Origin of the sequence: Streptomyces aculeolatus, assembly GCF_020400605.1 — a bacterium.
GTDB classification, from domain to species: domain Bacteria; phylum Actinomycetota; class Actinomycetes; order Streptomycetales; family Streptomycetaceae; genus Streptomyces; species Streptomyces aculeolatus.
The window spans coordinates 574,400-689,742 of record NZ_JAINRD010000001.1 but is presented as its reverse complement, the minus strand read 5'-3'; the positions used below and the strand labels follow the sequence as shown (position 1 = coordinate 689,742).

Below are 115,343 nucleotides of genomic sequence, written 5' to 3'. Positions count from 1 at the left end.
GTGGTGCGCCGGGTGCGTACGCGGTCAGGGTGCGTACGGGTGCGTCGGGTACGTCAGCCGGGTAACGCGCGCCGCAGGAAGGCGAGTCCGTCCACCGCGATGGCGTCCTGGCTCGGCGCCAGTGCCCGCCACACCGACGCCGCGACGGCGATGGTGGCGTTGTGCGCGGTGAAGGACTCGATGCACAGCGGACCGCGGTAGCCGGCCTCGTCCAGGGCGCGGAGGAAGCCGGGCCAGTCGAGGTGGTCGGCGCCCGGGGCACCGCGGTCGTTGGCGCAGACCTGGACGTGCGCGATCCGGCCCGCCGCGGCGCGCACGGCGCCCGGCAGGGAGCGTTCCTCGATGTTCTGGTGGTACGTGTCGAGGGCGACCCCGATGGTCTCGCCGGGCAGCCCGTCCAGCGCCGTCACGGTCTGCGCGACGGTGTTGAGCAGGCTGGTCTCGTACCGGTTGAGCGGCTCGACGGCGAGCAGCACTCCGGCGGAGGCGGCGTGGTCGACGACGGGCGCGATGTTGTCGCGCCACTCCGCGTACGCCGCCGCCCGCTCGTCGGCGTCCATGCGCCAGGTCCGGCCCACCGCCGCGTACATGGGGCCGGCGACCACGGGCGCGCCGATCTCGCGTGCGGCGTCGACGCAGCGGCGCAGGTAGTCCTGCGTCGTACGGACCGCCAGCGGCTCGGCCCGTACGAGACCGCGCTCCGGCGGCATCACGGCGACGACGGCGGCGGGGGCGAGCCCGTTGTCGCCGAGGAGCTTCGCGGCGGCGGCGGGCTGCCAGTCACCGGCCTGCTCCAGCGGCAGTTCGACGCAGTCGAACCCCCAGCCGGCCAGCCGGGGCAGCACTGCCTCCAGGGCGCGTTCGGTGATCGGAGAGTGCCAGATCCACGGGTTGGCGCCGATCGGCCGTCTTCCCGCGGGCATTACTCACCGCCCCAGTCGCCGGGGTAGCCGGGCAGGTCCTCGCAGCCGCAGGCGCCGTAGTGCAGCGGGGGCATGCCCTCCTTGTAGTAGTCGTCGAAGTTGTCCTCGGTGACGACGGGCTGCGGCAGCGTCCACTCCTTCGGGACCTCCTCGCCGGCCAGGATCTTCAGCGCGGCGATGACGGGCGTGCGCCACTGGAAGGTCGGGTACGCCGGCGCGATGGCCGTGAGGTCCTTGTCCTTCCACGCCTGGAGGAAGTCCTGCTGGTCCTCGCCGGTGATCGGCGGGATGTCCTCGCCGGCGTCCTCGAACGCCTCGACGGCGGCGACGGAGGTGGCGCCGGAGTCCATCCACACGCCGTCGATCTGGCCGTGGCGGGCGATGGCGTCGGACACGATCGACTTGGCCTTGGACGGGTCGCCGTCGGTGAACTTCACCTCGACCACGTCGAGTCCGGCCTTCTCGAACGCGATCTCGGCGGCCGACCAGCGGGTCTCCAGCACGTCCACGCCGGGGGAGATGCGCAGGGCGACGATCTTGCCGCCCTTGTCGACCTCGTCGACGAGGAAGTCCGCGGCGGCGGCACCGTAGGCGTAGCCGCCGATCGGGCTGATGAACGTGACCGCGCAGTCGGTCTCCACCCCGCGGTCGAAGACGATCACCGGGATCTTCCCGCACGCCTCCTCGACCGCCGGGGTGAGGGTGGCGGTGGTGTTCGGCGAGACGATCAGCGCGTCGCAGTCCTGGCCGGACAGCTCCTGGATGTCGGAGATCTGCTTGTCGTCCTTGCCCTGCGCGTCCAGGACGGTGAAGTCGGCGATCTCGTCGTGCTGCGCGACCTCCGCCTTCATGGTCTTCAGGCCGACCTGCCGCCAGGGGTTGAAGACCCCGGCGTTGGAGAAGCACAGCTTCGCCCCCTCGACGCCGCCCTTCATGGCGTACTCGGAGGTGTCGACCATGCCGCCGGAGGCCGGATCGAGCATCTGCTCCCAGGGCTTGCCCTCCGGGCCCTCGGGCGTCGCCTTCGTCAGCTCCAACTGCCGGTCGTAGTCGGCCTGGTCGAAGAACTCCGACTGCTCGTCACCGTCCTGGGCCTGCTCGGAGGCGGCGGGGTCGTCGGCCAGGTCGTCCTTCGGCGCGTCGGAGGAACAGGAGGCGAGCAGAGCGGCGGCCAGCAGCGCGGCCGCCGGGGCGGCCAGTCGGCGGCTTCTTGCGCCGGGGCGGGTCGTGCGGCGCGTACGGCTCATGAGGAGGACTTCCCTTCCGAGGGTTGTGAACGGCGGCGGCGCAGGCGGGAGAGCCCCGGGAGACCCGTCGCGCCGAGGCCGACGGCCGCGATGACGATGAATCCCTGGACCGTGGACTCCAGTGCGCCGGAGACGCCTTGCAGGTTGAGGAGGGTGAACAGCGCCTGGAGGGAGAACGCCCCGGCCATGGCGGCGACGACCGAGCCGCGGCCGCCGCCGAGGATGACCCCGCCGAGCACCACGGCGGTGATGGCCTCGAACTCCAGCCCCCGCCCGGCCTGCGCCGAGACGCCGGAGAACCCGGCGACCAGCACCGCGGCCAGCGCCGCGGCGGTGCCGGACAGGACGAACGCGAGGGTGCGCACGCGCGGCACGCGCACGCCCGCGAGCGCGGCGGCGCGCTCGTTGTCGCCGGTGGCCAGGAGCGTACGGCCGAAGTCGGCGCGCATCAGCCACCAGGCGAGCGCGCCCACCGCGAGGACCGCGAGGACCGCCCACGGCAGCCAGCCCCCGGCCTCGCCGCGGCCGAAGTTGCGGAAGGACTCGGGCAGCACGCCCTGCGGGGAGCCGCCGGTCCAGTAGAAGACGGCACCTTCGAGGATCAGCATCATGCCGAGGGTGGTGATGAACGACGGCACCAGCAGCACGGTAGTGATCAACCCGTTGACCAGCCCGACGATCGCACCCGCGAGCAGCAGCCCGGCGGTCACCAGCAGCCAGGGCGCGTCGGGGTACGAACCGTAGAACTCCGCCCCGGCGACGACCCCCGCGGTGACGACGGCGCCGACGGAGAGGTCGAAGCCACCGGAGACGATCACCATGTACTGCCCGGCGGCGAGGATCACCAGCGGGGCGGCGCGCTTGATGAAGGCGAGGAAGGAGTCGGGCTCGTAGAACCCGGGATCGGTGATCGCCAGAGCTGCGAGCAGCACGGCGAGGAGGACGTAGACGGGGGCACCGGTGCCCAGGCGGCGGCCGAGGGCGCCGACGACGCTCGCCGGGCCCGCGGTGGTGGTGGGCGGGGTGGTCGTCGTCATGCGACCGCTCCCTTCTCCTTGGCCCGCGCCTCGTCGCGCTCCTTGGCCCGGCGGCGGAACGGCCTCGCGTAGAGGGCGACGGCGGCGATGATGACGACGCCGCGGACGACGTTCTTGAAGAACGGATCGACCGAGAGCTGGTTGAAGATGCTGTCCAGCACGGACAGCAGCAGCACCCCGCCGAGCGTGCCCGCCACCCCGCCGCGGCCGCCGGCCAGCGCGGTGCCGCCGAGTACGACGGCGGCGATGGAGTCCAGGTCGTAACGCGCCTCGGTCCCCGCCCACGGCGCGCCCGCGCCGAGCCGGGAGGCCAGGAAGAGGGCGGCGGCGCCGACGCACAGGGCGCACAGCACGTGCGCGTAGATCACCGTGCGCCTGGTCCGTACGCCGGACAGGCGCGCGGCGTGCTCGTCGCCGCCGGTGGCGTACATGTGGTGGCCCAGGCGGGTGCGTTTGGTGATCAGCCACAGCACGGCGGCCACCGCGATCAGCAGGAACACGGAGACCGGGATGAAGCCGACGCGGTCGTAGCCGAGGCGCTGGAAGGACGCCGGGACGTCGCCCGCCGGGCCGGTGTAGTTGTCCTCGATGTAGCCGCGGAGGATGAACGCCATGCCGAGCGTGGCGATGAAGGCGTTGACCTTCAGGCCGGTGACGATGAGGCCGTTGGCCAGCCCCACCGCGGCGGACAGCGCGAGGACCGCGAGCACCGCCGTGACGACGCTGCCGCCCTCCATCGTCTCCGCGGCGACCAGCGTGCCCAGGCTGATGAGGTACGCGACGGACAGGTCCAGCGACCCGGTGAGGATCACCGCGGACTGGCCCACGGCGACCAGGCCGAGTGCGACGGAGTTCTGCAGGATGCCGGTGAAGTTGGACTGGGTCATGAACTGGCCGCCGTCGATCGTGACGACGATCCAGCCGATGAGCGTGACCGCGGCGGCGGCCAGCCAGACGCCGACGACAGGGTCGGTGACCTTCAGCCGGCCCGCCCCGGGCAGCCGGCGCGGGGCCGCCGAGACCGGGGCCTCGGTGCGTACGGCGGTCATGCGGCGCTCCCCTCGGGGGTCGCGTCGGAGGCCGTCGCCAGGCGCATGATGTCCTCTTCGCCCGCCCCGGCGGGGAGTTCACCGGCGAAGGTGCCGTCGGCCATGACGACGATCCGGTCACTCATGCCGATCAGCTCGGGCAGCTCCGAGGAGACGATGAGGACGGCCATGCCGTCACGGGCGAGTTCGCGGACGAGGGTGTGAATGGCGGCCTTGGCGCCGACGTCGACGCCGCGCGTCGGTTCGTCGAAGAGCAGCACCCGCGGGCCCGCGGCCAGCCACTTGGCGATGACCACCTTCTGCTGGTTGCCGCCGGAGAGGTACTGAACCTCCTGGTCGTGGCCGCGCGAACGGAGGTTGACACGCTCCAGCAGCCCGTCGACGCCACCCGCCTGCCCACCCGCGCCGTGCACCGCGCGGGTGACGAGCAGCGCGTTGTCGCGTACGGACTGGCGCAGCGCCAGACCCTCGCCCTTGCGGTCCTCGGTCACCAGCGCCACACCGCCGCGGATGGCCTGCCGCGGGCCGGCCGGCCGCAGCGGGCGGCCGGCGACGGTCATGCTGCCGCGGGTGAACGGCGCAGCACCGAAGAGGGCCCGTACCAGGGAAGTCCGGCCCGAACCCTGGAGGCCGGCGACGCCGGTGACCTCCCCGGCTCTGAGCGTGAGGTCGATGCCGGCGAGGCGTTCGTTGCCGGCGCCCGCCGTCGTCAGCAGCGGCTCGCCGATCTCCGCGGGGTCGGCGCGGGGCGGGTAGTACGAGCCCAGCTCGCGGCCGACCATCGCGCGGACGACGTCGTCCGCGGTGGTCTCCGCAGTGGTGAGGGTGGCGACCTTCCGGCCGTCCTTGAGGACGGTGATGCGGCGGGAGAGGTCGAAGACCTCGCGGAGGCGGTGGCTGATGTAAAGGATGCCGATCCCGCGGGCGGCGAGACGGCGGATGAGCGCGTAGAGAAGTTCGACCTCGTGATCGGCCAGCGGTGCGGTCGGCTCGTCCATGACAAGCACACGGACATCGGAGGCCGCCAGCGCCTTGACGATCTCCACCGTCTGCTGGCGGGCCACCGACAGGTCCTTGACCAGGGTGTGGGGGGCGATTCCGGTCTCGTCCAGCTCGGCGAGGAGCTCGGCGGTACGGCGCTCCATGGCACGCCGGTCGACGAACCCGCGACGGACCGGCTCACGGCCGAGGAACACGTTCTCCGCGACCGTGCGGTGCGGCAGGAGCGCGAACTCCTGATGGATCAGACCGATCCCGGCGGCCTGGGCCTGAACGGGGTGCGAGAAAGCGTGCACCGTGCCGTCGAGCGTGATCGTGCCCTCATCCGGGGCGTACTCCCCGGCCAGCACTTTCATCAACGTCGACTTGCCCGCGCCGTTCTCCCCCACCAGGGCGTGGACCTCGCCCGGTTCGAGATCGAGCGACACCCCGTGCAGCACCCGCACCCCGAGAAAGCTCTTGGACACGTCCTGCATCGTCAGCATGAAAAGCAGAGTCCTCAGGCTTCTTTGGACTGTCAAGAGCCTAAGCAAGGCCTTTCTTTGATGAGTTGGCAAAGACTTTGGCCGAATGTCGAACAAAGAAGGTCTTGTTGGTGCACCTGGCGGTCTCTAAGGTGGTCGATGTGACAGCCGCTTCTTCGCCTTCCTCGCCGATGCCGCCACCGCCGCCGCCGTCGGCCTCCGGCGCGCAGCCGCCCGGGGCCCCGCCGTACAGCCCGTCCGCGGGCCAGTCCCCCGGCGAGGTGCTGGCGCTCATCAGCTCCGGCGCCGCCGCCACGCGCGCCGAGATCGCCCGCCTCACCGGCCTCGCGCGCTCCACCGTCTCCCAGCGCGTCGACGCGCTGATCGCGCACGGCTTCGTCGACGAGGACGCGGAAGCCGGCTCCACCGGCGGCCGCCCCCCGCGCCGCCTCTCGCTGCGCACCCGCGAGCACGCCGTCGCCGGCGTCGACCTGGGCGCCTCGCACTGCCGGGTCGCGCTGCTGGACATCGGCGGCACGCTGCTCGCGGTCCGCGAGGACCCGCTGACGATCGCCGACGGTCCTGAGGCGGTTCTCGGCCACGTCGAACGGACCATGCAGCGGCTGCTGGAGGAGGCGGGCCGCGACCCCAAGACCCTCCGCTCCATCGGCGCGGGCGTGCCGGGCCCGGTGGAGTTCTCCACCGGGCGCCCGGTGGACCCGCCGATCATGCCGGGGTGGCACCAGTTCCCCATCCCGGAGTTCTTCGACGAGCGCTTCGGCGTCCGCGCGCTCGTCGACAACGACGTGAACGTCATGGCCCTGGCCGAACAGCGCCGGGCCTTCCCCGACACGTCGTACCTGCTCTACCTGAAGGTGGGCACGGGCATCGGCTGCGGCATCATCGCCGACGGCCGCCTGCACCGGGGCGCGCAGGGCTCGGCGGGCGACATCGGCCACATCCGCGTGGGCGAACGCGAGGAGCTGTGCCGCTGCGGCAACTCCGGCTGCCTGGAGGCCATCGCGGGCGGCGCGGCCCTGGCGGTACGCCTGAAGGAGCTGGGCCTGGAGGCGTCGGCGGGGCTGGACGTCGTACGCCTGGTCAAGGAGGGCAACCGCGAGGCCGTCCGCATGGTCCGCGAGGCCGGCCGGGCGGTGGGCGAGGTCCTGGCGGGCCTGGTGAACTTCTTCAACCCGGAGACGGTGGTGGTGGGCGGCGCCCTGGCGGCGGTGCACGACCAGCTGCTCGCGGGGGTCCGGGAGGCGGTGTACCGGAGGTCGCACCCGCTGGCGACGCACGTGCTGCGGATCGAACCGAGCAGGACGGGCGAGAACGCGGCGGCGATCGGCGCGGGGATCCTGGCGATCGAGCACGCGCTGTCGCCGAGGCAGGTGGACATGGCCCTGGCGGGGGCGGCGGGCTGAACCCCCCGCCGCGCCGGGCCCGTACGGGCGGGTCGTACGCTCACCGTACGACGTCACGCGTCCGGGGGAGGGCCGGTGAAGATCGTGCTGCCGGGAGGGACCGGACAGGTGGGCGGCGTGCTGCGCCGGGCGCTGACCGACGCGGGGCACGAGGTGGCGGTCCTGACCAGACGCCCGGTGCGCGACGGCGAAGTCGGCTGGGACGGCCGGACGCTCGGCCCCTGGGCTGAGGCGGTCGACGGCAGCGACGTCGTCATCAACCTCGCGGGCCGCAGCGTCAGCTGCCGCTACACCGACGAGAACCTCCGCGCCATGATGGACTCGCGCGTGGACTCCGCCCGCGTCGTGGGCGAGGCGATAGCCGCCGCCGGAAAGCCGCCCCGGGTCTGGCTCCAGATGAGCACCGCCACCATCTACGCCCACCGCTTCGACGCCCCGAACGACGAGGCCGCCGGCACGATCGGCGGAGACGAGCCCGGCGTCCCCGGCTACTGGGCGTACAGCGTCGGGATCGCGCGGAACTGGGAGCGGGAGCAGGAGCGGGCCGCGACGCCGCAGACGCGCAAGGTCGCCCTGCGGTCGGCGATGGTGATGAGCCCCGACCGCGGCGGCGTCTTCGACTACATGCTGTGGCTGGCGCGGCTCGGCCTCGGCGGGCCGGTCGCGGGCGGCGCGCAGTACGTGTCGTGGATCCACGACCGCGACTTCGTACGGGCCGTGGAGTTCCTGATCGACCGGGACGACATCTCGGGGGCGGTCAACCTCGCGGCGCCCGGTCCGCTGCCGCAGCGGGAGTTCATGCGCGGGCTGCGCGGCGCGTGGGGCATGCCGGTGGGCCTGCCGGCGACGCGCTGGATGGCCGCAATCGGCGCGTTCGTTCTCCGCACCGACACCGAACTGCTCCTCAAGAGCCGCCGGGTGGTGCCGGGGCGGCTGCGGGACGCGGGGTTCGCGTTCGACCACGGCGCCTGGCCGGAGGCGGCGGCGGACCTCGTGGCGCGAACGCGACGGGAGCGATCCCGCTCGCGGCCCCGCCGCGCCGCATAGCCGCGGCCGTCGGCCGCGCCGGCGCACCGGCGCGGAGGCCTCCGTCGCTGGAGCCGCAGGTGCCCTGGGGGGTGGAGGTGAGCAGGGGCGCGGGCGTGGGTGAGGCCCCGGCGATGTCCCCCCTCATGCCGTGGACCCGCGTGTTCCGCCCCTCGCCCGCAGGAACTGATCGAGCGTCACCGCCGCGAGGATCAGCAGGCCCTCGACCGCCTGCTTGTACGTCGGGTTCCAGCCCAGCAGGTTGAAGCCGTTCGAGATCAGGCCGAGCAGCAGCACCCCGATCAGCGTGCGCCAGATCGTGCCCTCGCCGCCGAGGATGCTCGTGCCGCCGATGATGACCGCCGCGATCGCGGTCAGCTCCAGCAGCGTGCCCGTGTTGGCCTGGGCCGAGCCGCTGCGGGTCGCCATCACCAGGCCCGCCGTACCCGCGCACGTCCCGCTCAGCGCGAACGTGATCACCCGGACGGCGCCCGTCCTGACCCCCGACAGGCGGGCCGCCTCCGGGTTGCCGCCGATGGCGTAGATGCTGCGGCCCAGCGTCGTGCGGGACTGCAGGAGCCAGCAGACGGCGGCCACCCCGAGCAGCAGCAGCGAGGGCGCCGTGACGTCGGCGAGCACCGTGGGACTGGCCAACTCCGCGAAGGAGTCGAGCTGGTCCGCGTGCGGGTAGACGATGGCGCCGCCGGTGAGGATCACGGCCAGGCCGCGGTAGACGATGCTCAGCGCCAGCGTCGCGATGAACGAGTGCACCCGCGACGCCACGGTGACCAGCCCCGTCACCGTGCCCATCAGCGCGCCCGTCGCCACCGCCGCCGCGTAGCCCGCCGGGACGCCCGCGGCGCGGGTGGTCTCCACGGCGACGATCGCGCTGACCGCGAGGACCGCGCTCACCGACAGGTCGAACATCCCGCACGTGATGCAGAGCGTCAGCCCGCACGCCAACAGGCCGATGACCACCGCCTGGTCGAGGACGTTCACGAGGTTGCCCGAGGTGAGGAACGTGTCCGTCGTGAGCGAGAGGGCAGCCGCCAGCAGCAGCGGTGCGGCCACGATCCCGTAGTCCCGGATCTCCAGCCCGCTGCGTGCCCTCGCCCCTGCTGCCCCGCCCCTTCCCACCGGCCACCGCGTCCGGGCCGCCCCCGCCTTCCTCACCGCAGGCCCGCCAGCGCCAGTACGTCCCCTGCCCCCGCCGTCCCCCGCGCGAACTCCCCCGCCACCCGCCCCTCCCGCATCACCAGCACCCGGTGCGCCAGCCCCAGCACCTCCTCGACGTCCGACGACGCGACGAGCACCGCCACCCCCTCCGCCGCCAACTCCGCCAGCAGCTCGTGGATCTGCGCGCGCGCCGCCACGTCCACGCCGCGCGTCGGCTCGTCCGCCAGCAGCAGCCGCGGGCGGCGGATCAGCCACTTGCCGAACAGCGACTTCTGCTGGTTGCCCCCCGACAGCGTCCACGCCGGCCGGTCCGGCCCCGCCCCGCGAATGTCCAGCCGCTCCGCCGTGGCGCCGGTCGTGCGGCGCTCCTCCTCCCGCCGTACGAAACCCAGCCGGCGCCGGTCCGCCAGGCTGGCCAGCGCCAGGTTCTCCGCGGTGGACCGGACGAGGACGAGCCCCTCCTCCGCGCGCGACGCCGGGATGAGGCCCGCGCCCAGCGCCATCGCGCCGGCGACGCCCGTGACGCGGCGGCCCGCGACGGTCACCTCGCCGCCGTCGCGGCGGTCCGCGCCGAACACGGCCCGCAGCGTCTCCGTACGGCCGCTGCCCGCCAGCCCCGCCAGGCCGACGATCTCCCCGGCCCGCACCTCCAGGCCCACGTCCCGCACCGTGCGCCCCCGCGACAGCCCCCGCACCGCGAGCACCACCGGCGCGTCCTCCCGCACCGGTGCGGGCTCCGGGTACAGCGCCGCCACCGGGGTCCCCACCATGTCCCGCAGCAGCTCCCGGGGCGTCGTCCCGGCCGCGGGCACCGTCGTCACGCGCCGCCCGTCGCGCAGCACGGTGATCGTGTCGCAGGTGGCGACGACCTCGTCCAGGCGGTGCGAGACGAGGACGAAGGCGATGCCCGAGTCCGCCGCCAGCCGCCGCACGGTGGCGAGCAGCCGGGCGGCGTCGGCCTCGGCGAGCGCGGCGGTCGGCTCGTCGAGGACGACGAGGCGGGCGTCGTGGGCGAGTGCGCGGAGGAACTCGACGCGCTGGCGGGCGGGGAAGGGCAGATCGCCCACGCGGGCACCGGGATCCGGTGCAGGATCGGCGCGCATGCCGTGCGCGCCCACGCCGTACGGGCCTTCGCCGTGCGCGCCGCGCGCCCCGTCCGCGTACGGGACCTCCCACCCCGCGCGCGCCGCCAGCTCCCCGTACCGCCGCTTCTCCGCCGCCCCGTCCCGCACCCCGTACCGCCCGCCCCCCGTCCCCAGCAGCACGTTGTCCAGCACGCTCAGCGCCGGCACCACCGCCCCCTCCTGCGTGACCAGCACGATGCCCGCGCCCAGCGCGTCCCGCGGCGTACGGATCCGGATCTCCCGCCCGTCCACCAGGACCCGCCCCCGGTCCGCCCGCACCGCCCCGCACAGCACCCGGGCCAGCGTGCTCTTGCCCGCGCCGTTCTCGCCCACGAGCCCGTGCACCCGGCCTGCGGGCAGGCTCAGGGACACCTCGTCGAGGACGGGTGTGCCGCCGTAGCTCTTGCCGATCCGGTCCAGCGCGACGTGCATGACGCCTGCGTGCCCGTCAGTCGTCGTACTCGCCGGTGATGCCGAGGGAGGTGATCTCCTTCTCGGTGTACACGCCCTCCTTCTCGGCGAGCGACGCCATGTCCGTCGACGCGGGTACGTCCTCGCCCCGGGCGTGCGCCAGCCCCAGTTCCGCGGCCTTCGCGCCGGACGTCGTCACCGGCAGGTACGGAATGCCGTACCAGCGGCCCTCCTCGACCGCCGCCACCGCCTGCCGCGAGGCGCCGTTGCCGACGTACGCGATGTCCTTGCCGCCGGCCGCCGCCTCCGCGCCGAGCACCGCCTGCGAGGAGCCGATGACCACGTCGACGCCGGGGTGCGCCTGGAGGACGTCCTGCATCGCCGTGCGGCCCGACTCCCGGGTGTAGCCGCCCTCGACGCGCGCGACGACCTCGATCTCCGGCGCGCCCTCACCCGACCGGGCCGCCAGCGTGTCGACGACGGCCTCGGTGCGCGCGTTGTCCAGCGGGAGCGTCTTCAGCCCTTCCAGGTACGCCACCTCGCACGGGCCCTCGTCCCGGGCCGCGCACGCGCCCGCGCCCAGCTCACCGAGCCTGCGGCCGTTCTCCACGGGTACGTCCACGAGCGAGACCGCCCCGTCGACCTGCGGCGCCGCGGTGTCGTACGCCGTACCGACCGGGGTGAACTGGACCACCACGCTGATGTCCTCGCGGATCGCACCGCGCACCGCGGGGATCACGGCGGCCCCGTCGACCGCCTGGACCACGAAGACGTCGTAGCGCCCCGACGTGATCGCGTCCTGCATCTGCTGCACCTGGAGCTCCGGTTTGAACCCGGCGTCGAAGAACTCCGCCTCGGTGCCTTCCTTCCGCGCCTGCTTCTCCACGCCCTCGAAGGTGGCCGCGGTGAAGGAGTTGGCCTTGGCGAAGCCGAAGAACGCGACCCCCTCGGGTGCCGGGTCCCCCGCCGGCCCCTTGCCGGAGTCGCCGTCGTCCCCGTCCGTGCATCCCGCCGCCACCAGGCATAACAGCAGCGCCGCGGCCGTAGCCCGCTTCCCGGTCAATTCTTCCGCCCCATTCCCACGTAGAACCACTCTCCGCCCGGACGCAACCGGTCCAGGTCGTCCTCGGGCCGCCACTCGTTGACCCGCGTCACTCCCGGCTCCAGCACCTCGAACCCCTCGAAGAACCGCTCGACGTCGGCGTGCGAGCGGTGGATGAGCGGTGCGGTCGCCTTGTCGTAGACCTTCCGCGCCGCCGCGCCCTCCTCGGGGTGGGCGTCGTCGGTGAGGTGCGAGACGGCGATCATGCTGCCCGGCGCCAGCTCGCCGGTGAGGGCGCGGACCACGCCCCACGGGTCCTCGTCGTCGGTCAGGCAGTGCAGGATGGCGATGAAGAGCACCGCCACCGGCCGGGACAGGTCGATCGTCTTGCGTAAGTCCGCGTGGCCCAGCACCGTTTCCGGCTCGCGGACGTCCTGCTCGATGACGGTGACGGTGTCGTCGAGCATCCGCAGCGCCTGCGCGTGCGCGCGCACCACCGGGTCGTAGTCGACGTAGACGACCCGCGCGCCCGGGTCCTGCCGCTTGGCGACCTCGTGCACGTTCTCCTGGGTCGGCAGCCCCGTGCCCAGGTCCAGGAACTGCCGGATCCCCTGCGCCGCGGCGTGCCGCACGGCGCGGCCCAGGAAGCGCCGGTTGGCGACGCAGATGGACCGGCTGGGGCCGAGGGCCATGATCTTCTCGGCCGCGTCCCGGTCGACCTGGTAGTTGTTCTTGCCCCCGAGGTAGTAGTCGTACATGCGCGCGGCGTTGGGGACGCGGACGTCGAAGGGGAGGTGCGCGGGGTCCTGATCGGTCATATCAAGGGCTCCGGGAACGGGCAGAGGGTGCGTCTGGCGTGTCAAGTGCGCGCACATTACCAGCAGTTGACCAAAGCCCTCCATTACGCCCCAGGTCAGTCGGCGGCGGTCGCCCCGGCCAGGAAGTCCTCCCACGTGCGGTGACCCACCGCGTGGCCCGGCGCCAGGTTGGCGCCCGCGCGGAAGGCGGCGGCTGCCTTTCCCGGCAGGCGCACCGGCAGGACCGGGCGGCGGCGGCCCGCGGCCTCGAGGTAGCCGCGGAGCACGTCCTTCATGTCGTACGTGCGCGGGCCGCCCATCTCCGCGACGAGCCCCGCGGGCGCGGCGAGCGCCAGCTCCGCGAGGCGGTCGGCGACCTCCGCGGCGGCGATCGGCTGGATGCGGAAGCCGGCGGGCGCCGGGAGCACCGGCAGGCGGGCCATCGCGCGGGCGGTCGTCAGCGTCAGCTCGTGGAACTGGGTGGCGCGCAGCGTCGTCCACGGCAGCCCGGACCCGGTGATGATCTCCTCCGAGGCGCGCTTCGCGGCCACGTAGCCGAACATGGCGCGGTCCAGGCCGCTTGAGACCGGGGTGCGCTCGGCGCCGACGACGGAGATGTAGACGAGGTGCGGGCTGCCGGCGGCCTTCGCGGCGTCGACCAGGTGGCGGGTCTTCACGTCGTCGCCCTTGGGGGTGCCCGCGCAGTGGACGATCACGTCCGCGCCGGCGACCGCCGCCGCCGCGCCCTCGCCGGTGGCGAGGTCGCCCGTGACGTACTCGACGCCATCGGCTCCCCCGGCGGTCACCGTCCCCTCGGCGCCCGCCGCCCGGGGCTGCCGGCTGAGGACCCGCAGCCGTGCGCCCGAGGCGAGCAGCAGCGGTGCGACGAGCCGGCCGAGGGTGCCGGTGCCGCCGGTGAGCAGGATGGTCGATGCCATGGTCACTCCAGGTGGTTTCGCTGTCGTACGCGTGCCCCCCGATCACAACCCGCAGGTCGGATGGGGTCTACTGCAGGGACCCCCGCGAGTGAGGGATGTGACGGATGGACGAGCAGAAGTTGCCGGAGGAGTTTCCACCGGACCGTGTCCGCGGCCGGCACCGGAACGGGCACCGCCCCTCCGCCCCGGGACCCCGAGGAGGAGGCGCTGCTCGCCGACTCCGTGGGCGTCGCGCTGCTCGTCGTCCTGGACACGCTGGCGCCCGCGGAGCGGCTCGCGTTCGTACTGCACGACATGTTCGCGGTGCCCTTCGACGAGATCGGGCCGATGCTGGACCGCACCCCCGCCGCCGCCCGCCAGCTCGCCAGCCGCGCCCGCCGCCGCGTACGGGGCGGGGCGCCGCCCGCCACCGCCCCGGCCGAGGACCTGCGGCGCAGGCGCCGGATCGTGGCCGCCTTCCTCGCGGCGACGCGCGGCGGGGACTTCGAGGCACTGGTGTCCCTCCTCCACCCCGACGTGGTGCTGCGGGCCGACCGCGCGGCGATCCCCACGCCGGAGCCGGTCGAGGTCCGCGGGGCGGCGCCGGTGGCGCAGGGCGCGATGGCCGCGGCCGGCCGGGCGCAGTTCACCGGCCCCGGGCTGATCGACGGCGCGGTGGGGCTCGTGATGGCGCCGCTGGGGCGGCTGCGGCTGCTGCTGAGCTTCACGGTGGCGGAGGGGCTGATCACGGAGATCGACGTGATCGCGGACGCCGACCGGCTGGCGGGGGTGGAGGTGGGCGTACCGGCGGACTGAGCGCGGCGGGAGCACGGCGCCCCGGCGCACGGCGGGGCGGGACCGGCAACACCCGCCCCCCCAACGGGTGAAGCTCGCCCCTCCCGCGGGTGGCAGCCCGTCCGTCGGTCCCTCCGGCTCTCCGCGCCGCCCTACGGTGTGCGCCATGTTGATCTTGAAAGCCCGCCCCGCGGTCCCGCGCCGCCGGGCGCTCGCCGCCGGCGCCGCCGCGGTCCTGGGGCTCTCCCTGCTCTCCTGGACCGGCGCGTCCGCGGCCACCGGGCCGGCCGCCGCCCAACCCGGCCCCGTGCCCGTCCAACTCCTCGCCCTCAACGACCTGCACGGCAACCTCGACCCCGTCGACGGCCCGGCCGGCTCCGTCTCCCGGATCACCGACTCCGGCGACGTGGTGCGCACCCAGGCCGGCGGCGTCGCCGGGCTCGCGGCCCTGCTCAAGGACGCCCGCGAGGGGCAGCCCCACACCCTCACCGTCGGCGCCGGCGACCTCATCGGCGGCAGCCCGCTGCTCTCCGCCAACTTCCACGACGAGCCCACCATCGACGCCCTGGAGGAACTCGGCCTCGACGTCGCGTCCGTCGGCAACCACGAGTTCGACGAGGGCCCCGAGGAACTGCTGCGCATCGACCGCGGCGGCTGCCACCCCTCCGACGGCTGCGCCGTGCCCGAAGAGCCGTACGACGGCGCGGACTTCCCGTACCTCGCCGCCAACGTCACCCGCAAGGGCAGCGCCGAGCCGCTGCTGCCGCCGTACTGGGTCAAGACCCTGCCCGGCGGCGAGCGCATCGGCTTCATCGGGCTGATCACGAAGAACGCGCCCGACGCGATCTCCGCCGCGCGCATCCGGGACGTGGAGTTCCACGACGAGGTCGAGGCCGTCGACCGGTACTCGCGCGAACTGACCGCCATGGGCGTGACCGCGCAGACCGTGGTCCTCCACGAGGGCGGCAACCACGGCGGGAGCATCCCGTACAACGAGGACTGCGACGAGGGCGGCCCGGCCGCGAAGCTGGGGCAGCCGATCCGCAGGCTCGCCGAGTCGTTCACGCCGGCCGTCGACATGGTCCTCAGCGGCCACTCGCACGAGCCGTACGTGTGCACCGTGACCGACCCCGCGGGCGACCCGCGCACGGTCACGCAGGCCGCGTCCTTCGGCCGTACGTACACCGACGTGCGCTTCGCCCTCGACCCCCGCACCGGCGACGTGCTCCGCGGCACGGTCGAGGCGGCCAACCACCCCGTGCCCACCTCCGCCCCGCAGGACCCGGCGATGGCCAAGCTGATCGGGACCTGGCGGGAGCGCTCCGCCGAGCTGGAGAACAAGCCCGTCGGCTACATCACCGCCGACCTCCCGGGACGCGGCTCGACCGCGCCGGAGCGCCCGCTCGGCGGCGTGATCGCCGACGGGCTGGCCGAGGCGACCCGCGGCAGCGGCGCCGAGATCGGCTTCATCCAGCCGGGCGGGATCCGCGGGGACCTCACGTACGCCTCGTCGGGCGACGAGGGCGACGGGGTGGTGACGTACGCGGAGGCGTTCCGCGTCGCGCCGTTCGAGTCCGCGGTCGTGACGATGACGCTCACCGGCGACCAGCTGGTCGGGGCGCTGCGCAACGGCTTCGAGGGCCCGAACGAGGCGAGTCCCCGGTTCCTCCAGCCGTCGGCGGAGCTGTCGTACGCGGTGGACATGAGCCGCGCGGGCGGTGCCCGGCTCGACGCGGCGAGCGTACGGGTCGCGGGCGAACCGGTGGCGGCGGACCGGGAGTACCGGGTCACCGTCAGCGAGTTCCTCGCGGAGGGCGGCGACGGGTTCACCGCGTTCAAGGACGGTACGGGCCGCCAGGGCGGCGACGTGACGGACACCGCGGCCCTGGTCACGTACCTGCAGAACGCCAGCGCGCCCGAGGCCCCGCTGGCACCGCCGTCCCCGGCGCGCATCACCGTGCGGCAGTAGGGCGTACGCCCCCGGCCGGTGGGCGCCCGCGGCTACTCTCGGCGGTATGAGCGAGACGTGGGAGCCCACCGGGGCCGGAGTGATGCGGCTGCCGTCCGGTCGGTACGTGCGCGGGCGCGGGCTGCGCAAGCCGGCGCCCGCCGGTGCGGACCCCGAGCTGGGGCTGTACCTGCTGGGCCGGCCCGCGCCGGAGACGGCGTGGGAGAGCCGCTGGGTCCGCTGGCCCGACTTCCGCCTGCCGGCCGACCGCGCGGCGGCGGAGGCCGCGCTGCGCGAGGCGTGGGAGCGGGCGGAGCGGGAGCGGGTGGAGGTCGCGTGCGGCGGCGGGGTGGGCCGTACGGGGACGGCGCTGGCGTGCCTCGCGGTGCTCGACGGGGTGCCGGCGGGCCGGGCGGTGGCGTACGTACGGGAGCACTACAACCCCCGCGCGGTGGAGACCCCCTGGCAGCGCCGCTACGTCACCCGCTTCCCCGAGACCCGCGGCACCCCGGCGGGCTGACCTGCCGCACCGCGCACCGCGCACCGCCGACCCGGCCCGCCCACCCGGCACGGCCTCGCCGGCGCCCCGGCGGCCGGCGGCTTCTCCTACTCCAGCCCCGCCACCAGGATCTCCCCGTCCTCCTCCCGTACCTCGTACACCTTGATCGGCTTCACCGCCGGGGGCGACAGCGGCTCCCCCGTCGCGAAGTCGAAGACGCTGCCGTGGCACGAGCACAGCAGCCCGTCCTCCGTGACCTTGCCGGACGACAGGTGGCAGGCCAGGTGCGTGCAGTAGTTGGCGCTCGCGTACACCTCGCCCTCGAAGCGGGAGACCGCCAGTTCCTTGTCGCCGACGAAGAAGCGGCGCACCACTCCCTCCGGGACCTGGCCGGAGCGGGCGACCCGCACGTACGTCGCGTTCCCGGTGTCGGGCATCGTCACTTTCCTCCCGCCAGCGCCGGCTCCGCCGCCGCCTCGTCCGCCTGCCCGGCCAGCTCCGCCAGGTCCACGTCCTCGTCCGCCAGCCGCGCCGGATCCGGCGCGGCCCCCCGGGCGATCAGCTCCTTCGCCGCCATCACGTCCCCGCCGCGCTCCGCCGCGAACGCCGCCCGCAGCACGCCCTCTTCGAGGTAGAACGCGGTGAAGTCGCGCTCCGCCACCGAGCCGCGGACCACCAGCCGGTCCCAGGACCGCGCGTGCCCGACGTGCTGGAGGTTGAGGCCGAACTGGTCCGACCAGAACCAGTGCGGGTCCCCGTGCACCGCCGGCCGGCCCAAGATGTTCTTCGCCGCCACCATCCCCTGCTTGTTCGCGTTGTCGAAGTGCTCCACCCGCACCCACCGCCCGTACACCGGATGCCGGTGGTTGGCCACGTCGCCGGCGGCGAAGATGCCCGGGACGCTGGTGCGGCAGCGCTCGTCGACGAGGACCCCGTTCTCCACCGCGATCCCCGAGGCCCGCGCCACCGCGGTGTTCGGCACCGCGCCGACCGCGACGACCACCGCGTCGCCCTCGACCCGCAGCCCCGACTCCGTCGTGACGACGACGCCGTCCGGCCCGGTCCGTACCGACGCGACGGTCTCGCCGGTGTGCAGTTCCACGCCCGCGGCGCGCTGGACGTCCGCGCAGAACGCGCCCATCTCCTCGCCCAGAACCCGCGCCTGCGGCACCGGTGCCTGCTCGATGACCACCGGCCGCACCCCGCGCGCCAGCGCCGTCGAGGCGACCTCCGAGCCGACGAAGCCCGCGCCGACGATCACCAGCCGGCCGCCGGGGCGCAGCAGCGACCGCAGCCGCAGCGCGTCGTCCAGCCCGCGCAGGTGCACGATCCGCTCGTCGTCCTCCGCGACGCCCGGCAGCCGCCGGGCGCTCGCGCCGGTGGCGAGCAGGAACCGGTCGCCGGGGACGGTCGTGCCGTCGGCCAGCTCCACGGCGCCCGCGGCGGTGTCGATGCGCCGGGCGGGCGTGCCGAGGCGCAGCTCCACGGCGTTGTCACGGCACCACTGCTCGGTCAGCAGCGCCGCGTCGGAGTCGTCGGCGGCGCCCTCCAGCAGCTCCTTGCTGAGCGGGGGGCGCTGGTACGGGGCGTGCGGCTCGTCGCCGACGAGGACGATGCCGCCGTCGAAGCCGCGGCGGCGCAGGGTGCGCGCGGCGACGGCCGCGGTCTGGCTGGCGCCGATCACGACGACGCTCCTGGGGGTGTCGGACATGGGTCACTCCTGGGTGGCGGCGGTGGGTGGGGCCGGGAACGGGACGGACGGCGCGGCGGCGGACGGGGGAGCCGCGGACCGGGCGGACGGGGGCGCGGAGTTCACCGCCGCGGGTACGCCCGCGGCTGCCGCGGCGCTGCCCGCGAGAGCCGCGGGGCGCAGCCACACGCCGCCTTCCGCGACGCGTACCTCGTACCGCGGCTGGCACTCCTCGCGGTCGTCCGCCTGCCCGGTGCGCAGGTCGAACGCCCACTGGTGCCCGGGGCAGACGACCCGGCCGTGCAGCACGGTGCCGCGCGCCAGCGACTTGCCCTTGTGCACGCAGGCGTCGCGGAACGCGAACACCTCGCCGTCGGCGTAGAAGAGCGCGACCCGCTCCTCGCCGAGCGCCACCAGCTTCTTTCTGCGCCGGCTCACGTCGGTGAGTTCGGCGACCCGCGTCCATTCGGACATGTGCTCCTCCGGGTATGAAGAGACGGCGGCGGCCGGAATGTCGCGTCCGGCCGCCGCCGTCTGCCGGCTCGCGGTCCTTTCAGGCTGCGACCGCGGCCGGCTCCAGGTCCGGCCGGACGTAGTGGTCGTAGAGCGCCTGGGTGTACGAGAAGCGCATCTCCGCGCCCCAGCGCACGAATTGCAGGCACCGCTGCTGGAGCCGCGGGGTGTCGGCGTGGTCGAGCACGATCTGGTATCCGCGCTCGCCGTGCACGACGTCCGAGGTGATGTGCAGATCGAAGAACTCGATCTCGTCCTCGGTGAATCCGTAGCTCTCCCGCAGCGGCACGATCTGCTTCTTGTAGATGCTCGGCACCTGCGATTCCAGGCCCACCACGAGCGCGGCGGTGGCGACCACGAAGTGCTCGCGCATGGCGACCGCGTAGCACCAGGACTGCAGGCCGCGGGTGACCGGGTTCATGTTCGAGGGGTCCTCGATACGCTCCTTGGTGGTGCCGCACGCCTCCGCGAAGCGGATGAGGAGGTCGGTGTGGCGGATGTCGGCCAGCTCCTCCTCGTACATGTTCTGGAGGGTGAAGTCCTTGGCGCCGGTGAATTCGTCCGGGGTGTTTCCGTAGATGTACCCCAGGTAGTCGGCGAACGGGCCGACGTAGTGGTAGTGGTTCTCCGCCCAGCGGGCGAAGTGCTCACGCTTGAGCTGCCCTTCCGCCCACGCGGTGCTGAAGGAGGCGTTCTTCGCCTCGCGGCCCTTGATGGCCTCTTCCAGCGCGCTGCGGAATTCGTCTCTAGAGAGCAGTTCCGTCATCTGCTGCGTCCTTTCCGCGGTCCGTGTGTCACCAAAGTAGGGAGGGTGCGGGGGAGTCGAGGATGGTGTTTGTGCACAGGCCGGTGCGGAATCTCTGTGCACTGTGCCGGGTACGGGTGCGGCCGGGCGTCAGAAGAGCACGGTCGCCAGCGCCGTGGCCGTCACCAGCCCGGCGACGACCGGCACGAAGCAGTGCCGTACGACCTCCTGCACCGGCACCCGCGCCACCCCCGCGACCGCCAGCAGCGAGGACCACGCGATGAGCACGCCGCCCCCGGTCCACACCGAGCCCATCTGCCCCACGGCGGCCAGCGTCGCCGGGTCGACGTCCGCGGCCGGGCCGAGGGAGCCGGAGAGCGAGCCGGTCAGCGGCAGGCCGGCGAAGCCGGAGCCCTCCAGGCCGGTGATCATGCCGATGATCAGGATGGCGAACGCCACGATGAAGCCGACGTCGGGGATGTACTGGTCGACGGCGGTGACGAGGTCGAAGAGCAGCGCGGGCGGGTCGTCGTCCTGGACGCCGGTGATCTGGGTGATGAAGTCGACGTTGCCGAGGAAGAAGAACCCGGCGATCGGCACGACGACGCCCATGGCCTTGAACGCGAAGACCAGCCCGTCGACGACGTGGTCCGCGGCGGTGGTCAGGCCGTCCTTGCCGTCGCAGCAGAACACGGCGGCGAAGAGCAGCAGCATCGCGACGCCGCCGACGAGCCCGGCGGCCTCGCCGCCCTGGACCTCGGTGACGGTGTCGGTGAACTTGCCGAGGAGCATGTAGCCGACGATGGCGGCGAAGGTGAGCGGCACGATGAGGGCGAACGCGCGGGAGCGGCGCACGGGTTCGCCGGGGGCGGCGCCGCCGGGGTCCGTGCCCGAGCCGGGTCCCGGGGCCGGGCCGCGGTCGGGGTCCGGTCCGGGGCCGGTGCCCGGGCCCGTAGCAGAATCGGTTCCTCGCTTCTGGCCGTCGCCGTTCCCCGGTGGGCTGAGCAGCTTCGTCGCCGCCCCCGCGCCCCCGTCGGAGGCGGCCGCCGTACGCTCCCGGCGCCCCGACCCCGTACCGCCCAGGGAAACGTCCGAGCCCCCGCCGCCGTCGGCCGCCAGCGCCTCCGCCTGGGCCTCCCAGCGCAGTTGGTGCTCCTCGCTGGTCGTGCCGAAGGAGCGCCGCCCCTTCAGGTACACCAGCGTCAGCGCCACCACCCCGGTGATCACCGACAGGACCATGGCCCGGTCCGCGACCGCGGAGGTCTCCACCCCCGCCGCCTTCGCGGACAGCCCCGGCGCCACCTGGATCACGTAGTCGCTGGACAGCGCCATGCCCTGCCCCGCGATGGCGATGGCCGCCGCCGCGCTCACCGCCGGCAGCCCGGCCCTGATCGCCGCGGGCAGCAGGATCGCCCCGATCAGCGGCACGGCGGGCGTCGGCCAGAAGAACAGGCTGATGAAGTACGTGACGCCGGCGATGGCCACGAACGCCATCCGCCCGTTGCGCATCAGCGCCCGGAACGGCACCACCATCCGCCGCTCCGCGCCCATGGCGCGCATCGCGCCGAGCAGCGCGGTGATGAGGGCGATGATGAGGAAGATGCTGAAGAGTTCCCCGGCCGCGGTCAGGCTCGCGGAGAAGATCGAGGCCAGGCCCTTGACCAGGCTGCCGCTGTAGAACCAGGCCGTGAGGAAGGTCGCGACGACCGCGGGAACGACGACATTACGCCGCGCGATCATCACGCCGATGATGACGACAACCCCCGCGAGATACGTCCAGTGCGCAGCAGTCAGCTCCACGTCCGCACTCCCTACCCGGCGTCCGGCACTGCTGCCGGACCGCCGAAGTCCGATGGTTGTGCGGCACTCTGGCGACCGTTTCTGCCAGGCCACAGGGGGAGGGTGCACATTGTCCGGCACATTATTTGTGCAGTGTGCGGGCGGGAAGACCCTGGAGTTTCCGGGCTGTTTCCCGGCCGGGTCCGGGCCGTTGCCGGGCGGCTCGAATGTGCGGGGCGCACAAGGCGACCGCCGGATCCGGGGGCGGATTGCACATGGATCTCCGGCCCGGCCGGACGGATACTCGCCGTATGGCCGAGTCGTACGAGTCGCATCCGCCGTCCGTCCAGCAGCCGTCTGAGCAGGGGCAGCGCCCGCCCCGTACCCCGGTGCTCGCCGCCGGCGGCATGGCCGCGAGCGCGCATCCCGCCGTCACCTTCGCCGGCGCCGCCGTGCTGCGCGACGGGGGCAACGCCGTGGACGCGGCGCTGGCGATGGCCGCGATGTCGTGGCTCGCGCTGCCGGGCCAGTGCGGCGTCGGCGGCGACGCCTTCGCCGTCGTACGGGAGCCGGACGGCCGGGTGTGGACGGTCTGCGGCAGCGGGTACGGGCCCGACGGCGGCGACGCCGGCTTCTACGCGGACCGGGGCCACGCCGCCGTGCCGATCGCCGGCCCGCTCTCCGTCGCCGTACCCGGTGCGCCCGCCGCCCTCGCCGCCCTGCACGCCGCGGGCGCCACCCGCGGGCTGACCGAGCTGTGGGCCCCCGCCGCCCGCGCCGCCGAAGGCGGCCTGCCGTGCACCGCGAAGACCCGGCGCGACATCGCCGAGGAGGAGCAACTCCTCGCCGCCGACCCCGACGCGCTGCGGAACCTGCTGCCCGCCGGCCGCCCGCCCGCCGTCGGCCACCGCCTCGCGCAGCCGGAGCTGGCCGCGACGATACGCACCCTCGCCGCCGACCCCGCCGCCTTCTACACCGGCGCGTTCGCCGAGCGGGCCGTGGCGTTCCTGCGGGCGGCCGGCGCGCCGTTCAGCGGCGAGGAGTGGGCGCTGACCGGCGACGTGGCGCCGCAGCCGGCGATCAGCACCGCCTACCGCGGCCGTACCGTGCACCAGACCCCGCCCCCCACCCCCGGCTGGATGGCCCTCCAGCAGCTCGCCCTCTGCGACGGCACCCTCGGCGCCCTCGCCCCGCTCGGCGCCGACGCCGTGCACCTGCTGGCGTCGGCGGCCCGGCTGTCCTTCGCGGACCGCGTGGGGCGCTGCGCGAGCGACACCGACGTGTGGCGGGAGACGCTGACGGCCGCCGCGACAGCCGCGGCGCGCGACCGCCTCGCGCGCGGCGAGGCCCCGGCGGGCGCCGCGGGGCCCGCGGACGGCGACACGACGTCGATGGTCGCGGTGGACGCGGACGGGCGCGCCGTGAGCTACATCCACTCGCTGGCCTTCACCTTCGGCTCCAAGGTCACCGTCCCCGGCACCGGCGTGCTGCTCAACAACCGCCTGGGCCGCGGCGCATACCTCATACCCGGCCACCCCAACGCGGTCCACCCGCGCCGCCGGCCGCTGCACACGCTGAACGCCTGGATCGTCACGGACGCGGCGGGCCGGCTGGAGCACGTCGGGAACACCCCGGGCGGCGACGGCCAGGTGCAGTGGAACACGCAGCTCATCTCGCACCTGGTCGACCACGGCCTCGACCCGCAGGCGGCGGTGGAGGCCCCGCGGTTCTTCATCCACCCGGGCAGCGACGCGGACGTCATCGGGCAGCCGGAGGAGCTGCGGTGCGAGTCGCGGCTGGGCGGCGAGGTGCTGGCGGGGCTGCGGGAGCGGGGCCACGAGGTGACCGACGCGGGGCCGTGGGGCGGGGGCGGGAGCGCGATGGTGATCTCGGCGGACGCGGAACGGGGCTGCCTGCTCGGCGGCGCGGACCCGCGGCAGGACGGGGTGGCGCTCGGTGTCTGAGGGGGCTTCGGTGGGCGAGGGGGGTTCGGTGTCCGAGGGGGATCCGGTGCCGGGAGGGGCGGCGGGCGCGTCCGGCGCCGCACAGGCCGGGGCGGGGGACGGTGGGCCCGGGGCCGCCGCGCCCGTACCGCAGGGGGACTACCGGGCCGCCGTCGTCGACGGCGGGCTCGCGCTCAGCGCCGGGATGACGCCGCGGGTGGCCGGCCGGCTGACCGTCACCGGGCTCGTCGGCGGCGACGTCGACCCCGCGGTCGCCCGGGACGCCGCCGGGCTCGCGGCGCGCAACGCGGTCGCGGCGGTCGTCGCCGCGCTGGACGGCGACGCGGGGCGGCTGCGGCGGCTGCTGCGGATGACGGTGTACGTGGCGTGCGTCGACGGGTTCACCGACCTGTCGGCCGTCGCGGACGGCGCCACCGCCGGGCTCCGCGAGGCCGCGCCCGCGGCGGGGCTGCCGGTGCGCTCGGCGATCGGGGTGCGGTCGCTGCCGTCGGGGGCGCCGGTGGAGGTCGAACTGACGGCGGCCGTACGCCCATGAAGAACGTCCGCGCGTGGCGCCGCGGCACGGCGACGCGAGAGCCCGCCGCACCGCCCGGGAAGACCGGCACCGCCGAAGCCGGATCCGCCCGCCGGCCGAGCCGGTGGGGGCTGCTGCCCGTCCTGACCGCCACCGTGACCACCACGATGGCCAACACCGTCGTCAACGTCCCGATGACGTCCATCCTCGCCGACCTCGACGCCCCCCTCAGCCGCGGCGTCCTCGTCGCCACCGCCTTCCCCGTGACCCTCGCCGCCCTCATGCCCGTCTCCGGCTGGCTCGGCGACCGGTTCGGCCACCGCCGCGTGCTGTGCTGGGCGATGACCGGCGTGCTCGTCGGCTCCGCCGGGGCCGCGCTGGCGCCGAGCCTGCCGGTGCTCGTGGCGTTCCGCATGCTCCAGGGCCTGGCCGCCGCGCCCGTACTGCCCGTGGTGATGGTGCTGGTGGTGCAGGTGCTCGGCGAGGAGCGGCGCGGGCGGGCGCTGTCGCTGTGGGCGGCGGCCAACGGCGCCGGGCAGGCACTCGGGCCGACGACCGGCGGGCTGCTCGCCGAGTTCCTCGGCTGGCGCGCGGTGTTCTGGCAGATCGTCCCGCTGTCCGCGCTCGTCGTCCTCGGCGGCCGGCTGCTGCTGCCCAGACCGCCGCCCGCCGCCGGGCAGCGGGCCCGTACCCGCCTGGACTGGCGCGGCGCGCTCACCGTCACCGGCGGCGCCGCCCTGCTGCTGGCCGCCACCTCGGCGGTGCCGTCGCAGGGCGTCGGCTCGCCCGCCGTCTGGGGCCTCGCGGGCGGCGGGGTGCTGTGCCTCGCGGCGTTCCTGTGGGTGGAGCGGGGCCGGCCGGGGGCGTTCCTGCGGCCCCGGCACCTGGTCGAAGTGCGGTATCTGCGCTCGTCGTTCGCCGCCGCCGCGCAGATGTACGCGCTGGGGGCCACGCTGCTCGCCGCGCCGGTGTACCTGGTCGAGACGCAGGGCATGGCGGAGGGCACCACGGGGCTGGTGGTGCTGGCGCTGCCGCTGGCGATGGCGTCGCTGGCGCCCGTCGCGGGGCGGGCGACCGAGCGGTTCGGCGGCCGGGCCGCGATGCGCGGCGGGCTGCTGACGCTGCTGGCCGGGCTCGGCGCGCTGGCCGCCGTCGCCGGGTGGCGCGGGGCGGCGCCGCCGCTGGTCGCGGCGCTGCTGGCGCTGGGCGCGGGGGTGGCGTTCGTGCAGACCCCGGCGGCGACCGGGGCGTCCCGGTCGCGGGCGGGGCGTACGGGCGCGGGGCTGGGGCTCTTCAACCTCGTACGGTTCGGCGCCACCGCCCTCGGCACCGCCTCCGTCGCTTTGCTGGGCACCGAACCGGAGCGCCTCGTCTGGGTCTTCGGCACCGGCGCGGTCCTGGCGGCGGCGGCCTTCGTCTTCTCCTTCGCGGGCAGGGACCCGCAGCCCGTCGCCGCGGCCGTGCCGGAGCCGCACCTTCCGGTACGTACCCGCTGAGTGGACCCGCGCGAAGCCGCCGACCGGCGAGGGGGACCCGGCGTCGCGGCAGCACACACCGTCCCGGCCCCGCACCGTTCGCCGCGGGTGCGGGCGACGGCGCGCCCGGCCCGCCGGCCCCACCCCGGGTACGGCCCGCGCGGCGGGCGCTACGCCGGGGGCGACAGCTCCGCCTGGAGCACCCGCAGCGAGTCGTTGAGCGTCTGGATGCGGTGCGCCAGCCACACCGTGAACTGGGTCTCCGCGGAACGCACGTCCATCTGGAGCGCCCGCGAGGCCCGTTCGAGCTTGTAGAGCATCGTGTTGCGGTGGAGCTGGAGCCGCCGCGCCGCCGCGTTGAGGTTCCCGGACTCGGCGATGTACGCGAGCACGACCTGCTCCAGGTTGCCCGTCTGGCCGTCCGCGCGGCGCAGCGGCTCCAGCACCTCGTGCGCGAACTCCCGCCCCTGCGGGCTCGCCGCCGCCTCCTCGACCGCCGCGAACACCCGCAGCTCCGCGTACCCGCACACCTCCGGCACCTGCACCCGGCCCGACAGCTCCAGCGTGATCCGCGCCTCCCGGAAGCTCGCCGCCACCCCCGCGGCGCCCGCCGCGGCCCGGCCGTACGCGATCTGCGCGGCGGCGTCCGCCCGGCCCGTCACCAGCCGGTGCAGCCACCGGCCGTACCGCTGCAGCGCCGACTTCTCGGCCTGCGCGTCGAACGGTGCCGTGGCGTCGGCCGCCGCGAACTCGGCGACGACGACCAGCAGCCGGCCCATCAGCGTCGCCATGGTGAACCCCCGGCCGTGCCCCGGCGCGGCTCCCGCCGCCCCCTGGCCCGCGCCGGCCGAGCCGCCGGCGGCTCCGCCGCCCGCCGCGTCCGCCGCCCCCGCGACGGCCCGCTGCACCGCCTGCGCCCGCGCCGCGGTCGCCGCCGGCATGGAGACGACGAAGACCGCGTGGCGCGCCTCCATGTCGAAGCGGTAGTGCCGCGAACGCGCCTCCAGCTCGTGTGCATCCGTGAACCGCCCGTGCACCAGCGTGTCCAGGAAGTCGTCCCGCGAGCGCTCCTCCGCCTCCGTGACCGACCGCTGCCGCAGGATCTCCGACGCCACCAGCGGCGCCCCCTGCTCCACGATCACCCGGTGCTGCGCGAGCGCGTGCGACTCCGGCGCGAGCACCGGCTCGACGACGGCCACCGTCCCGTACGGCTCCCCCGCCACGCCCACCGGCGCGCACACCACGTGCAGCCGCTCGCCCCACGGCGCGGCGACGTCGAGGTCGCGGGCCGCGACGTGGTGGTGCCCGGCGCGCAGCGCGTGCGGCCGGGCCGTGCCCGCCTTGGCGTGGACGGCGTCCGCCAGCTCCTGCCACTCGGCGTCCGAGGCCGCCCGGTCGCGCTCCGCGCGGGCCAGCAGCTCGCCGCCGCGGTCCAGGATCAGCACCGAGCCGCCGGACAGCGTCGCCATCGACCGCGCCAGCGCGGGCAGTCCTGAGCCGGAGGCGAAGACCTCGCCGAGGGTGCGGTGGACGCGGACGCTGTACTCCAGCACGTGCGCCGTGTCGGCGATCGACTTCACCGCCACCAGCCGCCCGACCCGGTGGTAGTCCGCCTCGGGCGCCAGCCGCACCAGCGGCAGCCCGGCGGTGTCGGCGGCGCGCATCAGGGGACCGAGATCCGGTTCCGTGCCCTGCTGGAGCCGGGCCAGCACGACGGCGGCGCCGCGGGCGGCGAGCCCGGCGAGCAGCCGGCGGGAGTCGGGGGCGGAGACGAGTTCGGCGGCGGGGGCGTAGACCGCGATGCCCGCGAGGTCCTCACCGGCGGCGGGCCGGCCGGCGCCGGGCGGCGGCGGCAGCTCGGCCAGCGGCAGGCACCAGGTCACCTCGCGGCGCAGCCCGGCCTTGCCGCCCAGCAGCCGCCCGCGCAACACGGGCTCGGCCAGCAGCGATTCCACCGTCATGTGCAGTTTGTGCGATGTGTCGTGTGCCATCTGCCTACATCCTCCTGCGGCGATGGTGCGGATTGTACGAAGCCGCGTCGGCCGGAAACGCCAAAGCTAGGGGCTGTCTTGAGGAACCACGACACGCTGCCCGGCCGATGAGGACGTGGAGGTCATCTTGTCGAGAAAAGCACTTGCGCACCAGAGTCCGGGCAAAACGACCTGGCCCGGAGCGGGGCGATGACGGCGCCCGGTCCGACCGCCGAACCGGCGGTGCTCCGCTCGACCGACCCCGCGGCGCCGGGCGAGACCGTCACCGAGGTCGCCGCGGCGACCCCGGCGCAGGCCGCCGGGTCGGTGCGTACCGCCCACCGGGCCTTCGAGGGCTGGGCCGCGGCGCCCGCGGGGCGGCGTGCGGAGGCGCTGCACGGCGCCGCCGCCGAACTCGCCGCGGACGCGGCGCCGCTGGCGGAGCTGATCTGCCGCGAAGAGGGCAAGACGCTCGGCGCCGCGCGCGGCGAAGTGGCCAAGACCGTCGAGCAGTTCCGGCTCGCGGCGCAGCTCGCGTACCTGGTGGAGGGGGCGACGTACCCCGGCGAGAGCCCTGGTGTCGCGGCGTGGACGCTGCGCGTGCCGCTCGGCGTCGTCGTGGCCGTCACGCCGTGGAACTTCCCGGTCTCGCTGGCCGCCCGGAAGATCGCCCCCGCGCTCGCCGCCGGGAACACCGTCGTCTTCAAGCCATCGCCGGTCACCCCGGGCGTCGGCGCCCGGCTGGCCGCGGCCTGCCATCGCGGCGGAGTGCCGGAGGACGTGCTGCGGGTCGTCCAGGGCGACGACCCGGCGGCGATGGCGGCGCTGGCGGGGGCGCCGGAGGTACGGGCCGTGACGTTCACCGGCTCCGACCGGGTCGGCGCGGCGCTGCGCGCCACGGTGGGGCCCGCCGCCCGGGTCCAGTTCGAGCTGGGCGGGCACAACGCCGCCCTGGTCTGCGCCGACGCCGACCTGCCGCGCGCGGCGGCGGAGGTTGCCGCCGGGGCCTTCGGGCTCACCGGCCAGGTGTGCACCGCGACGGACCGGGTGCTGGTGGAGCGACCGGTGGCGGCGGAGTTCACCGCGCTGCTGGCGGAGCGGGCCGCGAAGCTGACCGCCGGGCGCGGCGACGACCCGGGCGCCGACATCGGCCCCGCCGCCACCGCCGCGCAGCGCACCCGCCTCACCGGGCTGCTCGACTCGGCCGTCGCCGCGGGCGCCGTCGTCGCGGGGCGCGGATCGCTGGCGCCGGGGGCGGATCCGGCGGGGCACTGGGTGCTGCCGGCGGTGCTGACCGGCGTACCGGCGGACCATCCGGTGAACACGGGCGAGCTGTTCGGGCCGCTGCTGTCGGTGGTGCCGGTGGAGGGCCCGGAGCAGGCGCTCGCCGAGATCAACGCGGACCCGCACCGCCTGGTCACCGCGATCCACACCCGCGACCTCGGCACCGCGCACCGCTTCCTGCGGGCGGCGCGCTGCGGGGTGGTCAAGGTCAACGAACGCACGACGGGCAACGGCGTCGCGCCGCCGTTCGGGGGCTGGGGCGCGTCCAGCTCCGGGGCGTTCCCCGAAGGGGGGCGGACGGCACTGGAGTTCGTGACGGACACGAAGACGGTCTACTGCGCGTACTGAGGAAGGAACCCCATGCACAGGATCCACCGACTGACCCTCGAAGACGCCCTGGTCATGCTGGAGGCCGCCGAGGCCGAGGCGGCCAGGATCGGCGTCAGGCAGACCATCTGCATCGCCGACGACGGCGCCCACCCCATCGCCCTGCACCGCATGACGGGCGCGCGGCTGACGGGCGTGGAGATCGCCATCGCGAAGGCGTTCACGGCGGCCGGCCACCAGCGCGCCACGCACCTGTTCAACGAGGAGCCGAAGGGCCCGGCGCTGCCGGGGAACGAGGCGTTCGGCATCCAGCACATGCACCCGGGCCGCTTCGCGGCGTTCGTCGGCGGGTTCCCGATCGTGTACGAGGGCGAGGTCGTCGGCGCCGTGGGCGTGAGCGGCGGCAACGGCGACCAGGACAAGGCGGTCGGCGCCGCGGCGCTGGCGGCGTTCGAGCGGAAGGTGGCGACGGGGGCCGCGTGACGACGACTGAGACGGAGCCCCGCCGGACGGTCGCGCCCCCGGGGCGCGGAGGGACCTTCCGAACCGACACGGCCCTGATCCTCCTCACCGTCACGGCGGGGATCACGGACGCGATCTCGTTCCTGGGCCTGGGCGGGGTGTTCACGGCGAACATGACGGGCAACCTGGTGCTCGTCGGCATGGCGGCCACGTCGGACGAGTCGTGGCAGGAGGTGCTGCGGGGCGACGTGCTGCGCTGCACCGCCTCGTTCGCGGGCTTCGCCCTCGGCATGCTCGCGGGCTTCCGCCTGCTCCGCACCCGCCTGCTGCGCACCCGCCCGGCCGGCTCCGCCCGGGTCCTCGCCGTCGGCCTCGCCCTGCACGTCCTCTTCCTCGCCGGCTGGGGGGCGGCGGACGCCGCCCCCGGCACGGCCGCCGGCGCCGGCCTGATCGCCGCGTCGGCGACGGCGATGGGCGTCCAGACGGCGGCGGCGCGGGGCCTGGACCGGGCGGGCATCACGACGACGTTCGTCACGGGCACGCTGACGTCGCTGATCTCCGGCCTGGCCCAGGGCGACCGCAAGCACGCCGGCCTGCGCACGGCGATCCTGGCGGCACTGCTGGCGGGGGGCCTGGTCGGCGGTCTGCTGCTGGCGTACGCCCCGAGGACGGCGGCGGTGCCGCTGCTGGTGGCGACGGCGGGGGCGATGCTGCTCCTCAGCGCCCGGAGGACCGAACCAGGTACTTGAGATGGGCGACCCCGTCCCCCTCGACGGCCCGGACCTGCTCCAGCCGTACGTCCGTATCCCCGAGGTCGTCGAGGAGGCGGGAGCCGCCGCCGAGGAGGATGGGGACGACGTGCAGTTCGAGCACGTCGAGGAGGCCGGCGGCCAGGTACTGCCCCACGATCTGCCCGCCGCCCCAGACCATCACGTCCTTGCCGCCGGCGGCCTCCTTCGCCTGCGCGAGCGCGGACTCGATGCCGCCGGTGACGAAGTGGAAGGTGGTGCCGCCCTCCATCTCGACGGCCGCGCGCGGGTGGTGGGTGACGACGAAGACCGGGTAGTGGTACGGCGGGTTGTCGCCCCACCAGCCGTTCCACGGCTCGTCCTCCGCCCACGGACCCCGGCCCACGGGACCGAACATGCCGCGGCCCATGACGGCCGCGCCGATGTTGTCGGTGGACTCCTCGAACACGGAGGTACTGGCGCTGACCGCACCGCCCTCCAGGTCATGCAGCTCACGCCAGGCGGCCAGCGGAATCGCCCAGTCGTGCAGCCCCTCGCCGCCGACACCGAGCGGCTCCTCCTCGCTCTGCCGGGGGCCGGCGACGTAGCCGTCGAGGGAGATCGAGATATGGCATCTGACCTTGCTCATGGTGCTCCTCGGGGAGTCGGGTCGACTGATGCGGAGAGCATGGCCGGACCGGAGTAATGACGTCCAATGCCAAAACACCGACGATCGCATCAATATCCTTGATATGTGCTGAACCTCGTCCACCTGAAGGTGCTCGCAGCGGTGGCGCGCCACGGCAGATGCCGCGCCGGGGGGACGCGGACGTGGCCCTGGTCTTCCGCTACGCACACGCCCCGCTGGAGGACGACGGCTTCCGCCTGACCCACGTGACGGACGACCCGATCCACCTGGTCAGCCGTCACCCGGACGACACCGTGGCCGACCACCGCGGTTCACCGTGGATCGGCGGCTGCGCACACTGCCGGAGCGCACTGACGGCGGTCTGCACCCGCCACGGCTTCACGCCGCGGATCCCCGCGAAGACCACCCGGGATGCGTGCCACCGCGCAGCAACGGCCTCAAGCGTGGTCTCGACGCCGCTATCGCCGGCAATCTGCTTCCGTTCAGGTCCAGTTCGGCAGATCGGTGCCCCACCGGGTAGGTGCGCGGTTCCAGTTCGCGGGTGCGCCGTCGTAGTGGACCGGGGGCAGAGCATGACGCAGCAGGCCGTAGGGCGATTCGGTCTCGGTGAGCCAGGGTTCGGGGTCGTGGAGGGCGGCTTCGCCCCGGGCGGGGGCGGAGCGGATGCCATGCAGCAGCCAGGACGCCGTGCCCGCCAGGGAGAGCCGAAGATGCCGCCCGCCGCCGGTGGCCTGGCGGTCGCTCAGCGCACGCAGGACGGCGGCGGCGAGCAGGTACCCGGTTCCGTGGTCCAGCGCCTGCGCGCGGGCAGTACGCCGGGGCGGCCGTCGGCCGCCGCCTCGATCGCGGCGATACCGGTACCGGCTTGGACCAGGCTGTCGAAGCCGCGGCGCTCGGCCCAGGGGCCGGACCAGCCCCAGGCGCACAGTTGCGCGACGATCAGGCCGGGGTGCCGGGCCTGGAGCGCGTCGGGAGCCAGTCCGTGCCGGTCCAGGGCACCGGGGCGGTAGCCGGTCACCACGACATCGGCCCGGCTGAGAAGACCCTCGAAGACGCGCCGGTCGCCAGAGCCGGCGAGGTCGAGCAGCGTGGAGCGCTTTCCCATGCCGGTGTCAGCGTGGGCGTCTTCGTCCTCCGCGAGCTGCGGGGCGTCCACGCGCAACACGTCGGCGCCCAGCAACGCCAGTGTGCGGGTGCCGACGGGGCCGGCGATGACGCGGGTGAGGTCAAGCACCCGCACTCCCTGGGCCGGCACGGACGCGGGCGCCAGCAGCCGGGGGCCGCCCCGGCCCACGTGCCGCGTCTCGACCAGAGCGGGTCCGGCCGGAGCGGGTGCGGTGGCCACGGCCACGGCCAGCCCGCCTCCCGCGTAGACGGTCTCCTGGACCTCCCGAGCCGGACGCGATGCCAGTTCCTTCGCGAGCACATCCACCAACACCTGGTCCTGCCCCGTGTCCGCGATGCCCAGGGCACGGAGCAGACGGGCACGGTGGTGCGGGTAGTTGGCATGGGTACGCACCCAGCCGTCGGCTGCCTGCCAGAACCCGGACAGCGGAGCGAACGACGTCGGCGCCCGGCCGTCGATCCGCAGGTGGCGTTCGCTGACGAACGCGGTGGCCACCGCCGCCTCGTTCACCCGCACCGCCGGCACCGGCACGCGGTTGCGCAGGGCCAGCAGTTCCGCCGCCGCCAGCGAAGACACCCCCACGCAGGCCCGCGCCAGTTCCCTCACGGGCAAACGCGACGGCAGGACAGTGCCGGCCCCCTCAAAGCACACCCTCTCGACCAGTTGGCCCCGGCCCCCCAGAGCCGCCCAGGCGTGTGCGGCGGCCGGATCCTCGGTGTACGTCATCCGCACATTGTGCGTCGCAACCCAGGATGACGCGCCCCAGCGGGCCGTTGCGGCTTTGCCCTCACCGTGGCGGCCCTCCACGCCCTCTCGTTCTTCTCTCGTTCCCTCTCTTGTTCGGGTTTCCACCCGCTGCTAGTTTGAACGATCAAATCTTGGGGGTTCCATCACATGAAACGGCAGCTTGCGTAATATGAACGATCAAATCGAGGCCTACCTGCGGCGCTTCCACGAGCCCGCCGGCTACCTCGACTTCGCCCGCTTCGGGCCCGTGTCCGCCGACGTCCGCGACGTCCTCGCCCGCGCCGCCCACTCCTCCATGCTGCGGCCCTACGAAGCCCTAGCCGAGTTCGAGGCCGAGGAAGCCGCCGCCTCCCGGGGAGCCGCCGAACTGCTGGACGCCTCCCCCGGGGAGGTCACCCTGCTCAGTTCCACCTCCCACGGGATGTTCGCCGCCGCCCACGCCCTCCGCGGGTCCGGTGACGTGCTCGTTTCCCGGGGGGACTTCCCCGCCGTCGTCTATCCCTGGCTCCGCGTCGCCGAGCGGCACGCCGGGCTCCGCGTGCGCATGGTCGACGGGCCGCTGACCGCCGACACCGTCCGGCCGCATCTCGACGACCGGCTCCTCGCCGTCTCCGTCTGCGCCGTCGACGCCGCCACCGGGTTCCGCACCCCCCTCGCCGAGATCAAGGACCTCATCGGTCCCCGCCGCGTCCTCGTCGTCGACGCCGTGCAGGCCCTCGGCGTCGTCGAGTTCGCCGTCGACGCCGCCGACGTCCTCGCCTCCGGGGGGCAGAAGTGGCTGCGTTCCGGGTGGGGTGCCGCCCTGTTCCTCGTACGGGACCGGGTGGCCGATCTGCTCCGGCCCGGGCTCGGCGGGTGGTCCGGGGTGCAGGATCCCCTCGGGGCGTCCGCCCACCCCCATCCCGCCCTGCCCGGCGCCGCCGCGCACAAGTTCACCAACCCCGACGGCCCCGCCGTCACCGCGCTGCGCACCGGCCTCGACCTCGTACGAGCCGTCGGCGTCAAGCAGATCGCCGGGCTCGCCGCCGAGTCGCTCGGCCACCTCCTCGACGCCGCCCTCGCCGAGGGCGCCGAGGTGGCGAGCGGCAGCCATCCCCGTAGCGGCGGCCATGCCCGCCCCCGTAACGGCAGCGCCCCCCGTGGCCGTAGCGCCCCCGCCGCCGCCATCGGGCGGCTCCGCCTCCCCGGGGTCGACCCCGCCCTCCTCCACCGCACCCTCCTCGACGCCGGCCTCGTCACGACCCTGCGCGGCGACTGGATCCGGCTCTCCCCCCACGCCACCACCCACCCCGACACCTCCGCCCTGCTCGCCTCCGCCCTCCGGGCGGCGGGCTCCCGGCGGAGTTGACCCGACCCTCGCCCCATCTGTGCGCCAAGGAGTCAGACATGTCAGGCATATCCCGTCGCCATCTGTTCCGCGTTTCCGGTGCCGGCCTCCTCACCCTCGCCTCCGGCTCCGCGCTCGGCGCGTGTACCGGTTCCGGCTCCCCCTCCGCCGCCGGCGGTGACGCCGACACCGGCAAGGTCACCGTCTGGTCCTGGACGACCGCCGCCGAGGCGCTCCGCGGCGTCGTCCCCGCCTTCGAGAAGGACAACCCCGGCATCACCGTCGACGTACGGGACGTCGGCAACCCCGCGATCTGGGACAAGATCACCGTCGGCATGGCCTCCGGCGGCCAGGGGCTCGCGGACGTGCTGCACATCGGCTGCGACTACTTCCCCGGCTACGTCGAGAAGTTCCCCGGCGGCCTCGCCGACCTGTCCGCCCTCGGCGCCGACGCGCACAAGGACCGGTTCGCGAAGGGCCTGTGGCCGACCGTCCTGGACGAGGACGGCAAGGCCCGCGCGATGCCGTGGGAGGTGAACCCGCTCGGCTTCTTCTACCGCAAGGACATGTTCGACAAGGCAGGGCTCGACCCGACGGCCTTCGCGACCTGGGACGACGTCATCGACGCCGCCGAGGACTTCACGTCGGCCAACCCCGGCGCGTACCTCATCGGGCTCAACAAGCCCGCCTCCCCCGGCCCCGACTGCGACTTCCTCCAGTCGCTCATGCAGCTCCAGGGCGCCTTCTACTTCGACCTCGACGGGAACATCACCCTCGCCTCCGACGAGGCCGTACGGGCCCTCACGATCGTCAAGCGCCTCGATGACGCCGGCCTGATCGGCGACTCCTCCGGCGAACAGGGCTGGTCCAAGCTCGTCTCGGCGGACAAGGTCGCCGTCTCCCCGCTCGCCGCGTGGGCGGCGCACTACATGGAGGACCAGTTCCCCGACCAGTCCGGCAAGTGGCGGCTCACCCGGCCCCCGGCCGTCACCGACGGCGGCAAGCGGTCCGCGATCGTCAACTCCACCTACCTCACCGTCGCCGGCTCCAGCCCGCGCCAGAAGGCGGCCTGGAAGTTCGTCGAGTACGCGCTCACCAGGCCCCGCTCGATGAACGACATGTTCGACTCCGGCGGCGTCTTCCCCGCCCTGTCCGCCGCGTACGACGACCCGATGTACGCCGAGGAGCGCCCGTACTACGGCGGCCAGGCCGTGCTGCGGACGTTCACCGAGCTCCTCGACGACGGCGCCGACGCCACGTACTACTCCGGCGACTACGCCCGCGCCCTCAAGCTCGCCAGCGACGCGCAGGTCAAGGTGCTCGTCAAGGGCGGCGACCCGCAGGCCGTGCTCCAGGACGCCGCGGAGCAACTGGCCCAGCAGACCCGGCGCTCGCTCGCATGAGCACCGCCGCCCTGGCCCGGCGGTCCCCGGCGAAACCGCGGCGCCTCACCATGCGGCGCGCCATGCCGTACCTCCTGCTGGCGCCCGCGCTGACCACCTTCGCCGTGTTCAAGGCGTACCCCATCCTCGCCTCGCTGCGGCTGTCGTTCACCACCGGCTCCGGCGCCGACACCCGCAACGCCGGGTTCGACAACTACCGCCGCCTCCTCGACGACCCGCTGTTCTGGACGGCGCTGAAGAACACCGGCCTGATCCTGGCCGTCCAGGTGCCGGTCATGCTCGGCCTGGCCCTGCTCCTCGCCCTCGGCCTCAACTCGGCGTTCGTGCGCTGGCGCGCCGTGTGGCGGCTCGGGGTGTTCATGCCGGCGGTCACCGGGCTGGTCGCCACCGGCGTGATGTTCGCGTACCTCCTCAACCGCGAGCAGGGCGCCCTCAACTGGGTGCTCGGCGGCGTGGGCCTGCCCAAGGTCGACTGGCTCGGCAGCCCCTTCTGGGCCCGGATGGCCGTCGTCCTCGTCATGACCTGGCACTACACCGGCTACAACGCCGTGATCTACCTCGCGGGCCTCCAGGGCATCCCCAAGGAGCTGTACGAGGCGGCCATGGTCGACGGCGCCGGCCCCGTGCGCCGGTTCTGGTCCGTCACCGTCCCGGCGCTGCGCCCGATCCTGCTGTTCACCGTGGTGCTGTCCACCATCGGGACGCTCCAGCTCTTCGACGAGCCGTACGTCCTGACCCGCGGCGGGCCGGACAACGCCACCCTCACCGTCTCGATGTACCTGTACGAGAACGGGTTCCACTACTTCGACTTCGGCTACGCCTCGGCGATCGCGTACGCGCTCACGCTGATCGTCGTCGTCTTCGGCGCCGTCCAGATGAAGCTGATGGGAGAACGCGAATGACCAGGGTGCTGCGGCTGCGCGGCCTGCCGCTGACGCTGCTGCTGGCCGCGCTCACCGGCCTGTCGGTGGCCCCCTTCTACTGGCTGATCGTCTCGGCCACCCAGGAGAACTCGGACATCTTCGCCTGGCCGCCGAAGCTCGTGCCCGGCGGCCACCTCGGCGAGAACCTGGCCACCCTCCAGGACAAGGTGGGCCTGGTCCGGGTGCTCGGCAACTCGCTGGCCATCGCGGGACTGCAGACGCTCGGGGCGCTGGTCATCGCGCTGCTCGCCGGGTACGCGTTCGCCAAGTTCCGCTTCCGCGGCCGTACGGTCCTCTTCGCCCTGCTGCTGTCCACGCTGGTCGTGCCCGAGCAGGTGATGCTGGTGCCGCTGTTCCAGATGATGATGGACTTCCGGCTGCTGGACAGCTACCAGGCGATCGTGCTGCCCGGCCTCTGCGTGCCGTTCGCGATCTTCCTGATGCGCCAGGCCCTCAGCGGGCTGCCGGACGAACTCCTCGACGCCGCCCGCGTGGACGGCGCCGGCGAGCTGCGGGTGCTGTGGAGCGTCGTCATCCCCGTGATGCGGCCGGTGCTCGCCGCCCTGTCCGTGTTCCTCTTCCTCGGCTCGTGGAACCAGTTCGTGTGGCCGCTGATCGCGCTGCGCAACCCCGACATGCAGACCCTGCCGGTGGCGCTGGCGACGCTGCACGGCATGAAGACCAGCACCGACTACGGAGCCATCCTCGCCGGCACGGCGGTGTCCGCCCTGCCGATGATGGTGCTGTTCCTGGTCCTCCAACGGCAGTTCATCTCCGGCCTGCTGGCCGGGGCGACGAAGGGTTAGAGGAAAGAAGGCATGGAAGAGATCTGGGAACCGCACGCCCCGGCGGCCGCCTCCGGCCGGCCGCGGAAGCTCTCCGCCGGCGGCCTCGACCTGCTGGTCACCGGCGAGGTGACGCGCAGCGCGGCGGCGGACGGCATCGTCGAGATCACGGTCTCGGGCCCCGGCGACGTCCGCGTCGAGTGGCGCGTGCCGTGCGTCGACGCGACCGCGTTCTGGACCCCCGACACCCGCGGCCACACCTGGCTGCCCACCGCCTGGGCCGCGCCCCGGCAGGTGTCCCTGGCGCGCGGCGCGCCCGTCGCCGCCCTGGTCGGCACGGGCGACGCAGGGCTGTGCGTCTTCGCCGCGGACCGCACGGAGGTGCTGGCCGGGGCCGGGGTCGTCGAGGAGAGCGGGGAGTTCCGCTGCTGGATGCAGGCGGCCGGGCATGTGACCGTACGCGTCGACACCTCCGGCCGGCACTTCGCGAGCTGCCTCGCCGGCGTCGCGGACTGGTGGCTCGGCGACCGTACGGTCAGCGTCCCGGCCGCGGCGCGCCGGCCCGCGTACTCGACCTGGTACGCGATGCACCAGGACGTCAGCCCCGCCGCCGTCGAGGCGCAGGCCGCGCTCGGCAAGGAACTCGGCCTGGACACGGTCATCGTGGACGACGGCTGGATGACCGCGGACCGCACCCGCGGCTACGGCCACTGCGGCGACTGGGAGCCGGTCTCCCTGCCGGACACGGCCGCGCACGTGCGGCGGGTCAACGAGCTGGGTGTGGCGTATCTCCTCTGGTACGCCCTGCCGTTCGTGGGGCGGGAGAGTTCGGTGTGGGAGAAGTTCCAGGACTACGCGCTGACCCGCGTCGACCACCTGCACGCCATCGTCGTCGACCCGCGCTATCCGGTCGTGCGGGAGCATCTCGCCGACCGCCTCGCGCGCGCCGTCGAGGAGTGGGGCATGGACGGGCTGAAGATCGACTTCGTGGACTGGTTCGTGGCCCCCGAGCCGCCCGCGCCCGGCCCGGAGGCCGACTGCGCGACGGTCTCCGAGGGCGTGGAGCGGCTGCTCGGCCGGATCCACGAGCGCATCACGGCCGCGGACCCGGAGGCGATGGTCGAGCACCGCCAGCCGTACGTCAGCCCGGGGCTGTGGCCGTACGCCAGCATGGTGCGCGCGACCGACTGCCCGCTGTCCACCGTCGAGAACCGGCAGCGCACGGTCGACGTGCGGCTGGTCGCCGGGCCCGTGGCGGTCCACTCGGACATGCTGATGTGGCACCCGGCGGAGCCGGCGGAGCGGGTCGCGTGCCAGCTCATCGACGTGCTGTTCGCCGTCCCGCAGATATCGGTGGACCTGGCGGCGCAGACGCCGGGGCAGCGGGAGGCGCTGGCGTTCTGGCTCGGCGTCTTCCGCGACCGCGCCGACGTCCTCCAGCTGGGCGCGCTGCGCCCGTCCAGGCCCGACCTCGGCTACCCGATGGTCACCGCGGACGGCGGCGCGACGGTGGTGGTCGCGCGGTACGCGCCGCTGCCGGTCGCGGTGGACGGCGGGCAGTGGCGCGAGCTGCTGGTCGCCAACGGTGACGCCGATCCGGAGGTGCGGCTCACCGGCGGCGAGGGCACGGCGGAGGCGGAGGTCAGGGATGCGCGCGGGCGGCTGGTGCGGCAGGGCAGGATCGACCTGGAGGCCGGCGACGTGCCGGGCGGGTCGACGGTCGCGGTGCCGCGCGGCGGGCTGCTGACGCTGACCAGGACCGGGGCCCCGGCGGCGGCTCCGGCCGCGGCCCTCGCGGCGACGGCCCGTACCGCGGACGCTGCGGCGGTCCGGACGGCCGCGGCGGGCTGACGCCCGTTGCGTACCGTACGCCCCGGCGGCACCGGCCGCCGGGCGCCGGCCGCCCGTACCGTACGACCAGTCCGAACCGTACGACCAGTCCGTACCGCACCGCCCCCACCGGCGGCCCCGCCCGGGCCACCGCGAGACACGGAGAACAGATGACGCAGGGAAAACGCCGGCCGCGCCGCGCCGGAGCCACCATCGAGGAGGTGGCGCGCGCAGCCGGCGTTTCCCGGCAGACCGTGTCCAACGCGCTCAACGCCCCCCAGCGAGTCCGCCGCGACACCCTCGCGCGCGTCATGGAGGCGATCGAGCGGCTCGGCTACCAGCCGGACCAGTCGGCCCGGTCGCTGCGCACCGGCTCGCGGCGCACGATCGGGTATCTCGCCCCCGTCGACGACCCGTTCGACCCCAACCCGCTGATGGGCGGCTTCCTGGAGGCGCTGGTCGACGCCGCGGGCGCGGAGGGCCAGCGGGTGCTGCTGTTCCGCCCGGCGCACGGTGCGACCGACCCGCGGCCGGCGATCGACGAGCTGATCGCCGCCCGCCAGGTGGACGGCTTCGTGCTCTCCGACGTGCTCAGCGGCGACGTGCGGGTGGAGCATGTCGCCCGCGCGGGCGTGCCGTTCGTGGCGTTCGGCCGGACGGCGCCCGACACCCCGCAGCACTGGGTCGACCTCGACAACACCGGCGCGATGGCCGACGTCGTCGCGCTGCTGGCGGAGCGCGGGCACCGCCGCGTCGCCTTCCTCGGCTCCCCCGCGGACCTGCCGTGGATGGCCGACCGCCGCGAGGGCTTCCGCCGCGGCGTGGCGGCGCACGGCCTGGACGCGTCCCAGGCGCTCGAACTGACCGCCGCCCGCGACGACGCCGCCGAGACCGTCGCCGCCGTACGCGCCCTGCTGCACGGCGGCGACCGGCCCACGGCGATCGCCGCCGCCGGCGACATGCTGGCGCTCACGGCGTACGAGGCCATAAGGGCGGAGCAGCTGGCCGTGGGCCGGGACGTCGCGGTCGTCGGCTTCCACGACAGCCCGATCTGCCGGCTGCTGCACCCGCCGCTCACCTCCGTGCGGCTGCCGCTGCGCCGGATCGCGGCCGAGCTGGTACGCCGCCTGCTGGCCCAGGTCCGCGGCGAGGCGGTGCCGGGCCGCGGGCTGCTGGTGCCGGCGGAACCGGTCGTCCGCGCCAGCACGGGCTGAGCCGTGCGCCCCCGGAGAGCGCCCGCGGACGGGGCCGGTGCCCCGCCCGCGGGTCGCGGACGGGGCACCGGCTCTTCGCGGGGTCTACCGCGCGGCGGCGGTGCCGCAGTCGCCGGCCGAGCACTTGCTCAGCCAGTCGGCGAAGTCGGCGTCGTAGCGGTTGCCGATGGTGCTGGTCAGCAGCGTGCGCGCGGCTTCCCAGTCACCGGTGCGGTAGTGGCCCAGCAGCGTGGCGACGTCATCCGGGTGGGACTGGATGAGGTAGCGGACGGCCAGGTAACCCCACTGGTAGGTGCGGGTGGTGTTGGTGTTCTCGTAGGTGGTGTCGAAGAGCGTGCTGAGGGCGTAGGTGTTGTTGCCCGCCTCCTCGATCGCCTTCTCGTTGGGCAGGTCGCGGTACGAGTAGTTGATGTACTCGGCGAAGCCCTCGACCCACATGACGGTCGGGGTCTTCATGTTCTCCTCGAAGTCGCCGTACATGTTGAAGCGGCCGTCGAGGTAGTGCGTGTATTCGTGGTTGAGGTTCCAGATCTCGAAGTCGTCGGCCCATTCGGCGCGGTAGGCGATGAAGCGCGGCAGATTGCCTTCCTTCGCCGGGTCGCCCTCCAGGTACATGCCGCCGTTGTTGGTGTCGATGCCGAAGATGACGCCGGCGTAGGTCTGGTAGTCGAGGCTGGAGTCGAAGGCGACGACCTCCAGCTTGGTGTTGTTGTCGTCCGCGACGGGGCCGTTGTCCTTGGCCACGCCGTGGAAGAACTCGTCCTGCCCGAGCATGCTCGTGCAGGCCAGTTCGAGCTGCTCGTCCGTCAGCTTCTGCGCCGCGATCTCCAGCGTGTCGGCACACGTGTGCTTGACCGGCAGCACCGCCTCACGTACGCGCTTCTGCAGGTCGCACGTGCCGAAGAAATCGCAGTTCTCCTTGTCGTACGCGTCGGTCATCTCGGCGACGCCGACCCACAGCGCCGCGGTGGCGGTGTCGTCGAGGGAGGTGGCGTCGAGGAGTTCCTTGGCCAGCGGGCGGACCGCCTCACGGAGCTGCTCGTGCTGGAGGAACCGGCCCAGCTCGCGGCCGGCGTTGGTGGTCAGGAACTGCTTGTCGGTGCCGATCAGGTCCTTGTGCTCGGTGGCGAAGTCGCGCAGGAGGGTGAGCAGGCTCTGGTCGGCGGCCACGGCGTCGATGAACTCCGGCACCCAGTTGCCGCGGAAGATCACGGTGTAGGTGCTGTTGACCGCGTTGACCATCCAGTAGAACTCGTCGTAGGAGGAGTCGTAGCCGGTCAGCAGCTTCTTGACGACCTCCAGGTAGCGGGCGTTCTCCATGGCGCTGTCGATCAGGATGACCGACTCGGAGAGCGTCTGGCCGTTGGCCTCCGTCACGTCGTACGCGCGGGACGAGTTGAAGAAGGCGTCCAGGCCGCCCTGGATGGCGGTCTTCAGCGCCGGGCCGTACTCGCCGACGCCGTCGGGGTCGCCGTACTGCACGTAGTAGCCGGCGCGCAGGTACAGGACGACCTGGGTGATCGACGAGCTGTTGTCGCCCTGGTAGGAGGAGGCGAGGTCGCGGTAGGCGTCGGCCACCGTGACCATCTGCGACTCCTGGAAGAGCGCACGCGCGTCACCGCCGGTGACGGTGAACAGCGTGTTGACGCACGCCGTCTCCGACGCCTTGATCTGGTCGACCAGCGCGGCGCCGGTCTTGGAGGTGAAGTCGCTGACGTTGCACTCCGCCGCATCGGGACCGGCCGCCGCGGTACGGGCCAGCTTGCGCGCGGTGGCGTCGGTGTTGGCTTCCTGGGGCGGGAGGAGGGTGGCGTCCGCCTTCAGCTCGGCCGTCGTCGCGGGATCGCCGGGCGCGAGGCTGGCGGCGACCGCGTCGGGGGTGGCCTGCTTGGGTGCGGGGAGCGACTTCGGCGCGGGCGCCCCGCCCGGCGCGGCGGTGGCTTTCGCGGCGGGGGCGACCAGTGCGTACCCCGCCCCCAGACACATGACCAGGGCGACTACCAGAAGGTAGAACCCCGTTCTCGAAATGGGGGGTTTGGCTATCAAGTGAGCCTCCGAGTTCGTGAGTTCCGCGTACCCGGCGCCGTCGTCTTGCGGACGGGCCGCTGCGACAGCCGGAGTTGACGTGGAGGGCCTGGCTGTCATGCACACGGGATGTTGTGCCATGTAAAATTACACACGTCACATGGCAAGCCAAGGTCCCCGTCACCGCGGGCACTTGCACTTTTGCCGGGTGGACATCCCGCCCGCATAACGGATTCGCATCGTCGCGGGACGAGCCGCCCGCGACCCGCTCTCTCCCCGACAAGCGTTCTTTCGCCCTCTCCTCCCTCATGGAATGACCGCCATGTCAGAAAGCCCGACCGCCTTTCCGGCGCCCGGCGCCGCCGCCGGCGACGCCGACCTCACCGCCCTGATACGCGAGGCGCTCCCCGGCACCGCCGACGCGGCGCTCGACGAGCTGTACCGGCGGCACCGCGCCGCCGTGCTGGCGTACGCGCGCAGTTGCACGCGGGACCCGCACACCGCGGAGGACCTGACGTCGGAGGCGTTCGCCGGTGCGCTGCGCGCGGTGCGCGGTGGCAGCGGACCCGACGGACCGTGGCGGCCGTACCTGCTGACGAGCGTGCGGCGGACCGCGGCCGCGTGGTCCCGTACCGCCCGGCGCACCGAGCTGTCCCCCGACTTCGAGGGCTGGCTGACGCGGGCGCCGACCGTGGAGAGCAGCGAGGAGGGGACGCTGCGGCGCGAGGACGCGAACCTGGTGCTGCGCGCGTTCCGCAGCCTGCCGGAGCGGTGGCAGACGGCGCTGTGGCACTCGGCGGTCGAGGGCGAGTCGCCGGATCGCATCGCGCCGCTGCTGGGCCTGACGACCAGCGGCGTCGCGTCGCTCACGGCGCGGGCGCGGGAGGGGCTGCGTGAGGCGTACCTCGCGGAGCGCGCGGGGGACGCCGGGGCGCCGGCGGAGTGCCGGCACTACACGGGGCTGCTGGCCGCGTCGGTACGGCGCGGTGGCCGGCGGCGGCGCGCGCAGCGGGGGCTGGAGCACCACCTGGCGGTGTGCCGGCGCTGCCGGCGGACGAACGCGGAGCTGCGGGAGCTGAACAGCTCGCTGAGCGCGGCGCTGCCGGCGAGCCTGCTGCTGTGGGCGGGTACGGCGTACGGGCCGCGGCCGGCGGGGAGTTCGGGGGCGGGGGATGCGGGCGCGTCGGCCGCCTCGGGCACGCCGGGCGTCTCGGGCACCCCGGCCGTCTCCGACGCCGCCGGTGCGCCGGGCGCTTCGGTCGCCTCCGGCGCCGCGGACCCCGCGGCGGCGGGCGCCTCCGGCGGCACGGGTTCCGGTACCGCGTCCGGTACCGCGTCCGGCGGCTCCGCCTCCGGTGCCGCGGGGGGCGCGGGCGGTGCCGTCACCACGGTCGGCTCCGCCGCCGCCGGCGGCGCGGCCGGCGCCGGGGCGGCCGGCGCCACCGCGGCCACCGGGCTGGCCGCCGCCGCCAAGGCCGCCGCCGTCGGCGCCGCGGTCCTGGTCATCGTCGTCACCGGGTACACCACCCTGCCCGGTGGCGGCGATCCCCCGCCCCCGCCGCCCGCCCCCACCGCGACGACCACCGGCCCCAGCCCCACCGCGGAGCGCAGCAAGTCCGGGGCCGGGGACGAGGACGAGGACCCGGACGACCCCCCGCCCACCGCCTCCGCCGACCGCACCGACGGGCTGAACGCCGGCAAGGACGAGGACCGCGACGGGGACGGCGACCCGGACCGCGGGCCCACCGCCTCCGGCAAGCCGCCCGCCGGCAACGACGACGACGCCGGCCCCCCGCCCGACTGGTCCCCGCCCGCCGACGACCGCACCATGCTGCCGGTCGCCTCCACCGGGCGGTGCATGGACATCGGCTCCGCCGCGGGCGCCCAGCCGTACGAGGCGGACTGCGACGGCGGCCGCAGCCAGCAGTGGGAGCTGCTCGTCTCCCTGCCGCCGGTGCAGGAGGTCCGTATCCGCAACTACGCGACAGGCATGTGCCTGACCCACTCCGGCAGCGACGCCGACGGCGCCCCCGTCAGCCAGCAGGAGGGCGCCTGCGCGTCCGACGCCGCCACCGCCCACTGGAAGTACTTCACCGAGGAGGACAACAAGGTCGCCTTCACCCAGCGCGACTCCTCCGGGCAGTTCCTCGGGCTGAACGACTGGCAGGCCGCCGCCGAGGGGCAGCCGCACTCCCCGGACATCGGCACGACGGCGAACTACGAGGCGACCGCCTCGCTCCGCTTCCGCTACCAGGGGCCCGCCTTCGGCTACTGACGAACTGCCGCCGAAACTTTGGTAAAGCAAGGGTAAAATCGCGGGACGGCCGGGCCCGTACGCGCTCTTCCCCTACAGAACCGATCACCGAGTCCGTACGGGAGAGGCATGAGCAGCGTTGCTCGGCTCGACGTCGCGAACACCGACTGGGCCCCTGGGTACGAGCGCCGTGAACGGTGGCGGCGGCGGCCGGTGCTGACGGCGATACAGCGGCAGGCGGGCCTGAGTTGCACGGCCCTCGCCATCCAGGACATGCCGCCGCGCGGCGTGGGGCCGCGCGTGGTGGACCACCATGTCGCGCTGGTCCTGCTGGCGGGCTCCGGCTGGTTCTCCTGGGGCGGGCGGGAGCGGATCTGCGTCGGCGGGCCGACGCTGCTGTGGCTGCTGCCCGGCGTCCCGCACTGCTACGGGCCGGGGAAGCCCGGCTGGACGGTGGCCTATGCCGGCTTCACCGGCCCCGCCGTCGCCGCCTGCGCCCAGCGCGGCCTCATCCCCGCCCCGGACGAGGCCGTCGTCCCCCTCGCCACGGGCGCCCCCGCGCGCCGTACGATCCGCAAGCTCGCCACCGTCTGCAACGAGACCGAGCCCACCTACGACGCCACCTCCGCCGCCGGACTCCACGAACTCCTCGCCGTCCTGCGCCGCTCCCGCGCCACCCCGCAGGCCCAGGCCCCGACCGTCGTCGAGGAACTCGCCCACGCCGCCCACCTGCCGGTCTCCGTGACCGAACACGCCCGCAGGATGTCGCTGCCGCTAGCAGAGCTGCGCGAGGAGGTCCAGTACACGGCGGGGTGCAGCCCGAAGGACTTCGTCCTCGGCACCCGCCTGAACACGGCCAAGGACCTGCTCGCCACCACGGACCTCAAGGTGGCGTCCATCGCCCGCCGCATCGGCTACGCCGACCCGGGGCACTTCACCCGGCTCTTCACGCGCCGCGTGGGACTCCCGCCGGGCGCCTTCCGGACCAGGCACGCGCTCCACCGCGGCACCGGGAGAGACGGCGCCGCGTGAAGGGAAATCTAAAAGCGCTGTTATATTAGCGCTGTGACATCTACGGACCCGACCAAGCTGCCCGACCCCTGGCAGGCCCTGCACACGTTGCTGGCCTCCCTCGACGCCGAGATCGAGCGGGTCTACACGGACCGCGGCATCGAGGGCGTCCGCCCGCGGTTCGCGTACCCGCTCATCCGCCTCGCCCACACCGGGCCCCTGACCATCCGCGAGCTGGCCGAGTCCCTGCACCGCTCGCACTCCGCGGTCAGCCAGACCATCGCGGCCATGCGCAAGGCGGACCTGGTCACCTCGGAGCCGGGGCCCGACGCCCGTACGCGCCGGATCGACCTGACCGAACGCGGCCGGTCGCTCGTGCCGTTCCTGGAAGCGGAGTGGCGCGCGACCCACGCGGCGGTCAGCGAGCTGAACGACGCGCTGCCGTACGCGATGACCGCGGTGGTGCGGGACGTCGAAGCGGCGCTCGCGGACCGGTCGATGCGCGAGCGCATCGAGGACCGCCTCACCGAGCCTCACCGATGAGCGGGCGCGTCCGCTTCCTCGACACCCGCCCGCTGCGCAGCAGTCCGCCGTACCGCGCCCTGTGGATCGGCACGTCGGCCGCCCAACTCGGCGCCCAGGTCACCCTCGTGGCCGTACTCGCCCAGGTCTGGGACCTGACCGGCAGCCCCGTCGGCACCGGCGCCATCGGCCTGGCCACCGGCCTGCCGATGGTGGTGTTCGGCCTCCTCGGCGGCACCCTGGCGGACACGGTGGACCGCCGCGCGCTCGTACGGGCCACGACGGCGGGCCAGTTGCTGGCCGCGGGCGGGCTGTGCGCCCAGGCGCTGGCGGACAACAGGAACGTCGTCCTCCTGCTCGCCCTGGTCGCCGTCGCCACGGCCTGCGCCGCCCTCGGCGCCCCCGCCCGGCGCACCTTCCCGGTCCGCCTGCTGCCGCCCGACCAGGTGGCGGCGGGGCTGGCACTGAACAACGTCTCCTTCCAGTTCGCGATGCTCGCCGGCCCGGCGGCGGCGGGCCTGATCATCGCCCGCTGGGGCCTCCCGGCCGCGTACGCCACCCAGGCCGCGGCGATCGCCGTCGCGGTGGCCGCGGTCCTCCGCCTCCCCGCGATGCGCCCCGAAGGCGTACGGGCCGAAGGCGGCAGGCGCCGGGCGGAACGCGGCGGCTGGCGCATCGTCCTGCGCCGCCACACCCTGTGGGGCTCGCTGGCCACCGACCTGTCCGCGACCCTCCTCGCGATGCCGATCGCCCTCTTCCCCCTCGTCAACGAGGTCCGCTTCGACGGCAACCCGCAGACCCTCGGCCTGTTCCTGTCGGCCGTCGCGGTCGGCGGCATCACGGCGGGACTGCTCTCCGGCACGGTCACCCGCTGGCGCCGCGGCGGCCTGGTCCAGTTGACCGCCGCCGCCGTCTGGGGCCTGGCCCTCGCCTGCTTCGGCCTCGCCGGCCCCCTCTGGCTGGCCCTCGTCTGCCTCGCCGCGGCGGGTGCCGCCGACACGATCTCGGTCGTCACCCGCAGCGCCCTGGTCCAGCTGGAAACCCCGGACGCCTACCGGGGCCGGGTCTCGTCGGTGGAACACGTCATCGGGGTGGCGGGCCCGGAACTCGGCAACTTCCGCGGCGGCCTGGTCGCTTCCGCCACCTCGGCCACCTTCTCGCTGGTGACGGGCGGCCTGGCGGCCCTGACGGCCATAGCGGCGATAGCCGCCGCCAACGCCCCGCTACGCGCGTACCGCACCCCGTCCGAAGACCGAAACCCCCCGGCACAGACCACTACGGCCCCCTCCGGCACCCCGTAAGCACCCCGCCGGGACGCTACGGCTAGCGCCCCGGCAGCGAACTCGTCGCGTCGCACGCCCCGCCTCTCGGCACCCCTCCGCCGGCCGGAAAGCCCCTGCCGGAAACGCCCATGCCTCAAGCGGCCGGCGGGTCTCTCCGCTCCGGACGCACCGCCGCAGGTCAACGTCTCGGCACGGCGTTCCTCACCTACCGAGCCGCCGGTGGCGTACCCGTTACTTCCCAGCAATTCCCTCGGTGACCGACATGCGGAGGGCTACGCTCCCTCGCAACATCCGCACCCAGCGGGCCCTTTGCGGGTCAATGTGGCGGAGTGCGCAGGCCGCGGAGGGTACGGGGGCACGGACCCGCGCCGGTGATCCCGTCCGGCAGGTGCCCAGGGGATGACGGCTCCGCGGCCGTCAGTGCCACCGCGCGTGCCTGGCGAGCCGAAGGAGAGATCTGTGCCCGAAAGACGATTAGTACGCGCACGTGCAGGGGGTACAGCCGCGCTGGCAGCGGCGTTCCTGTTCATGGTGACGGCAGTGGCCTGGGGGGCGGCCACCGACAACATGTGGCCGACGGCCAACCAGGGTGGCATCTGCCGTGACGATCCCGACGGCGGTGACGGAGTCCTCTCCTGCCAGACGGACAACGAGGCGCTGTACTACTACATGGACAGCTCAGGGACATACGAACTGGAGTCTCCGGACCGGACGACCGTGAGCAACATGCTGCGGGACGAGTACGCGCCCACCGACCTGGCGCGTCACTACGACTCGAATCCGCAGTTCAGCGGGACCAGCGAGACCGACATCATCTACCAGGAGGGATCCACCAACCTCCCCTCCAGCTCGGACGGCGTCACCTGGTGCAACGACGCAGCCGACAACCGCCGTTGCGACCAGCAGTACATACGGATCCGCGGCAACGGCAACTACACCCCCGGCCTGTCCTGCCACGAAACCGGCCACGCGGTCGGGCTGACCCACGGCAGACAGGCCAGCCCGCTGCTGTCCAACGACGACTCCCGCCTCGGGTGTCTGCGGACCCCCACGCGGTTCGACGCCGTACTGAAGGCCAACAACCGGGAGAACATCAATGCCACCTATTGAGCCCTCCCGCCTTGGCCGCACCCGGCGCAGAAGCCGCCTCACCGTTCTCGGCGCGGCGACGGCCGCGGCCGTCGCCTTGACCGCGGGCCTGCTGGCCAACGCCCGTCAGTCGCCGGCGGATTCCCCGGATGTCCTCCTCGGCCACGGCGCCGACCACCTGCCGAGCAGCACGGCTTCCGACTGGGTGACCTACGCCGACCACGTGGTGGCCGTCACCGCCGCAGAAGAGAGCGAGATCGCGCCCACCGCGGTGGAGCTGGAGCGCGGGGAAGGCACGATCGGCCGCACCGTCACTCTGACCGTCGACAAGGTGTTGTGGTCCCGGCCCGACGCGCCCCGGCCGGCTCCGGACGTCTGGGAGTACAGCGCCACGGGATGGCAGTTCCTCGACGGGGACACCGGAAACCGCACGAAGATGGCGCTGGTCGACCAGCCCCGGGTCGAGACAGGCCACCGGTACGTCATGGCGATCACCTGGGAGGAGGCCAGGTGCTCTCCGGGGGATGTTCCCGAACCCGCACAGTGGCGCGGGCTCGGAGAAGGCTCGGAGGTGCCGTTCGACAACGGCATCCTGGGCCGGGGCGAACTGGAGGGACACGTCCGGTCGGCCGCACGGCACCGCAGCGCGGCACATGCGGCTGACGAGGGCGCCACGCTGGAACACCAGTTGGCCGGCCGCGGTGAGGGCGCGCTCGTCGAGGCGCTGAACGCCGCCACGCCACGCACACCGGAGGTGTCCGGCTTCGTACCGCGGAGCGAAGGCTGTGCCTGACACGTGCGGCGCCACGCCGTCTCCCACTGCCGGAGACGGACAAGCCACCGGTTCTTCCCGGATCAAAGCACCCTCCGGCAACCGGCGGCGGCCGCCGCGTGCGACTGAACGTTTGCGGGTGCTGCTCCGTCATAGCAGGGACCAGACAGGGAGGGACCCATGTCCGCACGCCGCCGCGCGGCATCCCGCACCCGCCATCCCGGAGACACCCCCGGCGACCACAGGTCCGGTGGGGACGCCACCGCCGGCCGAACGGCCGAGGGAAGCGACGTCGATGTGGCCCGGGTACGGGCCGTGCTGGCGCTGGGCGGCGTGCCATGGGGTGATCTGGAGGACGGCGTACAGGAGGTACGGCTGAGGCTGTTACAGCAACAGGCCGATCCGAACCGGGCGGCCGTGCGCAACCCGTCCGCCTGGAGCAGCGTCGTCGCCGCCCGCGTCGCCGCGGACTGGCACCGAGCCGGCGCCCGCGACCAGGGCCTGCACACCCGGCTGGCCGCCCGCTGGGCACGGCAGGCGACCGCCGGGCACTCCGACGAGGACCGCGCCCTCGCTCTCGCGGTGGCGGACGGCCTCAGCTCCCTGCCCCGCCACCAGCGCCAGATACTCAGCCTGCGCTACTACGAAGACCTGTCGGTCAACGACATCGCAGAGCTGCTGGAACTACCCGGCGGCACCGTCAAAAGCCGCCTGCACCATGCCGTGGCCGCCCTGCGCGACCGTCTCCGCCGAACGGAGGTGATCCCCGATGACCGAACCGACCGAGGCTGAAGAAACCCGACTGCGGCGAGCGTTCACCCTCATCGGCGACGAGGCCGGACACCCGGACCCCGCGCCCACGGTCGGCCTGGTCACCCCGGCCCGTACGCAGCGTGCACGCCGGCGCGCGCGAAGGGCGCTTGCCGTCACCGCGGCCGCCTGCGCCGCCGCCGGCGTGGCAGTGGCGTTGGCGGTCGGTACCGGCGGCGACGGCGCGGAATCCCCCGCCGACGCCACCGGCCGGGGACAGACCCTCCCGGAGGCACTGGCCTGCGCCGAAGCCGTCGTGGAGGGCGAGGTCACTTCCGTGCGCCCGGCCGGCCGGGACCGGGTTCTGCTGACGATGGCCGTGGACCGGTGGTTCAAACCGGACACCGGCCCGGACACCACACAGTTCGACCTGGCCGATCCGGGCGCCACCGACCCTCAAGACGCGTATGAGACCGGCGAACACGTCCTCCTGTTCGTTCCCCGGAAGCCGGACGCGACCGCCGATCCCTTCCGCGGCAGAACGAGGGAATCGGTGCGGGACCAGATCATCCAAGCCATGCCGAAGGTCCAGGGCACCACCTGCCCCGAAGAGTTCCGCTGAGGTTCGCACGACGCTCCTCGTATTCCGGCAGAGCTCAGTCGGCGGCGGTCGCGTAGAAGGCGTGGACCGCGGGGGTGATCCACTCGGGGCGCTCCCAGTCGCGCCAGCGGTCGCGCGCGGAGCGGTCGACGGTGGCGGCCGCCTCGTCGGCGGGGACGCCGGCGGCACGCAGGCGGTCCGCTTCGGTACGGACGTACACGAGGTAGTCGCGGACGTCGTGGATCAACGCGGCGCCGGCGACCTCGCCGTGGCCTGGGACGACGACCTCGGGGGCGAGGGCGGCGAGCCGGTCGAGGACGCCGATCCAGCGGCGGGGGTCGACGTCGGTGTCGTGCGGGGGGAAGTAGGGCGCGATGGGGAAGATCCGGGTCTCCAGGAGGTCTCCGCCGAAGAGCACCCGGCCGTCGACGAGCACGACCTGGTCGCCGACGGTGTGCGCGGGGCCGACGGGACGCAGCAGGGCGGTACGCCCGCCGAGGTCGATCCCGGCCTCGCCGTCGTGGACGAGATCGGGAGCGACGAGTTCGACGCCCTCCAACTCGGCCGCGACCGCGGGGCGCAGTCCCCGGAACATGTCGAGGTACGCGGCACCCTTGCGCCGCAGCTCGTCGCGCTGCGCCCGGTTGCAGACGATCGTGGCGACGCCCTTGAACGCCTGCGCGCCGTAGCCGTGCTCGGGGTGGAAGTGGGTGAGGGTCAGGTACAGCCGCCGCCCGCCGGCCAGCCGGCGGGCCTGCTCCAGGACGTACGCGCCGTTGCGCGGCCCCATGCCGGTGTCGACGACGAGCACGGCGTCCTCGCCCACCACGATGCCGACGTTCGGCACCAGTTCCACTCGTCCGTCGGGGATCACGTGGACGCCGTCGGCGACCTCGACCGGCTCGCCGCGTACGACGGGCGGGGGCGCGCTGGAAGGCATGGCACTCCAATCTGAACGGTGTTGAGATCCACTTCGGACCGTACCACTTATCTGAACGCTGTTAAGATCCTGTCCATGGGCAAGAAGGGCTACCACCACGGGGACCTGCGGGGCGCGCTGCTGGACGCCGCGGAGGAACTCGTCCGCGAGCGGGGTGCTGCGGGCTGGTCGCTGCGGGAGGCGTCGGCACGGGTGGGCGTCAGCCCCAGCGCGGCGTACCACCACTTCGGCTCACGGGACGCGCTGGTGCGCGCCCTGTCCGTACGCGTCCTGACGAGGCTCGGCGAACGCATGGCGCAGGCGGCGGCGTCCGGGAAGGACCCCCGCGGAAGCCTCGTGGCAGCCTGCCGCGCCTACGTCCGCTGGACCCTGGCGGACCCGGCGGTCGCCCGCCTGGCGTTCGCCGCCCCCGCCCGCGACCCCGACGCGACCATCGCCCCGCACCCGCACGACGTCATCGACGCCGAGCTGGACCGCCTCGCCGAGGCGGGCGAACTGGGCCCGGAGGCCCGCCCCGCGGCGGAGTTCGCGGTCTGGGCGGCGGTGCACGGGGTGGCGACGCTCCTGGCCGACGGCCTGATGCGGCTGGACACGGAGGAGGCCGCGGGAGAGCAGACCGAGCGGGTGGTCGAAGCCCTGCTCACGGGCCTGCGGCAGGAACGCGGCAGAACCTGGCCGACCCCCCACTCCACCCACACGGAACGCCGCGCCCGGGACCGGGGATGACCCTGCTCAGGCCCGTCGGTCGGCGGCGGCCACGACGATCTCGTCGAGGCGGGCGAGGGCCGCGGTGTACTCGTCGATCTGCTTCCTGATGCGGTCCCGCTCGGCGTCGAGCATGGCGCGCTGCTCGGCGGTGGTCGTGCCGGTGTCGACACAGGGGAGCAGCTCGGCGATGCGGCGGCTGGGCAGGCCGGCCGCGTAGAGCTGCTGGAAGAAGCGGACCCGGTCGACGGCGTCCTCGCCGTACTCGCGCTGGCCGCCGGGGCTGCGCGTGGGCTTCAGGAGCCCCTGCTCCTCGTAGTAGCGCAGCGCCCGGACGCTCACGCCGGAGCGCCGGGCGACGTCTCCGATACGCACGCGCGTTCCCCTTCCCTTCGGACTTGCACCTGACGTCAGCGGTAGGTTCTACCGTACAGGCATGACCACACCGAACACAGCACCCGGCCCGCACTCCTCCCCCGCCGCCGACCCCGGCCTCCGCCTGGACGGCGCGGTCGCCCTGGTGACCGGCGCCAACCGCGGCCTGGGCCGCCTCTTCGCCCGGCAGTTGCTGGAGCGGGGCGCGTCCCGCGTGTACGCGACCGCCCGCCGCCCGGAGTCGGTCGACCTCCCCGGCGCCGTACCGCTGAAGCTGGACGTGACGGACCCCGGCCAGGCAGAAGCCGCGGCCGAAGCGGCGGGGGACGTGACGCTGGTGGTGAACAACGCGGGCGTCAGCCACTGGACGGACCTCGTCACGGGCGACCTGGAGGCCGTACGCGCGGAGATGGAGACGAACTTCTGGGGCACCCTCAACGTCGTACGGGCCTTCGCCCCCGCTCTGGCGGCCAACGGCGGCGGGGCCGTCCTCAACGTCCTGTCCGCCCAGTCCTGGTTCGCCTACCCGGGCACCAACGGCTACCACGCGTCGAAGGCCGCCCAGTGGGCCCTGACCAACGCCGTCCGCATGGAACTGGCCCGGCAGCACACCCTGGTCACCGCCCTCCACCTGGGCGCGGTGGACACCGACTTCAGCGCCGCCTACACCGGCCCCAAGGGCGACCCGGCCCAGGCCGTCCGGGCGGGCCTGGACGGCCTGGCGGCGGGGGCGGCGGAGGTCCTGGCGGACGACTGGAGCACCCACGTCAAGAAGTCCCTGTCCGAGGACCCCACCCGCCTCTACGACGAGATCCGCACCGGCATCGTCTGACGATGGACCCCGGGCATCCGGCGTCTGCCCGGGCTCTCCGCGAGAGGGCGCGCCGGATCCGCCGGTCCGCCGCAGCACCTTGCGACCTCCCTACAATTTCCCGGTATGCCCACAAATGAGGTAAATGTTGCCTTGGCCTGCACGGTCAACGGCCGGGACGTATCCCTCGACTTGGATCCCCGGGAATCCCTCCTGGACATGCTGCGCGAGCAGCTCGCACTGACCGGCACGAAGAAGGGTTGCGACCAGGGCCACTGCGGCGCGTGCACGGTGCACGTGGACGGCCGGCGGGTGCTGTCCTGCCTGACCCCCGCCGTGCAGGTGGCGGGGCAAGCGGTGACCACCATCGAGGGCGTTGCCGGAGAGGACAGCGGGCTGCATCCGTTGCAGCAGGCGTTCATCGACCATGACGCGTTGCAGTGCGGCTACTGCACGCCCGGTCAGATCATGTCCGGCATCGCGTGCATCGCCGAGGGCCACTGCGGGAGCGACGACGAGATCCGCGAGTACATGAGCGGCAACATCTGCCGCTGCGCCGCCTACGTGGGCATCGTGGCCGCCGTACGGCAGACCGCGGACGCGGTACGGAACGGGGCGTGACGTCATGCGTGCCTTCTCCTACGTCGCGCCCGACACCGTGGACGCCACCGTGGCCGCCCTGCGCACCGCACCGCCCGGCACCAGGATCCTGGCCGGCGGCACCACCCTGTACGACCTGATGAAGTTGGAGATCGAGACACCTCCCGCGGTCGTCGACGTGCACCGGATCGCCGAACTGGACACCATCGACGCCGGCGAGCGGGAACTGGTCTTCGGGGCCGGCGCGCGCATGGCCGACGTCGCCGACCACCCGGTGATCCGCACCGCGTACCCGGGCCTGGCGGAGTCGCTGTGGCAGGCCGCGTCGCAGCAGTTGCGGAACATGGCGACCGTCGGCGGGAACCTCCTCCAGCGCACCCGCTGCCCGTACTTCCGCAACGGCACCGAGTTCCCGTGCAACAAGCGCGACCCCGGCAGCGGCTGCGCCGCCGTCGGCGGCCACGACCGCGCGCACGCGCTGCTCGGCGGCAGCGACGCGTGCATCGCCACGTACCCCGGCGACTTCGCCGTCATGCTCCTCGCGTTCGACGCCGTCGTCGACGTCACCGGCCCCGCCGGCGAACGCACCGTGCCGCTGGCCGGGCTGCACGTCGAACCCGGCGACGAGCCGACCCGCGAGCACGTGCTCGCCCCGGACGAGCTGATCGTCCGCATCCGGGTGCCCGCGACCCCGGCAGGGCGGGGGTCCACGTACCTCAAGATCCGTGATCGCGAGTCCTACGCGTTCGCCCTCGCCGCCGCGGCCGTCGGCCTGACCGTCGACGCGGACGGCACGGTCGGCGACTGCCGCATCGGGCTCGGCGGCGTAGCCACCCGGCCGTGGCGGGCCACGGAGGCGGAACAGACCCTGATCGGCGGGCCGCTGACGCCGCAGACCGCTCGGCGCGCCGGAGAGGCCGCCTTCGCCGGGGCACGCTCCGGCGCCGAGAACGGATTCCGTATCGAACTGGGCGTGCGCACGGTCGCCGACGCGCTGCGCATCGCCGGAGAGCGAGCCACCCGATGACCGTCGCCGACGCTCCGGGCACCACCGGCCCGCCGCTGGACACCCGTCGCGTCGATGCCCGCGAGAAGGTCACCGGGCGCGCCCGCTACGCCGTCGACCGAGTACCCGAGAACGTCGCGTACGGGGCGTGGGCCACCGCGCGGATCGGCAAGGGACGCGTGGTACGCGTCGACACGGCCGCCGCCGAAGCCGTGCCCGGCGTCCGGCTGGTGATCACGCGGTTCGGCCCGGACGAGCTGCACGACGTCGGCTTCCTCATGGCCGGCGGGCACGCCGTGCAGAGCCTCCAGCCGCTGCGCGACGACCGCATCGCCTACCGCGGCCAGCCGGTCGCGCTGGTCGTGGCCGACAGCCTGGTCGCCGCCACCGAGGCGGCACAGCTGATCACGGCCGAGTACGAGGAGGAACCGTTCACGGTGAAGATCGGCGCCGAGGGCGCCGAGACCGTACTGCAGGAACAGGCGATCCCGCTGCCGTTCCTGGCCGATGTCAAGGTCGGCGACGCGGAGGCGGCGTTCGCGGCCAGCCCGGTGCAGATCACCGGCACCTACGAGCATCCCGCCCAGCACGCGATGCCGATGGAGCCCAACGCGAGCGTCGTGCACTGGGAGGGCGACCGGCTGATCGTCGACGACACCACCCAGAACGCGAACGCGGTACGGTTCGGGCTCGCCACCCAGCTCGGCATCGACCCGGCCGACGTCGAGGTCCGCTCGCCGTACGTCGGCGGCGGATTCGGCCAGAAGAACGCCATGCACCTGCACCTCGGGCCGATCGCCGTCGCCGCGCGCCGGCTCGGCAGGCCGGTGAAGATGGTGCTGCCCCGGCCGCAGGTCTTCCACCTCGGCGCGTTCCGGCCGAACACGGTGCACCAGGTGCGGCTGGGCGCGAACGAGAAGGGCGAACTCCTCGCCGCGATCCACGAGGTCGACCAGCAGACCTCGCGGCACGACCTGTTCCCGAGCGAGATCACCACGGTCTCGTCCCGGCTCTACGCGACACCCGCGTTCCGCGGCGAGCAGCGGCTGGTCCGCACCGACGTGCAGACCCCCGGCTTCATGCGCTCGCCGCACGAGAGCCCGTCGATGTTCGCGTTCGAGTCGGCCATGGACGAACTCGCCTACGCGACCGGCCGCGACCCGGTCGAGCTGCGGCTGGCCCACGACACCCCCACCGACCCGGTCACCGGCCTGCCCTTCTCCGGCCGGCACCTGGCCGAGTGCCTGCGCCGCGGCGCGGCCCGCTTCGGCTGGGACGCACGCGATCCGGAGCCGGGCTCGATGACCGCCGAGGACGGTTCGGCCGTCGGCTGGGGCGTGGCGGCCGGCTGCTATCCCGGCGGCATCGTGCCGGTCGTCGCGCACCTGTCCGCGGTGGCCGACGGCACCCTCACCGTCGGCGTCGGCGGGCACGAGTTCGGCCAGGGCCTCCGCTCGGCCGTCGCGCTGCTCGTCGCACGGGACCTCGGCGTGCCGGTGGACACCGTGATCGTACGGGCCGGCGACACGCGGGTGGCGCCGCAGCACCTCACCGCCGGCTCCTGGGGCACCGCGAGCGCGCTGCCCGCCGTGCAGGCCGCCCTCGGCGAACTGCGCGAGGCCCTGGACGTCCCCGCCTCCGGCGACGTGGACGTCGCGGCCGCGGTCCGCGCCACGGGGCGGCCGGCGGTGGCGGTCGAGGCGACCACGCTGGCACCCGGCCAGAGCCGGGACGACCTCGCGCAACTCGACAAGGGCGTCCTCGCCATCGGAGGGCCGGTCTACCCCGAGTTCGTCACGTTCAGCTGGGCCGCGCACTTCGTCGAGGTCCGGATCGAACGGACCACGCGGCGCATCCGCGTACCGCGCGTGGTCAGCGTCGTGGACTGCGGCCGGGTGGCCAGCCCGGTCACCGCGGCCAGCCAGGTCCGCGGCGGCGTGGTGTGGGGGATCGGGCAGGCGCTGCGCGAGGAGAGCGAGGTGGACTCCCGGTTCGGCGGGTTCCTCAACACGACGCTGGAGGACTACCCGGTGCCGGTCAACCTGGACGTCCAGCAGATCGACGTCGACTTCATCGACGAACCCGACCTGCGGTTCAATCCCGCCGGCGTGAAGGGCGTCGGCGAGATCTGCATGGTGGGCGTGTCCGCGGCCATCGCCAACGCCGTGCACCACGCGACCGGCCGGCGCATGCGCCGGCTGCCGATCCGGCTGGAACATGTCCTCTGAACGGCTGGTGACCGCACCACCCGCCGGCATCCCCGACGCCCGCCCCGCGGTCAGCCGGCCGGACGCGCTGAGTCCGGCCGCGCTGGCCGACGCCAGGGCGAACCAGCCGGTCCGCGGCCTGATCGGGCTGGCCTTCGTTCTCCCCGTCACCGTGCTGCTGTCCGCAGCCGCGGGCGGCGCCCTCCACTCGCTGGTCGTGCTCGGGCCCCTCACCACGTTCGCGCTGCCGATCATGGCCATGATCGCGTTCTGGTGGGAGGACTGGCCCGGCACACGGTTCTCCCGCCCCTGGTCCGGCCTGTACGACACGGCTCTCGTCGTGGCCGGCGGCGTGGTGCTGGCCGTACTCGGCCAGCTCATCGTCAACGGTTCCGACCTGGCCGGGGTGTTCGTCCCGGGCCCCGCACACCCCGGTCTCGACCCGGCCGCGAACTCCCTGGCCGGCAGCATCTTCACGCTCGTACTGCAGCTCACCCTGGTCTGCGAACGCCGCCCGCTGGGCCGCCTGCACCCCATACCGGCCGGTCTCGCCGCCGTGGCGCTGTGCTGGGTGCTCGGCCTGGTCGCCTGGCTTGCACTGGTGCGCTCGGACGCCGTCGAGTCGGAGAACTACGGCGCCTGGTTCACGTCGATCGGCGCGTGGCAGATGCTCTTCTGGGTCGCGCTGCGCGGCTGGCCGTTCGCCCGGGTCGACCGGACACCGCGGCGACTGCTGCTCGGCAACGTCACCGTGGTCGCCTGCGGATGGGCCGCCTACCTGCTCGCCTTCCACGTCCTCGACTGGCCAGGACCCCGGATCACCGCGACCGCCGGCGCCGCCATCGGCTGCATCCTGCTGGTGGCCATGCTCTTCGAGGCCTGGCCGGCGATCCGGCTGACCCCTGTCCCGGGCCGTACCCTCGCGGTGCTGATCGCCGTGGCCCTCACCGCGCTGCTGGTCTGGCTGCTCCCGAAGCTCGCCCACGCCCTCGATGTGCCGCAGGAGCGCGAGTGGAGCTGGACGACGCACGTCATGCTGAACGCCCTGAGCACCGCGGTGATCCTGCACGTCGCGGTCTGGAAACGGTGGCCCGTGCGCACGCCGCCCGCCGGCTCGGGCGCCCGGCATGACGACGCGCCGTAGCCTCCGGGTGCCGGGCGGGCCCGGACGGGGCAGGAGTAAGGTGCCGCGGTTCCGCGGCGGGAGCCGGTCGGGTTCTGCGGGCGGAGGCTGGATGCGTGCAGGTGTGGTGGTGGCCGCGCGGCCCGGGGTGGAGGATCTCGCCGTACGGGCCGAGGAGTTGGGACTCGACAGCTTCTGGGTCTACGACACCCCGATGGTCCACGGGGACCCCTTCGTCGCCCTGAGCCTCTGCGCGAAGGCGACCCGCCGGATCAGGCTCGGGATCGGGGTGACCTCACCGGCGCTGCGTTCGGCCCCGGCCGCGGCGAGTGCGTTCGCGAGCCTCAACGCGCTGGCGCCGGGCCGGATCATCTGCGGGGCCGGCACCGGGAACACCGCCCGGCGCACGCTGGGCATGGGGCCCACCAGGGCGGCAGAGCTGGAGGACTTCGTCACGGCGGTGCAGGACCTGTGCGCCGGGCGCCCGACCGCGTACCGCGAAGGGGACCAGGTACGCGACGTCCGGTTCCTGCACGCGGGAGCGCACGTGAACACCACCGACCCGATCGAGTTCGTCGTGGCGGCGCTGCACGGCCCCAAGGCGGCGGCGGTCGCCGGCCGCCGCGGCGCGGGCCTCATCTCGGTCGGCCTGCTCGACCCGGCCGCGTGGCAGGCCCTGCGCGAGGCCCGCCGCAACGCCGCCCCCGGCGCGCCCCGCGGGAACTGCTACCTGGTCACGGCGCTCCACATCCTCGACGAGGACGAGGACCCCCACGGCGCCGCAGCCCGCGACGCGACCGGCCACCTGGTCATGTCCCTGCTGGCCTACGCGGCCGACACCCCGGCCGCCGCAGAACGACTCGGCCCGGCCGAACGCGAGGCGGTACGCCGCCTCCTGCACCGCCGCGGCACCACCGCCACCGCCCCGGACCGCTACACCAAGCTGTACCCCGGCTACCTGGACCGCATCACCCCCCAGGACCGGGACCTGATCCTCCCCGAGCTGATGACCGCGCTGGCCCTGATCGGCACCCGCGAGGACCTCCGCACCCGCATCGCCACGCTGGAACAGACAGGCATCGACGAACTGGTCATCCAACCGGTAACGGACCCACCCACCGAGATGGCCCGTCTCGCCCAGCTCCTCGCCTGACCGACCAGCTCAACACAAGAACCCCAGCTCAGAGAATCTCTGAGCTGGGGTCCTGTGGAGCCGCCTAAGGGAATCGAACCCTTGACCTACGCATTACGAGTGCGTCGCTCTGGCCGACTGAGCTAAGGCGGCAGGTTGCGGGCCGGGGCCCTGGCAACGGCGACAAGTTTACACAGTTCCCCGGGGTCCTCTGCACGCGGTTTGCGGGTGGGGGGCCGGGGCGGTCACTCGCAGCGTTTGCCGTTCTGGGGCGGGGTGCCTTCCAGGAGGAAGGTATCGACCGCGTCGTCGATGCAGCCGTTGCCCCGCGCGTACGCCGTGTGGCCGTCGCCCTCGTACGTCAGCAGCACGCCCTCCTCCAGCTGGGCGGCCAGGCTCTCCGCCCAGACGTACGGGGTCGCCGGGTCGCGGGTCGTGCCGACGACCAGGATCGGCGGGGTGCCCGACGCCTCGATGCGGTTGGCCTCGCCGGTGGCGGTGACGGGCCAGTCGGCGCAGTTCAGGGCGGCCCAGGCGAAGTCGCGGCCGAAGACCGGGGAGTCCGCCTCGAAGTCCGGGACCACCTTCTCGACGTCCGCCGGGGTCTCGAAGGGGGGCGGCTGGTCGATGCAGTTCACGGCCGCGAAGCCGTACATCATGCTGCCGTACGAGCCGTCCGGCTCGCGCTCGAAGTACATGTCCGCCAGCGCCAGCAGTCCGCTGCCGTCCTTGCGCTCCATCGCGTCGGTCAGCGAGTCGCGCAGCTGCGGCCAGAAGTCCTCCTGGTACATCGCCATGAGCACGCCCATCGTCGCCAGCGGCTCGCCCAGCTTGCGCTGCTCCCCGGTCGGCACCGGCTTCGAGTCGAGGCGGTCCAGGAAGTCGCGGAGCTGCTTGGCCGCGTCCTCGGCGCTGCCCGTGCCGAGCGGGCAGTCCGAGCGCTGGACGCAGTCCTCGGCGAAGGCGTCGAAGGCCGTGGTGAAGCCGGCGTTCTGGTCCAGGTTGAGCTGGCGGGAGGTGAGGGACGGGTCCATCGCGCCGTCGAGGACCAGGCGGCCGGCGCGCTGCGGGAAGAGGCCCGCGTAGGTCGCGCCGAGCATCGTGCCGTACGAGGCGCCGACGTACGTCAGCTTCTTGTCGCCGAGGACGCCGCGGAACACGTCCATGTCCCGGGCCGCCTCCTCCGTCGAGACGTGGCCCAGCAGCTTGCCCGCGCGCTTCTCGCAGCCCTGCGCGAAGCGGTCGAACGACGCGGTCAGCGCCTCGACCTCGCCCTCGTCGTCGGGCGTCTGGTCGACCTGCGTGTGCGCCTCGAACTCCGCGTCCGTCAGGCACTTCACCGGCTGGCTGCCGCCCACGCCCCGCGGGTCCATCGCCACGATGTCGTAGCGGGCCCTGACCTCCTCCGGGTAGCCGATGCCCGCGAAGTTCTGCAGGAACTCGATCGCCGACGCCCCCGGGCCGCCCGGGTTCACGTGCAGCGCGCCCAGGCGCTCCCCGGGGTTCTCGGCCTCCTTGCGGGCCACCGCCAGTTCCAGGTCCCCGCCGCCCGGCTCCGCGTAGTCCAGCGGTACGCGCAGCGTGGCGCACTCGAAGCCGGGGGAGTCGCAGCCGGTCCAGCGCAGCTTCTGCTCGTAGTACGGCTCCAGGTCCGCGGGGGTCTGCGCCGGGAGCGGTTCGAGCACCTTGCTGACGCTGCCGGCGCGGGCGGCGTCCGCGCCTCTGCCGCCGGTGTCCGTACCGCCGTCGTCGGAGCCGGCGGAGTCACATCCGGCGGCGGCGAGCAGCACCGCCAGCGCGGTGACGGGTGCGGCCGTACGGAACAGGCTGCGGAAATCCATGGGCCTGAGCGTAACCGGTGGGGACCGGGCCGCCGGGCGGCCGTCCTCTCCCCGTACGGGTGAAGGTCGCGGGGCCCGCTACGGCTTGCGCAGCGTCACCGCCATCGCCTCCAGCGCCAGCAGCGGCGCCACGTTCCGCTCCAGCGCCTCCCGGCACTCCATGATCGCGTCGATCCGCCGCAGCGTCGTCTCCGCGGTGCTGTCCTCCGCGATACGCCGCAGCCCCTCCCCCACGTCCGCGCACGGCAGCAGCGAGATGTCGGCGACCGCGCCGAGCTGGAGGGCGAGGACGTCGCGGTAGAAGCCCGCGAGATCGGTGAGGGCCAGGTCGAGGCTGTCGCGCTGGCTGCGCGTCGCCCGCCGCTTCTGCCGCTCCTGGAGGTCCTTCATCACGCCCGCCGTACCCCGCGGCATCCGGCCGCCCGGCTGCGCGCCGAGCGCCGTGCGCATCTCCTCCGTCTCCTGCTCGTCCAGCTCCTCGGCCCGTTCCTTCGCCGCGTCCGCCGCGACCTCGACCAGCTCCTGCGCCGAGCGCAGGCAGCCGCCGATGTCCTCGACCAGCAGCGGTATGCGCAGCACCGCCGCCCGGCGCTCGCGGGCGCGGCCGTCGGTGGCCAGCCGGCGGGCGCGGTCGAGGTGGCCGCCGGCCGCGCGGGCGGCGGACTCGGCGACCGCGGGGGTGATGCCGTCGCGCCGGACGAGGACGGCGGCGACCGCCTCGACGGCGGGGGTGCTGAGGGAGAGGTGGCGGCAGCGGGAGCGGATCGTGGGCAGCACGTCCTCCAGGGAGGGCGCGCACAGCAGCCACACTGTGCGCGGCGCGGGCTCCTCGATGGCCTTCAGCAGGACGTTCCCGGCGCCTTCCGTGAGGCGGTCGGCGTCCTCGACGACGATGACCTGCCAGCGGCCCCCGGAGGGGGCGAGCTGGGCGCGGCGGACCAGCTCGCGGGTCTCCTTGACGCCGATGGTGAGCAGGTCGGTGGCGACGACGGAGACGTCGGCGTGGGTGCCGACGAGGGCGGTGTGGCAGCCGTCGCAGAACCCGCACCCGGGGCCGGCGGTCGCACGGTCGGGGCTGACGCACTGGAGCGCGGCGGCGAACGCGCGGGCCGCCGTCGTCCGGCCCGCGCCCGGCGGGCCCGTGAACAGCCAGGCGTGCGTCATCGCGGAGTTGGACGGCGGGTCCGCGGCGTCGGCCGGGTGCCCGTCGGGGGCGGCAGGGGCGGCGGCCCCGGACTCCGCCGTGACCCGGGCGTCGGCCGCGCGGGCCGCGGCGGCAAGCTGCTCGCCGACCCGCTGCTGCCCGATCAGCTCGTCCCACACCGCCATGGCACCGTCCTTCCGTCGTCCGCCGACCATTGTGCTGCACGCCACCGACAGCGGATCGCCGCTCGCCGGCCGTACGGCACCGGTCGCGCCGCCGCCCTCAGTGGTGATGCCCGTGGTGGTGGCCCTTTCCGTGGTGGTGGCCGTGCCCTCTGCGGCGCCAGCTGATCGCGTCGGGATCCCGCGGCGCGCGGTTGACCACCAGCGCGCCGGCGGTCAGCATCAGCCCCGCCACGGAGGCGGCGTTCTGCAGTGCGGTACGGGGCACGCGGACCGGGTCGAGTACGCCGGCCGCCGGCAGGTCGCCGTACGTACCGGTGTCCGCGTTCCAGCCGTGGCCGGGCGGGAGACCGGCCGTCTCGGCGACGACGCGGGCGCCGTCCGCACCGGCGTTGTCGGCGAGCTGCCGCAGCGGAGCGGTGAGGGCGGCCCGTACGGCCAGGGCGCCCGCCCGTTCGTCGGGGGACAGGGGTGCGGGCGGGCGTGTATCCGTCCCGGCCCCGTCCGACCCGGCTGTCGCGGTCGCCGATCCGGTCGCCGGTCCAGCCGTCGATCCGGTCGCCGGTCCCGTACCGCCGTGCAGCAACTCGTCCACCGCTGCCCGCGCCCCCGCCAGCCCCGTGCCGCCGCCCGGCGTGACGCCTTCCGCCAGCGCCGCCCGTACCGCCGCGACCGCCCCCGCGACGCGCTCCCGGCGCTCCGCGCGCTCCGGGTCCGTGGCGCCGCCGACCCGCAGCACCGCCACCCCGCCCGTCAGCCGGGCGAGCCGCAGCTCCAGCACCTCCCGGTCGAAGTCGGACTCCGCCCCGGCGAGCGCGTACTCCAGGTGCGCCACCCGCCGCGCCACCGCCCCGGCGTCGCCCGCGCCCCGCGTGACCGTCGTCGTCCGCCTCGTCACCACCACCCGCTCCGCCTGCCCCAGCGACGGCAGCTCCGTGCCGCGCAGCAGCATCCCCTTCTCCGGCAGCACCACCTCGGCGCCCGTCAGCGCCGCCAGGTCCTCCAGGTGCGCCAGCCGCCGCGCGCCCAGCGCCGGTGCCGGGACGGCCGCGCAGAGCAGGGTGCCGCGCAGCCGGTTGGCGACCAGCGCCGCGAGGGCGTCCTGCTGGACAGAGTCCGCGACGACCAGCAGGGGGCGGCCCGTGGCCGCGACGCGTTCCATGACCGGCAGCAGGTCGGCGGGCCCGGCGACGCGCCCGTGGTGCAGCAGGATGTACGGGTCCTCCAGCACCGCCGTGCCCTGTTCCGGGTGGGTCATCATGAACGGGCTGAGGAAGCCGCGGTCCAGCCGCAGCCCCTCCGTGAACTCCAGCTCCACGCCCGCCACGTGCGCCTCCTCCACGGAGATCGCGGCGTTCCGGCCGGCCTTGGCGAAGGCGCCGGCGACCAGCTCGCCCAGCTCGGGGTCGCGGGCGGCCGCGGCGGCGACCCGCGCGGTGTCCCGCTCGCCGGACAGGGGGCGCGCGGTGGCGGTCAGGTGCGCGACGGCGGCGTCCGCCGCCGCGTCGATGCCGCGCCGCACCGCGACGGGGTCGGCCCCGGCGGTCACGGCGCGCAGCCCGGCCGCGAACAGCGCCTGGGCGAGCACGATGGTGGTCGTCGTGCCGTCGCCGACCGCGCGGCGGGTGCGGGTGGCGGCCTGGCGGACGAGGGAGGCGCCGAGGTTCGCGTACGGGTCGGAGAGCCGGACGGCGCCGGCGACGGTGGCCCCGTCGCGGGTGGCGACGGGGCCGGAGGCAGCTCCGGCCCCGCCGCCGGCTCCCCCGGCCCCGCCACCGCCGCCCCGGGAGCCGGCGCCCCCGCCACCGGCCCCGGAGCGGTCGGGGCCGGCGCCGGAGCGGTCGGGGCCGGCGCCGGAGCCGCCGCTGCGGGAGCCGGCCGACCCCGGTCCCGTACCGCCGCCCAGCACCACGAGCCGCCCGCGCGGCCCGAGCGTGACCCGGGCCGCGTCCGCGACCGCGGCCACGCCGCGGCGCAGGGCGGCCCGCGCCGCGTCCTCGTAGAGCAGCCCGCTCACAGTCCGCTCACTGCCCGTCGTCGTCGCCGCGTCCGAACCGGCCCCGCTCCATGATCAGCGCGGCCTGCATCATCGCCCGCGCGTAGCCGGTGTCGTACAGCTCCATGCCGTGGCCGCCGCCGCCCACGTCCTTGTACTGGTTGCTCTGGTCGGAGCCGTTCTCCCGGTCGAAGTCGTTCGCCCGCGGGTGCTCAGCGAGGATGCCGCGCTGGTAGCCGGCGCGGACGAGCTGGCGCATGAAGCCGAACATGTCGGTCTCGCCGGTGTCGGGGAACACCTCGGCGTACTTCACCTGCGGCTCGTCCACGCGCACGTTGCGGTAGTGGATGTGGTTGACCCGGTCCTTGCGGCTCATCCAGCGCAGGAAGTCGACGGAGTCGAAGCCGACTTCGGCCGTCACGCCCGCGTGCACGGTCATGCCGTTGGCCGGGCTGTCGACGGTCTCGACCATCCGCTTCCAGTCCGGGACCGAGCCCATGATCTGCGGGTTCCCGCGGCTGATCGCGGCGGGCGGGTCGTTGGGGTGCACGGCCATGCGCACGCCCGCCTCCTCGGCGACGGGCATGACCTCGCGCAGGAAGTACTCGTAGTGCTCCCAGAGCTCCTCGCGGGTGAAGGCGGGCACGCCGTCGGGGCGGGGGAGGTCGCGGACCTTGACGCCGTCCACCTCGTGGTCGAGGTCGAAGGCGGTGTAGCCGGCGCCGATGCGGTCGGTCTCGTCGATCTCCTCGTAGTAGCCCTCCTTCAGCCGGTGGACGTACCAGTTGTATTCGACGACGCCGATGCGGGCCTCGCCCGCGGCGCGCAGCGAGGTCTTGATGTCCTCGATGGCCTGGTCGCGGCCGTCCTCGCCGCGTACGACCGCGTCGGGGGCGCTGATGAGGTAGGCGGTGACGTGCATGCCCATGTCCTCGATGCGCTCGCGGTCGGCGCGCAGTTCGGCGGCGTCCCAGGGGACCTCGGGCACGTCGGTGACGAGCGCGCCGGTGATGCCGGCCTGCCGCCAGCGGCGCACGGTGGCCTCGTCGGGGTTGCGGGACATCCACTGGCACAGCTTGGGGGTGTCGGGTCCTTCGCGGACGTCGTCGGGCCAGTTCAGCTGCGGGAACGGGGCGTTGCCGCCGGGGCCGCCACCGGGGCCGCCGCCCGGGCCGGGCGCCGCGAACGCGGAGCCGGCGGCGCCGGCGGAGGCGCCGATCGCCGCGGCCGCCGCGGCGGTCGAGCCCCGCTTGAGGAAGGACCGGCGCGAACTGCCGTCGTGCGCGGGGGATTCCATACGTCACCATCGCTTTCTGTGCTCTGCCGGCTGCCTGATGCTGCGGTAGTGCGGCGTACGGCGCGCGTAGTACGTGGTGCGTACAGGTACTGCGTCGTACGTGGTGCGTCGGTGCTGGGGTTGCGCGCAGCGTACGTACACCCACCCCCCGCCGTTAAGGGTGAGTTGCGTATACCTCCATTCGCCGCGCGAATCCTGCGGCCCCTCCTGCAATCATTCGCCTTCCTAATGAATGCATACGGAAACTAACGCGGCGGGACCGCTCCCAGCCCCTCGGCCCCGCCCCTATGGTGAGCCCGCAGAATTCCCGGAATCCTTACGGAGGACCCCCACATGCAGGAATCCGAGAACCGCCCCGGCAGGCGTTCCAGGCGTACCGTGCTGGGACTCGGGGCAGCCGCCGCCACCGGCGGCCTCGGGCTCGGCGCACTCGCATTCCGGCCGGCCGAGGAACAGGTCGAGTTCCTGACCCAGAAAGTGGGCAGGGCGTCGAAGCCGAGCAAGCTGAAGATCACGGATCTGCGGGTGGCGGTGCTGGACGGCGTGCCGTTCACCAGCCCGATCGTCCGCATCGACACCAACCAGGGCATCTCCGGCTGGGGCGAGGTGCGCGACGACGCCGACAAGCGCTATGCGCTGGAGCTGAAGAGCCGGCTCCTCGGCGAGAATCCGTGCAACGTCGAGATGCTCTTCCGCCGCCTCAAGCAGTTCGGCAACCACGGCCGCCGCGGCGGCGGCGTCTCCGGCGTCGAGATGGCGCTGTGGGACCTGGCCGGCAAGGCGTACGGCGTGCCGGTGTTCCAGATGCTCGGCGGCGCGTACCGCAGAAAGATACGCCTCTACACCGACACCACCGAGTCCGAGGACCCGAAGGTCTACGCGCAGCGCATGAAAGAGCGCGTCGAGATGGGCTTCACGTTCCTCAAGATGGACCTCGGCCTGGAAATCGTGCAGGACCTGCCGGGCGCGGTCGTCGGCAAGAGCCTGTACGACGGCAACCTCCAGCAGTACGACGGCACTCCCGGCGGCTACGGCATGACCGAGCACGGGCTCACCATGGTGCAGATCACCGACAAGGGCCTGGACGCCATGGCGGAGTACGTGGAGGCGGTGCGCGACGCCGTCGGCTACGACATCCCGATGGGCATGGACCACTTCGGCCACTTCGACGTCAACACCGCGATCCGGCTGGCGAACCGCTTCGAGCGCTACAACCTCGCCTGGCTGGAGGACCTGGTGCCGTGGTTCCGCACCGACGACTGGAAGGAGATCACCAAGGCGGTCAACGTGCCCACCATGACCGGCGAGGACATGTACGGGCTCGAATCGTTCCGCACCCTCGTCGACGAGGGCGCCGTCGACCTGATCCAGCCCGACCCGGCGACCGCCGGCGGCATCCTGGAGACCAAGCGCATCGGCGACTACGCGCGCGAGCAGGGCATGGCGATGCCGCTGCACTACGCGGGTTCGCCGATCGGCGCGATGGCCAGCGCGCACATCGCCGCCGCCACCGAGAACTTCGTCTGCCTGGAGTACCACGCCAGCGACGTGAAGTTCTGGAACGACCTCATCACGGGCGGTGAGCCGCTGCTGAAGGACGGCTTCTACCACGTGACCGACGCGCCGGGCCTCGGCGTGGAGCTGGACGAGAAGGAGATGGCCAAGCACCTGGCGAAGGGCGAGAAGCTGTTCGCGCCGACCAAGCAGTGGAACGACAACCCGGCCTGGGACCGCACCTGGAGCTGACCTGCCGGCACCGGCCCGGGCCGGAGCGGCTGCCCGAGCGGCGCCGCTCCGGCCCGGGCCGTCGAACAGGAGCCCGTACGCACCCGACCAGGGGAGTGCGTACGGGCTCCCGGCTTCAGCGCGCCGGCCGGGCGCTCACCGCGCCGCCGGCCGCTCGTCCTCCGGGGGCACGATGCGCTCGATCCAGTACTCCCGCGCCAGCGCGTCCACGCCCGCCGGCGCCACGCCGCGCAGGTGCACGACGTTGCCGTCCGTACCGGCGATGCGGCCGTGCTTCTGCATCCGCAGGATGTGGTACCGCTCCGGCGGGAAGCCCAGCTCGACGTCGGCGGAGAAGCGGCCGCGCATGTCGCGCTCGTCGCCGACCGCCGGGTCGACCTTCCCGCCCGCCTGCACGGTCAGCCAGACCTGGTACACGACGATGAGCAGCACCAGGATGAGCAGCCGGCGGATCGTGGGGCTGCGCAGCGCCCTAAACGCCAGCGACTGCCGTTCCGTCGGCATCGGTCGCACCCCCCGGGTCCTTGTCCGCGCCGGCCGCCGCGCCCTCGTCGTCGACGAGCAGCTCGTTGACCCGGTTCGCGATCTCCCGGAACTCCGGCATCTCGAGCGCCGTACGCCACTCCCGCGGCCGCGGCAGGTCGACGGTGACGATCTCCCGCACCCGGCTCGGGCGCTTGGACAGCACCACGATCCGGTCGGAGAGGAACACCGCCTCGTCCACGTCGTGGGTGACGAAGAAGACCGTCGGGTGCCGCTTCTCGAAGATGCGGGTCAGGTCCTCCTGCAGCTTGCGCCGCGTCTGGGCGTCGATGCTGGCGAACGGCTCGTCCATCAGCATCACCGCCGGCTCGTTGGCCAGCACGCGGGCCACGCCCAGGCGCTGCTGCATGCCGCCGGACAGCTCGTGCGGGTACTTGTGCTCGAAGCCGCCGAGCCCGACCAGCTCCAGGAACTCCTTGCCCTTGGCGTCCCGTTCCGCGCGCGGCACGCCCTTCATCCGCAGCCCGAAGACCACGTTGCCCAGCACCGTCTTCCAGGGGAAGAGCGCGTGGCTCTGGAACACCACGCCGCGGTCGGGGCCAGGCCCGCTGACCGCCTGGCCGTCGACGACGACCTCGCCCTCCGTGAGGTTCACGAAGCCGGCGACGATGTTCAGCACGGTCGTCTTGCCGCAGCCGCTCGGGCCGAGCACGGAGACGAACTCGCCCTCGTTCACGCTGAACGAGACGTCGCCGATGGCGGTGACCTCCTCGCCGCTGTACGAGTCGACGTAGTTCTTCTGCAGTCCTGTGATCTCCAGCGCCGTCATCCGTCGGCCTCCAAACTCCGTACCATGCCCCACCGTTCGACGGTGGCTCGCTCGAACGGCGCCAGGACCATGGCGTCGAGCGCGTACCACAGGATTCCCAGCACTGCCATGCCCAGGAACACCTGGCTGATGTCGCCCACCCGGCGGGCGTCGAACATCATGAAGCCGACGCCGCTGGTGCCGACGATGATCTCGGCGGCGACCAGGGCCCGCCAGCCGTAGCCGAGACCGGTGCGGATGCCGCCCGCCACGGACGGCAGTGCGCCCGGGAGGATGACCTCGAAGAACACCCGCGTGCGGCCGGCGCCGAGGCTGCGTGCCGCGCGCAGCAGTTCGCGCGGCACCTGCTCCACGCCCGCGACGACGCTGAGCATCAGCGGGAAGACGATCGTGTAGACGATCACGAAGGTGACCGCGGTGAGGCTGAAGCCGAACCAGACGATCACGATCGGCAGCCAGGCGATGTCGGCGACCGCCTGGAAGAACAGCAGGATCGGCCAGCAGAACCGGCGGACCTTGGCGAACATCGCCACCACGAAGCCCATCGGCAGGCCGATGGCGAGGCCGAAGCCGACGCCGTACGCCAGCCTGGTCAGCGAATCCGTCAGGTAGCCGGGCAGGATGCCCTTCTCCATCAGGTCGCCGAACTCCTCGACCACCCGCGGCGGGCCGACGAAGAACGCCTCGTCGAACACGCCCATCTCCGCCACCAGCCACCACAGCGCGACGACCGGCACGAACGGGCCGAGGTTGCGGAACGCGGCGCGGCGGGTGAGCCAGAGCCAGACCTTCCGGGCGCGTACCACACCCGGGCTCGCGCCGCTCTTGCGCGGCGTACGCCCAGCAGGCGCGCGCCGTACGGGCTTAGCCGTGTCCGACGCCATCAGCCCCTCCCTCCGGTCATGCCCCAGCGCTCCACCGTGCGCTTCTCCAGCGGGGCCAGCATCAGCCGGTCCATCAGCAGCCAGAGCACGCCGATGATGACCATCGAGGCGATGATCACGTCGGTCTGGAAGTACTTCTGGGCCTGGAACAGGGCGTAGCCGAGGCCCGCGTTGCTCGCGATGATCTCCGCGGCGACCAGCCCGCGCCAGCCGTAGCCGAGGCCGACCCGCAGGCCGGTCACGACGCTGGGCAGCGCGCCGGGCAGCAGCACTTCCCAGAACATCCGCAGCCGGCTGGTGCCCATGCTGCGCGCCGCGCGCAGCAGCTGGGTCGGGATCTGCCGGACGCCGAGCATCGCGTTGTACGTGATCGCGAAGAACATCGCGTTCCACACGATGAAGATCACGGCCTTGTCGCCGTAGCCGAACCACAGCGTGGCGACGGGGATCCAGGCGATGCCCGCGAGCGCCACGGAGAACCGCAGCAGCGGGGAGAAGAACGCCGACAGCGCGGCGCTGGAGCCCAGCGCGATGCCGAAGGGCAGGGCGGTGAGGATGGCGATCGCGGCACCGATGCCCATGCGCCGCAGGCTCGCGCCGAGGTGGTCGAAGAGCTCGCCGCTCGACCACATGTCGCCCAGCGCCGAGAGTACGTCCCCGACCTGGGGGAAGACCCGCAGCGGCGGATCGGTGATCGCGACGACCACCAGCCACACCACGACGAGCAGCGCGAGCGGGGTGAGGAACCACAGCGCGGAGACCGCGCGTGCGGCCGGGGTGTTGGACCCGCCCTTCTTGCGCTTGCGCTGCTGCCCCGGCGGTCGCCCGCCCGGCCGCGGCCGCCCCGTGCTGGGGGCGGTCGCGGCCGTGGCCTGTTTTTCGGTACGGGGCGTGGTCACGACGGGCAGGCCTCGGCGGCGGTGTCGCGGTCGAAGGTGTACCCGCCCTCGATCGCCGCGGCGTCCGGGACGGGCGGCAGGTCGGCGAAGAGGTCGGGGTTGTCCTTCATGACCTTCAGGATCGGCTCGGGCTGGAAGTACTTGTTGACGTCGAAGCCCTTCTCGACGTTGCCCTGCTCGGCCAGCAGCCCGGCGAGGGTGTCGAGCGCCAGGTAGTTGCAGGCGGAGAAGCGGCCGTCGAGCTGCTTGACGTTGTGCTTCATCGCCTCCGTCGCGACCTTCTTCTCGGTGCCCGGCAGCCAGCGCGTCGCCGAGTCGGCGGCGTCGTCGGGGTTCTCGCGCATCCACTGGTCGGTCTGCGCGCGGGCGGTGAGGAACTGCTCGATGACCGCGGGGTTCTTCTCGGCGTACTCGCGCGTGGTCACCAGGTAGCCGATGAACGGGATGTAGCCGCCGCCGCGCAGGACTTCCTCGGAGCCGTCGACCTGCTCGGTCATGGTGATCGGCCACGGGTCCCACACGATGCCCGCGTCGATGCCGCCGGTCTCCAGCGCGACCGCCATGTCCGGCGGCTCGGTGTTGACGATCTCGATGTCGCCGGCCTTCAGCCCCGCGTCCTCCAGCAGGCCGAGGAGGTAGAGGTGGTTGATCGAGCCCTCGGAGACGCCGATGCGCTTGCCGCGCAGCGTCGAGAGGTCCTTGCCGTCGATCCCGGAGTCGCCGCCGGCCACCACGGCCATCGTCTCGTCGATGCTGAGCTGCGAGGACGAGCCGGTGTAGTTGCCGACGAGCACCAGGTCGATGCCCTGCTGGGCGGCGGCGATGGCCGGGGTGCCGACCTGGACCACGTCGACCTCGCCGGCCTGGAGCGCGTTGAGCGCGTCCACGCCGGTGGGGTAGGGCTCCTTCAGCTTCACGTTGAGGTTCTGCTCGTCGAAGTAGCCCGCCTCGACGCCGGCCGGCAGGCCGATCTGGTCGATGGCGGAGACGTAGCCGGCGGACAGCTTGGTCGGCTCGGTGCCGCCCGAACCGCCGTCGACGTCGTCGTCCACGGTCGAGTCGCCGCCGCAGGCGGCGAGCAGCAGGGCTCCCGAACAAGCCGCCGCCACTGCTATGTGACGTGTTGCGCGAAACATGAGTCTCTCCTGATCCGTACGGCTACGGGGCTGGTGTGGGAGCGCCGGGGAGCAGCGCGTCCACCGCGGCCCGGTGCGGAATCGGCAGGACCGCTCCCGGTCCGGTGGTGGTGAGCGCGGCGGCGACGGCCGCGTAGCGGGCCGCCTCCAGCGGTACGGCTCCCTCCAGGAGCCGGGCCGCGAACGCGCCGTCGAAGGTGTCGCCGGCCCCTGAGGGGTCGACGGCCCGCACCGGGTGGGGCGGAATGCGGGTCACGGTGCCCTCGTGGGCCAGCAGGGCGCCCTGGTCGCCCATCTTGAGCACGACGATGCCGGGCCCGCGGCGCACGAAGGCGTCGAGGACCTCCCCGGGCTCGTGCAGGCCGGTGAGCAGCCTGCCCTCCTCCAGGTTCGGCAGTGCCACATCGCACAGCTCGATGCTGCGCATGACCACCGCGCGGGCCCGTTCCACGGGCCAGAGCGCGGGGCGGTAGTTGGGGTCGTAGCCGATCAGCGTGCCGCTGCCGCGGGCCAGTTCCATGGCGTGGAAGGCCGCGTCGCAGGCGGACGGGCTGATGGCCTGGGTGATCCCGGTGACGTGCAGCATGCGCGCCCGCGCGATCGCCTCGGCCGGCACGTCGGCCGGGGTGAGCCGGCTGGCCGGCGAGTCCGCCCGGTAGTACGTGAACCTGCTGGCCGCGGGCGTACGGGAGATGAAGTAGATCCCGGTACGCCCGCCGGCCTCCCGGACGACGTGTTCGGTGCCGACACCCTCGCGCTGCCACAGCCGCAGCAGGGCGTCGCCGAAGTCGTCGTCGCCGATGCGGGTGACGTAGCCGGTGCGCGCGCCGGAGCGCTGCGCGGCCACCGCGAAGTTCGACGAGTCGCCGCCGTAGCCGACGGCGAAGTCGTCGCCCGGCGCGACGGGCTCGCGGCCCTCGGCGCGGGCGTTGAACTCCAGCAGGGGCTCGCCGATGGCGAGGATGTCGTTGTCCATGTCCGCCGCCGTCAGATCCGCTGGTACTTCTCGAGGCCGCCGCGCAGCGAGCCGGACTCCCGGATGAGCCGCGTCTGCTCGCGCTCGCGCTCCTCGATGTCCGTGGCCAGCGCCAGCACCTCGGCGACCAGCTCCAGCGGCACGCACACGACGCCGTCGCTGTCGGCGACGATCAGGTCGCCGGGGCGTACGGACACGCCGCCGACCTCGACCGGCTCGTTGAGCGAGACGGTCCGGTAGCGGCCGACGGTGGTGGCCGGCACGGCGCCGCGGGCGTAGATGGGGAGTTCGGGGTAGTCGCGGCGGATCTCCTCGACGTCCCGGACGCCGGCGTCGAGCACGGCGCCGGCGATCTGGTTGGTGACGGCGCCCGCAGCCATCAGCCCGCCCCACACCGCGACGTCGGCACCGCCGGCGGCGATGCAGATGACGCTGCCCGGCGCCGACTCGTCGATGGCACGCAGCGCGTGCGTGGGGGGCTCCGACACGTGCGAGGGCACCTCCTGCACCGTCACCGCGGGGCCCACCAACTTGCCCGGCAGCACCGCTTTGATGCTCCCGGTGAGGTAGCCGCGTACGCCCTTCTGCTCCACGGCATCGGCCACCGACGCGGTGGCTATGCCGTGGAAGGCCGCGATGGTCTCCGGCGGGATGGTCGTCGTCATCTCGAGTTGGCTCCGATCTCGTACGTGCGTGCTTTGCCGCATCGGGGGGTTCAGCGCGACAGCCAGCCGCCGTCGACGGCCAGGACGTGGCCGTGGATGTAGTCGGCGGCGGGCGAGGCGAGGAACACCACGGGTCCGGCGATGTCGGCGGGGCGGCCCCACCGGCCGGCGGGGATGCGGGCGAGGATCTCGCTGCTGCGGACGCCGTCGGCGCGCAGCTCCGAAGTCACGGCGGTGTCGATGTAGCCGGGGGCCACGGCGTTGACGTTGACGCCGCGGCCGGCCCATTCGTTGGCCAGCGCGCGGGTCAGCCCGACGAGGGCGTGCTTGCTCGACGTATACGACGGAACGTACATCCCGCCCTGGAAGCTGAGCACCGACGCGATGTTGATGATCTTGCCGTAACCGCGCTCCAGCATCCCCGCGCCGATGGCCCGGGTCAGCTCGAATGCGGCATGCAGGTTCAACTCCACCACGTCGTACCAGTCGGCGTCCCCGAATTCCGCGGCCGGGGCTCTGCGAATGAGTCCGGAATTGTTGACCAGAATGTCCAGGTCGAATCTCTCGACGAGTTGACTGATCTCACCTCTACGGGCTCCGGCATCGGTCAGGTCGACGTGCACGCGAGTGACGGAAACTCCCAATTCAGCGGCCTCTTTGGCCACCGGGTCGAGATTGTCGCGCTCCGACAGCAATACCAAGTCGGCGCCGACGGCCGCGAGTCCGAGCGCAACTGCGCGCCCGATTCCGCTGCCCGCTCCCGTAATGAGCGCACGACGGCCGTGCAGATCCCCGGTCGGGGAATCAGACTCCTCCGTCAACGCCCCTCTCCCTTCATTCGGTCCCAGCCGTGCATGGTTCCGGCTACGGAAACATTAGAAGCGGACTGCCAGGGCGTTAAGACTGAATTGCGAATGACAGTATTCGCAAAGCTGATGTGCCGGGCCGCACCCGTCGGACACGTACGCACGCCCGGTCACGCCGCGGCGGGCACCGCGTGGGTGCCGGCCGGGATCCGGGCCCGGACGATGGCGCGGAGCAGCGTACGGGCCGACGGGGTGAGCGGGCGCGAGGAGTCCCAGCAGACCGCCACGCGGCGCTCCGGAGCCCCCTTCAACCGCCGTACGCGGACGCCGTCGACGTCGGCGACCTGGGCGGCCAGCGAGTTGGTCACGCCGACGCCGATGCCCTGGCGGACCAGCGAGACCAGCGTCTGCGGCTGGTTGGTGGCCTGCACGGGCTCGATCTCGTGACCGCAGTCGCGGAAGGTCCGGTACGTCTCGAAGTCGGGGGTCTCCGGCGCGTCGAGCCGGCCGATCGAGACGATCGGGTGCTCGGCGACGGCGTCGATCGACAGCGGATCGGGCACGTCGGCCAGCGGGTGCTCGCTGGGGTGGATCGCGACCAGCGACTCACCCCACAGCAGCCGGCTGCGCACGGAGGCGGAGGACGGCGGGGGCGACATCGGGCGCAGGTACACGTCGACGGCCCCCGAGGTCAGGGCATCGTCCAACTCCAGTGTCGACCGCTCCACCAGCACCACCCGCACCTCGGGGCTCGTCCGCGCCAGCCCTTGCAGCAGGGCCGGCACGAACGCGGCGCTCGCGCTCGGGTACGAACCGAGCGTCACCACGCCGCGGGCACCGCTGCGCCACGGGGCCATCGCGGCCTCCGCGGACTCCAGCGCGCGCAGTATCTCGTGGGCGTGGTCGGCGAGGACGACGCCGGCCTCGGTCAGCTCCACGGGGCGCTTGCGGCGGTCGAAGAGGGGCAGGCCGATCTCGCGCTCCAGCGCGGCGACGTGCATGCTGACGCGGGGCTGGGACCGCTTGGTGGACTCGGCCGCGGCGACGAAGCTCCCCGTTTCGATGACCGCGAGGAAGGAGACGAACCATTCCAGCCTGACATCCGGGTTCAACATCTTGCCCTCACCCCGCACCGAAGCAGCGCGTCTTCCCGCCCAAACCAGCCCGACCCAGCCCGATCAGCACAACGGCACCAGTGATCAACAGCCGTCCTCAGGCTAAGTTGCGGGCTACGCGGGGGCAACAGTCGTGCACGGCGTATTGCTCGTGACAGCCATATCCGCCCGATGAATGCGGGTATTCGAAAGTCGGCCCTTGACCAGCATTCGGACAACTGGCTTCGTTGGGGGATGGCCAATGAAGTAGCCCCAGCCGTCATCGCGGCGACCACGTCGCTGCCGCCCGAACTCGCCGTCGCGGCCGTCCCCGAGGACGAGCGCGTCTGGGTGCCGCAGGCGCCCAATGTGTGGTTCCGGCCGCTGCTCTTCAATACGGTCACGGGCCAGTGGTGCAACCTGTTGAAGGTCACCGCCGCGGGCATCGTCTCCCGGCACCGGCACCCGGGGGCGGTCTTCGGGTACGTGATCAAGGGCAAGTGGCACTACTACGAGCACCCGTGGGTGGCCGAGCAGGGCCACTTCGTCTACGAGCCGCCGGGCGAGATCCACACGCTGGCCGTGCCGGAGGACTGCGCCGAGATGATCACGTTCTTCAACATCAGCGGCGCGATGATCTACCTCGACGAGGAGAACCGGAACACGGGCTACGAGGACGTGTTCACCAAGATCGACATGGCCCGCGCCCACTACGCGGGCAACGGCCTGGGCGCGGACTACGTGGAGCAGTTCATCCGCTGACGGCCTGCGGCCGGCGCGTACGGACGAGGCGGGGTCGGGGGCGGGCGGTGCGGCGCGGGCCGCGCGGGCGACCCGCGGACAAGCGGGCCGCGTACGCCGTCGGCGCGAGCACCGTCGTCAGGGTGTGTACGTCGCTGACGCGACCGCCTTCAAGCAGCATGCACCGCCCGACGCGGACACAGCCGTAGCAGCACGTACGCCGTGGACAGGACCGCCTCGTAGCCGCCCGCCCGGCCGCAACGCCGGCCGGGGGCACGGGCCTCGCACGGCACACCTCCCGGCGCCGGTACGCCCCGCGCGTACCGGCGCCGGCGTGCTCGGGGACGGGGCGGCAGGTGCGCGCACCACCGGCGAGCCGCCGCCCGCGGCGGCGAACCCGCTGGCCGTCGCAGACCGGCCGCTCGCGGGCGAACCCGGTTCGCCGCGGAAGCGGCCTCGCGAGCCGGTCGCTTCGGGGGCGCTCCCCCGCAACGGCGAACCCCCGCCGCGCCCCGCGCGGACGTCAGCGGCGGCGGTCGTCGCGGTCGTCGTCGCCTCGGGGGCCCAGGAGTTCGTCGGCCAGGCTCGGGAGGTCGTCCAGCGGGGTCTCCTCCGCCCACTCCCGGCGGGGACGGCGGCCGGGGTCCTGGTCCGCCGGGTCCGGGACCTGCGGGACCTGGAGCGTCTCCTCCGCGTCCGGGTCGGGCACCTGCGGCATGACGCGGGTCTCCGACGCGTCCGGACCGCGGTCGTCATGGGGCTGCGGCAGTTGCGACGTCTCCTGCATGTCCGGATCGCCGGCCACCGGCAGCGGCTGCGTGGTGTCGTTCCCCGCGGGGCCGCCCGCGGGCCGCGCGGCTGCCGCCGCCGCCGCGGCCTCCGCCGCCAGCCGCTCCTGCTCGGCGCGCAGCAGCGCCTCCTCGGCCTTGCGCTGCTTCTCCTTGCGGCGCTCCTCCGCCTCGCGGCGCAGCCGCGCCTCCTCCTCGGCCTGCCGGCGGATCCGGTCCTCCTCGGCGCGGCGGGCGGCCTCCTCGGCCTCGCGGCGCTTGCGCTCCTCCTCCGCCTGACGGCGCGCCTCCTCGGCACGCTGCCGGGCCAGCTCCGCCTCCCGCTCGGCCTCCAGCCGCTTGGCCTCCTCGATCTCGCGGCGCTTGCGCTCCTCCTCCTCGCGGCGCAGCCGCTCCAACTGCTCCTGCCGCTCCCGCTCCAGCCGCTCTTCCTCCGCCTTGCGCGCGGCCTCCTCGGCCTCCCGGCGCTTGCGCTCCTCCTCCGCCTTGCGGCGGGCCTCCTCCCGGGCGCGCACCTCCTGCTCCGACAGCGGCAGGATCTGGTCCAGGCGGTGCCGCACGGTGGTGGTGACGAGCCCGGCGTCCTGCCCGGCGTCGACCACCAGATAGCGCCCGGGGTCCGCGGCGGCCAGCGCGAGGAACCCCGCGCGCACCCGCTCGTGGAACTCCGGCGGCTCGGACTCCAGCCGGTCCGGCGCCTCGGTGAAGCGCTCCCGTGCCGTCTCCGGCGCGATGTCCAGCAGCACCGTCAGGTTCGGCACGAGCCCGCCGGTGGCCCAGCGGTTGATGCGCGCCACCTCGGTCGGCGACAGCTCGCGCCCGCCGCCCTGGTACGCCACGGAGGAGTCGATGTACCGGTCGGTGATGACCACCGCGCCGCGCTCCAGCGCGGGCCGGACCAGGCCGTCGACGTGCTCGGCGCGGTCCGCCGCGTACAGAAGGGCCTCCGCGCGGTGCGAGATGCCGGCGGTGGAGACGTCGAGCAGGATGGAGCGCAGCCGCTGCCCGATGGACGTGGCGCCCGGCTCGCGGGTGACGACGACCTCGTGCCCCTTGTCCCTGATCCACTGGGCCACCGCCTCGACCTGCGTGGACTTCCCGGCCCCGTCGCCGCCCTCGACGGCGATGAAGAACCCGCTCTCCGGCAGCCCCTCGTCCGGGTCCGCGCCGCGCAGCGCATCGCGCAGGTCGACGCGGAGCGGCACCCCCTGCCGGTCGTCGGTGCGCACCAGCACGAGCACCGCCACCGGCAGCAGCAGCGCACCGGCCAGCATGTACGTGAACGCCGCACCGCCGTGCGCGAAGACCAGGTCGCCCGCCTCCAGGCGGTGCCGCCCGATGGCGGCGGCCAGCAGCGGCGCGCCGATCAGCGCGAGCGCCACGGCGACGCGGCAGACGGCGTGCAGGTGGTCGATGAGCCGGGGCCTGCGGGCGTCCTCCGTCTCCTGCTCCAGCAGCGCGTGCCCGGTGGCGGCGGCGACGCCCGCGGCGGTCCCGGCCAGCAGCGCGCACAGCACCCCGGTCGCCGCGTCGGCCACCAGGCCGACCAGCAGCAGCCCGATCCCGGCGACCCCGATGGCCAGCGCCAGCAGCCGGCGCCGGGATAGCCCGGGCAGCACCCGCGGCGCCGACCGCACGCCGAGCACCGGCCCTGCGGTGACGGCGAGCGCCAGCAGCGCGTACGCGATGGTGCCGTTGATGTCGTACGCCTCCTGCGCCTGCAGGACGGCGAGCGCCACGGAGGCGGCGAGCGCCGCGGCCGCGGCCGCGCAGGCGCCGACGAGCAGCGGCACCGCGCCCGTACGCCCGCGCTCCGGGCCGCCGTCCGCACCGCGCGGCCGGCGCAGCCCCTCCAGCGGCGAGCGGGCCCGCGCGCCGCCGTCGGGCAGCTCCATGAAGAACAGCACCGAGACCGACGCCGCGAAGAGCCCGGCGGCAAGATACGAGCCCACCGCGCCCGGGTGCCCGTCGAACCAGTCGAACCCGGAGCCCAGCAGCCGGCCGATCCACGCCGTCACCAGCAGCGCGGCGGCACCGAGCGGCAGCGCCCCGTACCCCGTGCGCAGCGACAGCCGGCGCAGCGCGGCGCCGTGGTCGGGCAGCGGCCTTATCGCCGCGCCCTCCGGCGGCGGCGCGGGCAGCAGCGCGGGGGCGACGCTGTCCTTGGCGACGATCCAGACCCGCTCGGCCGCGCCGGTGACGAAGACGGTGAGGAGGATCCAGGTCAGCGCCGAGTCCGGCGTCCAGTCGATCCACAGCGGGGCGACGATGAGCAGCCCCGCGCGCACCACGTCCGCGCCGACCATCGTCCAGCGCCGGTCCAGCTTCCCGGCCCCGGACAGCAGCGACCCGACCGGCCCCAGCAGCACCGCGCCGAAGACGACCGTCGACAGCAGCCGGACCGCGAAGACCACGCTGACGGTGACCGCCGCGCCGCGATAGCCGCCGCCGAACGACTCGTCCGCGAGCCCTGCCTGGAGCGCGAGCAGCACCAGGACGAGCAGCGCCAACGCGTCCGCGGTGGCACTCGTGAGATGGGCGCCCCACATCCGCCTCATGGACGGCACGCGGAGCAGCGCCCGTACGGCGCGCTCGCGCGAGTCCGCGACAAGGCTCTCGGTGGGGTCCGGCGCTGTCGTCGGCTGGTCGGCTCGCATGCGGTCAGCCTAGCGGGACGGGCCGGACCGATGAGCTCCGCACGAACACTTGCCCGGTTCTGTGGATAACCAGCCGGTTGTGGACAACCCGCGGCCTCCGTCCCACCGGACGTCCCAGGACCGGGCGCCCGCGCCACCGGGCACCCCCGGAACCTGGGCACCCGGACCGGGCACACCCCGGACCAGGCGCCCCTGACCAGGCGCCCGCGCAACCGGGCCCTACGCGTCCTCGTCCGGCACGTCCGCCTTCGCCGACACCGTCTTCTTCGTCGTCGCCTTCTTCGCCGCCGCCGTCTTCGTCCCGGTCGACTTCTTCGCCGCGGTCTTCGTCGCCGCCTTCTTCGCGGTGGTCTTCTTCGCCGCCGCCTTCTTGGCCGGCGCCTTCTTCGCGGGAGCCTTCTTGGCCGCCTTCTTCGCGGTCTTCTTCGCCGGCCCCTTCGCCCGCTTCTCCGCCAGCAGCTCGAACCCGCGCTCCGGCGTGATCGACTCCGGCTCGTCCCCCCGGCGCAGCGTCGCGTTCGTCTCGCCGTCCGTCACGTACGGCCCGAAGCGCCCGTCCTTGACCACCACCGGCTTGCCGCTCGCCGGGTCCTCGCCCAGCTCCTTCAGCGGCGGCTTCGCCGCGGCCCGCCCGCGCTGCTTGGGCTGGGCGTAGAGCGCGAGCGCCTCCTGAAGCGTGACCGTGAAGAGCTGGTCCTCGCTCTGCAGCGAGCGCGAGTCGGTGCCCTTCTTCAGGTACGGGCCGAAGCGCCCGTTCTGCGCGGTGATCTCCGTGCCGCTCTCCGGGTCGGTGCCGACGACCCGCGGCAGCGACAGCAGCTTCAGCGCGTCGGCGAGCGTCACCGTGTCCAGCGACATCGACTGGAACAGCGACGCCGTCCGCGGCTTCACCGCGTTCTTGCCGGACTGCGGCGTGCCCTCGGGCAGCACCTCGGTCACGTACGGCCCGTAGCGCCCGTCCTTGGCGACGATCTGGCGCCCGCTGTCCGGGTCGGTGCCCAGCTCGTACGCCCCGCTGGGCTTGGCGAGCAGTTCCTCCGCCAGCTCGACGGTCAGCTCGTCCGGCGGCAGCTCGTCCGGCACGTCGGCGCGCCGGTGCTCCTCGGTGTCCCGCTCGCCGCGCTCCACGTACGGCCCGTAGCGCCCGACGCGCAGCACGATCCCCTCGCCCACCGGGAAGGTGGAGACCTCCCGGGCGTCGATCGCCCCCAGGTCGGTGACCAGCTCCTTCAGCCCCGCCAGGTGGTCGGCGCCGGCCCGCTCCTCGGCGGAGGTGACGACGTCGTCCGTACCGAAGTAGAAGCGCCGCAGCCACGGCACCGCCTCGGCCTCGCCGCGCGCGATGCGGTCGAGGTCGTCCTCCATCTTGGCGGTGAAGTCGTAGTCGATGTAGCGGCCGAAGTGCTTCTCCATCAGGCCGACGACGGCGAAGGAGAGGAAGGACGGCACCAGTGCCGTGCCCTTCTTGAAGACGTAGCCGCGGTCCAGGATCGTGCCGATGATCGAGGCGTACGTGGACGGGCGGCCGATCTCCCGCTCCTCCAGCTCCTTGACGAGCGTGGCCTCCGTGTAGCGGGCGGGCGGCTTGGTGGCGTGCCCGTCCGCGGTGATCTCCTCGGCGCTCAGCCGGTCGCCCTCGGCGAGCTGCGGCAGCGGCCGGTCGCGGTTGTCCAGGTCGGCGGAGGGGTCGTCGGAGCCCTCGACGTACGCCTTCATGAAGCCGTGGAACGTGATGACCCGGCCGGAGGCGGAGAACTCGGCGTCCCGCCCGTCCGCCGCCGTGCCGCCCAGCTTCACCGTCACGGACTGCCCGGTGGCGTCCTTCATCTGCGACGCGACCGTACGCATCCAGATCAGCTCGTACAGCCGGAACTCCGTGCCCGAAAGACCCGTGTCCGCCGGCGTGCGGAAGCGGTCCCCGGAGGGCCGGATCGCCTCGTGCGCCTCCTGCGCGTTCTTCACCTTGCCCGCGTAGTTCCGCGGCCGGTCCGGCAGGAAGTCGCGCCCGTACAGCTGCGTGACCTGCGCCCGCGCGGCGGCGACCGCGGTCTCCGACAGCGTCGTGGAGTCGGTGCGCATATAGGTGATGAAGCCGTTCTCGTACAGCCGCTGGGCCACCTGCATGGTGGCCTTGGCGCCGAGCCCCAGCTTGCGCGACGCCTCCTGCTGGAGCGTCGTCGTACGGAACGGGGCCGAGGGCGAGCGCCGGTACGGCTTCGCCTCGACGCTGCGTACCGCGAACGCCGTGTCCTGCAGCGCGGCCGCCAGCGCGCGGGCGCCCTCCTCGCTCAGGTGCAGCACGTCGGCCGAGGAGCCGCTCTTGAGCTGCCCGTCCTGGCCGAAGTCGCGGCCCTGGGCGATCCGGCGGCCGTCGACCGCGGAGAGCTTGGCGCCGAAGCTGCGCGGGTCGGTGGCGTCGCCGGCGCGGCCGGATGGGGGCACCCCCTGCTCGAGCGAAGCCGAGAGCTTGGGGGAGAAGACGCCGGCCAGGTCCCAGTACTCGGCGGAGCGGAACGCGATGCGCTCGCGCTCCCGCTCGACGACGAGGCGGGTGGCGACGGACTGGACCCGGCCGGCGGACAGCCGGGGCATGACCTTCTTCCACAGCACCGGCGAGACCTCGTACCCGTACAGCCGGTCGAGGATGCGGCGGGTCTCCTGGGCGTCGACCAGTTTCTGGTTGAGCTGGCGCGGGTTGGCGACGGCCTGGCGGATCGCGTCCTTGGTGATCTCGTGGAAGACCATCCGGTGCACCGGGACCTTGGGCTTGAGCACCTCCAGCAGGTGCCACGCGATGGCCTCGCCCTCGCGGTCCTCATCCGTCGCGAGATAGAGCTCGTCCGACTCGGCCAGCAGTTTCTTCAACTTGCTGACCTGTTGTTTCTTGTCGCTGTTCACCACATACAGCGGCTCGAAGTCATGGTCGACGTTCACCCCGAGCCGCGCCCAGGACTCTCCCTTGTATTTGGCCGGCACCTCGGCGGCGCCGTTCGGGAGATCGCGGATGTGCCCGACGCTCGACTCGACCTCGTAGCCGGGGCCCAGATAGCCCTTGATCGTCTTCGCCTTGGCAGGCGACTCCACGATGACGAGTCGGCGGGTCTTGCTGGTGGCGGACAACTTCGGCTCTCTCTTCTCCGGTCGGAAGCTGGCAGCGATCTGGTGGGGGGATTCGCGGCGATCTTGCCGGTGGTCGTTATCGGTGGCCTGGTGGGCTCTCTTGTCGCGGCTGTGCGGGTCGTACGTCGCTGTGCTGGGCGTTGCTGCGGAGTGTGACGGTACAACCCGCCCCCGTGTCAAGCGGCTAAAACCCGGGGCGCCACTCGAACGGTAACCCGACAAGCCGCCTAGCTCCCGCACAGAGCACATTCCGGTCGCGGCGGTCTGTATCGCACAGCCCCTTGACAGCGGCCAGTACTACAGATGGGAGTATGGGCGTCCGACCACGCCGTGAGGCCGGTCGGAGCCCACCACCACAGACATCCGACCGGGGGGACGATCAGTGTCCGATCCGAATCAGAATCCATACGGCCAGCCGCCTGGCTATGGCTATCCGCAGCAGGGGCAGGTCGACCCCTCGCAGAACCCGTACGGCCAGCCCGCCGCGCCCCCGGCGAACCTGCCGCAGGCGCCGGGCATGCCGTCGGCCGACCCGAACGCACCGTACGGGTACGACCACCACGGCCGTCCGTTCTCCGACAAGTCGACGATCGTCGCCGGCGTACTCCAGATGACCCTCGGCAACATAGGTGCCGGGCGCTTCTACACCGGGCACACCGGTATGGCCATCGCCCAGCTCCTCACCTGCGGCGGGCTGTTCGTCTGGAGCTTCATCGACGGGATCATCCTGCTGACGAGCAAGGACAAGACCGATGCCCAGGGCCGGCCTCTCCGCTACTGAGGACGGGCCCACCGCCCGCAAGACGCCCGACGGTCCCGCCGGCAGCAGCCGGCGGGGCCGCTGGCGCCGCGTGCGCAGGCATCCATCCGCGCTGCCGCTCTCGCTCACCACGGCGGGAGCGGCGGGCGCGGTGTACCTCTACGGTACGAATCCCCACGAGCCGGGGCACTGGCTGCCCCGCTGCCCGTTCAACTGGCTCACCGGCCTGGACTGCCCCGCCTGCGGCGTTACCCGCATGGCGTACGACATCCTCCACGGCGACCTCGGCTCCGCCTTTCACAGCAACGCCCTGATGCTGCTGCTCGGGCTGCCGCTCGCGACGGTGCTCTACGGCCGCTGGCTCTACGAGGGCGTGCGCGGGCGCCGCTGGCAGCCGTCCTTCGGGCGGATCGGCACGGCGGTGGTGCTGGGTGTGGCGCTGGTGTGGGCCGTGGTGCGGAACGTGGCGTAACCCAGGCCCGCGCCCCGCCCCGTCCCCGTACCGCCGCCCCTAGGCCGGGGCCAGGAACCCCTGCTCCACCAGCAGCCGGATCACCCCCGGTGTACGCTCCCGCAGCACCCCCGGGTCCTCCCCCAGCACCTGCGCGATGGCGTCCAGGATGACCCCCGCCGGCAGCGTGCCGTCGCACGCCCCGGCGAACCCCGCGGCGACCGTGTCCGCGCGCGTCGCCCGCCGCATCCCCCGCTGCCGCCGCAGCACCACGTGCTCCGGATCCTCCTCACCCGGCCGGCCCACCTGCTCCTGCACGACGTCGTCCGCGAGCCGGAACGTCGTCGCCAGCAGCGCCGCGTCGTCCGTACGGCGCAAGAAGTCCTGCCGCGCGAAGTGCTCCACCACGGCCTCGCCGAGCGGCTGTTCGACGGCGTGCGGCCAGTCCTCGACGGTGACCGCGGGGTCCGCCGCGTCCGTACGCCGCAGGGTGATCCAGCCGAAGCCGACGGCCCGGGTGCGGGCGGCGGCGAAGGCGTCGAGCCAGTCGTCGTAGCGGGCGGCGTAGGCCGCGGGGTCGGCGTGGTCGCCCGCGTCGCGCAGCCACAGCTCCGCGTACTGCGTGACGTCCTGCACCTCCCGCTGCACGATCCACGCGTCGCAGCCGGGCGGCACCCAGGCCGCGACGCGCTCGCGCCAGTCCTCGTCCTCGACGTGCTGCCAGTTGGCGAGGAGCTGGCAGTAGCCGCCCTCGGTGAGGTGGTCGGCAGCCCCGCGGACGAGGGTGCGGCACAGTTCGTCGCCGGCCATGCCGCCGTCGCGGTACGTCAGCCGGGCGCCGGGCGAGATGACGAAGGGCGGGTTGGAGACGATCAGGTCGAACCGCTCGCCGGCCACCGGCTCGAAGAGCGACCCGGCGCGCAGGTCCGCGGCGGGCGCGCCGGACAGGGCCAGCGTGAGCCGGGCGCAGGCGAGGGCGCGGGGGTTGACGTCGGTGGCGGTGACGGCGTCGGCGCGGGCACCGGCGTGCAGCGCCTGGATCCCGGAGCCGGTGCCGACGTCGAGCACGCGCCCGCCGTCGAGGGGCACGGTCAGCCCGGCGAGCGTGGTGGAGGCCCCGCCGACGCCGAGGACGAGGTCCGCGCCGTACGCACCGGACCCCCCGGCGCCGTGCGCGGCCGCCCTGCGGGCCCCCGCCGCGCCGCCCACCGCGCAGCCCAGGTCCGAGACGATCCACCAGTCCTGCCCCGCGGGGCCGCTGTACGGCCGTACGTCGACCACGGCCCGTACGGCCTCGCCGTCCTCGCGCACCCAGCCGTCCGCGAGGCACGCGTCCAGCGGCAGCACCGCGGCGGCGTGGGTGCGGGGAACCGCGTGCTGGAGGAGGAAGAGCCGGGTCAGGGTGGCGGGGGCCGGCGGCGTACCGCCCGGCGGCCACCGGGTCGCCCGCTCCGCGGGGACGGTCTCGCTGCGGGCGAGGGCCGCGTAGGCGGGGGCGCCCAGGAGGTCCAGCAGGCCGTCCGCGGTGAAGCCGGCCGCCAGCAACGCCGCGCGCAGGTCGGCGGCACGGCCGGGGCGGGGAAGGTCCGTACGGGGGAGGTCGTCGGTCGCGCTCACGGGCACCATTGTGCTGCCGCCGCGGCGACCCGGCCGACCACCCCGCCGACGGGCCCGGCAGCCACCCGGACGACCGGCGCCCCGCGGGCCGCTACGCCTTCTGCGAGGGCTTGGCCTTCGACTTCTGGCAGCCCTCCTGCTCGGCCAGCGCCTGGCCGACCTCGCCCGCCTGGAGCTTGTTGAGCGCCTCGTCGCCGCTCTTGCTGATCTTGTCCGCCTCGCCCGCCAGCTCCCGCAGGCCCTCCGCGAACGCCGCCTGGTCCTTGACGTCCAGGTCCTCCACCTGCTTCTGCAGGTCCGCGTACGCCGCCGCCACCTGCTGCAGCTCGGTCACGGCGCCGCCGTGGGTGTTCTTGCCGTCGTCGACCGGCGGCGCGCCCACCTTGTTCACGGCCTTGCTCATGGCCGTGTACGCCTCGGAGATCTCGCCGAACGCCTGCGCGTCCGCCTCCTGCACCTTCCGCGGGTCCTTCTCCGTCGTCGCCTCGCTGATGGCGAGGTTGGCCTGATCCCGCTTCTGCAACTCCGGCTGGATCCGGTCGCAGAGCGAGCCCGCCCACTTCTGGACCTCCGCGCCGTTGTCATCGCTGCAGCCGGTCGCCGCGAGCAACGTGACGGCGGCACCGGCCAGGGCGGCGGCAAGCTTCTTGTTCACCGGATCATCCCTTCGAGACTGAGACACCCGGAACATACACCGGCACCCCGCCGGTACGACGAATCGTCGGGGCCGCACGCCGCGTCGTGCACCATTTGCCACGGCAGTCACAGCAGTCACGGCAGCAACAGCGGTCATCGGCGATCCCCCGGGAACGCCACACCCCGCCGGCCGGGAGCTTCTCTCGCCTCCCGGCCGGCGGGGTGTGGTGCCGTGGCCCGGTCTCAGCCGTTGACCACCGCCGGGTCGGTCGAGGACTTCGGCGCCGCACCGGCGGACGCCGCGGTCTCCGACTCCTCGTCGTCCACGGCGATGCCGCGGCGCTTGGAGATGTACACGGCGCCCGCGATGATCGCGATGGCCGCGACCGCGATGACGATCCGTACGCCGACGTTGGCGTCGTCGCCGTACGAGAACTTCACCACCGCGGGCGCGATCAGCAGCGCCACCAGGTTCATCACCTTCAGCAGCGGGTTGATCGCCGGGCCCGCGGTGTCCTTGAACGGGTCGCCGACCGTGTCGCCGATCACCGTGGCGGCGTGGGCCTCACTGCCCTTGCCGCCGTGGTGGCCGTCCTCGACGAGCTTCTTGGCGTTGTCCCAGGCGCCGCCCGAGTTGGCCAGGAAGACCGCCATCAGCACGCCCGCGCCGATGGCGCCGGCGAGGAACGAGGCGAGCGCGCCGACGCCGAGCGTGAAGCCGACCGCGATCGGCGCCATGACGGCCAGCAGACCGGGCGTGCGCAGCTCGCGCAGCGCGTCCCGGGTGCAGATGTCGACGACCTTGCCGTACTCCGGCTCCTCCGAGTAGTCCATGATCCCCGGGCGCTCGCGGAACTGCCGGCGCACCTCGAAGACCACCGCGCCCGCGGAGCGCGAGACGGCGTTGATCGCCAGGCCGGAGAAGAGGAAGACGACCGCGGCGCCGAGGATGAGTCCGACGAGGTTGTTCGGCTGCCCGATGTCCAGGCTGAGGCCCAGCGGGTTGCCGACGTTGGTCGCCTCCGCCACCGCCGTGTCCACGGCGTCGCGGTACGAGCCGAAGAGCGCCGCCGCCGCGAGGACCGCGGTGGCGATGGCGATGCCCTTCGTGATGGCCTTGGTCGTGTTGCCGACCGCGTCCAGGTCGGTGAGGACCTGGGCGCCGTCGCCCTCGACGTCGCCGGACATCTCGGCGATGCCCTGGGCGTTGTCGGAGACCGGGCCGAAGGTGTCCATCGCGACGATGACGCCGACGGTGGTCAGCAGGCCGGTGCCGGCCAGGGCGACCGCGAAGAGCGCCAGCATGATGGACGTACCGCCGAGCAGGAACGCGCCGTAGACGCTGAGCCCGATGAGGACGGCGGTGTAGACGGCCGACTCCAGGCCGATGGAGATGCCGGAGAGCACCACGGTGGCCGGGCCGGTCAGCGACGTCTTGCCGATGTCCCGGACGGGACGGCGGTTGGTCTCGGTGAAGTAGCCGGTGAGCTGCTGGATGACCGCCGCGAGCACGATGCCGATGGCGACCGCGACGAGCGCGAGCACCTGCGGGTTGCCGTCGTGCTCGGCGATGCCCGCGCCGACGCCGTCGAGGTCGGCGTACGACGAGGGGAGGTACGCGAAGACGGCGATGGCGACCATCACCAGGGAGATCACCGCGGAGATGAAGAAGCCGCGGTTGATGGCGGTCATGCCGCTGCGGTCGCTCGCCTTGGGCGCCACGACGAACACGCCGATCATGGCGGTGACGACACCGATCGCGGGCACGATCAGCGGGAAGGCGAGGCCCGCGTCGCCCAGGGCGACCTTGCCCAGGATGAGCGCGGCGACCAGGGTGACGGCGTACGACTCGAAGAGGTCGGCGGCCATGCCGGCGCAGTCGCCGACGTTGTCCCCGACGTTGTCGGCGATGGTGGCGGCGTTGCGCGGGTCGTCCTCGGGGATGCCCTGCTCGACCTTGCCGACGAGGTCGGCGCCGACGTCGGCGGCCTTGGTGAAGATGCCGCCGCCGACACGCATGAACATCGCGATCAGCGCGGCGCCCAGGCCGAAGCCCTCCAGCACCTTGGGCGCGTCGGCCGCGTAGACGAGCACGACGCTGCACGCGCCGAGCAGGCCGAGGCCGACGGTGAACATGCCGACGACGCCGCCGGTACGGAACGCGAGCTTCGTCGCCTCGTGGCTCACCGCGGTGAGGTCCTTGGCGGGCTCGCCCTCGCGCGGGGTGGCGGCGCGCGCGGCGGCGGCCACGCGCACGTTGCTGCGGACCGCCAGCCACATGCCGATGTACCCGGTCGCCGCCGAGAAGGCGGCGCCCACCAGGAAGAAGATCGAGCGTCCGGCCCGCTCCGACCAGTCGTCGGCGGGCAGCAGGAAGAGCAGGAAGAACACCACGGCGGCGAACATCCCGATCGTGCGCAACTGGCGGTACAGATAGGCGTTCGCGCCTTCCTGAACCGCCGCCGCGATCTTCTTCATATTGTCCGTGCCCTCGCCGGCGGCGAGTACTTGACGGAGCAGCACCACGGCGACCGCGAGTGCGGCTACCGCGACCACGGCGATGATCGCCACGATGGCCCGGTTGCCGCTGGTCAGTTCCACGGCCAGTAGGTGGTCCTGCTGTAGTGGGGTGAAATGCCCCGCCATTCGTCCTCCTTGACGTACGGCACATGGGCGCGCGGCAGCCCCGACTGCGGGTTTCGGCGGTCGGGGTTTGGGCGGCCGCAGCGCTCAGGCGTCCTGAGCTGCAAGTTGTGGACGGATTGTAGGGAGCGGAACTAGATCAAAACAGAGCGTCCCCAGGGGAATTCGGCTCCGACGACGATCAACGCGTCGGAGAGCCTCTGTCAATTCGCTCGAAAGAGGGATGCGGGAACGGCGGGGCAATGCCGGGAAAATGATCTCGGGGCCCCAAGAAAGTGCTGATCAGAAGCGCCTTGATCTTGAAATGCCCGGGTCAAGGGGTGGGTGGGGGGCGGGCCGCGAGCGGCGGACGCGGGCGGTTCGGCGGCGGACCCGGGCAGATCGGCGCACGCCGAGGAAACCCGCAGGAAGACAGGGGTTTGCCGACCGGGAACGAGGGAAGCCCCGCGCCGGGGTGCCGAAGCCGCGCGGGGCCGGTGAGTGCGTCAGGTGTGCCGTACGGCCGTCGGGCGGGCCGTACGCGCGTCAGATGTGCCGTGGGGCCGTCAGGCGGGCCGTACGCGCTCGGTCGGGCCGTACGGGCGCAGTCGGGCCGTACGGGCGCAGTCGGGCCGTACGGGCGCAGTCGGGCCGTACGGGCGTCAGTCGGGCCGTACGGGCGTCAGTCGGGCCGTACGGGCGTCAGGAGCCCGCTGCGGCGGGGGCGGCCGGCCAGCTCATCCGGATCGTGCCGCCGGCCTCGCCGGCGGTCACCTCGACGTCGTCCACCAGTCCGCTGATGACCGCGAGGCCCATTTCGTCGTCTATGCCGGACCCGTCGCCGCCCGGGCCGCTCGCGTTCCCGTCGCCGTCCGGGTCCGGGTGGGTCTCGGCGGTGCTGCGGGCCGCGGGCACGTGGCCGGAGGCCGCCGTCGCCGCGTCGTCGCCGACCTCGATGGAGAACTTCTTCTCCTCCTCGGTGAGCACCACGCGCACCGGGCCCGAGAGCCCGTTGTGCTGGTGCAGCCCGACGGCGCGCAGGCATGCCTCGCCGACGGCGAGACGCACCTCGTCGAGCACGGCCTCGTCGACACCCGCCCTGCGCGCGACCGCGGCCGCCACCAGGCGGGCCGTGCGGACGTGCTCGGGAAGGGCACTGAAGCGCAATTCAACGGTGGGCATGCCATCCCCTTCACGTCATCCCACGCCATCCCGTATCGCCACGGGAAGCATCCGTACCGGAGCCGACCGCGGAGGGACCCGGCGCGCGGCCCGGTCCCTCCGCCGTGTGCGGCGTCCTGTGTCAGTCCTTCGCGGCGACGGCTTCGTCGACCGAGGTGTGGATGGGGAACACCTTGGTCAGGCCCGTGATACGGAAGATCTTCAGAATGCGCTCCTGGTTGCAGACCAGGCGGAGGGAGCCCTCGTGCGCCCGGACCCGCTTCAGTCCGCCGACGAGGACACCCAGGCCGGTGGAGTCGAGGAAGTCGACCCGCTCCATGTCGACGACCAGGTGGTAGCTGCCGTCGTTGACCAGCTCGACCAACTGCTCGCGCAGCTTGGGGGCGGTATACACATCGATCTCGCCACCGACTTCGACGACCGTGCGGTCGCCCACGGTACGCGTCGACAGGGACAGGTCCACGGATCCTCCAGCACCTTTCAGCGAGCGGCTGCCCCGGGCGTCCCCCGCCGTCCGGCCGGAGACGGATCGGCATCCGCCATGGCATTCAATCACTTACCCCCGGGCGTGCACGACGCCTTGGGGGCATTGTCCGTCGCATCGGTGACACACTCGTGCCGATGGACGCGAACGAGTGGAGGGACGCGAACGAGCCGGGGGCGGCCCCCGCGCCCGACGGCACCCGGCCGGGTCACCGGCCCGGCGCGCGGTCCGGCGCACCGCACGTCACACCGGCCGGACCGGCGTTCGGCGCACTGCCCGACACGGCGGACCGCACGGCGGCGGACGGCGCCGCGGACGGCCCGGCGCATGTCGCGCCCCGCACCGCCCTGCGCCGGCTCGCCGCCCGGGAGGACCGCGCCGCTCGCATCACTCATACGGAGCACCTGCCCCCGCGCGGCGGGCGCCATGCCGATTGGCCTGCGGGCATCCGGCCGGAAGTGGTCGGCGCCATCGAGGCCGCCGGGATCGGGCGGCCCTGGGCGCACCAGGCGCGGATGGCGGAGCACGCACTCGCGGGCGAGTCGGTGATCGCCGCCACCGGCACGGCGTCGGGCAAGTCCCTGGCGTATCTGGCACCCGTCCTCAGCGCGGCGCTCGACGGCTCCGAGGCCCCCAACGGGCGGGGCGCGACGGCCCTGTACGTGGCGCCGACGAAGGCGCTGGCCGCCGACCAGCTGCGCGCGGTCAAGGCGCTGGCCGCCCCGCTCGGCAAGGCCGTGCGGCCCGCCGTCTACGACGGCGACACGCCGGCCGAGGAACGCGAGTGGGTGCGCCTCTACGCCAATCTCGTCCTGACCAACCCCGACATGCTGCACCGCGGCATACTCCCCGGCCACTCCCGGTGGTCCTCCTTCCTGCGCGCCCTGCGCTACGTGGTCATCGACGAGTGCCACACCTACCGCGGCGTCTTCGGCTCCCACGTCGCCCAGGTCGTACGGCGGCTGCGCCGGCTCTGCGCCCGCTACGGCGCGGACCCCGTGTTCCTCCTCGCCTCCGCCACGGCGGCCGAACCCGGGCAGTCGGCGGAGCGGCTGACGGGGCGGGTGGTGGCGGAGGTCACGGACGACGCGTCGCCGCGCGGGGAGGTCGCGTTCGCCCTGTGGGAGCCGCCGCTGACGGAGCTGCACGGCGAGCGGGGCGCCCCGGTGCGGCGCACGGCCACGGCGGAGTGCGCGGAGCTGCTGACGGACCTGGCGGTCGCGGACGTACGGACCGTCGCCTTCGTCCGCTCCCGGCGCGGCGCGGAGCTGGTGGCGATGATCGCCCAGGACCGGCTGGCGGCCGTGGACCGGACGCTCGTGGACCGGGTCGCCGCCTACCGAGGGGGCTATCTGGCGGACGAGCGGCGGGCCCTGGAGGCCGCGCTGCAGTCCGGCGAACTGCTGGGGCTGGCCGCGACCTCCGCGCTGGAGCTGGGCGTGGACGTGTCGGGGCTGGACGCCGTGCTGATCGCCGGCTACCCGGGCACGCGGGCCTCGCTCTGGCAGCAGGCCGGGCGCGCCGGGCGGTCCGGGCAGGGCGCGCTCGCGGTGCTGGTCGCGCGGGACGACCCGCTGGACACGTACCTCGTGCACCACCCGGAGGCGCTCTTCCGCCGCCCGGTGGAATCCACGGTGCTGGATCCGGACAACCCGTACGTGCTCGCCCCGCACCTGTGCGCCGCCGCCGCGGAACTGCCGCTGACCGACGCCGACTTCACCGGCGACGCCGCATCCTTCGGCGCCGAGGCCGCCGGGCTGCTGCCGCAGCTCGCCGACCGCGGGCTGCTGCGCCGCCGCGGCGGCGCCGGTCCCGGAGCCGCCTGGCACTGGACCCGGCGGGAGCGCGCCTGCGACCTCACCGACATCCGCGGCGGGGGAGGCCGCCCCGTCGACGTCGTCGAGGACGGCACCGGCCGCCTCCTCGGCACCGTCGACGCCGCGGCCTCCCACACCACCGTCCACGAGGGCGCCGTCCACCTCCACCAGGGCCGCACATACGTGGTCCGCACCCTGGACCTGGACGACAACGTGGCACTCGTGGAGCGCGCCGACCCCCCGTACACCACCGTCGCCCGCGACACCACCTCCGTCTCCGTGCTGGAGACCGAGCGCGAGATCCCGTGGGGCGACGCCCGGCTGTGCTTCGGGTCGGTCGAAGTCACCAACCACGTGGTCTCCTTCCTGCGCCGCCGGCTGATCACCGGCGAGATCATGGGCGAGACGAAGCTCGACCTGCCGCCGCGGACGCTGCGCACCCGCGCCGTCTGGTGGACCGTCACCGACGGCCAACTGGACGCGGCGGACATCGCCCAGGACCAGCTCGGCGGCGCCCTGCACGCGGCGGAGCACGCCGCCATCGGCATGCTGCCGCTCTTCGCCACGTGCGACCGCTGGGACATCGGCGGCGTCTCCGTGCCCCTGCACGGCGACACCCTGCTGCCGACGGTCTTCGTCTACGACGGCCATCCCGGCGGCGCGGGCTTCGCCGAACGCGCCTTCGGCGTCGCCCGCGACTGGCTCGGCGCGACCCGCTCGGCGATCGCCGCCTGCGAGTGCGACACCGGCTGCCCGTCCTGCGTGCAGTCCCCGAAGTGCGGCAACGGCAACGACCCGCTGGACAAGGCGGCGGCGCTGCGCCTGCTGACGACGTTGCTCACGGACGCGGAGGCGGCGGCCGACGCCGGGCGGGGTGCGGTGCCGAAGCAGGGCGCGGCGCCGGAGCCCGCGGCCGCGGCCGCGGTGACAACGGACGCGATGGCAACGGACGACGGCTGACCGGCCGAGGCCTGGCCGACGCCCCCCGGAGGCCGCCGTCCCGTTCGCGCGCCGGGCCGGCCGCACTGCGGCCCCGCGTTCGGCGCCCCGCCCGCGGGGGTCAGCCGGCGGCGTCGAGGCGGGCCCGCTGGTCCTCGGTCAGCTCCAGGTCCACCGCGGCCAGGCTCTCGTCCAGCTGTGCCACGGACGAGGCCCCGACCAGCGGTATCACCGGCACCTCCCCGCCTATCAGCCAGGACAGCACCACCTGGTTGACCGTGGCCCCGGCCTCCTGCGCCACCGCCCGGAGCGCCTCGAGCCGCGCCGGGGTCCCCGGGTGGTCCAGCTCGTGGCCGAGCGGCTTGTCCGCGCGGACGTAGCCGCCGGAGAGCAGCGGCGTGTACGCGACGAGCGCCAGCCCGGGGTTGTGGCGCAGGTAGCTGAGCATCGCCCCGTCCACGCCGCCCGGGGACCCGTCGGGGTCGATCTCGCTGGGCCGGTCGGTGCGGCGGCGCAGGTAGGTGTGGTGGTACTGCAGCAGCTCGTACCCGGCGAGGCCGGACGCCGCCGCGTGGGCACGGGCACGCTCCACCCGCCAGACCCACTGGTTGCTGACGCCCAGCAGCCCCACGGAGCCCTCCGCCACGAGCGCGCCGAAGGCCTCGACGGTCTCCTCCTGCGGCACGCCCATGTCGTCGATGTGTGCGTACAGGACGTCCAGCTTCTCCACCCCGAGCCGCTGCCGGCTCTCCTGCGCGGACTGCCGGATCACCTTCGCCGACAGGCCCTCGGCGTTGTCGACGTACGAGGTGCCGGGCGCGAGCGGCCGGGCGCCGAGCTTGGTCGCGATGACCACCTCGCCCCCGATGCCCCGGCTGCGCCGCCACCGCCCGAGCAGGCTCTCGCTCTGGCCGCCCTGCGAACCGTCCGCCCAGAACGCGTAGTTGTCGGAGGTGTCGACGAACGTGCCGCCGGCCTCGACGTAGCGGTCGAGGATCGCGAACGACGTCTCCTCGTCGGTCAGGGAGCCGAACAGCATGGCCCCGAGGCTGAGCACGCTCACCTCGCGCCGGTTCTGCGGGTCGGCGCCGATCGTGCGGTACTTCATGCGGAGTCCCTTCGTGTGTCTGCCAAGGCCGGAGTCTGAGGGCTGGAGCGCGCTCTACCGCAACCCCCGGCGGTCCGCCGGCGGTCCGGCGCGGGAGCGGACCTCGGCGGTGAAACGGCCCGTACGGGCGGAGGCCACCACGTCCGCGACCTCCCCGGAGACGGCGCAGCGCAGCAGCCGGGCACCCTGCGCCGCCGCCACCCGGCCGGCCGCGGCGCAGGCCGCAGCCTCGCCGAGCAGCGCCCGGTCCGCGGCCGCCAGCGCGGCCAGGTCGGCCGCCCCGCCGGCGCGGTGCCGGGAGTGCACCGCCTGCCCCAGGCCCAGCGCGGCGGCAAACACCGCGCACAGCGCGAAGCACGCCAGCGCCGACCACACGGTCGCCCCGCCCCGGTCATCGAACGGTCTCTTCCGCAAGGGCGACCGCCTCCCCTCCCAGGTCGAGGGAGAGCGACCCCGGTCCCGGCGCAGCCGCCCGCACCCGGACGCGCACCAGATCGCCGTCCCGCGCCACCGCCACGTCCGCGCGGCGGGGCGCCGCCGCCAGTGCGGCCCCGCGTACGTCCGCGGCGGACTCGCCCCGGGCCGCGGCCCGCGCGCCCGCGCGGGCGGCGTCCACGCACTGGATCTGCGCGGCGGCGGCCATGAGCGCCCAGACCAGCCCGAGGGCGAGGAACACCAGCGCCGGAACGGCCACCGCCGCCTCCGCGGTGACGACCCCCGCGTCCCTCCTCGCCCGGGCCGCCCGCGGGCCGGACCGCGCATCCGTCACCGTGCCGGCGGCGTCCGGGTCAGAACGGGACGTCCAGCGCCCGTTCCACCACTGCCTGCAGCGCACCGCCGACCGCATCGCTCGTCACCACCTTGTACAAGATCGCCGCGAACGCGACCGCCGCGATCGTGCCGACCGCGTACTCGGACGTCGTCATCCCCGCGTCCCCGCCGAGCCTCCGTGCGCACGCGCGCACCCTCCGGACGAACCTGCCGGCCATCTCGACCCCCGTGTCTTCCGATTCCGCTTCCGTGTCCGTCATGCACTGCCGCCCAGCAACCGCGTCGCCAGGCCCATCACCACCGGCGCCACCCCGACCGCGAGGAACGCGGGCAGGAAGCACAGCCCCAGCGGGCCCGCCACCGCGACCCCCGCCCGGCGCGCCCGGGCCGCCGCCGAACGGGTCTCCTCCGCCCGGCACTCGGCGGCCAGCCGGGAGACCGCGCCGACCACCGGTACGCCCGAGCGGCCCGCCTGCTCCAGCCAGTCCGCCAGCCGTGCCGCGCCCGGCAGCTCCGCGAGGGGCGCCCAGGCCGTGTGCGGGGCGGCGCCCAGGCTCAGCTCCGCTGCGCCCTGCGCCAGTCGTGAGCCGACCGGGCCGCCCAGCGAGCGCCCTACCTCCGCGGCGGCCTCGCGCGGCTCCGCACCGGCCGCGAGGCAGGCGGCGAGGAGGTCGGCGGCCAGGGCGAGGTCGGGGCCGGTACGTATGCGGGCATCGCGCCGTGCAACGGTGGCGGTCCGGCGCTGCCACCGCCGTATGCCGTACGCGGCGGCGAGTCCCGCCACCGCGCCGACCGCCCCGCCGACGAAGATGAGCACCGCGACCCCCGCGAGCAGAGCCGGCCCCCAACGCACCGCCGCACCACGGAGCCGCACCACGACCAGCACCTGCCCGGGGCCGCAGCGCCCGGCCGGCTCCGGGAGTACGGGCGACGCCATGGGGCCCAGCACGCCCTGGCACCGGCGCCGCGCGGCCCGGGCGCGCTGGCCCGCGAGGGCCGCGTCCGCCGCGCAGTACGCCGCGGCCAGAACCGAAAGCGCTGTCCACAGGCTGTGGATGAACTCAGCGCGCATGCGCACCCCGCACGATCCGGGCCACCCAGGCCAGCCCTGCCCACTCCAGCAGACCGCCCGCGACCAGGCAGACCAGCCCCGCCGGCGTATGCAGCAGCACCCGCAGCGGCGCGGCACCGAGCGCGGAGCCCATCAGCAGACCGAAGCAGGGCAGCAGCGCCAGCAGCAGCGCCGTCGCCCGCGGGCCCGCCAACTGGGCCTGCAACTCGTCCCGTCCGTCCCGCTGCGCGCGCAGCGCCGCCGCCACCCGGTCCAGCCCGTCCGCGAGACCGGCGCCGCCGCCCGCGGCCACCTGCCAGCACGCGGCGACACCCGCCAGCCCCTGCGCACCCGGCGCACCGGCCGCCGCACGCAGGGCGCCCGGCACGTCCCCGCCGAACCGCGCCGCGGCCAGCACCTCGGGACCGCCCGCGGGGCCGCCCGGCGCCGCGGCGAGCAAGACCTCCGTCGGCTGCCTCCCGGCCCGCAGCCCGCCCGCCACCGCCGCGCACAACTCGATGACCGCCGCCGCCCGGAGCACCTCCGCGCCCCGCCGCTCCCGGTCGCGCAGCCGCCGCCCGACGAGCGGCACCGCCACCGCCCCCGCGATCAGGGGCAGCCACGACGCACCCAGCAGCGCCACCGCACCCGCGGCCGGCAGGCACCACAACTCGCGTCGCCCACCCCACGCCCGTACGAGCCCGGCCGCCCGCCGCAGCGGCCCCGGGGGCACCGCACCGCCCGGCGGCCCCAGCAGCGCCCGGGCCCGCCGCACCGCGGGCGGCCGCCCGCCGCCCAGCACGACGGCCGCCCCCGCGCACAACGCCGCCCCGCACAGCGGCGCCACCGCCGCGACCTCCCCGCTCACTCCGCGCCCCCGCCCCGCTCCAACAGCCGCTCCAGCCGCGGCCATCCGGCCCGCCGCGCGAACCCGCCGGCCGCCCACACCGCCGCGGGCACCGCCGTCACCAGCCCCGCGCCGTCCCGCTCCAGCACGTGCACCTCCGCGATACGCCGCCGCCCCCGCCGGTCGCGCACCAGGTGCAGCAGCACCGACACCGCCGCCGCCAACTGGCTGTGCAGAGCGGGCCGGTCGAGGCCCGCGACCGCGCCCAGCGCCTCGAGTCGCGCGGGCACGTCACCGGCCGCGTTCGCGTGGACGGTGCCCGAGCCGCCTTCATGGCCCGTGTTGAGGGCGGCCAGGAGATCGACGACCTCGCGGCCCCGCACCTCGCCCACGACCAGCCGGTCGGGGCGCATCCGCAGCGCCTGCCGCACGAGGTCCTGGAGGGTCACCTCGCCGATGCCCTCCTGGTTCGCGGGGCGGGCTTCGAGGCGTACGACATGGGGGTGATCCGGCCGCAACTCGGCCGACTCCTCGGCCAGCACGATCCGCTCGTCCGGCCGCACCAGCGACAGCAGCGCACTCAGCAGAGTCGTCTTGCCGCTGCCCGTGCCGCCGCTGATCAGGAACGAGAGCCGAGCGTCGAGGAGGCCGCGCAACAGGCCCTCGCCGCCAGGCGGCACCGTCCCGGCGGCGGTCAGCTCCGCGAGGCCGAACGCCCGCCGCCGCACCACCCGCAGCGAGAGGCAGGCCGACCCCACCGCCACCGGCGGGAGGACCGCGTGCAGCCGCGTGCCGTCCGGCAACCGCGCGTCGACCCACGGGCGGGCGTCGTCGAGCCGCCGCCCCGCGACGGCGGCGAGGCGCTGGGCCAGCCGCCGTACGGTACTGGCGTCCGCGAACCGCACGTCGACCCGCTCCAGACCGCACCCCCGGTCCACCCACACCTCGTCCGGCGCGGTGACGAGCACATCCGTGACGTCCGGCTGGGCCAGCAGCGGCTCCAGCGGTCCGCTGCCGACCATCTCCGAGCGCAGCGCGCCCACGATCGCCAGGACCTCGGTGTCGCCGAGCAGCCGCCCCTCCCGCCGCAGCGCGGCGGCAACCCCGGCGGGCGTGGGCTCCCCACCGCTCTCCGCCAGCCGCCGCCGCACCGCGCCGACCAACTGCCCCGAAACGACAGGGATCTCCCCGTCAATGCGCGCCGTACGGGCCGGGGCTGTCGCCGCTGGTCGTCCACCGCCCGAGTCGTACACCGCCCGCAGGGAATCCGGCCGCAACTCGCGTCCGGGTGCCGCGAGATCCGCGCCGGGCGCCTCCTGGCCGTCCGCATCACACCCCGCACAGGCAGACTCCGGCCGGACGCCGCTCCCACCGGCCGTACCGGATCCGGCAGCCGCCGCCCCGCCGCCGTCCGCGTCCCGGCCATACCGCAGCAGAGTCCACCCGGACCTCGTGACCGGCCGGTCCGCCTCCTGCTCCGTGCACCTCATACCGCTGCCCCCTCCGTGCTCGCGCCGGGCAGGGCCCGGGCCCAGAAGTCCGCGCAGAAGCGGGACAGCGGCGTGCGGGGGCGGGTGCCCGGAGGAGGGGCGCCGCTCTCGGCGGCCTGCGGCAGACCCGGTTCCGCGGGGAGTTCGCCGGCGAGCGGGAGGCGCAGGAGGTCGGCGACGTCCTCGGCCGCCAGACCGCGCCGCGCCGGGCCCCGGACCACCACCCGCAGATCGCCCAGCACCATCCGCACGGCATCCGCCACCCGGTGCGCCGCCGCGACCGCGCGCAGTTCTGCCGGCACCACCAGCAGCCCCACGTCCAGCTGGGCCAGCGCCTCGGCCACCGGCTCGTCCACCCGCCGCGGCAGGTCGACCACGACCACACCGCCCCGCCGCCGGGCCGCCGCGAGCACCGAGCGCATCGCCTCCGGCGCCACCGGCGCGGCCCCCGCCTCGCCGCCGCCCCGGTCCCAGCTCAGCAACCGCAGGTCGTGCAGCCGCGGCAGCGACTCCTCCAGCGCCGCACCGCCGATCCGCCCCCGCGACGCCGCGAAGGCCGGCCAGCGCAGCCCCTCCGCCTCCTCACCGCCGAGCAGCACGTCGAGCCCTCCGCCCAGCGGATCCGCGTCGACCAGCACAGTCCGCCGTCCGGCCCGCGCCGCCGTCACCGCAAGCGCGCAGGCCAGGGTGGACGCCCCGGCGCCGCCCCGGCCGCCGACCACGCCGACCGTGCGGGCCTGCGCGCCGACTCCCTCCGCGGCGTCGGCGATCCGGTCCACCAACTCCGTCTCCCCGTCCGGCAGCACGAGCACCTGCTCCGCCCCGACCGCGACCGCGCGCTCCCACACCCCGGGGTCGTCCTGATCCCGGCCGACGAGCACCACCCCGTCCCGCCGGGCCGGCCCCGCCGCAGCCAGCCGCCCGGCGGTGTCGTCCCCGACCAGCACTAGCGGCGCCGCGGCCCAGTCCTGCCGCCCGGGGGCATGCGAGACCTCCGCCTGCGTGCCCGCCGCGGCGCAGAGACGCAGCAGGTCATCGAGCAGGTCCTCGTCCTCCGTGACCACCAGCGGCCGCCCGTCGGCGCCGCCATCGCCGGCACCGCCCCCGGAGCCGGCGGACGCACTCCCCGCGCCGCCCACCGCGCCTCCGGCACCGCGCCGACGACCGGCGGCCCCGGAGCCGTACCCCCGGCCCGACAGACTCCTGACCGACAGCCCGCCGCCCGGCAGACCCACCCCCGACAGCGCGCCTCCCTGCAACCCGCCGCCGGACAGCCCGTCCCGCAGCCCGCCGCTCCACACCCGACTCATCACGCCGACTCCCCCGCTTCACCCGGCGGCCCACCCGGCACGCCGTCCGCCTCGGCCCGCGCCAACCGCCCTCCGCGGCGGCACCGGACCCGCTTCCGACCCCACCGTGCCCCCGACGCCCCACACCTCGTGGATCTTGGTCGGGATCTGTGGATAACCCACCAATTGTGGACAACTCCGTCACTCGATCGGGGGAGCGTGCAGATCGAGGGCAACGGTTACCCACGGTGATGCGTCTAGTTCCACGACAGCGCTGAAGACCGTTGAAGACAGCCCGAAGGACGGCTCGAAGCAAGGAGCGACCGGGAAGAGCGGGAGAAGATCCGGCAAGACCGGAGAAAAATTCGAAAAAACCGGAGTCCGGACATGCGACGACCCCCGCCGGGGGGGAGAGCGGGGGTCGTCCCCACGGCCGACTCGGGGGGGGAGGAGCCGGTCCGGGTTAGCACGGTCGCGAACGATCCGTGACTTCCATGGTGTACCCGAGAGCCTTCTCAGGCAAACCCACGCGCCACACCTTACGCCGAATGGTGGGCGCCTATGCTCGCACTCGTGGAAAACCACTCGCTGCCCAGGACAGCCGCGTTCTTCGATCTGGACAAGACGGTCATTGCGAAGTCGAGCACGCTGACCTTCAGCCGCTCCTTCTACCACGGCGGGCTGATCAACCGGAGGGCCGTACTCCGATCCGCCTACTCCCAGTTCATCTACCTCCTGGGCGGCGCCGACCACGAGCAGACCGAGCGCATGCGCGCCTACCTCTCGGACCTCTGCCGCGGCTGGAACGTGGCCCATGTGAGCGACATCGTGGCCGAGACCCTCCACGAGCTCATCGACCCGATCATCTATGACGAGGCCGCCTCCCTCATCGAGCACCACCACCTCGCCGGCCGCGACGTCGTCATCGTCAGCAGTTCGGGCGCCGAGGTGGTCGAGCCCATCGGCGAACTGCTCGGCGCTGACCGCACCATCGCCACCCGCATGGTCGTCGAGGACGGCCGCTACACGGGCGAGATCGACTACTACGCCTACGGCCCCGCCAAGGCGGAGGCCGTGCGGGAGCTGGCCGCGGCCGAGGGCTACGACCTCGCGCGCTCGTACGCGTACAGCGACTCGATCACGGACGTACCCCTCCTGGAGACCGTCGGCCACGCCTACGCCGTGAACCCCGACCGGGCGCTGCGCCGCGAGGCGGAGCAGCGCGACTGGCCGGTACTGTCCTTCGCCCGTCCCGTACGGCTGAAGCAGCGGCTGCCGCAGTTCTCGCTGCCCTCCCGGCCGGTGCTGGCCGCGGCCGCCGCGGGGCTGGCGGCGGCGACCGCGGCCGGGGTGGTCTGGTACGCGTACCGCCGCCGCCTCCAGGCCGCCTGAGAGCCAGAGTTTCCGCCCTGACCTGCACGCCTTCCGCTTCGCCCGATAATTAACCTTCGCTCTTATTTGCAGGAGAAAGTAAATATCTGAGCGCTGGGCTTCCCTCTCACCGCGGGTAGGAGTACAAAGGGATTACGGCCCGCGAGAGCCAGGGCATCCGAGGAGGATCCCCCAGCAACCACGGCCCCACGGACCGCACATGGAAGTCGGGAACCCACGCGACGCCGATCCCTCGAATAGGGACCGCCACACCAGGCAACGGACGGGTGCCGGGCCTGATGGGCATATATCTCTGCACGCACTGGTACCCCGGCCGACATGAGACAGCGGCGGTGCCCCAAGGGCGCCGCCGCAACTCTGTGCCCGCGCCCCCGTAGAAGCCGCCGCCGCGCCCGCGCGGGGCTACGCCGCTCCCCGCTGCAGCGCCTCGCACACGGCCGTGCTCTCCCGCGCCCCCAGCTCAACGGCCCTGCCGCAGTGCGCGATCCACCCTCCGACGCCCTCCGGCGTCCCGCTCGCGTAGCCCGCGAGGGCCGTCTCGTACGCCCCGCGCCCCTGCTCCGCGTGCCCCACCTCGGCCGGGCAGACCCCCTTCGGATCCAGCCCGCTGCCGACGAGCACGATCCGCTCGGCGGCCCGTGCGACCAGCCCGTTGGCGGTACGGAACGGCCGCAGCGTCAGCAGTTCGCCGTGCACCACCGCGGCCATGACCAGCGCCGGAGCGGACGAGCCGGCGACGACCAGGGCCGCCAGCGCGTCCAGCCGCGCCGCCGCCTCCTCGGCGTCCGGCAGCGGCGACGGCAGCGCCGCACCCGGCTCCGTGACGCTCTCGCCCGCCAGCCGCGGCCGCCCCACCGCCTCGGCGGCGGCCTCCGCGCCCCCGGCACGGCCCGCGTCCGCATCGACGCCCCCCGACGCCACCACGTGCAGCCGCGCCAGCACCTGCATCGGCGACTGCCGCCAGGTGCTCAGCAGTTGCCCGGCCTCGGCGTTCGCCCGGAGCGCACCGCCCACGGTCCGCGGCTCGCCCGCACCCGAGAAGTCGCTGCGCCGCCGCACCTCCTCCAGCGCCCAGTCCGCGCCCGACAGCGCCGCCGAGGCCCGTGCCCCGCGCAGCGCCGCCTCCGCGGACACCTCGTTGCTGCGCCGGCGCATGACCCGGTGCCCGTAGACACGATCGACCGCCCTCCTTACAGAGGACACCGCCTCCTCCACTCCCGGGAGGGTGCTCAGGGCCGCCAGCGGGTCGGTCACGCTCGTCATGCGTACGAGACTACGCAACCCGATGGGGTGGACTTGTCCAGCCCTTTCCCTGACCGCGGGGCAAGATCCCGCTACCGTTTCTGAACATGAAGATCGCTTTCGTGGGAAAGGGCGGCAGCGGCAAGACCACCCTGTCGTCCCTCTTCGTCCGGCATCTCGCCGGCACCGGCCGCCCCGTGCTCGCCGTCGACGCGGACATCAACCAGCACCTGGGCGCCGCCCTCGGGCTCGACGAGGAGGAGGCGGCCCGGCTGCCCGCGCTCGGCGCCCACCTCCCGCTTGTCAAGGAGCACCTGCGCGGCACCAACCCGCGGATCGCGGACGCCGCCGGCATGATCAAAACGACACCCCCCGGCGCGGGCTCCCGCCTGCTCACGGTCACCGGGGACAACCCGGTGTACGCCGCGTGCGCCCGCCCCGTGCGGTTGGACAACGGCTCCGTACGCCTGATGGTCACCGGCCCGTTCACCGAGGCCGACCTCGGCGTCGCCTGTTATCACTCCAAGACCGGCGCGGTGGAGATGTGCCTCAACCACCTGGTCGACGGGCGCGAGGAGTACGTCGTCGTCGACATGACGGCGGGCAGCGACTCCTTCGCCTCCGGTATGTTCACGCGCTTCGACATGACATTCCTTGTTGCCGAGCCGACCCGCAAGGGCGTCTCCGTCTACCGCCAGTACAAGGAGTACGCCCGCGACTTCGACGTCGCGCTGCGCGTCGTCGGCAACAAGGTGCAGGGCCCGGACGACCTGGAGTTCCTGCGCGCGGAGGTGGGCGCCGACCTGCTGGCCGCCTTCCCGCACTCCGACTGGGTGCGGTCGATGGAGAAGGGCCGCCCGCCGGCGTTCGCGATGCTGGAGGAACCTGCCGCGCAGGTCCTGCGGGAGCTGTACGGGGCCGTGGACGCCTCGTACGAGCGGCGCGACTGGGCCCGTTACACCCAGCAGATGGTGCACTTCCACCGCAGGAACGCGGAGAGCTGGGGCAACGCGAAGACCGGGGCCGATCTGAGGGACCAGATCGACCCCGGCTTCGTCCTGGGCGAGACCGCGCACCTTGAACCCGCACAGCCCGAGCAGGCCGTACGGGGTGGGGCCGCCGCCCCTCAGCCCGCCTGACCCTGCTTGGCGTCCGCGGTGCCGGCGTGGTCCTTCTGCGCGGACCCCGCCGGTCCGTCGGCGCGCTGCGCGCTGCCGCGCTTCGCGGGCGCCGACAGGAACTTCTCCCAGCCCTTCGCCGGCTGTTCGCCCACGTCGAGGGTCTGCAGCCGGGCGAGCGCCGCCGGGTCCTGGGCGTCCAGCCAGTCCGCCAACTGCCGGAAGGAGACGCAGTGCACGTCCTTCTTCTTGCAGACGGTCTTGATGGTGTCCTCTACGGCACGCATGTACGCGCCGCCGTTCCAGCTCTCGAAGTGGTTTCCGATGACGAGGGGCGCGCGGTTGGTCGTGTACGCACGCTCGAAACCCGCCAGTAGCCCCTCGCGCATCTGCCGTTCGAAGGCCTCGTGCTGGGCGGCGGGCGCATAGGCGGTGCCCGACTGGTTGGCCATGAAGTTGTAGTCCATGCTCACGACTTCGAAGGCGCGGCCAGGGAACGGGACCTCCTGCAACGACAGGTCCCAGATGCCCTCCTTCTTCTTGGGCCACACCTGGCTGCTGACACCGCTGGTGTCATAGCGGAAACCCATCTCCTTGGCGGCCTTCATGAGGTTCTCCTGCCCCTCCAGGCAGGGCGCGCGACCGCCGACCAGCTCCTTGTCGTAGTCGAAGGGAAGCGGGTCCGCCTTCTTCCGGCCGGTGTTCGTCTTCCACTGCTGCACGAACTGCTTGGCCTGCGCGATCTCGCTCTTCCAGTCCTCCTTCGACCAGCTCGCGACGCCCGTGCGGCCGCAGAAGTGGCCGTTGAAGTGGGTGCCGATCTCGCTGCCCTCCAGCCATGCGCCGCGGACCTGCTCCAGGGTGGCCGCGACCTCCTCCTCGTCCAGGTAGCCGATGTCGGAGGCGCCGCGGGCGTGGCCGGGGGGCGCGTACTGCATGCGCTTCTCCCGGGGCAGGACGTAGACGCCGCTGAGGAAGTACGTCATGGCCGCGTCGTTCTCCCGCGCCACCTTGCGGAAGTGGGAGAAGAGCCGCTGGCCGTCCTCGCCGGCCCCGTCCCAGGAGAAGACGACGAACTGCGGCGGCTTGCTGCCCGCCGTCATCCGGCTGACCGTGGGCTGGTTGGGCTGGGCGCCGGTGTAGGCCGTGGAGCCGTCGCCGATGAGCTTCATCGGCCGGCCGTTGCCGGGTGCCGCGTCGTCGCTGCCCGAACCCCGCGAATCGCCGTCCGATCCCGTACCGGGAGAACAGCCCGCGACCGCCACACCTCCCAGTGCGAGAACGCCGCAGATTCCCACGGTCGCCCGCCATGTTCCGAACAAAGCTCCCACCTCTTCCCGACGCCGCCAGGGACGCACTGACACGAATGGCCGAATGCACACGCGATTTCTCACGGCACGCTCAGAAAGAGGGATAACCAGGAATTCAGATTATCTCTCTGTATTCACTCGATGGATGGGAGAAGTGGGCCGTCCAGCGCAAAACGCTTCGCTCACTCTTTACGTGGCATTACGATTCGTTTACTTGACCTTGAGGGTCACCGAACCGTCACACTGTGTGACGTAACCCGTGTGCCCGTGCTGCACGACGCCCCCTCCACACCGAGGAGACGCCACATGCCCGCAGGACGCCCGACCCCCCTGGGAAGCCCTCCCGCCGAGCGCGCGAAGGACCCGGAATCCGAACCGGAACACGACCCGGAACACACGGCAGACCCCGAACCCACGCGGTCCGGACCGCACACCGCCGTCCCCGGGCCCGCCGCCCCTCCCGAACGCACCGCCACCCGGCGGCCCTTCGTCGCGGACCTCTCCGCCTCCGTGACCGTCTTCCTCATCGCCCTGCCGCTCTCCCTCGGCATCGCGCTGGCGACCGGGGCACCACTGCAGGCCGGGCTGCTGTCCGCGGCCGTGGGCGGCATCGTCGTCGGCCTGATCTGCGGGGCTCCGCTGCAGGTCAGCGGGCCGGCAGCCGGTCTGACCGTGATCACCGCCGACCTCATCCAGCAGTACGGCTGGCGCACCACCTGCGCCATCACCGCCCTCGCAGGTCTCGCCCAACTCGTGCTCGGCTCGCTCAGGGTGGCCCGGTCCGCGCTGGCGGTCAGCCCGGCCATCGTGCACGGCATGCTCGCGGGCATCGGTGTGACCATCGCACTGGCCCAGTTGCACATCGTCCTGGGCGGCAGCCCGCAGAGCTCGCCGGTCGACAACGCCCTGGCGTTGCCCGGCCGGTTCGCCGACCTGCACCTGGGGGCGGTGTCGGTGAGCGCTGTCGTCATCGTCGTGCTGCTGGGCTGGCCGCGGCTGAGCGGGTGGGGCACGGGTCCGGTGCGGTACGTACCGGGGGCGCTGGCCGCCATCGTGCTCGCGACCTGCTTCGCCTCCGTCGCCGGACTGCGGCTGCCGCGCGTCGACCTGCCGTCGTGGAGCAACCACGCGCTCGCGGGGATGCCCGAAGGACCGGCGCTGGGGCTGGTGGCGGCGGTACTGACGATCATGCTCGTGGCCAGCGTGGAGTCGCTGCTGTCCGCGGTGGCGGTCGACAAGCTGGCGGGGGCCCGCGGCGACGAGCGGCCCGTACCGCGCGCCGACCTGGACCGGGAGTTGCGCGCACAGGGTGCCGGCAACTTCGTCGCCGGCCTGCTCGGCGGGCTGCCGGTCACCGGCGTCGCGGTGCGCAGCTCGGCCAACGTCGCGGCCGGTGCGGTCAGCCGCCGGTCCACCGTGCTGCACGGAGTGTGGGTGGTGCTGGCGTCGCTGCTGCTGGTGGGGTTGCTGGAACTGATCCCGCTGGCGGCGCTGGGGGCGCTGGTGATGGTGGTCGGCATCCAGATGGTGAAGATCAGCCACGTACGCTCGGTGCGCCGGCACCGGGAGGTCCTCGTCTACGCGGCGACCGTTACCGGCGTCGTGATGCTGGGCGTTCTCGAGGGCGTCGCCGTGGGGATCGCCGTGGCGGTGGCGGTGTCGCTGCACCGGCTGTCCCGTACGAAGGTGACGCTGCACCGCCACGACGGGGGCGCGGCGCCGGAAGCGGCGGACGGGACCGGGGAGGCACCGGAGGACACGTATCTCGTGCACGTGCGCGGGCAGCTCACCTTCCTTGCCGTGCCGCGGTTGAGCCGGGTGCTGGCGCAGGTACCGCCGGGTGCGACGGTGGAGGTGGAGCTGACCGGCTCGTTCATGGACCACGCAGCGTTCGAGACGCTGCAGGACTGGCGCCGGGCGCACATCGCGCAAGGCGGCACGGCGGAGCTGACCGCCGCCACGGGCCGGCGCATCGCCGAGCCGGCCACCGCGCACCACTGCACTCCCTGGTCACCGTGGCGCAACCACTGCTGTGTCACGACGCCGGAGCGGCACGCCCCGGCGCACCGGCTGCTCAGCGGGATCAGCAACTTCCAGCGCAACACCGCGCCGCGGGTGCGCGAGGAGCTGGCGCGGCTGGCCCGCGAGGGGCAGCGGCCCACCCAGCTCTTTCTCACCTGCGCGGACTCCCGGGTGGTCACGAGCATGATCACGTCGAGCGGGCCGGGCGACCTGTTCACGGTGCGGAACGTGGGGAACCTGGTGCCGCTGCCGGACGGAACCGGAGACGACGCCGACGCGGCCCTGCCCGACGACTCCGTCGCGGCGGCGATCGAGTTCGCGGTCGAGGTGCTGCGGGTCGAGTCGATCACGGTGTGCGGGCACTCCGGCTGCGGCGCGGTGCAGGCGCTGCTCGACGAGGAGGCCGCGCGCGGGGACGCCGGGGACGCCGGCGTACCGCCCACTCCGCTGCGGCGCTGGCTGCGGCACGGGCTGCCGAGCCTGGCGCGGGCCCGGGCCGACGGCCCCCGGATCGTCTCCCGGCCGTACGCGGACGACGCCGAGCGGGTGAGCCTGGCCAACGTCGCGCAGCAGTTGGACCATCTGCGTCGGCACCCGTGCGTGCGCCGCCGGCTGGCGGACGGCTCGCTGAGCCTGCACGGCATGTACTTCCACGTCGGCGAGGCGCAAGCTTATGTGCTGGGCGCGCAGGGCGACTTCACGGCGGTACGCCCCGGCCCGGCCGCGCTTCCGGGGCGGGCCGCCGCCGATGTCCGTTAGCACACGGCGCCTGCGGGTACCCACAGGTCTAAACCATTTTATCCCCAGGCCCTTGTCACGCCCTCCCCGCGCCTGATGAGCTAGGCGCGGGACTGAGGCGGACATCCTGGAAAGGGAGATGTCGTGAGCAACGAAAGCCTGGCCAACCTGCTCAAGGAGGAGCGCCGGTTCGAGCCGCCAGCCGAGCTGGCCGCGCACGCGAACGTCACGGCGGAGGCGTATGAGCAGGCACGTGCGGACCGGCTGGGCTTCTGGGCGGAGCAGGCCCGGAGGCTCAGTTGGGCCACCGAGCCCACCAAGACGCTCGACTGGTCGAACCCGCCGTTCGCGAAGTGGTTCGAGGACGGCTCGCTCAACGTGGCGTACAACTGCGTGGACCGGCACGTCGAGGCCGGCCTCGGCGACCGCGTCGCGATCCACTTCGAGGGCGAGCCGGGCGACTCCCGCTCGATCACCTACGCCGAACTGCAGCGTGACGTCGCCAAGGCGGCCAACGCGCTGGTGGAGCTGGGCGTGCAGACCGGCGACCGGGTCGCGATCTACATGCCGATGATCCCGGAGACCGTCGTCGCCATGCTGGCCTGCGCCCGGGTCGGCGCGCCCCACTCGGTGGTCTTCGGCGGCTTCTCCGCCGACGCGCTCGCCACCCGGATCGCCGACGCGGACGCGCGCGTGGTCATCACCGCCGACGGCGGGTACCGGCGCGGCAAGCCGTCCGCGCTCAAGCCCGCGGTGGACGAGGCGGTGGAGCGCACCGAGCAGGTGCGCAACGTCCTCGTGGTGCGGCGTACGGGCCAGGACGTGGCCTGGACCGAGGGCCGCGACGTGTGGTGGCACGACGTCGTCGACCGGCAGGAGGAGACGCACACCCCCGAGGCGTTCCCCGCGGAGCACCCGCTCTTCATCCTCTACACGTCGGGCACCACGGGTAAGCCCAAGGGCATCCTGCACACCACCGGCGGCTACCTCACCCAGGTGTCCTACACCCATCACGCGGTCTTCGACCTCAAGCCCGAGACCGACGTGTTCTGGTGCACGGCCGACGTCGGCTGGGTCACCGGCCACTCGTACATCGTGTACGGCCCGCTCTCCAACGGCGCCACCCAGGTGCTCTACGAGGGCACGCCCGACACCCCGCACCAGGGCCGCTGGTGGGAGGTCATCCAGAAGTACAAGGTCTCGATCTTCTACACCGCTCCCACCGCGATCCGCGCCTGCATGAAGTGGGGCGACGCGATCCCGGCCAAGTTCGACCTGAGCAGCCTGCGAGTGCTCGGCTCGGTCGGTGAGCCGATCAACCCCGAGGCGTGGATCTGGTACCGGGACCACATCGGCGCCGGGCGCACCCCGGTCGTGGACACCTGGTGGCAGACCGAGACGGGCGGCATCATGATCAGCCCGCTGCCCGGCGTGACGAGCACGAAGCCCGGCTCGGCGCAGGTGCCGCTGCCCGGCATCGAGGCCACCGTCGTGGACGACGAGGCGCGCGAGGTGCCGGACGGCTCGGGCGGCTACCTGGTCCTCACGGAGCCGTGGCCGTCGATGCTGCGGACGATCTGGGGCGACGACCAGCGCTACAAGGACACGTACTGGTCCCGCTTCGAGGGCCGGTACTTCGCGGGCGACGGCGCCAAGAAGGACGACGACGGCGACATCTGGCTGCTGGGCCGGGTGGACGACGTCATGCTCGTTTCCGGGCACAACATCTCCACCACCGAGGTGGAGTCCGCCCTTGTCTCGCACCCCAAGGTCGCCGAGGCCGCCGTCGTCGGCGCCACCGACCCGCAGACCACGCAGGCCATCTGCGCCTTCGTGATCCTGCGCGGCGGCGCCGAGGAGGCGGACGGGCTGGTGGAGGAGCTGCGGGCGCACGTGGCGAAGGCCCTGGGCCCGATCGCCAAGCCGAAGCGGATCCTGCCTGTCGCGGAGCTGCCCAAGACCCGCTCGGGCAAGATCATGCGCCGCCTGCTGCGGGACGTCGCCGAGAACCGGAAGATGGGCGACGTCACGACGCTGACGGACACCTCGGTCATGGACCTCATCCAGGCCAAGCTGCCGAGCGCGGCCTCGGAGGACTGAGACCGGACGGGCCGCGCAGGGCCGTACGGCCCCGCGCAGGCGGCCCGGGCGCGCGGTCAGCGGCGCCGGCGGCGGGGGCACCCTGTCGCCGGCAGCCGCACCGTCCAGCCGCACCTTATATCCCTTTTTGGTCGTAGTATTACCCCAGGTTGATCGACTGGTGCCGCCCTGTAGGGTGGCGGAGACATGTGAAGAAAGCGATAAAACCCTGAGGCGCGCCGGGAAGTCTGGTCGGCACACAGCACCCGTGTATCCGTCGCCCACCGCCCGGGAGGCCTCGTCATGACCGCGCCCCAGCGCCCTCAGCAGTCCCAGTTCCTGCGCAGGCCGTCCCTCAAAGAGAGCAAGTTCCTCGCCGAGGCCCTGCGTACGGAGACCGTCGGCGGACTGATCCTGCTGGCCGCGGCGGTCATCGCCCTCGTCTTCGCGAACAGCGGCCTCAGCGGCACGTACGAGGACATCAAGGGCTTCACCTTCGGCCCCTCCGCGCTCGACCTGCGCCTCGACCTCGCCCACTGGGCCAAGGACGGGCTCCTGACGATCTTCTTCTTCGTCGTCGGCGTCGAGCTGAAGCGCGAGCTGGTCGACGGCGAGCTGCGCGACCCGCGGGCAGCCGCGCTGCCCATCGTCGCCGCGCTCTGCGGCATGGCCACCCCCGCCCTGTTCTACGTCGCCGTCAACGCCGGCCGCGGCGACCTGGGCGGCTGGGCCATCCCCACCGCCACCGACATCGCGTTCGCCCTCGCCGTCCTCGCGGTCATCGGCAGCAACCTCCCCTCCGCCCTGCGCGCCTTCCTGCTGACGCTGGCCGTCGTCGACGACCTCTTCGCGATCCTGATCATCGCGATCTTCTACACCGCCAGCATCAACCTCGTCGCCCTCGGCTTCGCCGTCGCCGGCCTCGTCCTCTTCTGGTTCCTCCAGCGCCACGACGTCCGCGGCTGGTACGTGTACGTACCGCTGGCCCTGGTCATCTGGGCGCTCATGCACGCCAGTGGCGTGCACGCCACCATCGCGGGCGTCGCCATGGGCCTGATGCTGCGCGTCACCACCCGACCGGGCGAAGAGGTCTCGCCCGGCGAGCACATCGAACACCAGATGCGCCCGATCTCCGCCGGCCTCGCCGTCCCCGTCTTCGCGTTCTTCGCAGCCGGGGTGGCCGTGAACGGCGACTCGCTGGGCGGCGTGTTCACCGACCCCGAGCCCCTGGGCGTCGTGCTCGGCCTCATCCTCGGCAAGATCCTCGGTATCTCGATCGGCTCCTGGCTCGCCGCCCGGTTCACCCGGGCAGAGCTGAACCCGGCACTGAGGTGGCCCGACGTGTTCGCCGTCGCCACGCTGGCCGGCATCGGCTTCACCGTCTCGCTGCTCATCAGCGAACTCGCCTTCACGGAAGACGCCGCCCTCGCCGAGGAGACCAAGGCGGCGGTGCTCACCGGCTCCTTCATAGCCGCCGTACTCGCGTGCGTCCTGCTCAAGATCCGCGACAATCGCTACAAGGCGATCGCGGTGGAGGACGAGCGCGACGAGGACATGGACGGCATACCGGACATGTATCAGCAGGACGACCCGGAATACCACCTCCGGATGGCCGCGATCCACGAGGCAAAGGCCGCGGAACACCGGAGGCGTGCCGAAATGGGCCACCCGCCCGGCGAGGCGGGTGACCGTCGGGCATGATGTGACTTCAGGCGGCGAAGGGACGGACGATGAGCGCAGCCGGTAACGGTGCAGCAGGAAGCCGGACGGCCGCGGACGCGAGCAGCACGGCGAACGCCACGACGACGAAGGTCGGCATGGCGAAGACGACAGTGGGCGTCGACCTCGACGCCGACGCCCACCTCGACGGGCAGCAGAGCCTCGGGCAGCTCGTCTCGACCGCCACCACCAACCTGAGCGCACTGCTCCACGACGAGATCGCCCTGCTCAAGGCGGAGACGCGGGAGGACATCAAGCGGGCCGGCGCGGGCGGCGCCGCCCTGGGCGTCGCCGGCGTCCTCGTCCTCTTCGGCATCCCGGTGCTCAGCTTCGCGGCCGCGTACGGGCTGCACGCCCTGGGCCTCCACCTCGCCTGGTCGTTCCTCATCGTCTTCGGCGTCCACGTGCTGCTCGGCGCGCTCGCCGCGCTGTGGGGCATCGCCAAGATGCGCCAGATGCGCAAGCCGGAGCGCGCGATGAACTCGACCAAGGAAACCGCCACCGTCATCTCCGACTCGCTGCGCGGCCGAGGTCATCCGGCGGACCGACGCAAGCCGGCCGCGGGCGTGGCACGCTCGGAGTCATGACGGCACCGTCGCCAGTCGACCCGGCAGTCCACATCGAGGGCCCCTGGACCCACAGGGACGTCGCGGCGAACGGCGCCCGTTTCCACATCGTGGAGATGGGCGAGGGGCCGCTGGTGCTGCTGCTGCACGGGTTTCCGCAGTTCTGGTGGACCTGGCGGCATCAACTGCCCGCGCTCGCCGAGGCCGGCTACCGCGCCGTGGCCATGGACCTGCGCGGTGTCGGCGGCAGCGACCGCACGCCCCGCGGCTACGACCCCGCGAACCTCGCCCTCGACGTCACCGGCGTGATCCGCTCCCTCGGGGAGCCGGACGCCGCCCTCGTCGGCCACGACCTCGGCGGCTACCTAGCCTGGACCGCCGCCGTGATGCGGCCCAAGCTGATCCGCCGGCTGACCGTCTCCTCGATGCCGCACCCGCGCCGCTGGCGCTCCGCGATGCTCACCGACCCGCGGCAGAGTGCCGCGGGCTCCTTCGTCTGGAGCGCCCAGCGCCCCTGGCTTCCCGAGCGGCAACTCGTCGCCGACGACGCCGCGTTGACCGGCCGGCTGATCCGCACCTGGTCGGGGCCGCGGCAGCCGGACGACAAGGCCCTGGAGATCTACCGGCGCGCGATGACCGTCCCCTCGACGGCGCACTGCTCGGTTGAGCCGTACCGCTGGCTCGTACGGTCGCTGGGGCGGCCGGACGGCATACAGTTCTACCGCCGGATGAAGCTGCCGGTACGGGTGCCGGTGCTGCACCTGCACGGATCCCTCGATCCGGTGATGCGCACGCGGAGCGCGGCGGGCTCGGTGGCGTACGTCGAAGCGCCGTACCGGTGGCGGCTTTTCGACGGTCTCGGGCACTTCCCGCACGAGGAGGACCCGGTCGCGTTCACGACCGAACTCGTCAGCTGGCTACGGGATCCCGAGCCCGACCGCTGAACCACCGCAGCTCAACGGCCGGTCCACCGCCCGTTGCGCACCCTCCGCCACGGACGCGCCGCGGACCCCGCGCCGCCGTCGCCGGAAGGGCGCCCGTCACTTGCACGTTGCATAGGCCGATGGGCCCGGGAAAGGGCGATTACCGGCCGCCCGGCGGGGGGAGGATCCGGGGTATGGGTTGGACGCATGACTACAACGACGTAGGAACCCACCGCGCCCCCGCCTCGGACGCCAGACCGCTCCGGGGCGCCGCGGCGCATAGCGAAGCGGATCTCCGTCTGGGGATCCCGCACATCCTCCGCCGCCGGGCCCGCTGGATGAGCGCCCGGCTGCGGCGCGTGCACTGAGCGGCTCCGTCCGGGCCGGTCCCGACGCGGGCTCCGGGGGCTCCGCCCCCGGACCTCCGGCATCTCACATGGCACAACTGTCGCTGTCCACGCGCTGCGACGCCGTGCGCCCGCGCTCGATGTCGTCGCGGACCTCGTCGACGGTCAGTGCGTAGCCGGTGTCCTTGTCGTCCATGGACCTGGCGAAGATGACGCCCACGACGCCGCCCTCGGGGTTGAGCAGCGGGCCGCCGGAGTTGCCCTGGCGGACGAGGGTGTAGAGCGAGTAGACGTCGCGGTTGACCGTGCCGCGGCGGTAGATGTCCGGGCCGTTGGCCGTTATACGGTCGCGCACGCGCGCCGCCCGTACGTCGAAGCCGCCGTTCTCCGGGAAGCCGGCGACGATCGCGTCGTCGCCGCGCCCCGCGTCGTCCTGGTCGAACGGCAGGGCGGGGGCGCCGAGTCCGGGGACCTCCAGCACGGCGATGTCCCGCTCCCAGTCGTAGAGCACGACCTCGGCGTCGTAGAGCCGGCCCTCGCCGCCGATCTGCACGGTGGGCTCGTCGACGCCGCCGACGACGTGCGCGTTGGTCATCACGCGCTGCGGCGCGAAGACGAAGCCGGTACCCTCCAGCACCTTGCCGCACGACGGGGCCGTGCCGACGACCTTGACGATGCTCTTCCTTGCCTGCTCCACCACCGGGCTGCCCACGAGCGCCGGGTCGGGCGCCGGGACGTTCGTGATCTGCTCGCTCTGGAACGGGGCGAAGACCTGCGGGAAGCGGTTCTCCGACAGCACGGAACTGAACTCGCCGAACCAGGTGTCGGCGCTCTTCGGCATCACCTCGGCCACGCCGTTGAGCACCTTCGACGCGCGCACCTCGCGGGCGACGGTCGGCAGCGTCGTCGACGCCAGCGCCGTCCCGAGCAGCCAGGCGACGAGCAGCAGCGCCACGACGTTGACGAGCGCGCCGCCGGTGGCGTCGAGGGAGCGGGCAGGGGACCAGGTGATGTACTGCCGCAGCTGGTTGCCGAGGTGGGTGGTGAGTCCCTGGCCCACCGAGGCCGCTATGAGGACGAGGACGATGGCGCCGAACGCGGCCGTCGGGCCGAGGGCGGCGCCGTCGGTCACCAAGTCCCAGATGACGGGCAGCAGATAGATGGCCAGCAGTCCGCCGCCGACGAAGCCGCACACGGACAGGACACCGACCACGAAGCCCTGGCGATAGCCGACAACGGCGAACCACACGGCGGCCGCCACCAGCAGGATGTCCAGCACGTTCACCCGGTCACCGTCTCATGCGTGCCAGTCGAGCGGCACCCGGCGTTCGCGATCCCACGGGCGCTCCCACCCGGCCAGGTGCAGGATTCGGTCGATCACGCCGGCGGTGAAACCCCAGACCAGCGCGGAGCCGACGAGGAAGGCGGGGCCCAGGTGGCCGCGCGGATGGACGGCCATGGCGCGGTTCGCCGGGTCGGTGAGGTCTGCCACGGTGACGCTGAACACCCGGGCCGTCTCGGCCGGATCGACGACGCCGACGGGGCTGGGCTCGCGCCACCAGCCGAGCACGGGCGAGACGACGAAGCCGCTGACCGGGATGTACAGCCGGGGCAGCACCGAGAACACCTGCACGCCCGCCGGGTCGAGCCCGGTCTCCTCCTCGGCCTCGCGCAGCGCGGCGCGCAGCGGGCCTTCGCCCGCGGGGTCGCCGTCCTCCGGGTCGAGGGAGCCGCCGGGGAAGGAGGGCTGGCCGGCGTGCGAACGGAGGGAGCTGGCCCGCTCGGTGAGCAGCAGCTCGGGGCCGTCGTCGCCGTCGCCGAAGAGGACGAGCACGGCGGCGGGCCGGCCGCCGTCGCCGTCGGGCGGGAGGAAGCTGCTCAGCTGTTCTGCCCGTACGGTACGGGCCGCGTCGGCGACCGGCGCCAGCCAGCCGGGCAGCCCGGCGTCGCTGACGCCGACGGGGCGCCCGTCCGGGGCGCCCGCGGCTTCCGCGCCGCCG

95 protein-coding genes, 1 tRNA gene and 2 pseudogenes (1 of these 98 cut by a window edge) are annotated in these 115,343 nt (G+C 73.6%); 44 read left to right on the top strand and 54 right to left on the bottom strand.

Annotation, left to right across the window (positions count from 1 at the left end; all coding sequences use genetic code 11):
• Positions 1–53: 53 nt before the first annotated feature.
• The 5 genes from LG396_RS02960 to LG396_RS02940 are packed head-to-tail and all read right to left on the bottom strand — an operon-like array spanning position 54 to position 5,740.
• Positions 54–923, bottom strand: a complete 870-nt coding sequence (locus tag LG396_RS02960) for a sugar phosphate isomerase/epimerase family protein (RefSeq protein ID WP_199850184.1) — start codon at positions 921–923, stop codon at positions 54–56.
• Positions 923–2,170, bottom strand: a complete 1,248-nt coding sequence (locus LG396_RS02955) for a substrate-binding domain-containing protein (RefSeq protein WP_225793445.1) — start codon at positions 2,168–2,170, stop codon at positions 923–925. The genes LG396_RS02960 and LG396_RS02955 overlap by 1 nt, the downstream gene beginning before the upstream one ends.
• Positions 2,167–3,207 carry an ABC transporter permease gene (locus LG396_RS02950; RefSeq protein WP_225793444.1) on the bottom strand — a complete coding sequence of 347 codons (1,041 nt, stop codon included), beginning with the start codon at positions 3,205–3,207 and terminating at the stop codon, positions 2,167–2,169. Before LG396_RS02950 ends, LG396_RS02955 begins: the two co-directional genes overlap by 4 nt.
• Positions 3,204–4,256: an ABC transporter permease gene (locus tag LG396_RS02945; RefSeq protein WP_018835949.1), complete on the bottom strand. Its 1,053-nt coding sequence runs from the start codon at positions 4,254–4,256 to the stop codon at positions 3,204–3,206. Before LG396_RS02945 ends, LG396_RS02950 begins: the two co-directional genes overlap by 4 nt.
• Entirely contained in the window at positions 4,253–5,740 is a 1,488-nt protein-coding gene (locus tag LG396_RS02940; protein ID WP_225793443.1) for a sugar ABC transporter ATP-binding protein, read from the bottom strand. Before LG396_RS02940 ends, LG396_RS02945 begins: the two co-directional genes overlap by 4 nt.
• Positions 5,741–5,910: 170 nt before the next feature.
• Between LG396_RS02940 and LG396_RS02935 the strand changes: the two genes are divergently transcribed.
• Both LG396_RS02935 and LG396_RS02930 read left to right on the top strand, forming a co-directional pair.
• Positions 5,911–7,143: an ROK family transcriptional regulator gene (locus tag LG396_RS02935; RefSeq protein WP_018835947.1), complete on the top strand. Its 1,233-nt coding sequence runs from the start codon at positions 5,911–5,913 to the stop codon at positions 7,141–7,143.
• Positions 7,144–7,218: 75 nt separating this feature from the next.
• Positions 7,219–8,190, top strand: a complete 972-nt coding sequence (locus LG396_RS02930) for an epimerase (protein ID WP_225793441.1) — start codon at positions 7,219–7,221, stop codon at positions 8,188–8,190.
• 123 nt (positions 8,191–8,313) lie between these two features.
• On the opposite strand, the gene LG396_RS02925 is transcribed toward LG396_RS02930, so the two are convergent.
• The 5 genes from LG396_RS02925 to LG396_RS02905 form a co-directional block, all read right to left on the bottom strand.
• Positions 8,314–9,240, bottom strand: a complete 927-nt coding sequence (locus tag LG396_RS02925) for an ABC transporter permease (RefSeq protein WP_225793440.1) — start codon at positions 9,238–9,240, stop codon at positions 8,314–8,316.
• A 98-nt stretch (positions 9,241–9,338) separates the two neighbouring features.
• The gene (locus LG396_RS02920; protein ID WP_225793439.1) at positions 9,339–10,901 is read right to left on the bottom strand and encodes a sugar ABC transporter ATP-binding protein; all 1,563 of its coding nucleotides are present in this window, start codon (positions 10,899–10,901) and stop codon (positions 9,339–9,341) included.
• A 16-nt stretch (positions 10,902–10,917) separates the two neighbouring features.
• Positions 10,918–11,943, bottom strand: a complete 1,026-nt coding sequence (locus tag LG396_RS02915; RefSeq protein ID WP_225793438.1) for a sugar ABC transporter substrate-binding protein — start codon at positions 11,941–11,943, stop codon at positions 10,918–10,920.
• Positions 11,940–12,740, bottom strand: a complete 801-nt coding sequence (locus tag LG396_RS02910; protein ID WP_225793437.1) for an SAM-dependent methyltransferase — start codon at positions 12,738–12,740, stop codon at positions 11,940–11,942. The genes LG396_RS02915 and LG396_RS02910 overlap by 4 nt, the downstream gene beginning before the upstream one ends.
• Positions 12,741–12,835: 95 nt before the next feature.
• The gene (locus LG396_RS02905) at positions 12,836–13,657 is read right to left on the bottom strand and encodes an SDR family oxidoreductase (protein ID WP_225793436.1); all 822 of its coding nucleotides are present in this window, start codon (positions 13,655–13,657) and stop codon (positions 12,836–12,838) included.
• 147 nt (positions 13,658–13,804) lie between these two features.
• Here LG396_RS02905 and LG396_RS02900 point away from each other — a divergent pair.
• The 3 genes and pseudogenes from LG396_RS02900 to LG396_RS02890 form a co-directional block, all read left to right on the top strand.
• Positions 13,805–14,452 (top strand): annotated as a pseudogene (locus tag LG396_RS02900) (sigma factor-like helix-turn-helix DNA-binding protein); the annotation flags it as partial.
• Between the two features lie 145 nt (positions 14,453–14,597).
• A complete protein-coding gene (locus tag LG396_RS02895; protein WP_225793435.1) occupies positions 14,598–16,400 on the top strand; it encodes a bifunctional metallophosphatase/5'-nucleotidase in 1,803 nt (600 codons plus the stop codon).
• Positions 16,401–16,446: 46 nt separating this feature from the next.
• Positions 16,447–16,899, top strand: a complete 453-nt coding sequence (locus tag LG396_RS02890; protein WP_225793434.1) for a protein-tyrosine phosphatase family protein — start codon at positions 16,447–16,449, stop codon at positions 16,897–16,899.
• Between the two features lie 86 nt (positions 16,900–16,985).
• Here the strand turns inward: LG396_RS02890 and LG396_RS02885 are convergent, their stop codons facing one another.
• The 5 genes from LG396_RS02885 to LG396_RS02865 all read right to left on the bottom strand — a co-directional run bounded on the left by LG396_RS02885 (position 16,986) and on the right by LG396_RS02865 (position 21,626).
• Positions 16,986–17,315 (bottom strand): Rieske (2Fe-2S) protein, encoded by a 330-nt coding sequence (locus LG396_RS02885; RefSeq protein WP_018835937.1) that lies wholly within the window; start codon positions 17,313–17,315, stop codon positions 16,986–16,988.
• Between the two features lie 2 nt (positions 17,316–17,317).
• The gene (locus tag LG396_RS02880; RefSeq protein WP_225793433.1) at positions 17,318–18,589 is read right to left on the bottom strand and encodes an NAD(P)/FAD-dependent oxidoreductase; all 1,272 of its coding nucleotides are present in this window, start codon (positions 18,587–18,589) and stop codon (positions 17,318–17,320) included.
• 3 nt (positions 18,590–18,592) lie between these two features.
• Complete coding sequence (locus LG396_RS02875; protein WP_225793432.1) at positions 18,593–19,042, bottom strand: Rieske (2Fe-2S) protein; 450 nt, start codon at positions 19,040–19,042, stop codon at positions 18,593–18,595.
• Between the two features lie 79 nt (positions 19,043–19,121).
• Positions 19,122–19,847: an iron-containing redox enzyme family protein gene (locus LG396_RS02870; protein WP_018835934.1), complete on the bottom strand. Its 726-nt coding sequence runs from the start codon at positions 19,845–19,847 to the stop codon at positions 19,122–19,124.
• Between the two features lie 129 nt (positions 19,848–19,976).
• Positions 19,977–21,626 (bottom strand): hypothetical protein, encoded by a 1,650-nt coding sequence (locus LG396_RS02865; protein ID WP_225793431.1) that lies wholly within the window; start codon positions 21,624–21,626, stop codon positions 19,977–19,979.
• Positions 21,627–21,916: 290 nt separating this feature from the next.
• Between LG396_RS02865 and LG396_RS02860 the strand changes: the two genes are divergently transcribed.
• The 3 genes from LG396_RS02860 to LG396_RS02850 are packed head-to-tail and all read left to right on the top strand — an operon-like array spanning position 21,917 to position 25,579.
• Positions 21,917–23,569 carry a gamma-glutamyltransferase family protein gene (locus tag LG396_RS02860; protein ID WP_225793430.1) on the top strand — a complete coding sequence of 551 codons (1,653 nt, stop codon included), beginning with the start codon at positions 21,917–21,919 and terminating at the stop codon, positions 23,567–23,569.
• Between the two features lie 28 nt (positions 23,570–23,597).
• Positions 23,598–24,104: a RidA family protein gene (locus LG396_RS02855; protein WP_225793429.1), complete on the top strand. Its 507-nt coding sequence runs from the start codon at positions 23,598–23,600 to the stop codon at positions 24,102–24,104.
• Complete coding sequence (locus LG396_RS02850) at positions 24,101–25,579, top strand: MFS transporter (protein WP_225793428.1); 1,479 nt, start codon at positions 24,101–24,103, stop codon at positions 25,577–25,579. The genes LG396_RS02855 and LG396_RS02850 overlap by 4 nt, the downstream gene beginning before the upstream one ends.
• Before the next feature lie 149 nt (positions 25,580–25,728).
• On the opposite strand, the gene LG396_RS02845 is transcribed toward LG396_RS02850, so the two are convergent.
• Positions 25,729–27,549 (bottom strand): PucR family transcriptional regulator, encoded by a 1,821-nt coding sequence (locus LG396_RS02845; protein WP_225793427.1) that lies wholly within the window; start codon positions 27,547–27,549, stop codon positions 25,729–25,731.
• 189 nt (positions 27,550–27,738) lie between these two features.
• Here LG396_RS02845 and LG396_RS02840 point away from each other — a divergent pair, with 189 nt between their 5' ends.
• The 3 genes from LG396_RS02840 to LG396_RS02830 are packed head-to-tail and all read left to right on the top strand — an operon-like array spanning position 27,739 to position 30,350.
• Positions 27,739–29,160: an aldehyde dehydrogenase family protein gene (locus LG396_RS02840; protein ID WP_225793426.1), complete on the top strand. Its 1,422-nt coding sequence runs from the start codon at positions 27,739–27,741 to the stop codon at positions 29,158–29,160.
• A gap of 12 nt (positions 29,161–29,172) precedes the next feature.
• Entirely contained in the window at positions 29,173–29,622 is a 450-nt protein-coding gene (locus LG396_RS02835; RefSeq protein WP_018835927.1) for a GlcG/HbpS family heme-binding protein, read from the top strand.
• Entirely contained in the window at positions 29,619–30,350 is a 732-nt protein-coding gene (locus LG396_RS02830; protein WP_225793425.1) for a YoaK family protein, read from the top strand. The genes LG396_RS02835 and LG396_RS02830 overlap by 4 nt, the downstream gene beginning before the upstream one ends.
• Here LG396_RS02830 and LG396_RS02825 read toward each other — a convergent pair.
• Together LG396_RS02825 and LG396_RS39900 are read right to left on the bottom strand one after the other, a co-directional pair.
• Entirely contained in the window at positions 30,319–30,978 is a 660-nt protein-coding gene (locus tag LG396_RS02825; RefSeq protein WP_225793424.1) for a dihydrofolate reductase family protein, read from the bottom strand. The genes LG396_RS02830 and LG396_RS02825 overlap by 32 nt on opposite strands.
• Positions 30,979–31,460: 482 nt before the next feature.
• Positions 31,461–32,212 (bottom strand): annotated as a pseudogene (locus LG396_RS39900) (CoA transferase).
• 808 nt (positions 32,213–33,020) lie between these two features.
• Here LG396_RS39900 and LG396_RS02815 point away from each other — a divergent pair.
• The 6 genes from LG396_RS02815 (at position 33,021) to LG396_RS02790 (ending at position 40,333) form a co-directional block, all read left to right on the top strand.
• Positions 33,021–34,199 (top strand): aminotransferase class V-fold PLP-dependent enzyme, encoded by a 1,179-nt coding sequence (locus LG396_RS02815; RefSeq protein ID WP_225793423.1) that lies wholly within the window; start codon positions 33,021–33,023, stop codon positions 34,197–34,199.
• Positions 34,200–34,237: 38 nt separating this feature from the next.
• Complete coding sequence (locus LG396_RS02810; protein WP_225793422.1) at positions 34,238–35,581, top strand: ABC transporter substrate-binding protein; 1,344 nt, start codon at positions 34,238–34,240, stop codon at positions 35,579–35,581.
• Entirely contained in the window at positions 35,578–36,483 is a 906-nt protein-coding gene (locus LG396_RS02805) for a carbohydrate ABC transporter permease (RefSeq protein ID WP_018835920.1), read from the top strand. The genes LG396_RS02810 and LG396_RS02805 overlap by 4 nt, the downstream gene beginning before the upstream one ends.
• Positions 36,480–37,310, top strand: coding sequence for a carbohydrate ABC transporter permease (locus LG396_RS02800; RefSeq protein ID WP_018835919.1), 831 nt, complete (start codon positions 36,480–36,482; stop codon positions 37,308–37,310). The genes LG396_RS02805 and LG396_RS02800 overlap by 4 nt, the downstream gene beginning before the upstream one ends.
• Positions 37,311–37,322: 12 nt before the next feature.
• Complete coding sequence (locus LG396_RS02795) at positions 37,323–39,140, top strand: glycoside hydrolase family 36 protein (RefSeq protein ID WP_225793421.1); 1,818 nt, start codon at positions 37,323–37,325, stop codon at positions 39,138–39,140.
• Between the two features lie 149 nt (positions 39,141–39,289).
• A complete protein-coding gene (locus LG396_RS02790) occupies positions 39,290–40,333 on the top strand; it encodes a LacI family DNA-binding transcriptional regulator (protein ID WP_225793420.1) in 1,044 nt (347 codons plus the stop codon).
• 84 nt (positions 40,334–40,417) lie between these two features.
• On the opposite strand, the gene LG396_RS02785 is transcribed toward LG396_RS02790, so the two are convergent.
• On the bottom strand, positions 40,418–42,319 hold the full coding sequence (locus LG396_RS02785; protein WP_225793419.1) for a collagenase: 1,902 nt from the start codon (positions 42,317–42,319) through the stop codon (positions 40,418–40,420).
• A gap of 361 nt (positions 42,320–42,680) precedes the next feature.
• Here LG396_RS02785 and LG396_RS39090 point away from each other — a divergent pair, with 361 nt between their 5' ends.
• The 8 genes from LG396_RS39090 to LG396_RS02735 all read left to right on the top strand — a co-directional run bounded on the left by LG396_RS39090 (position 42,681) and on the right by LG396_RS02735 (position 50,661).
• Positions 42,681–44,633, top strand: coding sequence for a sigma-70 family RNA polymerase sigma factor (locus LG396_RS39090; RefSeq protein WP_263978567.1), 1,953 nt, complete (start codon positions 42,681–42,683; stop codon positions 44,631–44,633).
• Positions 44,634–44,741: 108 nt separating this feature from the next.
• Entirely contained in the window at positions 44,742–45,644 is a 903-nt protein-coding gene (locus tag LG396_RS02765; protein WP_225793417.1) for a helix-turn-helix transcriptional regulator, read from the top strand.
• A gap of 33 nt (positions 45,645–45,677) precedes the next feature.
• Positions 45,678–46,166 (top strand): MarR family winged helix-turn-helix transcriptional regulator, encoded by a 489-nt coding sequence (locus LG396_RS02760; protein WP_225793416.1) that lies wholly within the window; start codon positions 45,678–45,680, stop codon positions 46,164–46,166.
• Entirely contained in the window at positions 46,163–47,446 is a 1,284-nt protein-coding gene (locus LG396_RS02755; RefSeq protein ID WP_225793415.1) for an MFS transporter, read from the top strand. The genes LG396_RS02760 and LG396_RS02755 overlap by 4 nt, the downstream gene beginning before the upstream one ends.
• Before the next feature lie 510 nt (positions 47,447–47,956).
• A complete protein-coding gene (locus LG396_RS02750; protein WP_225793414.1) occupies positions 47,957–48,538 on the top strand; it encodes a hypothetical protein in 582 nt (193 codons plus the stop codon).
• Positions 48,525–49,310, top strand: a complete 786-nt coding sequence (locus LG396_RS02745; protein WP_018850846.1) for a hypothetical protein — start codon at positions 48,525–48,527, stop codon at positions 49,308–49,310. Before LG396_RS02750 ends, LG396_RS02745 begins: the two co-directional genes overlap by 14 nt.
• Before the next feature lie 159 nt (positions 49,311–49,469).
• Entirely contained in the window at positions 49,470–50,081 is a 612-nt protein-coding gene (locus LG396_RS02740) for an RNA polymerase sigma factor (protein WP_225793413.1), read from the top strand.
• Positions 50,059–50,661: a hypothetical protein gene (locus tag LG396_RS02735; protein WP_225793412.1), complete on the top strand. Its 603-nt coding sequence runs from the start codon at positions 50,059–50,061 to the stop codon at positions 50,659–50,661. Before LG396_RS02740 ends, LG396_RS02735 begins: the two co-directional genes overlap by 23 nt.
• Positions 50,662–50,695: 34 nt before the next feature.
• Here the strand turns inward: LG396_RS02735 and LG396_RS02730 are convergent, their stop codons facing one another.
• Entirely contained in the window at positions 50,696–51,580 is an 885-nt protein-coding gene (locus LG396_RS02730; protein WP_225793411.1) for an MBL fold metallo-hydrolase, read from the bottom strand.
• A gap of 75 nt (positions 51,581–51,655) precedes the next feature.
• Here LG396_RS02730 and LG396_RS02725 point away from each other — a divergent pair, with 75 nt between their 5' ends.
• Entirely contained in the window at positions 51,656–52,306 is a 651-nt protein-coding gene (locus tag LG396_RS02725) for a TetR/AcrR family transcriptional regulator (protein ID WP_225793410.1), read from the top strand.
• 6 nt (positions 52,307–52,312) lie between these two features.
• Here LG396_RS02725 and LG396_RS02720 read toward each other — a convergent pair whose 3' ends face one another.
• Positions 52,313–52,660, bottom strand: coding sequence for a MerR family transcriptional regulator (locus tag LG396_RS02720; protein ID WP_027741274.1), 348 nt, complete (start codon positions 52,658–52,660; stop codon positions 52,313–52,315).
• Positions 52,661–52,721: 61 nt separating this feature from the next.
• On the opposite strand from LG396_RS02720, the gene LG396_RS02715 reads away from it, so the two are divergent.
• The 6 genes from LG396_RS02715 to LG396_RS02690 all read left to right on the top strand — a co-directional run bounded on the left by LG396_RS02715 (position 52,722) and on the right by LG396_RS02690 (position 59,560).
• A complete protein-coding gene (locus LG396_RS02715) occupies positions 52,722–53,492 on the top strand; it encodes an SDR family oxidoreductase (protein ID WP_225793409.1) in 771 nt (256 codons plus the stop codon).
• A 105-nt stretch (positions 53,493–53,597) separates the two neighbouring features.
• Complete coding sequence (locus tag LG396_RS02710) at positions 53,598–54,092, top strand: (2Fe-2S)-binding protein (protein ID WP_225793408.1); 495 nt, start codon at positions 53,598–53,600, stop codon at positions 54,090–54,092.
• 4 nt (positions 54,093–54,096) lie between these two features.
• Positions 54,097–55,098, top strand: coding sequence for an FAD binding domain-containing protein (locus LG396_RS02705; protein WP_225793407.1), 1,002 nt, complete (start codon positions 54,097–54,099; stop codon positions 55,096–55,098).
• Positions 55,095–57,305, top strand: coding sequence for a xanthine dehydrogenase family protein molybdopterin-binding subunit (locus tag LG396_RS02700; protein ID WP_225793406.1), 2,211 nt, complete (start codon positions 55,095–55,097; stop codon positions 57,303–57,305). Before LG396_RS02705 ends, LG396_RS02700 begins: the two co-directional genes overlap by 4 nt.
• Positions 57,295–58,428, top strand: coding sequence for a hypothetical protein (locus tag LG396_RS02695; protein WP_225793405.1), 1,134 nt, complete (start codon positions 57,295–57,297; stop codon positions 58,426–58,428). The genes LG396_RS02700 and LG396_RS02695 overlap by 11 nt, the downstream gene beginning before the upstream one ends.
• A 91-nt stretch (positions 58,429–58,519) precedes the next feature.
• Positions 58,520–59,560, top strand: a complete 1,041-nt coding sequence (locus LG396_RS02690) for an LLM class flavin-dependent oxidoreductase (RefSeq protein WP_225793404.1) — start codon at positions 58,520–58,522, stop codon at positions 59,558–59,560.
• A 55-nt stretch (positions 59,561–59,615) separates the two neighbouring features.
• Here the strand turns inward: LG396_RS02690 and LG396_RS02685 are convergent.
• The 5 genes from LG396_RS02685 to LG396_RS02665 form a co-directional block, all read right to left on the bottom strand.
• Positions 59,616–59,692: transfer RNA gene (locus tag LG396_RS02685), tRNA-Thr, on the bottom strand.
• 92 nt (positions 59,693–59,784) lie between these two features.
• Positions 59,785–61,380: an alpha/beta hydrolase gene (locus LG396_RS02680; protein WP_225793403.1), complete on the bottom strand. Its 1,596-nt coding sequence runs from the start codon at positions 61,378–61,380 to the stop codon at positions 59,785–59,787.
• A gap of 78 nt (positions 61,381–61,458) precedes the next feature.
• Entirely contained in the window at positions 61,459–62,709 is a 1,251-nt protein-coding gene (locus LG396_RS02675) for a DNA polymerase III subunit delta' (protein ID WP_225793402.1), read from the bottom strand.
• Between the two features lie 97 nt (positions 62,710–62,806).
• Complete coding sequence (gene groEL, locus LG396_RS02670; RefSeq protein ID WP_225793401.1) at positions 62,807–64,723, bottom strand: chaperonin GroEL; 1,917 nt, start codon at positions 64,721–64,723, stop codon at positions 62,807–62,809.
• Between the two features lie 7 nt (positions 64,724–64,730).
• Positions 64,731–65,999 (bottom strand): mannonate dehydratase, encoded by a 1,269-nt coding sequence (locus LG396_RS02665; RefSeq protein WP_225793400.1) that lies wholly within the window; start codon positions 65,997–65,999, stop codon positions 64,731–64,733.
• 333 nt (positions 66,000–66,332) lie between these two features.
• Between LG396_RS02665 and LG396_RS02660 the strand changes: the two genes are divergently transcribed.
• Complete coding sequence (locus LG396_RS02660) at positions 66,333–67,745, top strand: mandelate racemase/muconate lactonizing enzyme family protein (RefSeq protein ID WP_225793399.1); 1,413 nt, start codon at positions 66,333–66,335, stop codon at positions 67,743–67,745.
• A gap of 135 nt (positions 67,746–67,880) precedes the next feature.
• On the opposite strand, the gene LG396_RS02655 is transcribed toward LG396_RS02660, so the two are convergent.
• The 9 genes from LG396_RS02655 to LG396_RS02615 all read right to left on the bottom strand — a co-directional run bounded on the left by LG396_RS02655 (position 67,881) and on the right by LG396_RS02615 (position 75,538).
• Positions 67,881–68,249: a hypothetical protein gene (locus LG396_RS02655; protein WP_018835893.1), complete on the bottom strand. Its 369-nt coding sequence runs from the start codon at positions 68,247–68,249 to the stop codon at positions 67,881–67,883.
• Positions 68,218–69,057: an ABC transporter ATP-binding protein gene (locus LG396_RS02650; protein WP_018835892.1), complete on the bottom strand. Its 840-nt coding sequence runs from the start codon at positions 69,055–69,057 to the stop codon at positions 68,218–68,220. The genes LG396_RS02655 and LG396_RS02650 overlap by 32 nt, the downstream gene beginning before the upstream one ends.
• The gene (locus LG396_RS02645) at positions 69,054–69,941 is read right to left on the bottom strand and encodes an ABC transporter permease (protein ID WP_225793398.1); all 888 of its coding nucleotides are present in this window, start codon (positions 69,939–69,941) and stop codon (positions 69,054–69,056) included. Before LG396_RS02645 ends, LG396_RS02650 begins: the two co-directional genes overlap by 4 nt.
• Positions 69,941–70,840, bottom strand: coding sequence for an ABC transporter permease (locus tag LG396_RS02640; RefSeq protein ID WP_018835890.1), 900 nt, complete (start codon positions 70,838–70,840; stop codon positions 69,941–69,943). Before LG396_RS02640 ends, LG396_RS02645 begins: the two co-directional genes overlap by 1 nt.
• A complete protein-coding gene (locus LG396_RS02635) occupies positions 70,837–71,976 on the bottom strand; it encodes an ABC transporter substrate-binding protein (RefSeq protein WP_037729963.1) in 1,140 nt (379 codons plus the stop codon). The genes LG396_RS02640 and LG396_RS02635 overlap by 4 nt, the downstream gene beginning before the upstream one ends.
• 22 nt (positions 71,977–71,998) lie before the next feature.
• The gene (locus LG396_RS02630; protein WP_225793397.1) at positions 71,999–72,952 is read right to left on the bottom strand and encodes a sugar kinase; all 954 of its coding nucleotides are present in this window, start codon (positions 72,950–72,952) and stop codon (positions 71,999–72,001) included.
• A gap of 11 nt (positions 72,953–72,963) precedes the next feature.
• Positions 72,964–73,617 carry an RraA family protein gene (locus tag LG396_RS02625; RefSeq protein ID WP_018841348.1) on the bottom strand — a complete coding sequence of 218 codons (654 nt, stop codon included), beginning with the start codon at positions 73,615–73,617 and terminating at the stop codon, positions 72,964–72,966.
• Between the two features lie 50 nt (positions 73,618–73,667).
• Positions 73,668–74,438 carry an SDR family oxidoreductase gene (locus LG396_RS02620; RefSeq protein ID WP_026276197.1) on the bottom strand — a complete coding sequence of 257 codons (771 nt, stop codon included), beginning with the start codon at positions 74,436–74,438 and terminating at the stop codon, positions 73,668–73,670.
• Positions 74,439–74,593: 155 nt separating this feature from the next.
• Entirely contained in the window at positions 74,594–75,538 is a 945-nt protein-coding gene (locus tag LG396_RS02615; RefSeq protein WP_018835885.1) for a LysR family transcriptional regulator, read from the bottom strand.
• 234 nt (positions 75,539–75,772) lie between these two features.
• On the opposite strand from LG396_RS02615, the gene LG396_RS02610 reads away from it, so the two are divergent.
• Entirely contained in the window at positions 75,773–76,279 is a 507-nt protein-coding gene (locus LG396_RS02610) for a 2,4'-dihydroxyacetophenone dioxygenase family protein (protein WP_018835884.1), read from the top strand.
• Positions 76,280–76,781: 502 nt separating this feature from the next.
• Here LG396_RS02610 and tmk read toward each other — a convergent pair.
• Complete coding sequence (tmk, locus tag LG396_RS02605) at positions 76,782–79,703, bottom strand: dTMP kinase (protein WP_225793396.1); 2,922 nt, start codon at positions 79,701–79,703, stop codon at positions 76,782–76,784.
• A 219-nt stretch (positions 79,704–79,922) separates the two neighbouring features.
• Complete coding sequence (gene topA / locus LG396_RS02600) at positions 79,923–82,823, bottom strand: type I DNA topoisomerase (protein ID WP_225793395.1); 2,901 nt, start codon at positions 82,821–82,823, stop codon at positions 79,923–79,925.
• Positions 82,824–83,205: 382 nt separating this feature from the next.
• Here topA and LG396_RS02595 point away from each other — a divergent pair, with 382 nt between their 5' ends.
• Positions 83,206–83,604, top strand: coding sequence for a TM2 domain-containing protein (locus LG396_RS02595; protein WP_225793394.1), 399 nt, complete (start codon positions 83,206–83,208; stop codon positions 83,602–83,604).
• Positions 83,576–84,055 carry a DUF2752 domain-containing protein gene (locus LG396_RS02590; RefSeq protein ID WP_225793393.1) on the top strand — a complete coding sequence of 160 codons (480 nt, stop codon included), beginning with the start codon at positions 83,576–83,578 and terminating at the stop codon, positions 84,053–84,055. The genes LG396_RS02595 and LG396_RS02590 overlap by 29 nt, the downstream gene beginning before the upstream one ends.
• A 39-nt stretch (positions 84,056–84,094) precedes the next feature.
• Here LG396_RS02590 and LG396_RS02585 read toward each other — a convergent pair whose 3' ends face one another.
• From LG396_RS02585 to bldG, 5 genes are all read right to left on the bottom strand, one after another.
• The gene (locus tag LG396_RS02585; RefSeq protein ID WP_225793392.1) at positions 84,095–85,660 is read right to left on the bottom strand and encodes a DUF7059 domain-containing protein; all 1,566 of its coding nucleotides are present in this window, start codon (positions 85,658–85,660) and stop codon (positions 84,095–84,097) included.
• An 82-nt stretch (positions 85,661–85,742) separates the two neighbouring features.
• Positions 85,743–86,306, bottom strand: a complete 564-nt coding sequence (locus LG396_RS02580; protein WP_037753596.1) for a hypothetical protein — start codon at positions 86,304–86,306, stop codon at positions 85,743–85,745.
• A gap of 224 nt (positions 86,307–86,530) precedes the next feature.
• Positions 86,531–88,933 carry a sodium-translocating pyrophosphatase gene (locus tag LG396_RS02575; RefSeq protein ID WP_026276783.1) on the bottom strand — a complete coding sequence of 801 codons (2,403 nt, stop codon included), beginning with the start codon at positions 88,931–88,933 and terminating at the stop codon, positions 86,531–86,533.
• A 678-nt stretch (positions 88,934–89,611) separates the two neighbouring features.
• On the bottom strand, positions 89,612–90,091 hold the full coding sequence (locus LG396_RS02570; RefSeq protein ID WP_026276782.1) for an ATP-binding protein: 480 nt from the start codon (positions 90,089–90,091) through the stop codon (positions 89,612–89,614).
• Between the two features lie 121 nt (positions 90,092–90,212).
• On the bottom strand, positions 90,213–90,554 hold the full coding sequence (gene bldG, locus LG396_RS02565) for an anti-sigma factor antagonist BldG (RefSeq protein ID WP_018835875.1): 342 nt from the start codon (positions 90,552–90,554) through the stop codon (positions 90,213–90,215).
• 158 nt (positions 90,555–90,712) lie between these two features.
• Here bldG and sftH point away from each other — a divergent pair, with 158 nt between their 5' ends.
• Entirely contained in the window at positions 90,713–93,352 is a 2,640-nt protein-coding gene (gene sftH, locus LG396_RS02560) for a DEAD/DEAH box helicase (protein WP_225793391.1), read from the top strand.
• Positions 93,353–93,452: 100 nt separating this feature from the next.
• On the opposite strand, the gene LG396_RS02555 is transcribed toward sftH, so the two are convergent.
• From LG396_RS02555 to ssd, 8 genes are all read right to left on the bottom strand, one after another.
• A complete protein-coding gene (locus LG396_RS02555) occupies positions 93,453–94,439 on the bottom strand; it encodes an aldo/keto reductase (protein ID WP_225793390.1) in 987 nt (328 codons plus the stop codon).
• A gap of 54 nt (positions 94,440–94,493) precedes the next feature.
• Positions 94,494–94,853 carry an Rv3654c family TadE-like protein gene (locus LG396_RS02550; RefSeq protein WP_145896543.1) on the bottom strand — a complete coding sequence of 120 codons (360 nt, stop codon included), beginning with the start codon at positions 94,851–94,853 and terminating at the stop codon, positions 94,494–94,496.
• Complete coding sequence (locus LG396_RS02545; protein WP_037753586.1) at positions 94,831–95,208, bottom strand: TadE family type IV pilus minor pilin; 378 nt, start codon at positions 95,206–95,208, stop codon at positions 94,831–94,833. Before LG396_RS02545 ends, LG396_RS02550 begins: the two co-directional genes overlap by 23 nt.
• A 19-nt stretch (positions 95,209–95,227) precedes the next feature.
• The gene (locus LG396_RS02540; RefSeq protein WP_225793389.1) at positions 95,228–95,470 is read right to left on the bottom strand and encodes a DUF4244 domain-containing protein; all 243 of its coding nucleotides are present in this window, start codon (positions 95,468–95,470) and stop codon (positions 95,228–95,230) included.
• The gene (locus LG396_RS02535; RefSeq protein ID WP_225793388.1) at positions 95,467–96,288 is read right to left on the bottom strand and encodes a type II secretion system F family protein; all 822 of its coding nucleotides are present in this window, start codon (positions 96,286–96,288) and stop codon (positions 95,467–95,469) included. Before LG396_RS02535 ends, LG396_RS02540 begins: the two co-directional genes overlap by 4 nt.
• Entirely contained in the window at positions 96,272–97,129 is an 858-nt protein-coding gene (locus LG396_RS02530) for a type II secretion system F family protein (RefSeq protein ID WP_225793387.1), read from the bottom strand. The genes LG396_RS02535 and LG396_RS02530 overlap by 17 nt, the downstream gene beginning before the upstream one ends.
• The gene (locus tag LG396_RS02525; protein WP_263978659.1) at positions 97,126–98,271 is read right to left on the bottom strand and encodes a TadA family conjugal transfer-associated ATPase; all 1,146 of its coding nucleotides are present in this window, start codon (positions 98,269–98,271) and stop codon (positions 97,126–97,128) included. The genes LG396_RS02530 and LG396_RS02525 overlap by 4 nt, the downstream gene beginning before the upstream one ends.
• Before the next feature lie 323 nt (positions 98,272–98,594).
• Positions 98,595–99,899 (bottom strand): septum site-determining protein Ssd, encoded by a 1,305-nt coding sequence (gene ssd / locus LG396_RS02520; RefSeq protein WP_225793632.1) that lies wholly within the window; start codon positions 99,897–99,899, stop codon positions 98,595–98,597.
• A 549-nt stretch (positions 99,900–100,448) separates the two neighbouring features.
• Here ssd and LG396_RS02515 point away from each other — a divergent pair.
• Complete coding sequence (locus LG396_RS02515) at positions 100,449–101,279, top strand: HAD family hydrolase (RefSeq protein WP_225793386.1); 831 nt, start codon at positions 100,449–100,451, stop codon at positions 101,277–101,279.
• Between the two features lie 402 nt (positions 101,280–101,681).
• Here LG396_RS02515 and LG396_RS02510 read toward each other — a convergent pair whose 3' ends face one another.
• Positions 101,682–102,542, bottom strand: a complete 861-nt coding sequence (locus tag LG396_RS02510) for a Fic family protein (RefSeq protein WP_225793385.1) — start codon at positions 102,540–102,542, stop codon at positions 101,682–101,684.
• Positions 102,543–102,628: 86 nt separating this feature from the next.
• Between LG396_RS02510 and LG396_RS02505 the strand changes: the two genes are divergently transcribed.
• Positions 102,629–103,660, top strand: a complete 1,032-nt coding sequence (locus tag LG396_RS02505) for an ATP-binding protein (protein ID WP_225793384.1) — start codon at positions 102,629–102,631, stop codon at positions 103,658–103,660.
• Here LG396_RS02505 and LG396_RS02500 read toward each other — a convergent pair.
• Positions 103,648–104,811, bottom strand: coding sequence for a polysaccharide deacetylase family protein (locus LG396_RS02500; protein ID WP_308190057.1), 1,164 nt, complete (start codon positions 104,809–104,811; stop codon positions 103,648–103,650). The two genes, LG396_RS02505 and LG396_RS02500, sit on opposite strands and share 13 nt — an antisense overlap.
• 444 nt (positions 104,812–105,255) lie before the next feature.
• Here LG396_RS02500 and LG396_RS02495 point away from each other — a divergent pair, with 444 nt between their 5' ends.
• The 5 genes from LG396_RS02495 to LG396_RS02475 all read left to right on the top strand — a co-directional run bounded on the left by LG396_RS02495 (position 105,256) and on the right by LG396_RS02475 (position 113,017).
• On the top strand, positions 105,256–107,730 hold the full coding sequence (locus tag LG396_RS02495) for a SulP family inorganic anion transporter (protein ID WP_225793383.1): 2,475 nt from the start codon (positions 105,256–105,258) through the stop codon (positions 107,728–107,730).
• A 123-nt stretch (positions 107,731–107,853) separates the two neighbouring features.
• Entirely contained in the window at positions 107,854–109,809 is a 1,956-nt protein-coding gene (acs, locus tag LG396_RS02490; protein WP_027768409.1) for an acetate--CoA ligase, read from the top strand.
• A 282-nt stretch (positions 109,810–110,091) separates the two neighbouring features.
• On the top strand, positions 110,092–111,489 hold the full coding sequence (gene nhaA / locus LG396_RS02485) for a Na+/H+ antiporter NhaA (protein WP_225793382.1): 1,398 nt from the start codon (positions 110,092–110,094) through the stop codon (positions 111,487–111,489).
• A gap of 116 nt (positions 111,490–111,605) precedes the next feature.
• On the top strand, positions 111,606–112,094 hold the full coding sequence (locus LG396_RS02480) for a phage holin family protein (RefSeq protein ID WP_018835857.1): 489 nt from the start codon (positions 111,606–111,608) through the stop codon (positions 112,092–112,094).
• A complete protein-coding gene (locus tag LG396_RS02475) occupies positions 112,091–113,017 on the top strand; it encodes an alpha/beta fold hydrolase (RefSeq protein WP_225793381.1) in 927 nt (308 codons plus the stop codon). The genes LG396_RS02480 and LG396_RS02475 overlap by 4 nt, the downstream gene beginning before the upstream one ends.
• A 411-nt stretch (positions 113,018–113,428) precedes the next feature.
• Here the strand turns inward: LG396_RS02475 and LG396_RS02470 are convergent, their stop codons facing one another.
• Positions 113,429–114,628 (bottom strand): MarP family serine protease, encoded by a 1,200-nt coding sequence (locus tag LG396_RS02470; RefSeq protein WP_037753557.1) that lies wholly within the window; start codon positions 114,626–114,628, stop codon positions 113,429–113,431.
• A gap of 12 nt (positions 114,629–114,640) precedes the next feature.
• Positions 114,641–115,343, bottom strand: partial view of an NUDIX hydrolase gene (locus LG396_RS02465; protein ID WP_018841331.1) — the 3' portion only. Its footprint extends 5 nt past the window's final position; the window shows 703 of its 708 coding nt (coding positions 6–708); its start codon lies beyond the right edge, outside the window; the stop codon is at positions 114,641–114,643.

Excerpts from the sequence above, each read along its gene's own strand:
- LG396_RS02960 (WP_199850184.1), bottom strand. The coding sequence starts at position 923 with ATGCCCGCGGGAAGACGGCCGATCGGCGCCAACCCGTGGATCTGGCAC.
- LG396_RS02955 (WP_225793445.1), bottom strand. The coding sequence starts at position 2,170 with ATGAGCCGTACGCGCCGCACGACCCGCCCCGGCGCAAGAAGCCGCCGA.
- LG396_RS02950 (WP_225793444.1), bottom strand. The coding sequence starts at position 3,207 with ATGACGACGACCACCCCGCCCACCACCACCGCGGGCCCGGCGAGCGTC.
- LG396_RS02945 (WP_018835949.1), bottom strand. The coding sequence starts at position 4,256 with ATGACCGCCGTACGCACCGAGGCCCCGGTCTCGGCGGCCCCGCGCCGG.
- LG396_RS02940 (WP_225793443.1), bottom strand. The coding sequence starts at position 5,740 with ATGCTGACGATGCAGGACGTGTCCAAGAGCTTTCTCGGGGTGCGGGTG.
- LG396_RS02935 (WP_018835947.1), top strand. The coding sequence starts at position 5,911 with ATGCCGCCACCGCCGCCGCCGTCGGCCTCCGGCGCGCAGCCGCCCGGG.
- LG396_RS02920 (WP_225793439.1), bottom strand. The coding sequence starts at position 10,901 with ATGCACGTCGCGCTGGACCGGATCGGCAAGAGCTACGGCGGCACACCC.
- LG396_RS02910 (WP_225793437.1), bottom strand. The coding sequence starts at position 12,740 with ATGACCGATCAGGACCCCGCGCACCTCCCCTTCGACGTCCGCGTCCCC.
- LG396_RS02905 (WP_225793436.1), bottom strand. The coding sequence starts at position 13,657 with ATGGCATCGACCATCCTGCTCACCGGCGGCACCGGCACCCTCGGCCGG.
- LG396_RS02895 (WP_225793435.1), top strand. The coding sequence starts at position 14,598 with ATGTTGATCTTGAAAGCCCGCCCCGCGGTCCCGCGCCGCCGGGCGCTC.
- LG396_RS02890 (WP_225793434.1), top strand. The coding sequence starts at position 16,447 with ATGAGCGAGACGTGGGAGCCCACCGGGGCCGGAGTGATGCGGCTGCCG.
- LG396_RS02885 (WP_018835937.1), bottom strand. The coding sequence starts at position 17,315 with ATGCCCGACACCGGGAACGCGACGTACGTGCGGGTCGCCCGCTCCGGC.
- LG396_RS02880 (WP_225793433.1), bottom strand. The coding sequence starts at position 18,589 with ATGTCCGACACCCCCAGGAGCGTCGTCGTGATCGGCGCCAGCCAGACC.
- LG396_RS02875 (WP_225793432.1), bottom strand. The coding sequence starts at position 19,042 with ATGTCCGAATGGACGCGGGTCGCCGAACTCACCGACGTGAGCCGGCGC.
- LG396_RS02870 (WP_018835934.1), bottom strand. The coding sequence starts at position 19,847 with ATGACGGAACTGCTCTCTAGAGACGAATTCCGCAGCGCGCTGGAAGAG.
- LG396_RS02860 (WP_225793430.1), top strand. The coding sequence starts at position 21,917 with ATGGCCGAGTCGTACGAGTCGCATCCGCCGTCCGTCCAGCAGCCGTCT.
- LG396_RS02850 (WP_225793428.1), top strand. The coding sequence starts at position 24,101 with ATGAAGAACGTCCGCGCGTGGCGCCGCGGCACGGCGACGCGAGAGCCC.
- LG396_RS02845 (WP_225793427.1), bottom strand. The coding sequence starts at position 27,549 with ATGGCACACGACACATCGCACAAACTGCACATGACGGTGGAATCGCTG.
- LG396_RS02840 (WP_225793426.1), top strand. The coding sequence starts at position 27,739 with ATGACGGCGCCCGGTCCGACCGCCGAACCGGCGGTGCTCCGCTCGACC.
- LG396_RS02835 (WP_018835927.1), top strand. The coding sequence starts at position 29,173 with ATGCACAGGATCCACCGACTGACCCTCGAAGACGCCCTGGTCATGCTG.
- LG396_RS02825 (WP_225793424.1), bottom strand. The coding sequence starts at position 30,978 with ATGAGCAAGGTCAGATGCCATATCTCGATCTCCCTCGACGGCTACGTC.
- LG396_RS02815 (WP_225793423.1), top strand. The coding sequence starts at position 33,021 with ATGAACGATCAAATCGAGGCCTACCTGCGGCGCTTCCACGAGCCCGCC.
- LG396_RS02810 (WP_225793422.1), top strand. The coding sequence starts at position 34,238 with ATGTCAGGCATATCCCGTCGCCATCTGTTCCGCGTTTCCGGTGCCGGC.
- LG396_RS02805 (WP_018835920.1), top strand. The coding sequence starts at position 35,578 with ATGAGCACCGCCGCCCTGGCCCGGCGGTCCCCGGCGAAACCGCGGCGC.
- LG396_RS02800 (WP_018835919.1), top strand. The coding sequence starts at position 36,480 with ATGACCAGGGTGCTGCGGCTGCGCGGCCTGCCGCTGACGCTGCTGCTG.
- LG396_RS02795 (WP_225793421.1), top strand. The coding sequence starts at position 37,323 with ATGGAAGAGATCTGGGAACCGCACGCCCCGGCGGCCGCCTCCGGCCGG.
- LG396_RS02790 (WP_225793420.1), top strand. The coding sequence starts at position 39,290 with ATGACGCAGGGAAAACGCCGGCCGCGCCGCGCCGGAGCCACCATCGAG.
- LG396_RS02785 (WP_225793419.1), bottom strand. The coding sequence starts at position 42,319 with ATGTGTCTGGGGGCGGGGTACGCACTGGTCGCCCCCGCCGCGAAAGCC.
- LG396_RS39090 (WP_263978567.1), top strand. The coding sequence starts at position 42,681 with ATGTCAGAAAGCCCGACCGCCTTTCCGGCGCCCGGCGCCGCCGCCGGC.
- LG396_RS02765 (WP_225793417.1), top strand. The coding sequence starts at position 44,742 with ATGAGCAGCGTTGCTCGGCTCGACGTCGCGAACACCGACTGGGCCCCT.
- LG396_RS02755 (WP_225793415.1), top strand. The coding sequence starts at position 46,163 with ATGAGCGGGCGCGTCCGCTTCCTCGACACCCGCCCGCTGCGCAGCAGT.
- LG396_RS02750 (WP_225793414.1), top strand. The coding sequence starts at position 47,957 with ATGGTGACGGCAGTGGCCTGGGGGGCGGCCACCGACAACATGTGGCCG.
- LG396_RS02745 (WP_018850846.1), top strand. The coding sequence starts at position 48,525 with ATGCCACCTATTGAGCCCTCCCGCCTTGGCCGCACCCGGCGCAGAAGC.
- LG396_RS02740 (WP_225793413.1), top strand. The coding sequence starts at position 49,470 with ATGTCCGCACGCCGCCGCGCGGCATCCCGCACCCGCCATCCCGGAGAC.
- LG396_RS02735 (WP_225793412.1), top strand. The coding sequence starts at position 50,059 with ATGACCGAACCGACCGAGGCTGAAGAAACCCGACTGCGGCGAGCGTTC.
- LG396_RS02730 (WP_225793411.1), bottom strand. The coding sequence starts at position 51,580 with ATGCCTTCCAGCGCGCCCCCGCCCGTCGTACGCGGCGAGCCGGTCGAG.
- LG396_RS02725 (WP_225793410.1), top strand. The coding sequence starts at position 51,656 with ATGGGCAAGAAGGGCTACCACCACGGGGACCTGCGGGGCGCGCTGCTG.
- LG396_RS02715 (WP_225793409.1), top strand. The coding sequence starts at position 52,722 with ATGACCACACCGAACACAGCACCCGGCCCGCACTCCTCCCCCGCCGCC.
- LG396_RS02710 (WP_225793408.1), top strand. The coding sequence starts at position 53,598 with ATGCCCACAAATGAGGTAAATGTTGCCTTGGCCTGCACGGTCAACGGC.
- LG396_RS02705 (WP_225793407.1), top strand. The coding sequence starts at position 54,097 with ATGCGTGCCTTCTCCTACGTCGCGCCCGACACCGTGGACGCCACCGTG.
- LG396_RS02700 (WP_225793406.1), top strand. The coding sequence starts at position 55,095 with ATGACCGTCGCCGACGCTCCGGGCACCACCGGCCCGCCGCTGGACACC.
- LG396_RS02695 (WP_225793405.1), top strand. The coding sequence starts at position 57,295 with ATGTCCTCTGAACGGCTGGTGACCGCACCACCCGCCGGCATCCCCGAC.
- LG396_RS02690 (WP_225793404.1), top strand. The coding sequence starts at position 58,520 with ATGCGTGCAGGTGTGGTGGTGGCCGCGCGGCCCGGGGTGGAGGATCTC.
- LG396_RS02680 (WP_225793403.1), bottom strand. The coding sequence starts at position 61,380 with ATGGATTTCCGCAGCCTGTTCCGTACGGCCGCACCCGTCACCGCGCTG.
- LG396_RS02675 (WP_225793402.1), bottom strand. The coding sequence starts at position 62,709 with ATGGCGGTGTGGGACGAGCTGATCGGGCAGCAGCGGGTCGGCGAGCAG.
- LG396_RS02665 (WP_225793400.1), bottom strand. The coding sequence starts at position 65,999 with ATGGAATCCCCCGCGCACGACGGCAGTTCGCGCCGGTCCTTCCTCAAG.
- LG396_RS02660 (WP_225793399.1), top strand. The coding sequence starts at position 66,333 with ATGCAGGAATCCGAGAACCGCCCCGGCAGGCGTTCCAGGCGTACCGTG.
- LG396_RS02655 (WP_018835893.1), bottom strand. The coding sequence starts at position 68,249 with ATGCCGACGGAACGGCAGTCGCTGGCGTTTAGGGCGCTGCGCAGCCCC.
- LG396_RS02650 (WP_018835892.1), bottom strand. The coding sequence starts at position 69,057 with ATGACGGCGCTGGAGATCACAGGACTGCAGAAGAACTACGTCGACTCG.
- LG396_RS02645 (WP_225793398.1), bottom strand. The coding sequence starts at position 69,941 with ATGGCGTCGGACACGGCTAAGCCCGTACGGCGCGCGCCTGCTGGGCGT.
- LG396_RS02635 (WP_037729963.1), bottom strand. The coding sequence starts at position 71,976 with ATGTTTCGCGCAACACGTCACATAGCAGTGGCGGCGGCTTGTTCGGGA.
- LG396_RS02630 (WP_225793397.1), bottom strand. The coding sequence starts at position 72,952 with ATGGACAACGACATCCTCGCCATCGGCGAGCCCCTGCTGGAGTTCAAC.
- LG396_RS02625 (WP_018841348.1), bottom strand. The coding sequence starts at position 73,617 with ATGACGACGACCATCCCGCCGGAGACCATCGCGGCCTTCCACGGCATA.
- LG396_RS02615 (WP_018835885.1), bottom strand. The coding sequence starts at position 75,538 with ATGTTGAACCCGGATGTCAGGCTGGAATGGTTCGTCTCCTTCCTCGCG.
- LG396_RS02610 (WP_018835884.1), top strand. The coding sequence starts at position 75,773 with ATGGCCAATGAAGTAGCCCCAGCCGTCATCGCGGCGACCACGTCGCTG.
- tmk (WP_225793396.1), bottom strand. The coding sequence starts at position 79,703 with ATGCGAGCCGACCAGCCGACGACAGCGCCGGACCCCACCGAGAGCCTT.
- LG396_RS02590 (WP_225793393.1), top strand. The coding sequence starts at position 83,576 with ATGCCCAGGGCCGGCCTCTCCGCTACTGAGGACGGGCCCACCGCCCGC.
- LG396_RS02585 (WP_225793392.1), bottom strand. The coding sequence starts at position 85,660 with ATGGTGCCCGTGAGCGCGACCGACGACCTCCCCCGTACGGACCTTCCC.
- LG396_RS02575 (WP_026276783.1), bottom strand. The coding sequence starts at position 88,933 with ATGGCGGGGCATTTCACCCCACTACAGCAGGACCACCTACTGGCCGTG.
- LG396_RS02570 (WP_026276782.1), bottom strand. The coding sequence starts at position 90,091 with ATGCCCACCGTTGAATTGCGCTTCAGTGCCCTTCCCGAGCACGTCCGC.
- sftH (WP_225793391.1), top strand. The coding sequence starts at position 90,713 with ATGGACGCGAACGAGTGGAGGGACGCGAACGAGCCGGGGGCGGCCCCC.
- LG396_RS02555 (WP_225793390.1), bottom strand. The coding sequence starts at position 94,439 with ATGAAGTACCGCACGATCGGCGCCGACCCGCAGAACCGGCGCGAGGTG.
- LG396_RS02540 (WP_225793389.1), bottom strand. The coding sequence starts at position 95,470 with ATGACGGACACGGAAGCGGAATCGGAAGACACGGGGGTCGAGATGGCC.
- LG396_RS02515 (WP_225793386.1), top strand. The coding sequence starts at position 100,449 with ATGCTCGCACTCGTGGAAAACCACTCGCTGCCCAGGACAGCCGCGTTC.
- LG396_RS02510 (WP_225793385.1), bottom strand. The coding sequence starts at position 102,542 with ATGACGAGCGTGACCGACCCGCTGGCGGCCCTGAGCACCCTCCCGGGA.
- LG396_RS02505 (WP_225793384.1), top strand. The coding sequence starts at position 102,629 with ATGAAGATCGCTTTCGTGGGAAAGGGCGGCAGCGGCAAGACCACCCTG.
- LG396_RS02500 (WP_308190057.1), bottom strand. The coding sequence starts at position 104,811 with ATGAAGCTCATCGGCGACGGCTCCACGGCCTACACCGGCGCCCAGCCC.
- LG396_RS02495 (WP_225793383.1), top strand. The coding sequence starts at position 105,256 with ATGCCCGCAGGACGCCCGACCCCCCTGGGAAGCCCTCCCGCCGAGCGC.
- nhaA (WP_225793382.1), top strand. The coding sequence starts at position 110,092 with ATGACCGCGCCCCAGCGCCCTCAGCAGTCCCAGTTCCTGCGCAGGCCG.
- LG396_RS02480 (WP_018835857.1), top strand. The coding sequence starts at position 111,606 with ATGGCGAAGACGACAGTGGGCGTCGACCTCGACGCCGACGCCCACCTC.
- LG396_RS02475 (WP_225793381.1), top strand. The coding sequence starts at position 112,091 with ATGACGGCACCGTCGCCAGTCGACCCGGCAGTCCACATCGAGGGCCCC.